The sequence below is a fragment of the Vibrio sp. V31_P5A7T61 genome, from assembly GCF_009904895.1.
GTDB lineage: Bacteria > Pseudomonadota > Gammaproteobacteria > Enterobacterales > Vibrionaceae > Vibrio > Vibrio metschnikovii.
Genome location: NZ_WXWI01000022.1, coordinates 57672 through 173014, shown reverse-complemented (window position 1 = coordinate 173014; position 115343 = coordinate 57672). Strand labels below are relative to the sequence as shown.

At 45.1% G+C, this 115343-nt stretch carries 97 protein-coding genes, 8 tRNA genes, 1 other RNA gene and 1 other annotated feature (2 of these 107 cut by a window edge); of the genes, 81 read left to right on the top strand and 25 right to left on the bottom strand.

What is annotated here, in order from left to right; all coding sequences use genetic code 11:
- Positions 1–981 carry the 5' end (the start) of a DNA mismatch repair protein MutS gene (gene mutS, locus CAG58_RS04715; RefSeq protein WP_158137829.1) on the bottom strand. 1602 nt of this gene lie to the left of the window's left edge, so 981 of the gene's 2583 nt are visible here — the first part of the coding sequence; it begins with the start codon at positions 979–981; its stop codon lies beyond the left edge, outside the window.
- Between the two features lie 161 nt (positions 982–1142).
- A complete protein-coding gene (cysM, locus tag CAG58_RS04710) occupies positions 1143–2033 on the bottom strand; it encodes a cysteine synthase CysM (RefSeq protein WP_158137831.1) in 891 nt (296 codons plus the stop codon).
- A 260-nt stretch (positions 2034–2293) separates the two neighbouring features.
- On the opposite strand from cysM, the gene cysP reads away from it, so the two are divergent.
- From cysP to luxS, 26 genes are all read left to right on the top strand, one after another.
- Positions 2294–3295 carry a thiosulfate ABC transporter substrate-binding protein CysP gene (gene cysP, locus CAG58_RS04705; protein ID WP_154169161.1) on the top strand — a complete coding sequence of 334 codons (1002 nt, stop codon included), beginning with the start codon at positions 2294–2296 and terminating at the stop codon, positions 3293–3295.
- Between the two features lie 77 nt (positions 3296–3372).
- Positions 3373–4218, top strand: coding sequence for a sulfate/thiosulfate ABC transporter permease CysT (gene cysT, locus CAG58_RS04700; protein WP_158144272.1), 846 nt, complete (start codon positions 3373–3375; stop codon positions 4216–4218).
- A gap of 10 nt (positions 4219–4228) precedes the next feature.
- On the top strand, positions 4229–5092 hold the full coding sequence (gene cysW / locus CAG58_RS04695; RefSeq protein ID WP_004395993.1) for a sulfate ABC transporter permease subunit CysW: 864 nt from the start codon (positions 4229–4231) through the stop codon (positions 5090–5092).
- The gene (locus tag CAG58_RS04690) at positions 5089–6216 is read left to right on the top strand and encodes a sulfate/molybdate ABC transporter ATP-binding protein (RefSeq protein ID WP_154169157.1); all 1128 of its coding nucleotides are present in this window, start codon (positions 5089–5091) and stop codon (positions 6214–6216) included. The genes cysW and CAG58_RS04690 overlap by 4 nt, the downstream gene beginning before the upstream one ends.
- A gap of 100 nt (positions 6217–6316) precedes the next feature.
- A complete protein-coding gene (locus CAG58_RS04685; RefSeq protein ID WP_161426419.1) occupies positions 6317–6808 on the top strand; it encodes a CinA family protein in 492 nt (163 codons plus the stop codon).
- Between the two features lie 131 nt (positions 6809–6939).
- On the top strand, positions 6940–7989 hold the full coding sequence (recA, locus tag CAG58_RS04680; RefSeq protein WP_072668909.1) for a recombinase RecA: 1050 nt from the start codon (positions 6940–6942) through the stop codon (positions 7987–7989).
- Positions 7990–8051: 62 nt separating this feature from the next.
- Positions 8052–8552 carry a recombination regulator RecX gene (gene recX, locus CAG58_RS04675; RefSeq protein ID WP_154169153.1) on the top strand — a complete coding sequence of 167 codons (501 nt, stop codon included), beginning with the start codon at positions 8052–8054 and terminating at the stop codon, positions 8550–8552.
- A gap of 131 nt (positions 8553–8683) precedes the next feature.
- A complete protein-coding gene (gene alaS, locus CAG58_RS04670) occupies positions 8684–11266 on the top strand; it encodes an alanine--tRNA ligase (RefSeq protein WP_161426418.1) in 2583 nt (860 codons plus the stop codon).
- Positions 11267–11487: 221 nt separating this feature from the next.
- Entirely contained in the window at positions 11488–12675 is a 1188-nt protein-coding gene (locus CAG58_RS04665; protein WP_158137833.1) for an aspartate kinase, read from the top strand.
- 90 nt (positions 12676–12765) lie between these two features.
- Entirely contained in the window at positions 12766–12963 is a 198-nt protein-coding gene (gene csrA, locus CAG58_RS04660) for a carbon storage regulator CsrA (RefSeq protein WP_115152690.1), read from the top strand.
- A gap of 265 nt (positions 12964–13228) precedes the next feature.
- A tRNA-Ser gene (locus CAG58_RS04655) sits at positions 13229–13321 on the top strand.
- A gap of 48 nt (positions 13322–13369) precedes the next feature.
- Positions 13370–13446, top strand: a tRNA-Arg gene (locus CAG58_RS04650).
- Positions 13447–13471: 25 nt separating this feature from the next.
- A tRNA-Ser gene (locus CAG58_RS04645) sits at positions 13472–13564 on the top strand.
- Between the two features lie 65 nt (positions 13565–13629).
- Positions 13630–13706: transfer RNA gene (locus CAG58_RS04640), tRNA-Arg, on the top strand.
- Between the two features lie 34 nt (positions 13707–13740).
- Positions 13741–13817 (top strand) — tRNA-Arg (locus CAG58_RS04635).
- Between the two features lie 65 nt (positions 13818–13882).
- A tRNA-Arg gene (locus CAG58_RS04630) sits at positions 13883–13959 on the top strand.
- A 33-nt stretch (positions 13960–13992) separates the two neighbouring features.
- A tRNA-Arg gene (locus CAG58_RS04625) sits at positions 13993–14069 on the top strand.
- Positions 14070–14133: 64 nt separating this feature from the next.
- Positions 14134–14210 (top strand) — tRNA-Arg (locus tag CAG58_RS04620).
- 464 nt (positions 14211–14674) lie between these two features.
- Positions 14675–14932: an oxaloacetate decarboxylase subunit gamma gene (locus tag CAG58_RS04615; RefSeq protein ID WP_040904689.1), complete on the top strand. Its 258-nt coding sequence runs from the start codon at positions 14675–14677 to the stop codon at positions 14930–14932.
- A 22-nt stretch (positions 14933–14954) separates the two neighbouring features.
- Positions 14955–16733: a sodium-extruding oxaloacetate decarboxylase subunit alpha gene (gene oadA, locus CAG58_RS04610; RefSeq protein ID WP_161425091.1), complete on the top strand. Its 1779-nt coding sequence runs from the start codon at positions 14955–14957 to the stop codon at positions 16731–16733.
- Between the two features lie 10 nt (positions 16734–16743).
- The gene (locus tag CAG58_RS04605; RefSeq protein WP_004395985.1) at positions 16744–17874 is read left to right on the top strand and encodes a sodium ion-translocating decarboxylase subunit beta; all 1131 of its coding nucleotides are present in this window, start codon (positions 16744–16746) and stop codon (positions 17872–17874) included.
- A 165-nt stretch (positions 17875–18039) separates the two neighbouring features.
- The gene (locus CAG58_RS04600; protein ID WP_154169143.1) at positions 18040–18990 is read left to right on the top strand and encodes an NADP-dependent oxidoreductase; all 951 of its coding nucleotides are present in this window, start codon (positions 18040–18042) and stop codon (positions 18988–18990) included.
- Positions 18984–19445, top strand: coding sequence for a YqaA family protein (locus CAG58_RS04595; protein WP_154169141.1), 462 nt, complete (start codon positions 18984–18986; stop codon positions 19443–19445). Before CAG58_RS04600 ends, CAG58_RS04595 begins: the two co-directional genes overlap by 7 nt.
- Before the next feature lie 9 nt (positions 19446–19454).
- Positions 19455–22307 carry a M16 family metallopeptidase gene (locus tag CAG58_RS04590; protein ID WP_161425090.1) on the top strand — a complete coding sequence of 951 codons (2853 nt, stop codon included), beginning with the start codon at positions 19455–19457 and terminating at the stop codon, positions 22305–22307.
- Positions 22308–22577: 270 nt separating this feature from the next.
- Complete coding sequence (gene gshA / locus CAG58_RS04585; protein WP_161425089.1) at positions 22578–24146, top strand: glutamate--cysteine ligase; 1569 nt, start codon at positions 22578–22580, stop codon at positions 24144–24146.
- Positions 24147–24262: 116 nt separating this feature from the next.
- Entirely contained in the window at positions 24263–24781 is a 519-nt protein-coding gene (gene luxS / locus CAG58_RS04580) for an S-ribosylhomocysteine lyase (protein WP_154169135.1), read from the top strand.
- 92 nt (positions 24782–24873) lie between these two features.
- On the opposite strand, the gene CAG58_RS04575 is transcribed toward luxS, so the two are convergent.
- Both CAG58_RS04575 and CAG58_RS04570 read right to left on the bottom strand, forming a co-directional pair.
- Positions 24874–26148 carry an HlyC/CorC family transporter gene (locus tag CAG58_RS04575; protein ID WP_154169133.1) on the bottom strand — a complete coding sequence of 425 codons (1275 nt, stop codon included), beginning with the start codon at positions 26146–26148 and terminating at the stop codon, positions 24874–24876.
- A gap of 306 nt (positions 26149–26454) precedes the next feature.
- Positions 26455–27249 carry a cytochrome C assembly family protein gene (locus CAG58_RS04570; RefSeq protein ID WP_154169131.1) on the bottom strand — a complete coding sequence of 265 codons (795 nt, stop codon included), beginning with the start codon at positions 27247–27249 and terminating at the stop codon, positions 26455–26457.
- Between the two features lie 212 nt (positions 27250–27461).
- Here CAG58_RS04570 and ffh point away from each other — a divergent pair, with 212 nt between their 5' ends.
- The 5 genes from ffh (at position 27462) to rplS (ending at position 31056) form a co-directional block, all read left to right on the top strand.
- Positions 27462–28832, top strand: a complete 1371-nt coding sequence (ffh, locus tag CAG58_RS04565) for a signal recognition particle protein (RefSeq protein ID WP_161425088.1) — start codon at positions 27462–27464, stop codon at positions 28830–28832.
- Positions 28833–29069: 237 nt separating this feature from the next.
- On the top strand, positions 29070–29318 hold the full coding sequence (gene rpsP, locus CAG58_RS04560; RefSeq protein WP_004395977.1) for a 30S ribosomal protein S16: 249 nt from the start codon (positions 29070–29072) through the stop codon (positions 29316–29318).
- A 20-nt stretch (positions 29319–29338) separates the two neighbouring features.
- Positions 29339–29893: a ribosome maturation factor RimM gene (gene rimM, locus CAG58_RS04555; protein ID WP_040904685.1), complete on the top strand. Its 555-nt coding sequence runs from the start codon at positions 29339–29341 to the stop codon at positions 29891–29893.
- A gap of 26 nt (positions 29894–29919) precedes the next feature.
- Positions 29920–30660, top strand: coding sequence for a tRNA (guanosine(37)-N1)-methyltransferase TrmD (gene trmD / locus CAG58_RS04550; protein ID WP_154169129.1), 741 nt, complete (start codon positions 29920–29922; stop codon positions 30658–30660).
- A 42-nt stretch (positions 30661–30702) separates the two neighbouring features.
- Positions 30703–31056 carry a 50S ribosomal protein L19 gene (gene rplS / locus CAG58_RS04545; protein WP_004395974.1) on the top strand — a complete coding sequence of 118 codons (354 nt, stop codon included), beginning with the start codon at positions 30703–30705 and terminating at the stop codon, positions 31054–31056.
- Positions 31057–31149: 93 nt separating this feature from the next.
- Here rplS and degS read toward each other — a convergent pair whose 3' ends face one another.
- The 3 genes from degS to zapG all read right to left on the bottom strand — a co-directional run bounded on the left by degS (position 31150) and on the right by zapG (position 34489).
- Positions 31150–32211, bottom strand: a complete 1062-nt coding sequence (gene degS / locus CAG58_RS04540) for an outer membrane-stress sensor serine endopeptidase DegS (RefSeq protein ID WP_161425087.1) — start codon at positions 32209–32211, stop codon at positions 31150–31152.
- A gap of 286 nt (positions 32212–32497) precedes the next feature.
- Positions 32498–33865 carry a DegQ family serine endoprotease gene (locus CAG58_RS04535; RefSeq protein WP_161429844.1) on the bottom strand — a complete coding sequence of 456 codons (1368 nt, stop codon included), beginning with the start codon at positions 33863–33865 and terminating at the stop codon, positions 32498–32500.
- 183 nt (positions 33866–34048) lie between these two features.
- The gene (gene zapG, locus CAG58_RS04530) at positions 34049–34489 is read right to left on the bottom strand and encodes a Z-ring associated protein ZapG (protein WP_004395971.1); all 441 of its coding nucleotides are present in this window, start codon (positions 34487–34489) and stop codon (positions 34049–34051) included.
- Between the two features lie 151 nt (positions 34490–34640).
- Between zapG and zapE the strand changes: the two genes are divergently transcribed.
- The 5 genes from zapE (at position 34641) to sspB (ending at position 38259) form a co-directional block, all read left to right on the top strand.
- Positions 34641–35744, top strand: a complete 1104-nt coding sequence (gene zapE, locus CAG58_RS04525) for a cell division protein ZapE (protein WP_161425105.1) — start codon at positions 34641–34643, stop codon at positions 35742–35744.
- 332 nt (positions 35745–36076) lie between these two features.
- Positions 36077–36505 carry a 50S ribosomal protein L13 gene (rplM, locus tag CAG58_RS04520; RefSeq protein WP_004395969.1) on the top strand — a complete coding sequence of 143 codons (429 nt, stop codon included), beginning with the start codon at positions 36077–36079 and terminating at the stop codon, positions 36503–36505.
- A gap of 15 nt (positions 36506–36520) precedes the next feature.
- Complete coding sequence (rpsI, locus tag CAG58_RS04515; protein ID WP_004395968.1) at positions 36521–36913, top strand: 30S ribosomal protein S9; 393 nt, start codon at positions 36521–36523, stop codon at positions 36911–36913.
- 244 nt (positions 36914–37157) lie between these two features.
- Positions 37158–37793 carry a stringent starvation protein SspA gene (gene sspA, locus CAG58_RS04510; RefSeq protein WP_004395965.1) on the top strand — a complete coding sequence of 212 codons (636 nt, stop codon included), beginning with the start codon at positions 37158–37160 and terminating at the stop codon, positions 37791–37793.
- Between the two features lie 10 nt (positions 37794–37803).
- The gene (gene sspB, locus CAG58_RS04505; protein WP_004395964.1) at positions 37804–38259 is read left to right on the top strand and encodes a ClpXP protease specificity-enhancing factor; all 456 of its coding nucleotides are present in this window, start codon (positions 37804–37806) and stop codon (positions 38257–38259) included.
- An 82-nt stretch (positions 38260–38341) separates the two neighbouring features.
- Here sspB and CAG58_RS04500 read toward each other — a convergent pair whose 3' ends face one another.
- From CAG58_RS04500 to CAG58_RS04485, 4 genes are read right to left on the bottom strand one after another with little or no spacing between them, the layout of a single operon-like run.
- Positions 38342–38923 (bottom strand): BON domain-containing protein, encoded by a 582-nt coding sequence (locus CAG58_RS04500; protein ID WP_004395963.1) that lies wholly within the window; start codon positions 38921–38923, stop codon positions 38342–38344.
- A gap of 3 nt (positions 38924–38926) precedes the next feature.
- Entirely contained in the window at positions 38927–39517 is a 591-nt protein-coding gene (locus CAG58_RS04495) for a phosphoheptose isomerase (RefSeq protein ID WP_004395962.1), read from the bottom strand.
- Between the two features lie 7 nt (positions 39518–39524).
- Positions 39525–39893 (bottom strand): YraN family protein, encoded by a 369-nt coding sequence (locus CAG58_RS04490; protein WP_040904683.1) that lies wholly within the window; start codon positions 39891–39893, stop codon positions 39525–39527.
- Entirely contained in the window at positions 39880–41685 is a 1806-nt protein-coding gene (locus tag CAG58_RS04485) for a penicillin-binding protein activator (protein WP_161425115.1), read from the bottom strand. Before CAG58_RS04485 ends, CAG58_RS04490 begins: the two co-directional genes overlap by 14 nt.
- A gap of 69 nt (positions 41686–41754) precedes the next feature.
- Here CAG58_RS04485 and rsmI point away from each other — a divergent pair, with 69 nt between their 5' ends.
- The 22 genes from rsmI (at position 41755) to CAG58_RS04375 (ending at position 70192) form a co-directional block, all read left to right on the top strand.
- The gene (gene rsmI / locus CAG58_RS04480) at positions 41755–42618 is read left to right on the top strand and encodes a 16S rRNA (cytidine(1402)-2'-O)-methyltransferase (protein WP_004395959.1); all 864 of its coding nucleotides are present in this window, start codon (positions 41755–41757) and stop codon (positions 42616–42618) included.
- 90 nt (positions 42619–42708) lie between these two features.
- Positions 42709–43102: RNase P RNA component class A (rnpB, locus tag CAG58_RS04475), an RNA gene on the top strand.
- 185 nt (positions 43103–43287) lie between these two features.
- Complete coding sequence (gene rsmH, locus CAG58_RS04470) at positions 43288–44238, top strand: 16S rRNA (cytosine(1402)-N(4))-methyltransferase RsmH (RefSeq protein ID WP_161425106.1); 951 nt, start codon at positions 43288–43290, stop codon at positions 44236–44238.
- Between the two features lie 9 nt (positions 44239–44247).
- On the top strand, positions 44248–44565 hold the full coding sequence (gene ftsL, locus CAG58_RS04465) for a cell division protein FtsL (protein WP_154169117.1): 318 nt from the start codon (positions 44248–44250) through the stop codon (positions 44563–44565).
- Positions 44562–46295, top strand: a complete 1734-nt coding sequence (locus tag CAG58_RS04460; protein ID WP_161425107.1) for a penicillin-binding transpeptidase domain-containing protein — start codon at positions 44562–44564, stop codon at positions 46293–46295. Before ftsL ends, CAG58_RS04460 begins: the two co-directional genes overlap by 4 nt.
- 36 nt (positions 46296–46331) lie before the next feature.
- Positions 46332–47819, top strand: coding sequence for a UDP-N-acetylmuramoyl-L-alanyl-D-glutamate--2,6-diaminopimelate ligase (gene murE / locus CAG58_RS04455; RefSeq protein ID WP_161425108.1), 1488 nt, complete (start codon positions 46332–46334; stop codon positions 47817–47819).
- A complete protein-coding gene (locus tag CAG58_RS04450) occupies positions 47816–49177 on the top strand; it encodes a UDP-N-acetylmuramoyl-tripeptide--D-alanyl-D-alanine ligase (RefSeq protein ID WP_161425109.1) in 1362 nt (453 codons plus the stop codon). The genes murE and CAG58_RS04450 overlap by 4 nt, the downstream gene beginning before the upstream one ends.
- Positions 49174–50256, top strand: coding sequence for a phospho-N-acetylmuramoyl-pentapeptide-transferase (gene mraY / locus CAG58_RS04445; protein ID WP_004395952.1), 1083 nt, complete (start codon positions 49174–49176; stop codon positions 50254–50256). The genes CAG58_RS04450 and mraY overlap by 4 nt, the downstream gene beginning before the upstream one ends.
- Before the next feature lie 18 nt (positions 50257–50274).
- A complete protein-coding gene (murD, locus tag CAG58_RS04440) occupies positions 50275–51606 on the top strand; it encodes a UDP-N-acetylmuramoyl-L-alanine--D-glutamate ligase (RefSeq protein WP_161425110.1) in 1332 nt (443 codons plus the stop codon).
- A gap of 5 nt (positions 51607–51611) precedes the next feature.
- Entirely contained in the window at positions 51612–52799 is a 1188-nt protein-coding gene (gene ftsW / locus CAG58_RS04435) for a cell division protein FtsW (RefSeq protein WP_115152693.1), read from the top strand.
- A complete protein-coding gene (gene murG / locus CAG58_RS04430; protein WP_161425111.1) occupies positions 52786–53862 on the top strand; it encodes an undecaprenyldiphospho-muramoylpentapeptide beta-N-acetylglucosaminyltransferase in 1077 nt (358 codons plus the stop codon). Before ftsW ends, murG begins: the two co-directional genes overlap by 14 nt.
- Before the next feature lie 3 nt (positions 53863–53865).
- Positions 53866–55329 carry a UDP-N-acetylmuramate--L-alanine ligase gene (murC, locus tag CAG58_RS04425; RefSeq protein WP_161425112.1) on the top strand — a complete coding sequence of 488 codons (1464 nt, stop codon included), beginning with the start codon at positions 53866–53868 and terminating at the stop codon, positions 55327–55329.
- Between the two features lie 178 nt (positions 55330–55507).
- Positions 55508–56266, top strand: a complete 759-nt coding sequence (locus CAG58_RS04420) for a cell division protein FtsQ/DivIB (RefSeq protein WP_040904680.1) — start codon at positions 55508–55510, stop codon at positions 56264–56266.
- A 14-nt stretch (positions 56267–56280) separates the two neighbouring features.
- The gene (gene ftsA / locus CAG58_RS04415) at positions 56281–57543 is read left to right on the top strand and encodes a cell division protein FtsA (protein WP_161425113.1); all 1263 of its coding nucleotides are present in this window, start codon (positions 56281–56283) and stop codon (positions 57541–57543) included.
- 30 nt (positions 57544–57573) lie between these two features.
- Complete coding sequence (gene ftsZ / locus CAG58_RS04410; protein WP_154169105.1) at positions 57574–58788, top strand: cell division protein FtsZ; 1215 nt, start codon at positions 57574–57576, stop codon at positions 58786–58788.
- A 95-nt stretch (positions 58789–58883) separates the two neighbouring features.
- Positions 58884–59801 (top strand): UDP-3-O-acyl-N-acetylglucosamine deacetylase, encoded by a 918-nt coding sequence (gene lpxC, locus CAG58_RS04405; protein ID WP_004395944.1) that lies wholly within the window; start codon positions 58884–58886, stop codon positions 59799–59801.
- A 450-nt stretch (positions 59802–60251) separates the two neighbouring features.
- Positions 60252–62963 (top strand): preprotein translocase subunit SecA, encoded by a 2712-nt coding sequence (secA, locus tag CAG58_RS04400; protein WP_154169103.1) that lies wholly within the window; start codon positions 60252–60254, stop codon positions 62961–62963.
- A gap of 71 nt (positions 62964–63034) precedes the next feature.
- Positions 63035–63433 carry an 8-oxo-dGTP diphosphatase MutT gene (gene mutT / locus CAG58_RS04395; RefSeq protein ID WP_161429843.1) on the top strand — a complete coding sequence of 133 codons (399 nt, stop codon included), beginning with the start codon at positions 63035–63037 and terminating at the stop codon, positions 63431–63433.
- A gap of 92 nt (positions 63434–63525) precedes the next feature.
- The gene (gene dapB / locus CAG58_RS04390; RefSeq protein ID WP_040904912.1) at positions 63526–64335 is read left to right on the top strand and encodes a 4-hydroxy-tetrahydrodipicolinate reductase; all 810 of its coding nucleotides are present in this window, start codon (positions 63526–63528) and stop codon (positions 64333–64335) included.
- A 478-nt stretch (positions 64336–64813) separates the two neighbouring features.
- The gene (gene carA, locus CAG58_RS04385; RefSeq protein WP_040904677.1) at positions 64814–65953 is read left to right on the top strand and encodes a glutamine-hydrolyzing carbamoyl-phosphate synthase small subunit; all 1140 of its coding nucleotides are present in this window, start codon (positions 64814–64816) and stop codon (positions 65951–65953) included.
- Positions 65954–65969: 16 nt separating this feature from the next.
- Entirely contained in the window at positions 65970–69200 is a 3231-nt protein-coding gene (gene carB / locus CAG58_RS04380) for a carbamoyl-phosphate synthase large subunit (protein WP_161426141.1), read from the top strand.
- Between the two features lie 206 nt (positions 69201–69406).
- On the top strand, positions 69407–70192 hold the full coding sequence (locus CAG58_RS04375) for a TSUP family transporter (protein WP_161426140.1): 786 nt from the start codon (positions 69407–69409) through the stop codon (positions 70190–70192).
- Here CAG58_RS04375 and CAG58_RS04370 read toward each other — a convergent pair.
- The 8 genes from CAG58_RS04370 to gltB all read right to left on the bottom strand — a co-directional run bounded on the left by CAG58_RS04370 (position 70122) and on the right by gltB (position 81075).
- The gene (locus CAG58_RS04370; RefSeq protein ID WP_161426142.1) at positions 70122–70982 is read right to left on the bottom strand and encodes a LysR family transcriptional regulator; all 861 of its coding nucleotides are present in this window, start codon (positions 70980–70982) and stop codon (positions 70122–70124) included. The two genes, CAG58_RS04375 and CAG58_RS04370, sit on opposite strands and share 71 nt — an antisense overlap.
- A gap of 124 nt (positions 70983–71106) precedes the next feature.
- Complete coding sequence (locus tag CAG58_RS04365) at positions 71107–71727, bottom strand: TRIC cation channel family protein (RefSeq protein ID WP_040904674.1); 621 nt, start codon at positions 71725–71727, stop codon at positions 71107–71109.
- Positions 71728–71809: 82 nt separating this feature from the next.
- A complete protein-coding gene (btuF, locus tag CAG58_RS04360) occupies positions 71810–72628 on the bottom strand; it encodes a vitamin B12 ABC transporter substrate-binding protein BtuF (protein ID WP_161426139.1) in 819 nt (272 codons plus the stop codon).
- Positions 72629–72630: 2 nt separating this feature from the next.
- On the bottom strand, positions 72631–73584 hold the full coding sequence (locus CAG58_RS04355; RefSeq protein ID WP_161426138.1) for a cobalamin biosynthesis family protein: 954 nt from the start codon (positions 73582–73584) through the stop codon (positions 72631–72633).
- A 10-nt stretch (positions 73585–73594) separates the two neighbouring features.
- Positions 73595–74290: a 5'-methylthioadenosine/S-adenosylhomocysteine nucleosidase gene (mtnN, locus tag CAG58_RS04350; protein ID WP_004395933.1), complete on the bottom strand. Its 696-nt coding sequence runs from the start codon at positions 74288–74290 to the stop codon at positions 73595–73597.
- A 95-nt stretch (positions 74291–74385) separates the two neighbouring features.
- Positions 74386–74745 (bottom strand): DUF1499 domain-containing protein, encoded by a 360-nt coding sequence (locus CAG58_RS04345; protein WP_040904910.1) that lies wholly within the window; start codon positions 74743–74745, stop codon positions 74386–74388.
- 319 nt (positions 74746–75064) lie between these two features.
- The gene (locus CAG58_RS04340) at positions 75065–76534 is read right to left on the bottom strand and encodes a glutamate synthase subunit beta (protein WP_154169089.1); all 1470 of its coding nucleotides are present in this window, start codon (positions 76532–76534) and stop codon (positions 75065–75067) included.
- Positions 76534–81075: a glutamate synthase large subunit gene (gene gltB, locus CAG58_RS04335; RefSeq protein ID WP_161426137.1), complete on the bottom strand. Its 4542-nt coding sequence runs from the start codon at positions 81073–81075 to the stop codon at positions 76534–76536. The genes CAG58_RS04340 and gltB overlap by 1 nt, the downstream gene beginning before the upstream one ends.
- A gap of 527 nt (positions 81076–81602) precedes the next feature.
- Between gltB and CAG58_RS04330 the strand changes: the two genes are divergently transcribed.
- The 3 genes from CAG58_RS04330 (at position 81603) to CAG58_RS04320 (ending at position 85570) form a co-directional block, all read left to right on the top strand.
- A complete protein-coding gene (locus CAG58_RS04330; protein ID WP_161426070.1) occupies positions 81603–82544 on the top strand; it encodes a TIGR01212 family radical SAM protein in 942 nt (313 codons plus the stop codon).
- Positions 82545–82749: 205 nt separating this feature from the next.
- A complete protein-coding gene (gene arcB, locus CAG58_RS04325; protein WP_161426068.1) occupies positions 82750–85101 on the top strand; it encodes an aerobic respiration two-component sensor histidine kinase ArcB in 2352 nt (783 codons plus the stop codon).
- 1 nt (position 85102) lies between these two features.
- Positions 85103–85570 (top strand): hypothetical protein, encoded by a 468-nt coding sequence (locus tag CAG58_RS04320; protein ID WP_161426067.1) that lies wholly within the window; start codon positions 85103–85105, stop codon positions 85568–85570.
- Between the two features lie 215 nt (positions 85571–85785).
- On the opposite strand, the gene arcA is transcribed toward CAG58_RS04320, so the two are convergent.
- Positions 85786–86502, bottom strand: a complete 717-nt coding sequence (gene arcA / locus CAG58_RS04315; protein ID WP_004395926.1) for a two-component system response regulator ArcA — start codon at positions 86500–86502, stop codon at positions 85786–85788.
- A gap of 307 nt (positions 86503–86809) precedes the next feature.
- Here arcA and CAG58_RS04310 point away from each other — a divergent pair, with 307 nt between their 5' ends.
- Positions 86810–87199, top strand: coding sequence for a DUF3293 domain-containing protein (locus CAG58_RS04310; protein ID WP_154169081.1), 390 nt, complete (start codon positions 86810–86812; stop codon positions 87197–87199).
- A gap of 167 nt (positions 87200–87366) precedes the next feature.
- Positions 87367–87852: a putative 4-hydroxy-4-methyl-2-oxoglutarate aldolase gene (locus tag CAG58_RS04305; RefSeq protein ID WP_040904670.1), complete on the top strand. Its 486-nt coding sequence runs from the start codon at positions 87367–87369 to the stop codon at positions 87850–87852.
- On the opposite strand, the gene CAG58_RS04300 is transcribed toward CAG58_RS04305, so the two are convergent.
- Positions 87849–88319 (bottom strand): hypothetical protein, encoded by a 471-nt coding sequence (locus CAG58_RS04300; protein ID WP_161426066.1) that lies wholly within the window; start codon positions 88317–88319, stop codon positions 87849–87851. The two genes, CAG58_RS04305 and CAG58_RS04300, sit on opposite strands and share 4 nt — an antisense overlap.
- 262 nt (positions 88320–88581) lie before the next feature.
- Positions 88582–88702 (top strand) — a sequence feature (Thr leader region).
- Positions 88703–88734: 32 nt separating this feature from the next.
- On the opposite strand from CAG58_RS04300, the gene thrA reads away from it, so the two are divergent.
- From thrA to thrC, 3 genes are read left to right on the top strand one after another with little or no spacing between them, the layout of a single operon-like run.
- On the top strand, positions 88735–91194 hold the full coding sequence (thrA, locus tag CAG58_RS04295) for a bifunctional aspartate kinase/homoserine dehydrogenase I (RefSeq protein WP_161426065.1): 2460 nt from the start codon (positions 88735–88737) through the stop codon (positions 91192–91194).
- Between the two features lie 18 nt (positions 91195–91212).
- Positions 91213–92169 carry a homoserine kinase gene (gene thrB / locus CAG58_RS04290; protein WP_161426064.1) on the top strand — a complete coding sequence of 319 codons (957 nt, stop codon included), beginning with the start codon at positions 91213–91215 and terminating at the stop codon, positions 92167–92169.
- On the top strand, positions 92166–93443 hold the full coding sequence (thrC, locus tag CAG58_RS04285; protein WP_161426063.1) for a threonine synthase: 1278 nt from the start codon (positions 92166–92168) through the stop codon (positions 93441–93443). The genes thrB and thrC overlap by 4 nt, the downstream gene beginning before the upstream one ends.
- A gap of 125 nt (positions 93444–93568) precedes the next feature.
- Here thrC and grcA read toward each other — a convergent pair whose 3' ends face one another.
- Positions 93569–93946 carry an autonomous glycyl radical cofactor GrcA gene (gene grcA, locus CAG58_RS04280; protein WP_004395921.1) on the bottom strand — a complete coding sequence of 126 codons (378 nt, stop codon included), beginning with the start codon at positions 93944–93946 and terminating at the stop codon, positions 93569–93571.
- Positions 93947–94272: 326 nt separating this feature from the next.
- Between grcA and nfo the strand changes: the two genes are divergently transcribed.
- The 3 genes from nfo to CAG58_RS04265 all read left to right on the top strand — a co-directional run bounded on the left by nfo (position 94273) and on the right by CAG58_RS04265 (position 96570).
- Positions 94273–95157, top strand: a complete 885-nt coding sequence (gene nfo, locus CAG58_RS04275; protein WP_161426499.1) for a deoxyribonuclease IV — start codon at positions 94273–94275, stop codon at positions 95155–95157.
- 83 nt (positions 95158–95240) lie between these two features.
- On the top strand, positions 95241–95921 hold the full coding sequence (gene ung / locus CAG58_RS04270) for a uracil-DNA glycosylase (protein WP_161426498.1): 681 nt from the start codon (positions 95241–95243) through the stop codon (positions 95919–95921).
- A 97-nt stretch (positions 95922–96018) separates the two neighbouring features.
- Complete coding sequence (locus tag CAG58_RS04265; protein WP_004395918.1) at positions 96019–96570, top strand: hemerythrin domain-containing protein; 552 nt, start codon at positions 96019–96021, stop codon at positions 96568–96570.
- A gap of 61 nt (positions 96571–96631) precedes the next feature.
- On the opposite strand, the gene CAG58_RS04260 is transcribed toward CAG58_RS04265, so the two are convergent.
- Complete coding sequence (locus CAG58_RS04260; RefSeq protein WP_004395917.1) at positions 96632–96811, bottom strand: DUF3545 family protein; 180 nt, start codon at positions 96809–96811, stop codon at positions 96632–96634.
- A gap of 898 nt (positions 96812–97709) precedes the next feature.
- Here CAG58_RS04260 and CAG58_RS04255 point away from each other — a divergent pair.
- The 9 genes from CAG58_RS04255 (at position 97710) to deoD (ending at position 107546) form a co-directional block, all read left to right on the top strand.
- Positions 97710–99137 (top strand): alanine/glycine:cation symporter family protein, encoded by a 1428-nt coding sequence (locus CAG58_RS04255; RefSeq protein ID WP_040904666.1) that lies wholly within the window; start codon positions 97710–97712, stop codon positions 99135–99137.
- A gap of 164 nt (positions 99138–99301) precedes the next feature.
- Positions 99302–100075, top strand: coding sequence for a peroxide stress protein YaaA (gene yaaA / locus CAG58_RS04250; protein WP_161426383.1), 774 nt, complete (start codon positions 99302–99304; stop codon positions 100073–100075).
- A 27-nt stretch (positions 100076–100102) separates the two neighbouring features.
- Positions 100103–100291, top strand: a complete 189-nt coding sequence (locus CAG58_RS16800; protein WP_158137875.1) for a hypothetical protein — start codon at positions 100103–100105, stop codon at positions 100289–100291.
- Between the two features lie 11 nt (positions 100292–100302).
- A complete protein-coding gene (locus CAG58_RS04245; RefSeq protein ID WP_161426382.1) occupies positions 100303–101109 on the top strand; it encodes a TatD family hydrolase in 807 nt (268 codons plus the stop codon).
- A gap of 180 nt (positions 101110–101289) precedes the next feature.
- The gene (locus tag CAG58_RS04240; protein ID WP_004395912.1) at positions 101290–102546 is read left to right on the top strand and encodes a NupC/NupG family nucleoside CNT transporter; all 1257 of its coding nucleotides are present in this window, start codon (positions 101290–101292) and stop codon (positions 102544–102546) included.
- 588 nt (positions 102547–103134) lie between these two features.
- Positions 103135–103911: a deoxyribose-phosphate aldolase gene (gene deoC, locus CAG58_RS04235; protein ID WP_004395911.1), complete on the top strand. Its 777-nt coding sequence runs from the start codon at positions 103135–103137 to the stop codon at positions 103909–103911.
- A gap of 194 nt (positions 103912–104105) precedes the next feature.
- Positions 104106–105449: a thymidine phosphorylase gene (gene deoA / locus CAG58_RS04230; RefSeq protein WP_154169057.1), complete on the top strand. Its 1344-nt coding sequence runs from the start codon at positions 104106–104108 to the stop codon at positions 105447–105449.
- Positions 105450–105467: 18 nt separating this feature from the next.
- Positions 105468–106688 (top strand): phosphopentomutase, encoded by a 1221-nt coding sequence (locus CAG58_RS04225; RefSeq protein ID WP_161426381.1) that lies wholly within the window; start codon positions 105468–105470, stop codon positions 106686–106688.
- A gap of 132 nt (positions 106689–106820) precedes the next feature.
- Positions 106821–107546, top strand: a complete 726-nt coding sequence (gene deoD, locus CAG58_RS04220) for a purine-nucleoside phosphorylase (RefSeq protein WP_161426380.1) — start codon at positions 106821–106823, stop codon at positions 107544–107546.
- Positions 107547–107686: 140 nt separating this feature from the next.
- Here deoD and CAG58_RS04215 read toward each other — a convergent pair whose 3' ends face one another.
- Positions 107687–108298, bottom strand: coding sequence for a YtjB family periplasmic protein (locus CAG58_RS04215; protein WP_004395907.1), 612 nt, complete (start codon positions 108296–108298; stop codon positions 107687–107689).
- A 100-nt stretch (positions 108299–108398) separates the two neighbouring features.
- On the opposite strand from CAG58_RS04215, the gene serB reads away from it, so the two are divergent.
- The gene (gene serB, locus CAG58_RS04210) at positions 108399–109379 is read left to right on the top strand and encodes a phosphoserine phosphatase (RefSeq protein WP_161426379.1); all 981 of its coding nucleotides are present in this window, start codon (positions 108399–108401) and stop codon (positions 109377–109379) included.
- Between the two features lie 77 nt (positions 109380–109456).
- Here the strand turns inward: serB and CAG58_RS04205 are convergent, their stop codons facing one another.
- Positions 109457–111787, bottom strand: a complete 2331-nt coding sequence (locus tag CAG58_RS04205) for a PilZ domain-containing protein (protein WP_161426378.1) — start codon at positions 111785–111787, stop codon at positions 109457–109459.
- A gap of 151 nt (positions 111788–111938) precedes the next feature.
- On the opposite strand from CAG58_RS04205, the gene radA reads away from it, so the two are divergent.
- Positions 111939–113318 carry a DNA repair protein RadA gene (radA, locus tag CAG58_RS04200; RefSeq protein ID WP_004395905.1) on the top strand — a complete coding sequence of 460 codons (1380 nt, stop codon included), beginning with the start codon at positions 111939–111941 and terminating at the stop codon, positions 113316–113318.
- 223 nt (positions 113319–113541) lie between these two features.
- Positions 113542–115343, top strand: partial view of an elongation factor G gene (fusA, locus tag CAG58_RS04195; protein ID WP_004395904.1) — the 5' portion only. The gene runs 286 nt beyond the window's last position; only the first 1802 of its 2088 coding nucleotides appear in the window; it begins with the start codon at positions 113542–113544; the stop codon falls past the right edge of the window.

Sequence of the window (115343 nt, the reverse complement as noted above, 5' to 3'; positions counted from 1 at the left end):
ATTGATGGTGTCGATATGACGCGTAGGTTGGTGAATCCAACGTTTGAGCATACGGCTGCCCATCGCGGTTGCACAGTGATCTAAGACTTCAGCTAAGGTGTGCTCTTGTCCGCCCGCTAAATTTTGGGTTAATTCTAAGTTACGACGAGTCGCTGCATCTAAAATAACCGATTGATCTTGGCGATCAAAAGTCAGAGCACGAATATGGGGTAGGGCGGTGCGCTGAGTATCTTTTACGTATTGAATTAAGCAGCCCGCTGCACATAAACCGAGTTTGGCTTTTTCTACACCAAAACCTACCAAGTCACGAGTGCCAAATTGTTGATTTAACTGTTGTTTTGCGGTGTCGAGTTCGAATTCCCAAATCGGGCGGCGTCGGTTACCTTTGCGATTGGCTAGAACCTGTACAGGGCTAAAATCTTCAGGAAAGAGCAATTCGCGCGGTGCGGTGCGTTGCAGTTCAGCGCACATTGATTCTACCGAATCTGGTTCAGAGAGTTGAAAACGGCCAGAGGTGATATCCAAGGTAGCATAACCAAATTTACCGCCCTGATGATAAATCGCCGCAATCAAATTATCGCTACGCTCAGACAATAAGGCTTCGTCAGTGATGGTGCCAGGGGTAATAATGCGTACCACTTTGCGTTCAACCGGCCCCTTACTGGTCGCCGGATCGCCTATTTGCTCGCAAATAGCGATGGATTCTCCCAACTGCACTAGTTTGGCTAAGTAGCCTTCCACAGCATGATAAGGTACGCCAGCCATGGGGATTGGTTCACCGGCAGAAGCGCCGCGTTTGGTGAGAGAGATATCTAATAATTGCGAGGCACGTTTTGCATCATCATAAAACAGTTCATAAAAATCACCCATGCGATAAAACAGCAAAATATCGGGGTTTTCTGCTTTGAGTTTAAGATACTGCCTCATCATCGGGGTATGAGATGAGGAAGACTCGATGCAAGAAGCGTTGGATGTACTCATGGTATTAGTTACTCGGTTAGCCAGTTGTTTGTTCTGAGCGTCAACAACTCAGCCGCAGAGGATAACAAACTTCACTATTAATGAGCAATCAACCGATGGGGCAGGTAGTGAATGACATGATGAACAGGCTCATCATGTCATTTAAAAATACTCTTTTGGTTTCAAGAAAATAGACCAGAAGAGAGATAACGATCGCCGCGATCACAGACGATTGCGACAACCACTGCCCCCGGGTTCTGTTTAGCGATTTGTAACGCGGCAAATACGGAGCCCCCAGAGCTTACACCAGCGCAGATCCCTTCTTGAGTCGCTAATGCTCGCGCCGTTTGAACAGCATCCTGTTCGCTGATATCCATCACCACATCGACCCGAGACTGTTCAAAAATCCCCGGTAGATACTCCTTTGGCCAGCGGCGGATTCCAGGTATCGAGCTGCCTTCAGACGGTTGCAGGCCGATGATTTGGATTTGCGGGTTTTGCTGTTTAAGATAACGTGACGTACCCATGATGGTGCCGGTTGTCCCCATGCTAGAGACAAAATGAGTAATCAGTCCTTGGCTTTGCTGCCAAATTTCGGGTCCGGTTGACTGAAAGTGCGCCAAGGGATTATCTGGATTATTAAATTGATCCAGCACTTTGCCTTGACCTTGGGCTTGCATTTGCAGAGCTAAATCACGAGCGCCTTCCATGCCTTGTTCTTTACTGACCAGAATTAATTCACAGCCGTAGGCACGCATGGAATCTTTACGCTCTTGGGTTGCGTTATCAGGCATGATTAAGGTCATTTTGTAGCCTTTAATCGCGGCAGCCATGGCTAAGGCGATGCCTGTATTACCACTGGTGGCTTCGATGATCCTATCTCCAGGATGAATATCACCGCGCTTCTCAGCCTGAACAATCATATTCAATGCCGGACGATCTTTGACTGAACCTGCCGGATTGTTGCCTTCCAGTTTGACTAAAACGGTGCTCGAGCTATCTTGAGCTAATCTTTGTAAACGAACTAATGGCGTTTGTCCGACATACGCTTCAATGGTTGGAAAATCAGTCACATGTTTATCCTTAGTCATTTATCTTTTGATTAAGCAGTACACCGCTGGTTGTCTGAGTGATGGAGGTGTCGTTCAGACTAAGCTGTTTTATCACACTTCGGTCATCTGTCTATTATAAAACTGACGGTTTAATCGACATACAATTTATTGCTAGATTTTATTCCAAAAAGTTCTATTAATAAGCTTTGTTATAATCCATTTACCTAATACTCTAAGCAACAGGAAGCCATGCTGGCAACGGGAATTGTGGAGTATCAAATATGAAGTTTATTAAGTCGGCGTTAGCCACATTACTCATGGTTGGAACATTCAATGTTTCAGCCGCCGATCAAACCATTCTTAACTCATCGTATGATATCGCTCGTGAGCTTTTCAATGCTTATAACCCGCTATTTGCTAAGCATTGGCAAGAAAAAACTGGGCAAACGGTAGAAATACGCCAATCTCATGGCGGTTCTTCCGCTCAAGCTCGTTCTATTTTACAAGGGCTTGCAGCGGATGTGGTGACTTTCAACCAAGTTACCGACGTCCAAGTTCTGCATGATCGGGGAAAATTAATCGACGCTAATTGGCAAGATAAATTTCCTAATGCGAGCTCACCTTATTATTCAACAACCGCATTTTTAGTTCGCAAAGGTAACCCGAAAAATATTCAGAACTGGGATGATTTGGCTCGCGACGATGTGTCATCCGTATTCCCGAATCCAAAAACTTCCGGTAATGCGCGTTACACCTATTTGGCCGCGTTAGGTTTTGCCCAGCAAGAATTTGGTGTCGATAATCAAGCCGAACAAGACCGATTTTTAAGACAGTTTCTTGCTAATGTCGCGGTATTTGATACCGGAGGTCGAGGGGCAACCACTTCTTTTGTTGAGCGTGGCCTTGGGGACGTATTGATTACTTTTGAATCTGAAGTTAATAATATTCGTCAGCAGTACGGTATGGATGATTATCAAGTCGTGGTGCCTAAAACTTCTATTTTGGCTGAATTTCCGGTAGCGGTTGTCGAGCGTACCGCTAAACGTAAAGGCACTTATGAGGTTGCTCACGAATACCTCTCTTACTTATACAGCGAAGAGGCACAGCGTTTATTGGCTGGTTTCAGCTATCGAATCCATGATGAAAAAGTGAAAGCCGAGTTTGCCGATCGTTTTCCTGATGTCGAATTATTAACGGTAGAGACTATTGCGGGTGGTTGGGAAAAAGCCATGCAAGACCATTTTGCCAATGGCGCTAAACTGGATCAGCTACAACGTCGTTAACCGATTATTCGCCACTTAGTTTTACTAATCTAACTCAGTGGCTATTTTACTTACGCTTAAGTTTTTGCAGAGGGTTTATGAGCCGTTCTCTCACGCGACCACGTCATAAACGAGTATTGCCCGGTTTTGGGGTCAGTCTCGGGACCTCACTATTTTTTATCAGTTTAATTTTATTACTGCCGGCGAGTGGCTTAATTATCCAAACCAGCAATATGTCTTGGGCAGAATATTGGCAGGTGATCGCCGACCCAAGAGTGGTGGCCAGTTATAAAGTTACCATTGTAGCCGCGTTGATTGCCTCGTTATTTAATGGCTTGCTAGGACTATTGCTGGCTTGGGTTTTGGTTCGTTATGACTTTTATGGCAAACGGATCCTGGATGCGTTAGTCGACTTACCCTTTGCGCTCCCCACGGCAGTGGCAGGAATAACCTTAGCGACGCTGTACTCAACCAATGGATGGGTAGGAAGTGTGCTTAGTGAACTCGGGATCAAGGTCGCTTACACCCCTTTAGGGATTGTATTAGCAATGGTGTTTACCAGTTTGCCTTTTGTGGTTCGTACGGTTCAGCCTGTGTTAGAAGAGATTTCTAAAGAGGAGGAAGAAGCCGGTATGACCCTTGGTGCGACGGATCGAGCGGTGTTTTGGCGAGTGATCATGCCGTCGTTAAAGCCCGCTCTGCTGGTTGGTGTCGCGCTTTCATTTACGCGCAGTTTAGGGGAGTTTGGCGCGGTGATCTTCATTGCTGGCAACATGCCTTATGTGAGTGAAATTACGTCATTAATGATTTTTGTGCGTTTGCAAGAATTTGATTTTCCTGCGGCGAGCGCGATTGCTTCGGTGGTGCTACTTGCTTCTTTGTTATTACTGTTGACGATCAATGTATGGCAAGGTGCTTATTTACGTCGTATTCATGGGCGTTAAGGAAAAGGCGATGAAAGGATTACAGCCGAAACGAGTCGGTGAAACGCCTTGGGTGAAATGGAGCCTGATTGGATTGGCGCTATTTTGGGTCACTTTACTTTTAGTGATCCCATTAGTCAGTATTTTTCAGCAAGCGTTCGCAAGTGGTTTATCGGCTTACATTGGTCATTTACTCGAACCCGATACGCGCCATGCGATCAGTTTGACGTTATTGGTTGCCCTGTTGACGGTGCCTATTAATTTGGTGTTTGGGGTGTTGCTCGCTTGGGCGGTCACGCGTTTTGAATTTCCAGGACGTAAAGTACTGACCACGATCATTGATATTCCATTTGCCGTTTCTCCCGTCGTTGCAGGTTTGTTGTATTTACTGCTCTATGGCAGTAACGGCTGGTTAGGTGAATGGCTGTTTGAGCGTGATTTACAAGTGATGTTTGCCTGGCCGGGTATCGTATTGGTCACGGTGTTTGTTACCTGCCCATTTGTTGCCCGAGAGCTGATCCCTCTGATGCAACAGCAAGGCCGTTCGGATGAAGAAGCGGCGGTGATTTTGGGCGCATCGTGGTGGCAACTGTTTCGTCGAGTGACGTTGCCGAACATAAAATGGGCCCTTATTTACGGGGTGATATTAACCAACGCCAGAGCGATTGGCGAATTTGGTGCAGTGGCGGTGGTATCTGGCAATATCCGTGGTGAGACCAATACCCTTCCTTTGCATGTCCAAGTCTTGTATGAAGATTACCAATCACAAGCGGCGTTCGCGAGTGCGTCATTACTGGCGTTTATCGCCTTGTTAACATTAGTGTTAAAAGCGATTGTTGAGTGGCGACAAGAACATAATCAAAGCAAAACCAAGAGTGAGCAAGAGACGGTATGAGTATTCGTTTAGATAATATTTCCAAAAACTTTGGAGCATTTCAGGCTTTATCACCGCTCTCTTTACACATTGATGATGGCGAAATGATAGGCTTACTAGGCCCATCTGGCTCAGGAAAAACCACTTTATTGCGTATTATCGCTGGCTTGGAAGGGGCGGATACTGGACACATTCATTTTCGTGATCGTGATGTCACCCATGTTCATGTTCGTGAACGCCGAGTTGGGTTTGTATTTCAAAATTACGCCCTGTTCCGGCATATGACGGTTGCGGATAATGTGGCCTTTGGTTTACAAGTGATGGATCGTCGTCAGCGTCCAACGTCGACTGAAATCGCTCGACGAGTCAAACAACTGCTTGAGATTGTTCAACTTGGTCATTTGGCCGATCGCTATCCAGAGCAGTTGTCAGGTGGACAAAAACAGCGTATCGCGTTAGCTCGAGCATTGGCCACTCAACCAGAAGTGTTGTTATTGGATGAGCCGTTTGGTGCGCTCGATGCCAAAGTTCGTAAAGAGCTACGTCGCTGGCTACGCAGTTTGCATGATGAGCTCGGCTTTACCAGCGTTTTCGTCACCCACGATCAAGATGAAGCCTTGGAGCTTTCGGATCGTGTGGTGGTGATGAGTAATGGTCGAATCGAACAAGTCGATACCCCTGTTCAGTTATACGCTGAGCCAAACAGTCGTTTTGTGTTCGACTTTTTTGGTAATGTAAATGTTTTTCCTGCTCAGTGGCAGGATCCCCATTGGAAAAATGAGCAGGCTTTTATTTTGCCGCCTCAGCAGAGAGCGATTCAACAAACTGGGACGCTTTACGTTCGTAGTCATGAGTTGAGTGTTTCTCTCAAAGAGAACAGTCAAGCGTGTTTACCTTGTGAAGTTTTGTCGATTAATCCTGTTGGTGCAGAGGTTCGAGTCGAGCTTGCGCCTATTGGTTGGCAAAGCCCTGAACCATGGGAAGCGAAACTGACTCATCGCGCTTTAAATGAACAGCCTATTGCTCGCGGTGACAAAGTATTTGCTACGCCACAGGTGGGGTATTTTTTTGACGAACAGAGTCAGTCTCCTCAGGTGATTCGCTGGCCGTTCCTTGATGCAGACAGTTTAATGTTTGAAATTTAAGAGTCATCATGACGGTGTGGTGTGAAGCAATGGGTACCGAATGGTGCCCATTATGTTTTATGATGTTTGGGTGGTTGGATTAAAAATAAGTAGGGGTAGCATGAATCACATCGTCGCACTAAGCCAACAAGTCGGGCAGCAGTTATTGGCTGCTCAGCAAATGATGACTAGCGCTGAATCGTGCACGGGCGGAGGTGTTGCCTTTGCCATCACCGATACCGCAGGCAGCTCGGCTTGGTTTGATCGCGCTTTTGTCACTTACAGTAATCAAGCTAAACAAGAGATGCTCGGTGTGCGTTCACAAACGTTGCTTGAATATGGCGCGGTTTCTGAACCGGTGGTCGTGGAAATGGTCCACGGAGCACTATTGCATTCACAGGCGACCATCGGAGTAGCGATCAGTGGTATCGCTGGGCCATCAGGGGCGACGGATGACAAGCCCGTCGGCACCGTATGTTTTGCTTGGGCGAGTAACCAAGGTTGGCAGAGGGTGGAAACGGTTTATTTTCAAGGAGATAGGGCGAGTGTTCGCGAGCAGGCGATCATCCATGCGTTGCTAATCATCAGTGACCATTTATCTTCAACGATTTGAGCTGAGGCGCAAAAATCTTCATACAGCTCTGGACACTGTATGAATCAACAGTATAATAAGTGGCAAGTTGACGATAACGTCGCACTCAATCGCGAAACCTTTCACCGTAAGGTGACAGTCTGGAGAAAGTAATGGACGAGAATAAACAAAAAGCCTTAGCCGCAGCGCTTGGTCAAATTGAAAAGCAATTCGGTAAAGGATCTATCATGCTGCTGGGTGATAACCGCACGATGGATGTCGAGACGATTTCAACCGGTTCTCTTTCTCTCGACATCGCCTTGGGTGCTGGCGGTTTACCGATGGGGCGGATTGTTGAAGTTTATGGTCCTGAATCTTCGGGTAAAACAACTTTAACTCTTGAGTTAATTGCTTCTGCACAACGTGAAGGTAAAACCTGTGCGTTTATTGATGCTGAACACGCTCTTGATCCTATTTATGCTCAGAAGCTGGGTGTGAAGATCAACGATCTACTTGTTTCTCAGCCAGATACTGGTGAACAAGCACTGGAAATTTGTGATGCACTGGCGCGTTCTGGTGCGGTCGACGTCATCGTCGTTGACTCTGTTGCTGCGCTAACACCGAAAGCCGAAATTGAAGGTGAAATGGGTGATAGCCACATGGGCCTCCAAGCTCGTATGCTTTCTCAAGCGATGCGTAAGCTGACAGGTAACTTGAAGCAGTCGAACTGTATGTGTATTTTCATCAACCAAATTCGGATGAAAATTGGCGTGATGTTTGGCAACCCAGAAACCACAACGGGTGGTAATGCGCTTAAGTTCTACGCTTCGGTTCGCTTAGATATTCGTCGTACAGGCGCGATTAAAGAAGGCGAAGAAGTGGTGGGTAATGAAACCCGCATTAAAGTCGTTAAAAATAAAATCGCCGCCCCGTTTAAAGAAGCCAATACTCAAATCATGTACGGACAAGGGTTTAACCGTGAGGGCGAGTTGGTCGATTTAGGGGTTAAACATAAGCTGATTGAAAAATCCGGTGCTTGGTACAGCTACAATGGCGATAAAATTGGCCAAGGTAAAGCCAATGCTTGTAAGTTTTTGCGTGAGCATCCTGAAGCCAGCAAGGCGATTGATAGCAAATTGCGTGAGATGCTACTCAGCCCTGAACAAGTTCCGCTTGATGAGCCTGAATTTGGTGTCATACCTGAGCAGGAAGAAGAGCTGTAATCTAATCCCTGACCTATCTTTAAGCCCTGCTTTGCAGGGCTTTCTTATTTGGAGCTAAATCGATGCATTGCCCTTCATCCTCGCGCTATCCCAATCGAAATAAAAGTGCCTCATCACCGAGTCATCCTAAAGAAACCGCTCTTCGAATCTTGTCGCGTCGAGATCACAGCGAATACGAGCTTATCCAAAAATTACTCCTTAAGGGTTTTAGCCGTGAAGAGATACAACCGGTGATGATGTATTGCCAAGACTATGGCTATCTTGATGATTTACGTTATGCCTTAAGTGCTATTCGCCAAGGCATGAACAAAGGCCATGGTGAGCGGAGAATTCGTCAGTTATTGCAGCAAAATCGAGTTGCCGATGACGTGGTTAATATCGCGTTAGAGCAGCTTGCCCCCGATTGGTTTGAACTCGCCAAACAGCTAGCAGAGAGGAAGTTTAAAGTTCAACCTGCGATTGAAGCCAAAGAACAGGCAAAGCGGGTGCGATTTTTGCAGTCTCGAGGATTCAGCTTTGAACAGATTCACTACGCTTTGAGTGATCAAGAAGAGACAAACTAAACGTTAATTAATCGTCTATCACGCCTCTTTTTTATTGCCATCAGCGGCTTTTATTTAAGAAAACTAGGCGAAGCCTTATCCATGCTTTACAATACGCAAAATTCTAACTTGAGTCATTCAGGAAGAGCTGCATGTTTATGAGCACCGATGAGGTTCGCCGCGCGTTCCTCTCATTCTTTGAAAGTAAAGGACACCAAATCGTTGACAGTTCGTCATTGGTGCCTGCAAACGATCCGACCCTGCTATTCACTAATGCTGGGATGAACCAATTTAAAGACTGCTTTTTAGGCCTAGAAAAACGCGCCTATACTCGCGCTACGACAGCTCAGCGCTGCGTTCGTGCTGGTGGTAAACACAACGATCTAGAAAACGTTGGCTTCACTGCTCGTCACCACACTTTTTTTGAAATGCTAGGCAACTTCAGTTTTGGCGATTATTTCAAAGAAGATGCCATTCAGTATGCGTGGGAGTTTTTAACCGAAGTGGTTAAGCTTCCTAAAGAGCGTCTATTGGTCACCGTTTATCAAACCGACGATGAAGCGTTTGATATTTGGCATCAGCAAATTGGCATTCCACAAGATCGTATTATTCGTATTGGCGACAAGCCTGGCGGTAAAGCTTACGAGTCTGATAACTTCTGGCAAATGGGTGACACCGGACCTTGTGGTCCTTGTACGGAAATTTTCTACGATCATGGCGAGCATATTTGGGGTGGTCCTCCAGGTTCAGCTGAAGAAGACGGCGATCGTTTTATTGAAATTTGGAACGTGGTCTTTATGCAGTTTAATCGCCACGCTGATGGGAAAATGGAACCGCTACCTAAGCCTTCGGTTGACACCGGAATGGGTATCGAGCGTATTTCGGCGATCACTCAGGGAGTTCATTCCAACTATGAGATCGATGTCTTCCAAGCGTTAATCAAAGCCGCGGCAGAAGTGATTGGTTACCAAGACCTGACCAATCAATCATTACGTGTTGTCGCGGACCATATTCGCTCTTGTGCCTTTTTGATTGTTGATGGTGTGATGCCGTCGAATGAAGGTCGTGGTTATGTCCTGCGCCGCATCATTCGCCGTGCAGTTCGTCATGGTAACAAATTAGGAGCACAAGGGGCTTTCTTCCATAAGCTCGTAGCACCGTTAGCCGAGGTAATGGGCAGCGCTGGCGAAGAGCTTAAAAAACAGCACGCCTTAGTGGAAAAAGTACTGCGTATCGAAGAAGAAAACTTTGGTCGTACATTAGAGCGCGGTATGGCGATTCTCAACGATGCATTGGATGCGGTTGAAGGTTCGGTTTTAGATGGTGAAACTGTATTCAAACTCTATGATACTTACGGCTTTCCGGCGGATTTAACCAATGATGTTGCGCGTGAGCGTGGTTTCACCATTGATGAAGAAGGCTTTGAAGCGGCGATGGAAGAGCAGCGTCAGCGTGCGCGCGATGCAGGCAATTTTGGCACCGATTACAACAGCATGATTAAGGTGGATGGAGAAACGGAATTCTGCGGTTATAGCGCGACCCAGCAAATGAGTCCGGTATCTGCATTATTCGTCGATGGCCAAGAAGTTTCGGCGCTATCAGCAGGTGATAAAGCGATCGTTGTTTTGGAAACAACGCCGTTTTATGCTGAATCTGGCGGTCAATGCGGTGATGCTGGCTTACTGAGAACCGCTTCGGGTGTGTTTAAAGTCGACGATACCCAGAAATTAGGTAATGCCATTGCCCATTATGGTGTGATGCAAGAAGGCGTATTAGCCAGTAGCGATCATGTTGAAGCTCTGGTGGATGAAAAACGTCGCAATGCGATCTCACTCAATCACTCAGCGACCCACTTATTGCACGCCGCTTTACGTCAAGTACTCGGTGAGCATGTGACCCAAAAAGGTTCACTGGTTAGAGCCGAAAATTTGCGCTTCGATTTCTCTCATTTAGAAGCCATGACCGCAGCAGAAATTAAGCAAGTTGAACGTTTAGTCAACGCGCAAATTCGCTTGAATCATGTGATTGAAACTCATGTGATGGACATCGAATCCGCTAAACAAAAAGGCGCTATGGCGCTGTTTGGCGAGAAATACGATGAACAAGTTCGTGTCTTGTCGATGGGTGATTTTTCGACCGAATTATGTGGTGGTATTCATGCGTCACATACCGGTGATATTGGCCTATTTAAGATTCTCTCTGAAGGGGGGATTGCTGCAGGGATTCGTCGTATTGAAGCTGTAACGGGTGAAACCGCACTGGATGCATTGGAAACTCAGCAGCACAAGTACGAAGAGAAATTATCGGAAGCGATGCAAAAAACTAAGCAACTGGAAAAAGAAATCCAGCAACTGAAAGATAAGCTTGCTTCACAAGCCAGTGCCAACTTGATCGATCAGGTTAAATTAATCGCCGGTGTTAAAGTCCTCGTGGCGCAATTGAATGGCGCTGATAATAAAGCCTTACGTGGTATGGTGGATGAGCTTAAAAACCAATTAGGTAGCGGGATTATTTTGCTTGGTAATGTTGCTGACGACAAAGTTGGTTTAATTGCTGGCGTGACTAACGATCTGACCGCCAAAGTCAAAGCGGGGGAGCTGGTTAACCTCGTTGCCCAGCAAGTCGGTGGTAAAGGTGGTGGTCGTCCCGACATGGCACAAGCTGGAGGGAGCGATGCACAGGCATTGCCATTGGCTTTAGAGTCGGTAGACGCTTGGATTGCTGAGCGTTTATAAAGTAATGATAACTTACGCTCAATCACTATTTTTTGATTGAGCGTAACTTTATCTGGTTAACCAAGTGGTGTAATTGACGTTATTTTAACCGTAACCAATTACTCACTTGGTTTTGTCGTTTATACTCTCCAAACGAATAATCAATAGGTTGATTAGTGTACTGGTTGATTATGATATTGTTTGGACCTAATGAGACTTTGGTCTTGGGAAGGTGAATACTGGTGAAAAAGCCCCTTATCGTGCAAAAGTTCGGCGGAACGTCGGTTGGTTCAATTGAAAGAATGCATACCGTAGCCGAGCACATCATTAAAGCGAAGAATGATGGTAATCAAGTTGTTGTTGTCGTTTCGGCAATGTCAGGAGAAACCAATCGTTTATTGGGCCTCGCCCAACAAATCGATAGCGTTCCTACTGCTCGAGAACTTGATGTTTTGCTCTCTGCTGGTGAGCAAGTGTCGATGGCACTGCTGGCAATGACCTTAAATAAATTGGGTTATGCAGCACGCTCACTAACCGGAGCTCAGGCGAAGATTGTGACGGATAATCAACACAATGACGCAACGATTAAGAACATTGATACTCAAACGATTACAGAGCTACTAGAGCAAGATCAGATTGTGATAGTGGCTGGTTTTCAAGGTATTAATGATAATGGGGATATCACCACTTTAGGACGAGGGGGCTCCGATACGAGTGCAGTAACACTCGCGGGAGCACTGAGAGCTGATGAGTGTCAAATATTCACGGATGTTGATGGTGTGTACACTTGTGATCCACGAGTGGTACCTACTGCTAAAAAACTAGACGTGATAGATTTCCCATCTATGGAAGAGATGGCGCGTAAAGGCGCTAAAGTGTTGCATTTACCTTGCGTACAATATGCATGGAAGCATCAAGTGCCTTTACGAGTGTTATCGACGTTCGATGTTAATCATGGCAGTTTAATTAAGGGTGAGGTTGGGACACAAAGGGTCTGTGGCGTAGCAATACAGCGCGATATGGCTTTAGTCACTGTTCCTCACGATAGCTTAGCTGGCTTAATTAAACAATGTCAGATGCTAGCGATTGAACTGTGGAATGTGATCGAGGAGACAGAATGGGCAGGCGTAGTCATAAAACGCGATGCTTATGCGAAGTTGGATCTGGTGTTCCGCGATAAAATCCGTAATAGTGAGCAGGTGAGTTTACTAACGACAGTTGGTTTGCAAGCCCCTGCTTTGATGGATCATGCCTGTACATTATTAGCCGAAAACGGTATTAATGTGCATTATGTTTCTAACACCTCACACTCGTTAATGTTAATGCTTGCGCCGGACAAGGTTGATAGTGCGGCTAATATTTTGCACGAAGCTTATATTCATTCGGATACTTTATTGCAGTTTCAGGCTAAACAAGCCTTTTTAGGCTGATTTAGAGAGTAGAGAGTTTACGAAAATATAACTTTTAGTAGATAATAGTGTTGTTGCAAGATAATACAGAGAATACTCAAGGAGCAAAGAATGCTAATTTTGACTCGCCGCGTTGGCGAAACACTGATGATCGGTGATGAAGTAACCGTAACAGTTCTGGGCGTAAAAGGTAACCAAGTACGTATTGGTGTGAATGCTCCGAAAGAGGTGTCTGTGCACCGTGAAGAAATCTACATGCGCATTCAAGCTGAAAAAGGTAATAGTACTGCCACACCTGGCAACTACTAATTATTGAACTGAGAAAGGCTGACTAATGTCAGCCTTTCTGGTTTTTGACGGACTGGAAGGGTAATTAGAGTCGTGTGTTTTTGACTACGATTGCGTCATCTGTGGATGATATTATTTAGGTGTTTGTTTTTAGCTAGAGTTTTTCTAAAGCGTAAATTCTCGACGCTTTGGTTAAATTGCCAACGGTTGATGTGGTTTTTGTTTTTTTTACCAAGAAAGTGTTTGACATATTTTGGGTAAATCGTAATATGTGCCTCCGCAAGACGGTGAGGTGGCCGAGAGGCTGAAGGCGCTCCCCTGCTAAGGGAGTATACGGTTTGTAGCCGTATCGAGGGTTCGAATCCCTCCCTCATCGCCATCTTGTGGTGCTTACGAATATAAAGAAATTTATACAATAAGCGACAGCGCGTCCTTAGCTCAGCTGGATAGAGTACCTGGCTACGAACCAGGCGGTCGGAGGTTCGAATCCTCCAGGACGCGCCATATTTCTTTTGGAATGTGAACATGTGGTGAGGTGGCCGAGAGGCTGAAGGCGCTCCCCTGCTAAGGGAGTATACGGTTTGTAGCCGTATCGAGGGTTCGAATCCCTCCCTCATCGCCATTTGTTGACCTCGGGTCAACATTTTTGTTTTAAAAGAAGTAGTTAGTGGTGAAAATCACTTTTGCGCGCTCATAGCTCAGCTGGATAGAGTACCTGGCTACGAACCAGGCGGTCGGAGGTTCGAATCCTCCTGAGCGCGCCATATTATTAAACTGGTGATAATAATCATTAGTCTTGCGTCCTTAGCTCAGCTGGATAGAGTACCTGGCTACGAACCAGGCGGTCGGAGGTTCGAATCCTCCAGGACGCGCCATATTACGGTGAGTAATCACCGATTTTCATTGGCTAGCCATGCGAATGAATAAAGTAAAAATCTGCGCGCTCATAGCTCAGCTGGATAGAGTACCTGGCTACGAACCAGGCGGTCGGAGGTTCGAATCCTCCTGAGCGCGCCATATTATTAAACTGGTGATAATAATCATTAGTCTGCGTCCTTAGCTCAGCTGGATAGAGTACCTGGCTACGAACCAGGCGGTCGGAGGTTCGAATCCTCCAGGACGCGCCATATTACGGTGAGTAATCACTGGTTTTCATGGGCTAACCATGCGAATGAATAAGTAAAAATCTGCGCGCTCATAGCTCAGCTGGATAGAGTACCTGGCTACGAACCAGGCGGTCGGAGGTTCGAATCCTCCTGAGCGCGCCATATTATGAAAACCTCGCTTAAGCGGGGTTTTTTATTGCCTCTCTTTTTAACTTCTTATTAACAATTTTTATTGTTTTAATTTACAACTCTTTGTTTTCAATAAGTGCTTTATGCAATTGATGTCAATATCGCCTATTGAGCGATGAAAACTCGCCAAGTTCGTAATTTTGATCATAATCCCTGCCGTTTTTAGCGAATATTACACTCGTTTATGTGATTCATGTGACGCTTCTATGACTTGAACGTCTCGATTAGGTCAAAGATGTTTAAAGCAAATTGACAATTTTCCACCAGTCGAGATAATCCTTATTCACCTCACTTGTATCTAAGCTTTGAGTAAGTCATCTCAATCGCTGATAGGCATTTTTATCACCAATGATAATGCTCTAAGTGAGGCCAAGACGCTGTAGCCGTCAATATAATTTCTCAAGCAGATTGTCAGGATGACAGAGAAAGGAAGCAAGATGATTGATATTGGAAGCCTGCTTATCGATGCCGCAACCTTAATGGGTACAGGAATGGCGGTGGTCTTTATTTTTTTAACTATTTTAGTCTATCTGGTTCGACTGATGTCGACATGTCTTCGCGATGAAGCATTGCCAGCAACGACGCCAGTTCCTGTTAATAAAAGTGCCTCTTCAGTCACAACTCCAAGCCCTCAGGTGGTTGCGGCGATTTCTGCTGCGGTGCACCAATACCGACACTCAGCAATCCAACAGTAAGAATTAAAAGGAGTTAATCAGCATGTCTAAACCACTTGCTATTACCGATGTGGTCCTACGTGACGCGCATCAGTCATTATTTGCGACTCGTATGCGCTTGGAAGATATGCTGCCGATTGCGGCAGAGTTAGATAAGATCGGTTACTGGTCACTGGAAACATGGGGAGGTGCGACATTTGATGCGTGTATTCGTTTTCTTGGTGAGGACCCTTGGCATCGTTTACGAGCATTAAAAAAAGCGATGCCTAATACGCCGATGCAGATGTTACTACGCGGTCAAAATCTGTTGGGGTATCGTCATTATGCCGATGATGTCGTAGCGAAATTTGTTGAGCGTGCCCATGCCAATGGTATGGACGTATTTCGTATTTTTGATGCGATGAACGATGTACGTAATTTTCAACAAGCAGTCAAAGCAACGATTGACGTCGGGGCTCATGCTCAGGGGACACTTTCTTATACTACTAGCCCAGTTCACAATACTCAGACATGGGTCGATCTTGCGAAACGTTTAGAAGATCTCGGCTGTCACTCTTTATGTATTAAAGATATGTCTGGGCTACTGAAACCTTATGAAGCGGAAGAACTGATTTCGCGGATTAAGGCGTCTTGCGCAGTGCCTCTAGCCTTGCATTGCCATGCAACCACTGGGCTGTCGACGGCAACCGCGATTAAAGCGGTTGAAGCTGGGGTAGATATTCTGGATACCGCGATTTCGTCGATGAGTCAAACCTATGGTCATACACCTACGGAAACGGTTGTTGCGATGCTGCAAGGGACAGAGCGTGATACACAGCTTAATCTCGAGCAATTAGCGCCAATTGCTGCCTATTTCCGTGAAGTACGTAAAAAGTACGCTCAATTTGAGGGGCAATTAAAAGGGGTTGATTCACGGATCCTGATTGCTCAGGTTCCCGGTGGTATGTTGACCAATATGGAGAGTCAGTTAAAAGAGCAAGGGGCGGCTGATCGTCTTGATGAAGTTCTGCAAGAGATCCCAAGAGTACGCCATGATCTCGGTTATATCCCTTTGGTCACTCCTACCTCACAAATTGTCGGCACTCAAGCGGTGATTAACGTTTTAACTGGAGAGCGTTATAAAAGTATTACCAAAGAAACGGCTGGAGTGTTGAAAGGGGAATATGGCGCGACACCTGCCGAGGTCAATCATCAACTGCAGCAACAAGTACTCGCTGGTGAGCAACCGATCACTTGTCGCCCTGCGGATCTTTTACAAGCCGAGATGGTTAACTTAACGAGCGAGTTATTAGAGAAGGCGAAGGTTGAGGGGATATCTCTCGCTGAGGATACCGTCGATGATGTACTGACTTATGCCCTTTTCCCTCAGGTGGGTTTGAAGTTTTTAAAACATCGTGGCGATGCGTCAGCGTTTGAACCCGCACCAAGCGTTGAGTCTCAGCCTTCTGTATCGACAGACAATCGACCTAGTGAGGTCATGCAAAAAGGTGTCGAGACTTACAGCGTTAAAGTTGATGGTCAGATTTATCAAGTCGAAGTTGGCCCTCAGGGACAACTGACCTCCGTGGCGACTCAAGCTTTTCCTCAAGCGGCTGCTTTGGCATCAACGGCTGAGGCAGTGCCAGCTCCGCTCGCGGGTAATATTTTTAAAGTTCAAGTTCAGCCGGGAAGTGAAGTGGTTGAAGGCGATGTATTAGTCATTTTAGAAGCAATGAAAATGGAGACAGAAGTGCGTGCTGCACGTAACGGGGTTGTTCAAGTGCTGCATGTCAAAGAAGGCGATAGCGTCTCTGTTGGTACGCCAATCTTAAGTCTGGCATAAGGGTTATCACATGGATGGATTATTGACTCTATGGAATGAAACCGGGATTGCTAATTTTGAACTCAGCCAATTAATCATGATTTTGGTTGGCGTGGGATTGCTATTTTTAGCCATTCGTAAGGGGTTTGAACCGTTATTATTGCTCCCGATTGGTTTTGGGGCGATTTTAGCCAACATTCCTAACGCTGGTTTTACCGATCCTGGCGGATTACTCTATTACGTTTATAACATTGGTATTGCATCGGGGATTTTCCCTTTATTGATTTTCCTTGGTGTCGGAGCCATGACCGACTTTGGTGCCTTAATTGCAAACCCGAAAACGTTATGGCTGGGTGCTGCGGCGCAGTTTGGGATTTTTGCTACCTTATTTGGGGCCATTCTACTCAATTATGTGCCGGGGATCAGTTTTACCATGGCAGATGCCGCTTCTATCTCGATCATTGGTGGGGCTGACGGTCCAACCGCGATTTTTTTGACCAGTAAACTCTCTCCGGATTTATTAGGGGCCGTTGCCGTTGCTGCTTATAGCTATATGGCGCTGGTGCCGATCATTCAACCGCCGATCATGAGAGCGTTGACCACGGAAAAAGAGCGTCAAATTAAGATGGCACAACTGAGACACGTCAGTAAACGTGAAAAAATAGTTTTTCCGTTATTAGTGTTGTTGATGGCAATCTTATTTCTTCCTGCTGCCACGCCTTTAGTTGGCATGTTCTGCTTAGGTAACTTAATGCGTGAAGCGGGAGTGGTGGAGCGATTATCAAAAACAGCGCAAAATGAGCTGATTAATATCGTGACTATCTTCTTAGGTTTGGGGGTTGGGTCTCAACTGCAAGCGGATAAATTTCTTAATGTTTCGACGCTGGGGATTTTATTGCTTGGTGCCGTCGCTTTCAGTATTGGTACTGCTGGCGGTGTATTGATGGCCAAATTGCTCAATAAATTTTCTAAAGAAGATATCAATCCCCTGATCGGTGCTGCTGGTGTTTCTGCAGTCCCCATGGCTGCTCGAGTGGTCAATAAAGTTGGTTTAGAGGCCAACCCGCAAAACTTTTTGTTGATGCATGCGATGGGGCCGAACGTGGCAGGGGTGCTAGGATCAGCCGTTGCTGCTGGAGTATTGCTTGCCTTGGTTGGATGATCTCATACCATTCACCCTAAGCATGAAGCGCTTAAGCCCTAATGTTGAGGTCATTCTCACCAAGCCGTTCGGGGAGATATAGTTCACAATCTGTTATAAAATGATATATATTCAAAGGGATGCTTCGGCATCTCTTTTTACTTGCTAGCAATAGGAACCGAGGACATGGACAATAAGCAGATCGTCATTACCCAATTCGGTGGGCCAGAAGTGCTCGCGATTCAATCATCAAGCATTCCAGAGCCACAAGAAGGGGAGGTATTGGTCAAAGTTGCTTTTGCCAGTGTGAATCCTATTGATATCAAAACTCGCGCCGGTTTAGGTTGGGCTGCAGAGCAAAATAAAGATAAGCTACCTTGGGTACCGGGTTACGATATATCAGGACGAATTGTCAACGTTGGCCCAGGAGTTGACGAGTTGCGGCAAGGGATGAATGTAGCCGGCTTTATTGGTTTTCCACTGCGAGGCGGCGGTTATAGTCAATATGTCTGTGTTGCAGAAAAAGATCTTAGTATCGTACCTGACTCGGTGACTTTAGAAGCTGCCGCTGCATTACCATTAGCTGGACAAACCGCGGCTCAAGCCTTAAGTAAAGCCCAGATTAAAGAGAGCGATCGCGTTTTGATCCTTGCCGGTGCAGGAGGCGTTGGGCATATTGCTTTACAGATAGCGCTAGCTACGAAAGCCGAAGTTTATACCACTTGCAGTGAAGCTAATCTAGATTATCTTGCCACATTAGGTGCCCATGCGATTAACTATCAATTTGCTCCTGTTTCTCAGCGTTTGGAAGAGGTTGATGTCTTGATCGATCTTGTTGGTGGCGATGCTGCTCTCGATGCTCTTAAATGTTTGAAAGATGCCGCCAGAGTGGTCACAGTGCCGACAATTAGCGCTGAACTTATCTGTGAAAAAGCCAAATTACTGGGTTTTGACGCTTGCGGTATGTTGGTTGACCCTAATCCTGAACAGTTAGATACCATGCTATATATGGTTGGGGTTGGATTGTTGAAAATAGAAATTCAGCGTATTTATCCTCTGCAAGAAGTACAACAAGCACATGAGCAAATCGCCACTGGACACACGCGAGGTAAAATCTTGCTTAATATGCAATGCTAGAACTGTTTAATACCAGCTTTGCTTATTTGGCGGAGCTGTTTTCTACTTCTGCACTTTGGGTATTGTTTGTTGTTAGTTTTCTGAGTGCTACCTTACTGCCTGGTGGCTCTGAAGCCGTACTCATCGCAACACTTGCTCTTGGTCAATACTCTCCATGGTTGATCATTTTGATCGCAACGCTTGGTAATTCGCTCGGAGGTATGACGAATTATTGGTTAGGTTTATTGCTTCCAAACCGAACTCAACAGGAAAAACAGGGTCATAATGCGTTAAAGTGGCTAAACAAACATGGTTATTGGGCATTATTATTCAGTTGGCTACCGATTATTGGTGATCCACTTTGTTTAGCTGCAGGGTGGTTAAGAATGCGTGGTAGCGTGGTCTTTTGCATGATTCTGGTTGGGAAAATGCTTCGCTACTGCTTGTTAACTGCGATTTTCTACGGTCTTTTTTAAGGTGATGGTATGAAGAAAATTTGGCTGGGCGCACTCGCGCTGCTGGCTCTCTCTGGCTGTTCTACTCCTACTGCGTTATCTTTTTTTTCATCCTTACCTTCAGGCGTCACTTTACTGGAAGAGGTCGAAGCACAGCCTGATAAAATGATGATTCCCTATAGTAAATATCGTTTAGATAACGGGTTAACCGTGATTTTATCACCGGATCATTCCGATCCTTTGGTGCATGTCGATATGACTTATCACGTGGGGTCTGCTCGCGAGGAGCTTGGTAAGTCAGGGTTCGCTCATTTTTTTGAACACATGATGTTCCAAGGTTCTAAGCATGTCGCTGATCAAGAACATTTTCGGTTGATTACCGAAGCAGGCGGACGTTTAAATGGTACCACCAATCGTGATCGAACCAATTATTTCCAAACCGTTCCGGCCAATCAATTAGAAAAAGTTTTATGGTTAGAAGCCGATCGAATGGGCTTTTTACTTGATGCAGTGTCGCAGCGTAAATTTGAAATACAGCGTGATACGGTGAAAAATGAACGAGCGCAAAACTATGATAATCGTCCTTATGGACTGATTTGGGAAAGAATGGCTGAAGCCTTGTATCCACAAGGCCATCCTTATTCATGGCAGACGATTGGTTATGTCGAAGATTTAGACCGAGTCGATGTGAATGATCTGAAAGCTTTTTTCTTACGCTGGTATGGACCGAATAATGCTGTATTGACCATTGGTGGAGATATTGATGTTAAACAAACTTTAGCTTGGGTTAATCGTTATTTTGGCTCCATTCCTAAAGGTCCAGAAGTTGATAAGGCTGAAAAGCAACCCGTTACATTAGCGGAAGATCGTTATATTACTCTAGAAGATCGCATTCAGCAGCCGATGGTATTAATTGGCTTCCCAACGGCTTATCGAGGTGCTGAACAACAAGCCTCACTAGATGCTCTAGCGCAAGTACTCGGTAGTGGTAGTAATAGTTTGTTGTATCAAAATCTAGTCAGAACCCAGAAAGCGGTCGATGCTGGTGCCTTTCAAGATTGCGCAGAACTGGCGTGTACTTTTTATATCTATGCCATGGCTCCCTCAGGACAACGTGCTCAACTGACACCGCTGTATCAAGAAATCATGCGAACATTGGCGCAGTTTGCGCAGCAAGGTGTTAGTGATGACCGTTTAGCACAAATCACCGGTATGGCTGAAGCGAATGCTATTTTTGCGCTACAAAGTGTCCAAGGTAAGGTAACCCAGTTGGCAAGTAATCAAACTTTCTATGATCAACCCGATCGTATTGAGGCACAGTTAGCACAGTTAAGAGCGGTTACTCCACAATCAGTGACTCAGGTTTTTCAGACTTATCTACAAGGTAAACCCAAAGTCACATTAAGTGTTGTACCACGAGGCCGTACATCACTCGCGGTTCGTCAAGCAACCTTTGTTACTCCTGAGCGTTTATTGCCCGTTTATCAAAAAATAACAGAACAACAGCTTGAGTATCGTCAAGTGGTGGATAATTTTGATCGTTCGGTGATGCCAGCCGTTGCGCAAGCTGTGCAAATTAATATGCCTGAGTTGTATGAAATCCATTTTGATAATGGCGCGGAGTTAATCGGAACGGTGAGCGGTGAGACTCCGACCGTACAAGTGGAGATCCGCTTACCCGCAGGAGAGCGGCATGTTGAAGCGGGCAAAGAAGGTTTAGCGAATTTAACGGCAGCTCTAATCAAGCAAGACTCAGCGATACGCAATGTGGAAGCGATTCAAGCTCAGCTCGATAAGCTGGGTTCGACCATCAGTCTCAATACCGGCGCTTATTCGACCAATGTGGTTATCTCAAGCTTAACCAAACATCTGCCAGAAACGTTGCAGATTGTCCAAGAGATGTTATTAACACCGGGATTTAAGCAAGAAGATTTTGAGCGTCTTCAGCAACAAATGCTACAAAGTGTCGTCTATCAGCATCAACAACCAAGTTGGTTAGCTGGCCAAGCGATGCGCCAAGTATTGTTTGGCGACTCGGTATTTGCTCGCTCGAGTGACGGTACACAAGCCTCGATTGCTGCACTGACATTGGATGAGGTTAAAGCGTTTTATCAGCAGCATTATACGCCACACGGTGCTCAAGTGATTGTCGTCGGTGATATTGAACCTCAACAGGTACGTGAACAACTGGCCTTTTTCACCGATTGGCATGGCCAACCAGCGCCAATACTCCGTCCTCAAGTGATCCCGACGCTCACTGAGCAGCGTCTGTTTTTGGTCGATAAACCCGATTCGCCGCAAAGTGTGGTGCGTTTTGTTCGTCGTGGATTGCCTTTCGATGCAACGGGAGAAATGTATCTCACTCAATTAACGAATTTTAATTTAGCGGGTAACTTTAATAGCCGTATTAATCAAAATCTACGTGAAGATAAAGGCTATACCTACGGTGCAAGTGGTTACTTATCCAGTAATCGTGAAGTCGGGGCGATAGTCTTTAATGCACAAGTGCGAGCTAATGCAACGTTACCGGCCATTCAAGAAATCATCCAAGAACTGACCCATTTTAGTCAGTATGGTTTAACTACGGATGAAATGGCCTTTTTACGTCTTGCCGTTGGTCAGCAAGAGGCGTTGAGTTACGAGACTCCCTCGCAAAAAGCGCAATTGATTGGCCAAATGTTGACTAATAATCTAGACCGAGATTATCTCCAGCAGCGTAATCGCCTGTTGAAAATGGTGAATAAGTCGACACTGAATGAATTGGCAGCTAAATGGTTTGTCCCAGAGGATTATCAAATTATTGTGGTTGGCGATGCTAAAAGTTTAAGGCCACAATTAGAAAAATTATCAATTCCGATTGAAGAACTTGAAATAATCCAGTAGAGCATGCATATATAACGCAACGTAGAAGAAAAATAAGGCTTTCGAGCCGATTCGATGAGCCATTGTGCTTAATGTCGCGTATCAAGCATCGCGTTCTACATCGTTACTTGAGCAACCAAGGCCACAAAAATATTACGTGGCCCTGGTTGCTGTGACAAAGTGATGATCAATGGATTGAGTCTGTTTCTTCTGAACAAACCCTATCGGGATTCAGTGGGCCTGCGGTAGCGATATCTAAAACATCATCTATTTTTATAAGCGAATTTTATTTTGACTAATTTTGCCGAGCGACTAGCACGAGTTGCTAATCAACCAGAAATATTTCAGCAGTTTGGCCGCGGTGTTGAACGTGAAACTTTACGTTATACCGTCGATGGCAACATTGCCCAAACACCGCATCCAGAAGCCTTGGGGTCAGCATTAACTAATGCTTGGATTACCACCGATTTTGCTGAATCATTACTGGAATTTATTACGCCAGTGTCGAACAACGTCGATACCTTAATGGCTCAATTAGCCGACATTCATCATTTTGCGCAAGCTAATATCGGTGATGAAAAGCTCTGGCCGCTTTCTATGCCTTGTTATGTTGGTAGTGAAGCAGACATTCAGCTTGCTCAATACGGTACTTCTAACACCGGACGAATGAAAACTTTATATCGAACGGGATTAAAACAGCGTTATGGCAGCTTAATGCAGATCATCTCTGGTGTGCATTTCAATTTTTCATTTCCAAGCACATTTTGGGATGCTTTATATGGTCAGCAAACGGAACAAGAGCGTCAAGCTAGCCAGTCGCAAGCCTATTTTGGCTTAATCCGTAACTATTACCGCTTTGGTTGGCTGATCCCTTACTTTTTTGGTGCCTCTCCGGCGCTGTGCTCTTCATTTATCCAAGGAAGAGAAACGCAGTTACCCTTCGAATCGATAGGTAAAACGCTCTATTTGCCTTATTCAACCTCGTTGAGATTGAGTGATTTGGGTTATACCAATGATGCGCAAAGTAGCCTCAAGATAGGTTTTAATAGCTTAGAGCAATATTTAACTGGCTTAAATCAAGCGATCAGAACGCCTTCTGAGCTTTTTGCTAATATTGGAGTCAAGGTCGATGGTGAATATCGTCAACTGAATAGCAATATTTTACAAATTGAAAATGAGCTCTATGCGCCGATTCGTCCGAAACGTGTCGCCAAAAATGGTGAAAAGCCGTCAGAAGCACTGGCGCGTGGCGGGGTTGAATACATTGAAGTGCGCTCATTGGATGTCAATCCTTTCAGTCCGATCGGGATTACTGAACAGCAAGTGCGTTTTTTAGATTTGTTCCTCACATGGACTGCTTTATCAGATTCAGAACCGATGGATAATTGTGAGTTACAGTGTTGGCGCGATAACTGGAGTAAAGTGGTCCTTGAAGGACGAAAACCAGGGCTAGAATTACAAATTGGCTGTCATGGTGAAAAATTGACCCTGACGGCGTGGGCGAAACGCGTATTTGCAGACCTAAGTTTGATTGCTGAGCAAATGGACGCCGCGTGTGGCGGTAATGCCTATCAAGAGGTATGTCGAGAGCTTGCTAGCTGGATTGATCATCCTCAGCACACTTTATCGGCTCGTTTACTGGATAAAACTCAGCAACTGGGCGGTTTAGGTAAAGTTGGAAGTTATCTTGGTGAGCGTTACCGTAATGATAACTTACAACATGCTTACCAAGTCTATTCTGAACAGAAAATGAAGCAAGAAGTGATGCGTTCACGTGAAGCTCAGTTACAGATAGAGCAGCAAGATACACAAAGTTTTGATGCGTTTTTGGCCGATTACTTCAGCTATTTACCGTCATAATCACTGGCGTGTGGATACGCAAATGTCATTCTTTTTCCTCGTTGACTGAGGTTGCTGGTTGATTTAGGGCAAGATGTGAATGAGTATTTTAAGGGTTAAACAAGGAGATAAGTTTTATGCCACTATTAGATAGCTTTACGGTTGATCATACTCGCATGCAAGCTCCCGCTGTACGGGTAGCGAAAACCATGCAAACCCCGAAAGGCGATACGATTACTGTATTTGACCTGCGTTTTACTCTGCCTAATCAAGCTATTTTGTCTGAAAAAGGAATTCATACTCTAGAGCACCTTTATGCAGGGTTCATGCGTAATCATCTTAATAGCGAACAGGTGGAAATTATTGATATTTCCCCAATGGGCTGTCGTACTGGATTTTATATGAGTTTGATTGGTGCACCTACCGAGCAGCAAGTGGCTACGGCGTGGTTAGCCGCGATGGAAGATGTCTTGAAAGTGCGGGACCAAAAGGATATTCCAGAACTCAATGAGTACCAGTGCGGTACCGCAGCGATGCACTCTTTATCGGAAGCACAAGCGATTGCTCAGCAAGTGTTAAGTAGCGGTATTGGGGTGAACAAAAATGATCAACTTGCTTTACCTGAATCGATGCTAAAAAACCTACAAGTGAATTAACCACTTAAACGGTTTAGGCAATAAAATAGGCGGTAATCAATACCGCCCATTTTTTATCGGTCTATTATCGAGATGATTAACGTTAACAGAGATTAAGCCTTTTTGATTTTTCGCGGGTAGACTCGTACCAGTTTAATGCGGTTTTCTTCTAACTGGACAATTTCCATCGGATGATTAGCAACTTTAACACTTAAGTGAGTTTCTGGGATCTCTTCCAAATGCTCTAAAATCAGTCCGTTCAGGGTTCTTGGTCCATCGGTTGGTAATTTCCATTTTAAGCTTTTATTAATATCGCGAATATTAGCACTGCCTTCGATTAAGAAGCTGCCATCACCTTGTGGCGTGATCTCTTCAGCCAAGCTTGGCGCCATTGAGGTGGTAAATTCACCGACAATCTCTTCTAGAATATCTTCCAAGGTAATCAGACCAATAATATCGCCGTACTCATCAACGATAAGACCAATTCTTTGTTTATTACGTTGGAATTTTAGTAGCTGGACATTAAGCGGTGTCCCTTCCGGAATAAAATACACTTCATCAGCGGCCCGAAAGAGCGTCTCTTTATTGAATTCGTTTTTTTCTAACATTAACCGTGCCGCTTCGCGTAAGCGCAGCATACCGACGGCTTCATCAATATTGTCTCGATACAGCACCACTCGACCGTGAGGGGAGTGGGTCAGTTGGCGAATGATCGACTTCCAATCATCATTGATATTGATACCCGTAATTTCATTACGTGGAATCATGATGTCATTCACCGTCACATGTTCTAAATCAAGAATAGATAACAGCATGTCTTGGTGACGGCGAGGAATAAGCCGTCCAGCATCGTTAACAATAGTGCGTAGTTCTTCAGAGCTGAGAGGGTCATCGCGTGTGTGTTTGGCATTAAGACCCAATAAGCGGATAAAACCGTTGGTAATGAAATTGATAAAAACCACTAATGGAGAAAGCACTTTCATTAGAAACGTCAGCACAACACTGCTGGTATAAGATACCCGTTCAGGATAAATCGCAGCTAACGTTTTCGGAGTCACTTCCGCGAAGACGAGAATCACCAGAGTTAATACGCCGGTTGCTATCGCGACACCAATATCACCATACAATCGCATGCCAATGATCGTGGCAATCGCGGAGGCGAGGATATTGACTAAGTTATTGCCAATCAAGATCAGGCCGATTAAACGGTCTGGACGACTGAGTAACCGTTCAACGCGTTTAGCGCCCTTATGACCAGTACTCGCTAGATGCTTAAGACGATAGCGGTTAAGCGCCATCATGCCCGTTTCTGAGCCGGAGAAGTAGGCAGATATAACGATAAGACACGCGAGTAGCGCAAATAAGATACCCGTTGATATGTCGTCCAAAACGCTTTGTTTCCTTATAGAGGTTCAATAATAAAAAGAAGATAGTCTCCGCTTCCTACTGGCAGTTATATCGGTGCTAGCCGTGTTGGTTTGACCCCATTCACATTGTTATTTCTGTTTGTGAGGGCAGCTTACTCACTGGCTGTCTACCTGTTACTCCAAGTGGTTTGAGGATGAACTTTTATCTCGCAATACAATACTCTGAGTTTATATGGGGATTAAGTCCACCGTTTTCACCTATCGTTAGATCTAAATAGGCGTTATTTACCATAATGATAGGTTGAGGAAGTCATGAATAAACAGACCTTAGCGCAGAATAATCTCTCTGACAAATCGACTGCCAAAGTAAGCCAAGGTAAGTAATGTCGCCCCAGCAACGGCAAACCAAGTCACTTTACGTCCTCGCCATCCTTTTTGATAATGACCCCATAATAAAATCGAGTAAACGATCCAAGCGATGAACGATAAAATGCCTTTATGTGCTTTACCTTGAGCAAACATATCTTGCACAAAAAGAGCACCGGTTAATAATGTCCCGGTCAGCAGAACGTTGCCGATTAAAATAATTTTAAACAGTTGGCGCTCGACCATCATCAATGGCGGTAAATTAGGGTTGATGGATAAGCCTTTCTTTTTTTTCAATTTGTAATCAAGCCAAGCGAGCTGTAAAGCGTATAATGCGCCAATGGATAAGGTTGAATAAGAAAAAAGGGCTAAGGCGATATGGACCATGAGCTCTGGCTCACGCTCCAAATGAGTGATAAAGGTACTCGGCAGAAAAGTCGCCAAGAATAAATTGATCGCTGAGAAGCTGTATACCACCGGCAGTAAAAACCACAAGCGTACCTTGAACATCGCTAAGCTCATCACCAAAGCAATGATAAAGCTGATCAGTGACGCGACATTAAGAATACTGAGGTTTTGTCCACTGCTGTGAAAAATTAAGCCACTGAGTAACCAGGCATGAAAAAAAAGCCCCAATGTGGCGCTAATAAAAACAGTCTTTGCCTTAATACCCGTTTGGTTAAGCAGTCCAGGGATAATCGTGGCAATCGATAAAAAATAAAGCGTAGCGGCAACAATAGCGATTAGGTTATCCATGCTGGTCACAAATTTGGTGGCTGAGTTGGCGAATTATACCTTGCCAAACCTTAATGAGCTACGTTGGATCGCAATCGTTTTTGAGAGTTGAGATATCGACAGATAACCCAATCTAATAAAGAAACTCTACAGCTAGCTTGCAATGGGTATGCCTAAGCAGTTGGCTAAGGTATACTCAGGCGCATTGGTCGCCTAATCGCGAAGAGAAAAACATGTTTGAAAATTTAACCGATCGTTTATCTAAAACCCTAAAGAATATTAGTGGTAAAGGTCGTCTCACTGAAGACAATATAAAAGATACCCTGCGCGAAGTACGTATGGCGCTACTCGAGGCTGATGTTGCTTTGCCGGTGGTGCGTGACTTCGTTAGTCGAGTAAAAGAGAGAGCCGTGGGGGTTGAGGTTTCCAAGTCTTTAACGCCTGGGCAAGAGTTTATTAAAATTGTTCGTCATGAGCTTGAGACCGTTATGGGAGCCGCGAATGAAGCGTTGAATCTCGCGGCTCAGCCTCCAGCGATCATTTTAATGGCGGGTTTACAAGGTGCAGGTAAAACGACCAGTGTCGGTAAACTCTCTAAGTTACTTAAAGAGCGTGATAAGAAAAAGGTATTAGTGGTTTCTGCGGACGTTTACCGTCCTGCGGCGATCAAACAGTTAGAAACGTTAGCCAATGACTTAGGCGTCGATTTTTTCCCTTCATCAGCGGATCAAAAGCCGATTGATATTGCTAACGCGGCAGTCGATCACGCTAAGAAGAAATTTTACGATGTTTTGATTGTCGATACGGCGGGGCGATTAGCGGTTGATGAAGTGATGATGGCTGAGATCAAAGCCCTTCATTCCGCCATTAATCCGGTAGAAACGTTGTTCGTCGTTGACGCAATGACAGGACAAGATGCCGCGAATACCGCCAAAGCGTTTGGTGATACTCTACCACTCACCGGGGTGATTTTAACCAAGGTTGATGGTGATGCACGTGGCGGTGCGGCTTTGTCGGTACGTCATGTGACCGGAAAACCGATTAAGTTTTTAGGGGTCGGAGAAAAAACCGATGCTCTTGAAGCTTTCCATCCGGATCGCGTTGCCTCGCGTATTCTTGGGATGGGCGATGTCTTATCATTAATTGAAGATTTGCAGCGTAATGTTGATCAAGACAAAGCTGAGAAGTTGGCCAAAAAATTCAAAGAGAAAAAAGGCTTTGATTTAGAAGATTTCCGCGAACAATTAGGTCAAATGAAAAATATGGGTGGCATGATGGGAATGCTGGATAAGCTTCCTGGAATGTCACAGCTTCCTGCGGGGGTAAAAGATAAAGTCGATGACCGCATGTTCAAACAAATGGAAGCCATCATCAATTCGATGACCATGAAAGAAAGACAAAATCCCGATTTAATCAAAGGCTCGCGTAAAAAGCGCATTGCGGCAGGCTCAGGAACACAAGTACAAGATATTAACCGGTTGCTAAAACAGTTTACCCAAATGCAAAAAATGATGAAAAAAATGCAAAAAGGTGGCATGAAAGGCATGATGCGTAATATGCAAGGCATGATGGGCGGCGGTGGTTTTAACCCGTTTGGTCGCTAAAAAAGCGAGGCTTGAGTTTTCTGTAAGCCGGTTTGTTTTTTTGTCTCTTTTTAAAGCTGTTACCTAAATCACAAAGTTAAAATGCAATTTATGCTGGTGAAAAAGTAGCTAAACCCCTTGCAAAGCCTCGGAATAAGAGTAAAATTCCGAGGCTTTATTTTGGCACGAGACCCCAAACTGTTTTAAGTAAATAGTTTCTGGGGTTAATTTTATTTTTGAGAAAGCAAAGAGGACGACATGGTAACCATTCGTTTGGCACGTCACGGCGCTAAAAAGCGTCCATTTTATCAAATCGTTGTAGCTGATAGCCGCAACTCAGCAACTGGCCGTTTCATTGAGAAAGTTGGCTTCTTCAACCCAACAGCAGCGGGCAAAGAAGAAGGCCTACGTGTTGATCTAGATCGCGTGAACCATTGGGTATCACAAGGCGCATCTCTATCTGATCGCGTAGCTAAACTAGTTAAAGACGCTCAAAAAGCGGCTTAATGACCAGTAGCAACTAGTTTATGTCGATGAAAGGCAAACAGACAATGAGCGAGCAAGGCGAGAAAATTGTTGTAGGCAAGTTTGGTGCTTCTTATGGCATTCGTGGCTGGCTTAAAGTTTTGTCCTACACAGACAATGCTGAAAGCATTTTCGATTATAGCCCTTGGTTGGTAAACCAAAATGGTGAATGGGTTGAGTACAAAGTAGAAAGTTGGAAGCGCCATAACAAAGGTTTGGTGGCAAAACTTGAAGGTCTTGATGTGCGTGAAGATGCTCATCTATTGACTAACTTTGAAATTTCAATTGACCCAGCTTCATTACCCGAGCTGTCAGAAGATGAATTCTACTGGCGTGAATTGTTTGGAATGCGAGTGGTGACAACGCAAGGTTATGACCTTGGTGAAGTTGTCGATATGTTAGAAACTGGCTCCAACGATGTTCTCGTAGTGAAAGCGAATCTTAAAGATGCTTTTGGGCAAAAGGAACGATTAATTCCGTTTCTTGAAGAGCAAGTGATCAAACAGATTGATCGCACCGCTCAACGGATCGAAGTTGACTGGGATCCTGCGTTTTAACTCTAAATCGATAAGGCGAAGAACACATGTGGGTTGGCATTATTAGCCTATTTCCTGAAATGTTCCGTAGCGTAACGGATTTTGGAGTCACAGGCCAAGCGGTAAAAAAAGGGTTATTATCCGTACAGAGCTGGAATCCACGCGATTTCGCTCACGACAAACGTCATACGGTTGATGATAAGCCTTACGGTGGTGGTCCTGGTATGTTAATGATGGTGCAACCTTTGCGTGACGCCATACATACAGCCAAAGCAGCCGCACCGGGCAAGACGAAAGTGATTTATCTCTCTCCTCAAGGTCGTAAACTCGATCAGCAAGGGGTAGAAGAGCTGGCGAAGAATGACAATTTATTGCTCATTTGTGGCCGCTACGAAGGGATAGATGAGCGCGTTATACAATCAGAGGTTGATGAAGAATGGTCAATCGGTGATTTTGTAATGACTGGGGGTGAAATTCCAGCCATGACGTTGATTGATACCGTCTCCCGTTTTATTCCGGGTGTATTAGGTGATTTCGCGTCAGCAGAAGAAGATTCTTTTGCTAATGGCTTATTAGATTGCCCACACTACACGCGCCCTGAAGTATTGGATGGAAAAACCGTACCTGCGGTATTGATGTCTGGTAATCATCAGGAAATTCGTCGCTGGCGATTGAAACAGTCGTTAGGCCGCACTTGGCTAAGAAGACCAGAGCTCCTGGAAAACCTAGCTCTGACTGACGAACAGGAACAATTACTGGCTGAGTACATTAAAGAGACTCAACAGTAACCTATTAAATTTAGTATCAGTTTATTCTAGGAATTTAAAAACATGAGTAATATCATCAAGGCTCTAGAACAAGAGCAAATGAAACAAGACCTACCTAAATTCGCACCAGGTGACACTGTTGTGGTTCAAGTTAAGGTAAAAGAAGGTGATCGTGAGCGTCTACAGGCTTATGAAGGCATTGTAATCGCTATCCGTAACCGTGGTCTACACTCAGCTTTCACTGTACGTAAGATTTCTAACGGTGAAGGTGTTGAGCGTACGTTCCAAACTCACTCTCCAATCATCGCTAGCATTGAAGTGAAGCGCCGTGGTGCAGTACGTCGTGCCAAATTGTACTACCTACGCGATCTATCTGGTAAAGCAGCTCGTATTAAAGAGAAGCTTACTAAGAAATAATGCTAGAACTCGCGTTCTCATTGAAAAAACGGAGCCTAACGGCTCCGTTTTTTTATCTGTTTTTGCTGTAGGAGAATCAATCAAACAGTGAGCTTATTCTCGGCTATCTTCGGCAATCGTCACTGGCACAATCATCTCTTGTCCTTTACGTAGCAGGGTAAACTCAATCACACTGCCAGGGCGCAGATCGGTAACCATATCCATGACGCTCTGCCGACCGTTAATTTTTTGCCCGTCGATTTTTAAAATAATGTCACGAACCATAAATCCGGCTTGGGCGGCAGGACCATTGGGATCAACCCCGAGAACCACAATACCACCGATATGATCACTACCCAGTAGACGGGAAGTCACGGCATTAATATCTTGTCCATCAACGCCGATATAGCCCCGAATTACTCGCCCATCGGCGATGATTTTTTCCATGATTTTATTAGCCAGAACAAACGGAATCGCAAAAGAAATTCCATAGGTCTCTAATTCAGTCGCCTGTTGAAAAGAGGCGGTATTAATGCCGACTAACTCGCCTTGCGTGTTGACTAAAGCCCCTCCCGAATTACCTTCATTAATTGCCGCATCGGTCTGAATAAAGGCTTGTCGACCATCAGCACTGATCGATGATCGACCGGTTGCAGAGATAATGCCGAAGGTAGTGGTTTGGCCTAAGTTATAGGGATTGCCAATGGCGAGTACCACATCTCCCACTTTGGCATGATAGTTAGGATTTTGAGGAATGACGGGTAAGTTATTACCTTCAATTTGTAAAATAGCGATATCGGTGCGTCGATCTTGGCCCACCAATTGTGCCGCCGCCACTCGACCATCTTGCAAGGCGACAATAATTTGATCGGCCTGAGCGATCACATGGTAATTGGTGATGATATAACCTTTTTCACTGACAATAACGCCGGAGCCGAGGCCTTGTGTTGATAATTTGCTGCGATCGTTTTCTGAATATTTTCGACTGTAGATATTGACTACGGCTGGAGCTGCTCGGCGTACCGCATCATTAAATGAAATTTGTAACGAGGCAATATGAGCGGGTTGAGCGCTCGGTTTAACGACCAGATGAGCTCGTAATGAAGGCGTGACTACAATCACCGCGAGTGCGATAACCAACCCAAGCCCAATAGAGCGAATCAGATAAATCAGCATGTTTTCCCCAAATATATTCATGCCACTGAACTTAACATGGATACGATGTCGCTAACTAAGAAACCTGACAATGCGGCATTAATGATGCACTATCTTGATTAACTTCATCAGACCTAATGAGATAGTCTCAGGAGGCTGACAGTATTTGCCGCTGATTGGTACCTTCCAGTAATGTGGGTTGAGGTGTAATGAGAGGCGTGTTTCAAGGATACCATCACCAGCCGAAATAACAAAAGGCAGCGTAGTGATCGCTGCCTTTGAAAGATAGATACTCGTTGTTGAGTGATTAACGTATAACAAGATAGAGTGTTCTATCACCGCGCTGTATATTCAGCGCCAGTATCGCTGGTGATTGCTCTAATACTGCTCTGAACTCGGCGATATTTCTGACTCGCTTACGGTTAACCCCAATGATGATGTCATCTTGTTGTAGTTGATAAGCTTCAGCGGTCGAGCCTTTTTCTACCTGAGTGATTTTAACCCCTTGAATGCTATCACTTTCGGTTGTGTTGGACAGCTCTGCACCGGTCAATCCTTGATGCAGATTATCCGCTTTGGTTTTATTAACCACTTGCTCTTCTAAGGTCACGGTGAAGGTTTTGTCTTTACCATCACGAACCACACCTAGCTTCACTTTTTTACCCGGTCCCAGTGTGGCGACATTGGCTCGCAATTCGGAGAAAGTATCGATTTTCCGGCCATTGATTGAGACGATGATATCACCAGCTTTTATTCCGGCTTTATCCGCTGCGCTGTCTGCGACGACTTGACTCACAAACGCACCTTTGCTTGAGGTATAGCCTAAAGCTTCCGCCAGTTCAGATGAAATCTCTCCCCCTTGTACACCAAGCATGCCGCGTTTGACTTCTCCAAACTCAATGATTTGATCGGTGAGGTTTTTCATCATATTAGATGGGATCGCAAAGCCAATCCCTACATTACCCCCATTAGGGCCTAAAATAGCGGTATTAATACCGATCAGTTCGCCATTGAGATTCACTAATGCACCACCAGAATTACCACTGTTGATCGCTGCATCGGTTTGAATAAAGTTTTCAAAATTTTCTAAATTTAAGCCGCTACGGCCCAGCGCCGAGATAATGCCAGAAGTCACCGTTTGTCCAAGACCGAAGGGATTACCAATCGCGACCGCAAAGTCACCGACGCGTAATTGATCGGAATCGGCGATTGGCATCTCAGTAAGATTCGTAGTGGTGTTGATTTTCAGTAAAGCCACATCAGACATCTGATCACCGCCAACCAATTCTGCACTAAATTCTCTGCCGTCATAGAGCTTGACGCGAATTTTTTCTGCATCATTAATTACGTGATAGTTGGTAACAATATAACCTTTACTGGCATTAATAATGACCCCAGAACCGAGCCCTCGAAAAGGGCGTTCTTGAAACTGTTCCGTTGGGAAATTAGGACCAAAAAAGAAACGAAATTGATCAGGGATACGCTGACGAGCAACTTGAGTCCCCTCTACCGCGATACTGACTACGGCGGGTGTCACCGTTTCTAGCATCGGAGCCAGGCTAGGCAGTGTTTGGCCTTGTACTGCAATGGGTAATGCCGCATTAACCTGCAATGGTGTGATGAGGGAACTTAAGCTTAAAGAGAGAGCCGTTAAAACAAGCAAAGGTTTTTTCATCGTAACAATCCTCGTAAATAAATGCTTCATGAAAGTAATATTTGTCTTGAACAAAAAAACTTCAATAGGCTGAGTGAAAGTTATGACTTAAAAACCTTTACAAAGTTCATCATTGTGTTGCGAATTGAGTCTTCAGTACCCATTGCATGCTCCCTGATCAATCTATTGGAGGGAGCAAAAGGTTTAATTCACTTTACTGTGAATAACATCTGAAGAACGTAGGATGGTTTTCGGTTCATTTTTTAATAACCCGGTCGCCCCTTGTGCATAATCTTTAGGCGGCTGCTCAACGAGTTCTTGTTTTGGCTCGTTGTCTTTATGTTGAGCCATTTTTTTCATAAACGGATTATCTTGTTCTGGAAGATTAGGCTGTAGCTCCGTGGCTGTTTTCGCCATATGTTGATAGAGCTTGGTATAATCTTTGCCGAGTGTATCAAGCATTTCTGCGGTTTGAGCAAAATGATCAGCCAGCTCTTGGCGCTGTTGGTCCATGGCAAATTTTGCGTTATCCAGCTCTTTTTGCAGAGACTTTTGGTTTTTGTAGTTGTCAGCGGTCAAGCGTGCAATAACGACTCCGACAACCATCCCCACTATTAGGCCTACAACGGCATAAATCCAAGGCATAACGACTCCTTATTGTTGTTATTTAACATGTTTTTTACGGGTTGGTTACACATGCTGTGGTGACATGTTACTATGAGAGTGATATTCGATAAAGCAAAATGCATGTGCGCCTGATGGCAGTTTTTATTCCTTAGAGATACAGTAAGTAATCATGACACCGAAACAGCGATACGAACAAGATTTAAAACGCTCAGGATTTCAACACGATGCCGCGCAAGCTCTCGCCGTCGAGGCGTTGGATGCGCTCCATCATCAGTTATGTGAATTTATTAATCAACCGGTGGTTCGACCTTCGCGTTGGAAAAAATGGCTGGGTATTACATCACCGACGATGACCGTGCCTCAGGGACTGTATTTTTGGGGAGGCGTCGGGCGAGGGAAAACCTATCTTATGGATACCTTTTTTGATGCTTTACCGACCGAGAAGAAAATGCGCGTCCATTTCCATCGTTTTATGTATCGTGTGCATGATGAATTAAAGCAATTGGGCGAAATCAGCGATCCTCTTGAATCGGTCGCTGAAAAATTTAGCCAAGAAGCCGTCGTGATCTGCTTTGATGAATTTTTTGTCTCAGACATTACCGATGCGATGATCTTAGCCACTTTATTGCAAGGACTATTCGCTCGCGGTGTGGTTTTGGTTGCAACCTCGAATATTCCGCCAGCAGAGCTCTATCGTAATGGTTTGCAGCGGGCTCGTTTCTTACCCGCTATTGCACTGATTGAGCAGCATTGCCACATTTTGAATGTTGATAGTGGTGTAGATTATCGCTTGCGAACGCTACAGCAAGCCGAAATTTATCATTCGCCATTAGATGAACAAGCGCAGCATAATTTAGACAAGTATTACGCTCAGTTGGTGAGTAGTGATAAAGAGTTCCAGACGCAAATTGCCATCAATCATCGCCAATTAACAGTGGTCAAAGCCAGTGATGGCGTATTGTATGCGACGTTTGCTCAATTGTGCCAAACGGCTCGTAGTCAAAATGACTATATTGAACTGTCTCGTGTTTATCATACCGTCTTACTGGCTGAGGTAATTCAGATGGGGCCACTCACTGAGGATGTTGCTCGTCGATTTATCGCTTTAGTGGATGAGTTTTATGAGCGTCATGTCAAACTGATTATTTCGGCGCAGGTGAAGTTAGAAGAGCTCTATGCTGGAGAGCGGTTAAGTTTTGAGTTTAAACGCTGTCAGTCAAGATTGATTGAAATGCAAAGCCATGAGTATTTGGCGAAAGCACATTTACCTTAAAAAGAGCCCAAAACGCTGCGCGATTATGTTGATTGAAATTGATGGTGACTATTCTCGATGCCGATGAACCTTCATTAATTCACTTTATGTAATGCTATTTGTTGTTTATTGACTGATTTTCGAAGCGAGATAGTGATTGGCAGAGTTTTTTGTGATTTTAAGCAAAAAAAGGTGATTTTTTCCGCTCTCTTCTCTATAATCCTGCAACCCACCGTTACTGCGGCCTTTTAGGCCAGAGTGCCATCCACTCGAAGGGGTGATGTCTGGGCTCTTAGACAGTGGGAGCAAATGCTCCTTTAAGTGTAAATTTTAATTAACGGGTTATTGTTAGCATGAAAACTTTCGTTGCTAAACCAGAAACTGTAAAACGCGACTGGTACGTTGTAGACGCTGAAGGTAAAACTCTTGGCCGTCTTGCAAGTGAAATTGCATCTCGCCTACGTGGCAAACATAAAGCTGAATATACTCCACACGTTGACACTGGTGATTACATCATCGTTGTAAACGCGGAGAAAGTTACTGTAACTGGTAACAAGGCTAAAGGTAAAATCTACCACCGTCACACTGAGTTCCCTGGCGGCCTGAAGTCAATCAGCTTTGAAAAGCTGATCGATCGTAAGCCAGAAATGGTTCTTGAACTAGCGGTTAAAGGTATGCTTCCACGTGGTCCTCTAGGCCGTGCTATGTACCGTAAGCTGAAAGTTTACGCTGGCGCTGAGCACAACCATGCTGCTCAACAACCAAAAGTACTAGACATCTAATTGGGGATTTCGGAAATGGCAGAGAATCAATACTACGGCACTGGCCGTCGCAAAAGCTCAGCTGCACGTGTTTTTATTAAACCAGGCAGCGGCAACATCGTAATCAACAAGCGCAGTCTTGATGAATACTTCGGTCGTCCAACTTCGCGCATGGTGGTTAAACAGCCACTTGAGCTTGTTGAAATGACAGAGAAATTTGACCTATACATCACTGTTAAAGGTGGTGGTATTTCTGGTCAAGCTGGTGCTATCCGTCACGGTATCACTCGCGCTCTTATGGAGTACGATGAATCACTACGTCCTGCACTACGTGCTGCTGGCTACGTTACTCGCGACGCTCGTTGCGTTGAACGTAAGAAAGTTGGTCTACGTAAAGCACGTCGTAAACCTCAATTCTCTAAGCGTTAATCTTTTTCAAAGATTATCCTTCAGCTTCGGCTGGATTGTGGTTCGAAAAGCTCAGCATTTGCTGGGCTTTTTTGTATTGGTAATAACGGATTACATGGCGAGTGTTATTACGCTTAAGAAAGAACATTAGCGTGATGAGCACGAAATATGCTATTATGCCATGCTAATTTTTGATTATTCGAATCATCAATGGAGGCTAAGCCTCCATTGTTTTTATACTTGTAAGTGTGTGCTGGAGGGCTCCATGGCTGTAGCTGCCAATAAACGTTCTGTGATGACTCTATTTTCGAGTGCGTCTGATATGTATAGCCATCAGGTACGTATTGTGCTGGCTGAAAAAGGTGTCAGTGTTGAAGTTGAACTGGTTGATGAAGATAATCTGCCTGCTGAACTTATCGAACTGAATCCCTATAAGTCGGTCCCAACGCTGATTGATCGTGAGCTTGCGCTGTACGATTCAAAAATCATTATGGAATACCTAGATGAGCGTTTTCCTCATCCACCTTTGATGCCAGTTTATCCGGTCGCTCGTGGTAATAGTCGTTTAATGATCTATCGTATCGAAAGAAACTGGTATTCATTAGCGGATAAAGTGATTCGTGGTAATGCTAGCGAAGCGGAAGCGGCTCGTAATAAACTGCGTAACGACTTATTAACGCTTGCGCCGGTATTTGCCGAATACGAATACTTCATGAGCGAAGAGTTCAGCTTAATTGACTGCTATCTCGCGCCATTACTATGGCGTTTACCAGTCTTAGGTATTGAATTAATTGGTCCTGGTTCTAAAGAATTAAAAGTCTACATGAATCGTGTATTTGAGCGTGATTCATTCTTAGCCTCTTTGACAGAAGCTGAGCGTGAGATGCGCCTGTCGCGTTAATCGGTGTGTTATGGATATTGAAAAAATGACACCTCGTCGACCTTTCATGCTACGTGCGTTTTATGATTGGTTGTTAGACAATGAATTAACACCACACCTTGTGGTTGATGCGACTCTGCAAGGGGTACGAGTACCGATGGAGTTCGTCCAAGATGGACAGATCATCCTCAATATCGCTCCTCGCGCGGTGGGTAATTTAGAGTTAGGTGATGATGAGGTCACGTTCAGTGCTCGCTTTGGTGGACGCCCTCACTTAGTGATTGTTCCTCTTTATGCGGTGCAAGCCATTTATGCCCGTGAGAACGGGGCAGGCACCATGTTTGAACCAGAGCCGGCTTATCAGCAAACGCTGACTCAGGTGACTGAGAGTGCTATTGCTGCTCAAGACAGTGGTGCTGATGAGCAACCTACCGATACTGAACCATCAAAACCTCAAGGTAGACCAAGCCTTCGAGTGGTCAAATAACCTTCGATGATAAAATACGATAATAAAAAAAGCAGCGATGACGCTGCTTTTTTTATTATCGCGATTTATTATTTGATTAAGCTTAATCGGCGTATTCAAACGCTTTGATGACTTGCTTAACTCCTGATACATGACGTGCAACATCAGTCGCTATTTCTGCATGTTCTTGAGTAACGTAACCGAGCAAAAATACTTCTCTATTTTCAGTGATCACTGAGACTTTCACGCCGCGCAGCTCTGATTTAGCCAACAAGGCTGATTTGACCTTGGTGGTGATCCAACTGTCATTACTGACTTGACCGACGGTTAACGGCGCTTGTATTTTGACTTGATTGTGTAAGTGGTTCACCCCTTTAAGTTGCTCGATTTGGCCAATAAATTGCTCGAGTAACTCATTGGTTTGCGATTGACCAATCAAGACTACCGTGCCTCGAAATGAGCTGGCCGTGATACGCATTTGACTACGGAAAGGCGGTTTATTACTTAACCCTGTGATTTCTAATTCAAGGTTTTTATCTTGCCATTGTTCAGTCGTTGAACGAGGATCTGTCGCAATGTTAACCGTTGCTGCCGCTCCTGCGACTAAAAAACCAGCACAGCCAGACAGCGGTAAGATAAACAGTAGGGCAAGTAGAGCGAATAAGTTGAACCGGGCGTTTTTCATGGGTTACTCTTCGTGAGCTGGAAACAACACTTGGTCAATTAAGTCACATAAACAGTGTAAAGTGACCATGTGCACTTCGTGAATACGGGCGGTACGATGGGAAGGAATACGAATTTCGACATCATTCTCCCCAAGTAACCCTGCCATTTCTCCACCATCTTTACCCGTTAAGGCAATAATGGTCATATCGCGTGTCACCGCGGCCTCCATCGCTTTGATGATATTTTTACTATTACCACTGGTAGATATGGCTAGCAGTACATCACCCGCTTGACCAAATGCTCGGACTTGTTTAGAGAAAATCTCTTGGTAATGGTAGTCATTGGCGACAGCGGTCAAAGTCGTATTGTCGGCGGTGAGTGCCATCGCGGGTAAGCTGGGGCGCTCAGTTTCAAAACGATTCAGTAAACAAGAGACAAACTGCTGAGCATTGGCGGCCGATCCTCCATTACCACAGCAGAGGATTTTCTGACCATTGAGTAGCGTGACGACCATCGCTTGCGCGGCATGCATAATCGCATCTGGTAAGGCCTCGGCGGCGGCGATTTGAATTTGAATACTTTCAGTAAAGCTATCTTTAATGCTATCGAGCATTGATTGATTATCCTTGGGTTATTGCGTTTTTTATCCACTCAATGTGCTGACCGTTGTCATGAATGGCCACGACATCGAAACGAAAATCGGTATTATCGACACTGAGTCCGTGCTTGAGCATCCACCAATTCGCAGCTTTGATCAAGCGAGTTTTTTTATGCGAAGTGACCATCTCGGCGGCATGGCCGTAAGATTGATTTTTACGATATTTTACTTCAACAAAGACTAAGCAAGAGCCATCGCGCATCACCAGATCAATTTCGCCAACGCGAGTGGTAAAGTTTTTTTCCAGTAAGCGTAGTGCATGGCGGCTGAGGTAATCTGCCGCCACTTGTTCATAATGCAGTCCCGTATTTCGGCGACTAAAGAGCCCCATGCTCCGCCCAACTAATTTCACGCTGTACTATACAGTTTTGATCAATACCAAGCACACCAGTTTGGCCAGAAATGGTATATCCTTTGACGGCTTTCATCTGTGGGAGTTCCAACATCAGTTGATAGGCATCCATCCCGAGCGCTTGCAAACGACGATCGGCATTGGACGTTCTTGGCCAAAGTTCAGCCGCTTGAGTGGCAACTGGGTTAGCTGACTCGATCAACAGTGGAATATCGCTATAAGTGATCCCGGTGAGATCTTCAAATTGACGACCTCCGCTGTTGCTGTTTGAATTAGAAAACAGCTTAGGAGGACGGGTATCTGGATTAATGGCGACCTCAATAAAAGGTTTGATCAACGTGAGGTCAGCAATACCCGCTGCAATGTATACCGCATCAATATCGCGTCGGCTACGAGGCTGGCTCTCTAAGCTGATACCCAATAATGAGTTCATTTGGGCAATATTCTGTTGGCTTGCTTGAAGACCGAAAACGTTGTTGATATTGCGTTGTAACTGTCGTTTGTCACCAAATAAGTTCACCGCGACCTTATTGGTACTGTATTGACGCCATTCTTGATTGAAGGCTTCAACCACACGATCGCCGTAGCTACCCTGTGGTGCTAAAATTAATGGGTATCGGTAGCCTTGACTGAACAAATACTTGGCGGCTTGAGCAACTTCTTGCTCAGGAGAGAGTGTGAGATAGCAAGTTGTACTGGACGGCTCAATCTTGTCCGGAATATTCAGCGCTAAGGTTGGGATCGCTTGTCCGCGTTTTTTCTGAAAAGCTTGTAACTTTTCGATATCGCTTTTAATCAGTGGGCCAACGACAAAATCGACCTGTTTTTCTGCCAAAATCGCATCAACATTTTCTAAGCTTTCAGTATTGGTGTCCAAAATGGTCAGGGTGGCGTTAGGATCGCGCAGAGGATCGTTCATCATTGCCATGATAAAGCCGTCACGAATCAGCTCCGCTTGCTTAGCAAAGCGACCACTGAGTGGCAGTAGTAAGGCGGTGTGAGTAGGTTGAACGAGATCTAACGCTAAAATATCACTGATCGTTTGAGGGGTGTAACGAGCCGCAGGATGTGAGGCGTTTTCTTTTAGCCATTTTTCTAAAGTATTTTTTAATTGCGGTAAATCGCTACCGAGCGTTTTGACATAGATAGCCAGTTGTAACCAACCATCGAGAATCTCTTCATCCGCTCCAGTACTTAGCGTTGTAATGGTTGAGCTAGAGTACCCATCAAAATTCTGCCAAATTTGTTGTGCAATCATCGATTGCTGGTCAGGCGTCGAATGTTCATACAACCCAACGAGTTCTCGATTCGCGTCAAAGGCACGTTCCAGCGCGAGCAAACTGTCAGCCCTCAGCTGATAGTACTTCTGCCATTGTCGCGGGTCTAACCGCCAATCCGTAGGGAAACTGAGCCGCGATAAGACCGTTTGGTATTGCTGTTGATTAAAAGATAACTGAGCGCGAGCAAGTTGCCACTCTGCCTGTTGAGTCTCACTCAAGGTTTGTTTTGAGATACGGCGAATCAATAATTCTGCCTGTGCGGAATCATTCTCGGCAACGGCAGCTTTGAGTGCCATAATGAGCCAATCATTTTGTAAGCTGCCTTGGCTGCTATCTGCACGCATTAAATAGGTTTGTGCCGATAGCTGTGGTTTATCGGTGATCTGTACAGACGTTGGTACTGACGGTGTGGTTGAACAAGCCGCTAGCATGATTGCCAATGCAACGGGAGTGAGTAAGCGTGTTACACTGCATCTCTGATGGTTTTTCATAGCCATGGGTTCTTTCATTATTCCGTGTAAAATTGTCTCTATATTAATCGTTGAAGTGATGGTAAACAAATGACAGATAACAAAACCGTGTCCGCAGAGGGAGCAACCCTCTATATTGTCCCGACGCCAATTGGCAATCTAGGTGATATCACCCAACGTGCCCTTGATGTGCTTGCTCAGGTCGATGTTATCGCCGCTGAAGATACACGCCACACAGGTAAACTGCTTGCTCACTTCAATATCCAAACTAAAACGTTCGCTTTGCATGATCACAATGAACAGCACAAAGCTCAAGCATTAGTTGATAAATTATTATCGGGTCAGTCGATAGCGCTCGTTTCAGATGCGGGCACACCGCTGATCAGTGATCCAGGTTACCATTTAGTCAATCAATGTCGTCAAGCGGGTGTTAAAGTTGTCCCTCTTCCTGGTGCTTGTGCGGTTATTACGGCACTGAGTGCTTCTGGTTTACCTTCAGATCGGTTTAGTTTTGAAGGTTTTTTACCGGCGAAAAGCAAAGGGCGTAAAGATAAATTTTTAGAAATAGCCAAAGTTGAGCGAACGTGTATTTTTTATGAATCACCGCATCGAATCAACGAATCGTTGCAGGACATGCTGGAAATTTTAGGTCCGGATCGCCAGGTGGTTTTGGCTCGTGAGCTGACCAAAACCTTTGAAACCATCCAAGGGTTACCACTTGGTGAGTTAATTGAATGGATTAATCAAGATGAAAACCGCAAACGCGGAGAGATGGTTCTATTGATTCATGGTGTGAGGGAAACATCGAATCAAGCGTTACCGGAAGAGGCATTAAGAAGCTTAGCTATTTTAAGTAAAGAGTTACCCTTAAAGAAAGCGGCGGCCTTGGCGGCTGAAATCTATAACGTCAAGAAAAATGCCTTGTACAAATGGGGCCTTGAAAACTTAAGTTAATGCTGGCTTTTTGAGCGGTTGCGTCGAATTATAGACAGGTTAGAGATTGTTGCTAGACAGCCTCTACGCTTATCTATAGAATCCGTGACCGGAGTTGACTGGGTAGCCGCTGCCTTATTGACGTCCCTTAACCTTGTGTTAGGGAGACTGATAAGGGGGAGGAAAGTCCGGGCTCCATAGAGCAGGGTGCCAGGTAATGCCTGGGGGGCGCAAGCCTACGACAAGTGCAACAGAGAGAAGACCGCCGATGGCCCTTTGGGGATCAGGTAAGGGTGAAAGGGTGCGGTAAGAGCGCACCGTGCGTCTGGCAACAGTTCGTAGCAAGGTAAACTCCACCCGGAGCAAGACCAAATAGGCTTCCACATAACGTTGCTCGCGTTAGGAGGCGGGTAGGTTGCTTGAGCCAGTGAGCGATTGCTGGCCTAGAGGAATGGCTACCGCCGCGCAAGCGGAACAGAACCCGGCTTATATGTCGACTCCACCTTTTCAGGCCCATCATAGCTTCGCGGTTATGATGGGTTTTTTGCTTTTTATTGACTTAGCTGATAGCAAAACCATTAAACTTAGCGCAATGTCACGTCCTGTCTATGCTTATGGGTAGCGGTCGAGTGTGAAAACGGTACACTAACTAAGCATCAATCGCGCTTTGTTCAGCGAAACGAGAATATTATGACTGAATCTTTCCAACACGTATCTGTACTGCTTCATGAATCCATCGATGGGTTAGCGATCAAACCGGATGGTATTTATATCGATGGGACTTTTGGCCGAGGTGGTCATAGCCGCACTATATTGGCTCAATTAGGTCCAGAAGGGCGCTTATACAGTATTGATCGTGATCCTCAGGCCATCGCTGAGGCGAGTAAAATTGATGATCCACGGTTTACGATTATTCATGGCCCTTTTTCTGGTATTGCAGAATACGCACAGCGTTATAATCTGCAGGGTCAGGTTGATGGCGTGTTATTTGATTTAGGGGTGTCATCTCCACAACTCGATGATGCTGAACGCGGATTCAGTTTTATGAAAGATGGTCCGTTGGATATGCGAATGGACCCCAATTCAGGAGTTTCTGTCGCGCAATGGCTATTAACCGCAGAATTGGATGATATTACTTGGGTGATTCGTGAATTTGGCGAAGATAAGCATGCAAGACGGATTGCTAAAGCGATCGTTGCTCATCGTGACAATCCAGACAACGAGCCACTGACTCGAACCAGTCAGTTAGCGAAGTTAATTTCGGAAGCGGCACCAAAAAGTTTTAAAGAAAAAAAACACCCCGCGACCCGGACTTTTCAAGCTTTCCGTATTTACATTAACAGTGAATTAGAAGAAATTGATATTGCTTTGCAAGGAGCCGCTTCGATTTTAGCGCCGCAAGGACGTTTATCGGTGATCAGTTTCCATTCATTAGAAGATCGTATGGTTAAGCGCTTTATCCGCAAAGAGAGTAAAGGGCCCGATGTCCCACATGGTTTACCACTCACGCAAGATCAAATTAAAGCCTTAGGTAGTGCGAAGTTAAAAGCGAACGGTAAAGCGATTAAGCCAAGCGATCACGAAGTGGCGCTTAATCCGCGTTCTCGTAGCTCAGTGCTACGGATTGCAGAAAAGTTGTAATCATTCACTATGTCTGTCTCTAAGCCAAACCTTGCCAAGTTAATTGTGATTGACCTGTTTACCGTCGGTCGATGGCCTCTGTGTTTGTTATTAATGATTTTTGCTACTGCGATGGGCGTGGTATTTACCACTCATCATACTCGTCAAGCGATTGCCGAAAAAAATGAGGCCATGCAGCAACGTGACTATCTGGATAATGAGTGGCGTAATTTGATTTTAGAAGAGACAGCGCTGTCTGAGCATAGTCGAGTGCAAGATGTCGCCAGCCGTGAATTAGAGATGAAGCGTCCAGATGCTGATAAAGAAGTAGTGATTAAGCTTAAATGAGTAAACAGCCGACCAAAAAAGCGCTAGCCGATAGCTCACCGACCAAGTCAACTCCGCCAGTTTTGATCCACTGGCGTTTATATTTATTACTCTCGTTTGTGGTGCTGATATTTGGTTTATTGATTGCTCGGCTCGCGTTTATTCAAGTGATTGAACCGGACAATTTGATCCGACAAGGTGATTTACGCTCGATTCGTGCGCTGACCTTACATTCAGCACGTGGGATTATTTCTGATCGAAATGGTGAGGCGCTCGCGGTGAGCGTACCGGTCGAAGCGGTCTGGGCGGATCCGTTAGTGATTTTTAGAGAGGGTGGCTTTAACGAACTTGAACGTTGGCACGCATTAGCCGATGTGTTGGGGCTAGATAGGCAAGCGATGCTGCAAAAAATTCAAGATAACAGCACGCGACGTTTTGTTTACTTGCAGCGCCAAGTCAGTCCGGCAATGGCTAAGTACATTCGCGAGCTTAAACTGGTTGGAGTTGGTCTTAAATCAGAATCACGTCGTTACTATCCGGCAGGAGAAGTCAGTGCACATCTGATCGGCGTGACCGGGATTGATGGTCATGGTTTGGAAGGGGTTGAACGTAGCTATGATAAATGGCTGACCGGTGAGGCAGGCAAGAGCATTATCCGCAGAGATCGTTATGGTCGCGTGGTTGAAAATATTGCCCTCGAACAGCGGGAAGAAGGCAAATCCCTGCAATTGACCATTGATCAGCGTTTGCAAGCTATTGCGTTTCGTGCGGTAAAACAAGCAATGGCCGATTATCGTGCCACTTCCGCTTCCGCGGTGATGCTTGATGTAAAAACCGGAGCGGTGCTAGCGATGGTGAATGCACCCTCTTATAACCCGAATAATCGTAGCGATTGGCAAAGTTTTCAAATGCGCAATCGAGTGATAACCGATGCGTTTGAGCCGGGGTCAACCGTCAAACCGTTTGTTGTCCTTGCGGCGTTAGCGAATGGAACGGCCGATGAAAATACCATTATCGATACGGGTAATGGCATCATGCAAGTCGGTGGGAGCCGAGTGCGAGATGTTTCTCGGGTTGGAAAAGCCAGTTTGCAGGTGATTTTACAAAAGTCGAGTAATATCGGTGTGGCTAAATTGGCGCTGGATATGCCTTTAGAAGATACCTTAGATATGTATCGTGCGGTTGGGCTTGGTGAGGTTTCTGGGCTCAATCTTGTCGGAGAAAGCAGTGGTATTTTCCCTAATCGCCGCCGCTGGTCTCCTTTTGAAATTGCCACATTAGCTTATGGTTATGGTTTATCGGTGACGCCGATCCAATTAGCGCATGCTTATGCGACATTAGGTAATCTTGGTGTCTATCAACCGATTTATCTGATTGATAGTAATCGTCAAGATTTATCTCAGCGAGTCGTAGACGAAAAATACGCCAGACAAGTATTAGAGATGCTTGAAACCGTCACTCAACCGGGAGGAACCGCGGTTCGTTCTGCCGTTCCGGGATATCGGATTGCCGCTAAATCGGGGACATCACGTAAAGCCGTCGCTGGAGGATACAGTGACGAGTATTTCGCTTACACCGCTGGTGTCGCTCCGGTCAGTAACCCTCGTATTGCTCTAGTGGTCATGGTTAATGAGCCGCAAGGGGATACTTACTATGGTGGCGCTGTTGCTGGTCCAGTGTTTGCTGAAATAATCAAAGGGGCGTTACAAATCTTAAATGTCGCACCTGATGAGAATCGTTTTCAACGCTAATGTTTATTCAAATCAAAATGAAAAAATGAAATCGACATGAAGATAACTCAAGGTTTACCCACATTGCTTGCACCATGGATGAAGATTGATGATCCGCAACTCAATTCGTTAACCATTCAGCACTTGCAGCTCGATAGTCGGAAAATACAACCAGGCGATACGTTTGTGGCGGTTGCCGGACATGCTGTTGATGGGCGACAGTTCATCGCCGATGCGTTGGCTCGTGGCGCTAATCTCGTATTAGCCCAAGCCGATGAACAGCATCCTCATGGTACGGTGAGCGATATCGATAGCAAACCGATCATCTATTTAGCGTCGTTAGATGAGCATTTATCGGCATTAGCGGGTCGTTTCTATGCCGATCATACTAACCGAGTAATCGCCGTAACCGGAACCAATGGTAAGACGACCATCAGTCAATTAATCACTCAATGGCTCGAATTGATGGGAGAGCGTGCCGCCGTGATGGGCACCACAGGCAATGGTTTTTTAAATCAATTACAGCCAGCGCTCAATACCACTGGCAATGCATTGGAAGTACAGGCTACGTTGCGTCAACTGGCGGAGCAAGGGGCCGAGTATACCGCTATGGAAGTCTCTTCTCATGGTTTGGTTCAAGGACGAGTCAAAGCTCTCCCCTTTATCGCAGGGGTTTTTTCAAACCTAAGTCGCGACCATCTTGATTACCACGGTACGATGCAAGAGTACGCCAAAGCGAAGCAATCATTATTTACTGAACATGATTGTCAGCAAGCGATCTTGAATGTTGATGATCCGGTCGGTGCACAATGGGCGACTCATCAATGGCCGGGGCTAGTTGGGGTATCATTGTATCAACAGCCGGAGACAGAACGTTGCTTATGGGCGACGTCGGTCAGCTATTCCGAGCAAGGTATTCACTTAGCCTTTGATGGCAGTTGGGGAGTAGGCCACTTACACGCCCCTTTAATCGGTGAGTTTAATGCCAGTAATCTGCTACTTTCGTTGGCCACGTTATTAAGTTTAGGGTTTAGCAAGCCAGCTTTGCTGGATACTGCGCCGCAGTTAACGCCTGTCTTAGGACGGATGGAGCTATTTAGCGCACCGGGCAAAGCGAAAGTGGTTGTCGATTATGCACATACGCCTGATGCGTTAGAGAAAGCGCTTTGCGCTTTGCGTGTTCATTGTTTGGGGCAACTGTGGGTTATTTTTGGTTGTGGTGGTGATCGTGATACCGGTAAGCGCCCAATGATGGCCGCGATCGCCGAACAATTTGCCGATGAAATCATTTTTACTGACGATAATCCGCGGAGTGAGTCTGCGCACGCTATCGTACAGGATATGCTCGCAGGATTAAGCCATGCTCAAGCGCACATTGAGCATAATCGTTATCAGGCCCTGCAGTATGCTCTGACTCATGCCAATGCCGATGATATTATTTTGTTAGCGGGCAAAGGGCATGAGGATTACCAAGTACTGGCCGATCAAACCGTTCATTATTCTGACAGAGAGTCAGCTCAACAACTTTTAGGGTTAACCGTATGATTAGCAATCAATTATCGACGATCAGCCACGTAGTACAAGGTCAATTACTGGGCGCGGATAGCATTATTTCGTCTGTTTCAACCGACACGCGTCGGATTGAGCCGGAAGGGCTTTTCATCGCTTTAGTCGGTGAACGTTTTGATGCTCATCAGTTTGCGCAGCAAGCGATAGATGCGGGCGCTAAAGCATTGCTGGTTGAGCGTGCTCTCGCGGTGGACGTTGCGCAAATTGTCGTCAGCAATACCAAACAAGCGTTAGGTCAACTGGGGTGTTGGGTTCATCAACAGTGCCAAACGCCAACCATCGCGATTACTGGAAGCTGTGGAAAAACCACAGTCAAAGAGATGGTCGCTAGTATTTTAAGTGCTAAAGGTCAGGTGTTGTATACCGCCGGTAATTTTAACAATGATATCGGTGTGCCACTCACCTTACTTCGCTCGAGCCGAGAAGATGATTTTGCAGTGATTGAATTGGGTGCCAATCATATTGGTGAAATTGCCTATACGACCCAGTTGGTTAAGCCAGATGTCGCGTTAGTTAATAATGTTGCTGCAGCTCATTTGGAAGGTTTTGGCTCGATTGATGGCGTGAAACAAGCCAAAGGAGAGATTTATCAAGGTCTCGCTCCAGGGAAAACGGCACTGGTTAACTTGGATAGCCATGGCGGTGAGTTATGGAGTAAGGTACTGGCCGATAAACAAGTCAAAACCTTTTCCGTTAACCAGCAGAACGCTGACTTTTTTGCCTCGCAAATAGCGTTAAATCAAGCGGGAGAAGCCAGTTTCACCTTGCATACTCCGCAAGGTGAACAGCCCGTAATATTAGGCATTATAGGTCAACATAATGTTAGTAATGCGCTAGCGGCTAGCGCATTAGCGATGGAGATGGGCGCGAGTATACAAGAGGTAGCCGTTGGACTTGCCCAGTTATCTGCCGTGAAGGGGCGAGTTGACGTTAGCCTGTTAACACCGATGATTCGCCTGATTGACGACAGTTATAACGCAAGCGTTCCGGCCATGAAAGCGGCGATTGAACTGCTGGCCTCTTTCTCCGGTTGCCGTTGGTTAATTTTAGGTAATATGGCGGAATTAGGCACAGAAAGTCTTGCACTTCACCAACAAGTCGGTGAACATGCTGCCCCATTCCAATTTGACTATGTTTTGACGTATGGAGAGGATGCGCGAGTGATCAGCCAACAGTGTCAGGGACAGCACTTCTCAACGCATCAAGACATGCTGACGTTTATTGAGCAGCAACTCGAAGTTCGCGCTTCTCAATCTCATGTGTTGTTAGTGAAAGGAGCGAACAGTTCAGGTATGAGTAAGATTGTTGCTGCACTTAAGGAGAAATTCTCATGATTATTTGGCTTGCGGAGTTACTCCAGCCCTATTTTTCATTCTTTCGTTTGTTTGAATATTTATCCTTTCGGGCCATTGTAAGTATTTTGACCGCATTGAGTTTATCTCTTTGGATGGGACCAAGATTAATTAAGCGTCTTCAGGTGCTGCAAATTGGCCAAGTGGTTCGTAATGATGGTCCTGAGTCGCATTTTAGCAAACGTGGTACGCCAACCATGGGCGGAGTGATGATTCTAGCCTCGATCAGTATCACGGTGTTACTGTGGGCCAATTTAAGTAATCCTTATGTCTGGGCCGTATTGGCGGTACTGTTAGGTTTTGGAGTCATTGGCTTTATTGATGATTATCGTAAGGTGGTACGTAAAAATAGCGATGGTTTGATTGCGCGTTGGAAGTATTTTTGGCAATCGGTTATTGCTCTCGTGGTCGCTTTTGCTCTTTATGCCCATGGTCACGATACCGCTGCCACTCAGTTAGTTGTGCCTTTCTTCAAAGATGTGATGCCACAGCTTGGCTTACTGTATATCGTATTAACTTACTTTGTGATTGTCGGTACCAGTAACGCGGTAAATTTAACGGATGGATTAGATGGATTAGCGATTATGCCGACCATCTTAGTCGCTGCTGCTTTTGCGGTCATTGCTTGGGCAACCGGTAATGTCAATTTTGCCAATTATTTGCATATCCCCCATATTCCTTATACCTCAGAGCTGGTTGTCGTTTGTACCGCCATTGTTGGCGCAGGCCTTGGCTTTTTATGGTTTAACACTTATCCAGCGCAAGTTTTTATGGGCGATGTCGGCTCATTAGCTTTGGGTGGGGCCCTCGGTATTATCGCAGTTTTGGTCAGACAAGAGCTGTTATTGGTGATCATGGGCGGGGTATTTGTGATGGAAACCATCTCGGTTATCTTGCAGGTCGGTTCCTATAAATTGCGTGGTCAGCGTATTTTTAGAATGGCACCCATTCACCATCACTATGAATTGAAAGGCTGGCCAGAGCCGCGAGTGATTGTGCGTTTTTGGATTATTTCTATTGTGCTAGTTTTGATTGGTCTAGCGACCTTAAAAGTACGCTAATCCGCAGAGGCAAGAGTCATGGATCGTTGGCAAGACATTCAGCAAGTTGTGGTGGTTGGGCTAGGCATTACTGGCCTTTCAGTGGTCAATTATTTACGTCGCTATCACCCCGCGCTTCAGGTTAAGGTTATTGACACTCGACTCTCGCCTCCAGGTCAAGAGTCTTTGCAACCGGACGTCGCTTTGCACTGTGGTGGCTGGCATATGGGCTGGCTACTCGATGCGGATTTGATTGTCACCAATCCGGGTATTGCATTGGCGACGCCTGAAATACAGCAAGCGCTTGCTGCTGGCATTCCTGTTGTTGGTGATATTGAGCTATTTGCTTGGCATGTTGATAAGCCAGTGATTGCCATTACTGGATCGAACGGTAAAAGTACGGTGACCGACTTAACTGGAGTAATGGCGAAAGCGGCGGGCGTGAAAACGGCGGTAGGGGGCAACATTGGTGTGCCCGCGCTCGATCTATTAGCGGAAGCGGCTGATCTCTATGTTTTAGAGTTATCGAGCTTTCAGTTGGAAACGACGGATCATTTATCAATAGCTGCGGCGGCATTTTTAAATTTGTCCGAAGATCATATGGATCGCTACTCTGGAATGGCAGAGTATCGCCAAGCCAAGCTACGTATTTTTAATCATGCCAAAACCGCGGTGATTAATGCTGATGATCGACAAACGTCACCGGATGACTTTTCAGGGCCAATACTCAGTGTTGGTTTAGCGAATTCTGCCGATTACTCGCTAGAGATACATCAGGGTGAGGAATATTTATCGGTTAAAGGTACGCCTGTGCTGGCGGTTTCTCAACTGAGCCTTGTTGGGCGACATAATATCGCTAATGCCTTAACGGCTCTCGCACTCTTAGATGCCTTGAATATAGAGTATACCCACGCATTAGAGGCGTTAAAGTCTTACACTGGATTGACACACCGTTGCCAACTGGTTGTAGAGTATGATGGCATTCGCTGGGTCAATGATTCTAAAGCGACTAATTTAGCCAGTACCTTGGCCGCCTTATCGGGCCTTGCGGTAGACGGTGATCTTTATTTGCTGGTTGGTGGCGTAGGAAAAGGTGCTGACTTCACTCCTTTGAAGCCTGTTTTGGCGACGTTACCCGTTAAATTATGCTGTTTTGGTGTTGATGGGCAACAATTTATGCCATTACATCCTTCAGCGCGGTACTACCCAAGTTTATCCGCGATCCTTGAAGAGATTCATCCGCAATTGAAAGCGGGGGATATGGTCTTACTCTCTCCGGCTTGTGCCAGCTTTGATCAGTTTAACAACTTTATGGCTAGGGGAGACGCTTTCGCGGCGCTAGCTAAACACTACGCCTATACAAAGAGGTAATCTCTGTGTCCATCTCAAGCACGCTAAGCGCTTTCGTTCATTGGCTAAAAACACCGTCACCGACAGCGCTGTTTGATCGGCAGTTAGTTTGGCTTGCGTTAGGATTGATGTTGATTGGCCTTGTCATGGTAACGTCGGCTTCTTTTCCGATCAGCTCTCGTTTAACCGATCAACCCTTTCACTTTATGTTTCGGCATGGGATTTTTTTGATTTTAGCTCTGGGGACATCGGCGATTATTTTGCAGATCCCGGTTGAGCGTTGGATGCGTTATAGCTCGGTGTTTCTTGCCCTCGCCTTTGTATTGCTGATTGTGGTTTTGGTCGCGGGTAAATCGGTTAATGGGGCCTCACGCTGGATCCCACTTGGTTTGTTTAATCTCCAGCCTGCAGAGGTGGCTAAGCTAGCGCTATTTATTTTTATGTCTAGCTATTTGGTTCGTAAACAAGATGAAGTGCGCGCCACTTTTTTTGGTGGCTTCATGAAACCGATCATGGTCTTTGCCGCGTTAGCGGTGCTGCTGCTGTTGCAACCAGATTTAGGTACAGTGATTGTCATGCTGGTTACGTTATTTGGCATGTTGTTTATTGCTGGCGCTAAATTATCTCAATTTTTGGCATTAGTTGTCGCAGGCGTGTTAGTCGTCGTTGGTTTGATTGCGGCAGAGCCTTATCGTATTCGTCGTGTTACCTCGTTTCTTGACCCGTGGGAAGACCCTTTTGGCAGTGGCTATCAGCTCACTCAATCCTTAATGGCCTTTGGTCGTGGCGAATGGTGGGGCCAAGGTCTGGGTAACTCGATTCAAAAATTAGAATATTTACCGGAAGCCCATACCGACTTTGTTTTTGCGGTAATGGGCGAAGAGTTAGGATTTATTGGCGTTAGCTTAGTACTGATGTTGATTTTTAGTTTGGTACTTAAGGCGATGTTGATTGGTCGAAAAGCCTTTGAACATGATCAGCAATTTGGTGGTTATTTGGCGTTTGGGATTGGTATTTGGTTTGCTTTTCAAACCTTAGTTAACGTCGGCGCCGCTTCAGGCATGGTGCCTACCAAAGGGCTAACGCTACCATTGATCAGTTACGGCGGTTCAAGCTTGATTGTTATGTCCGTCGCGGTATCGATTTTATTAAGAATTGATCACGAATGTCGTTTGCAAGATAGAAGAAAAGATAGACATCATGAAGAAAAATAAACGTTTAATGGTCATGGCTGGTGGCACTGGGGGACATGTGTTCCCCGGCTTGGCGGTGGCAAAACAGCTCCAACAACAAGGTTGGGAGATTCGTTGGTTAGGTACTGCTGATCGCATGGAAGCTGAACTGGTTCCTAAGCATGGCATTGCGATTGACTTTATTCGCGTTAAAGGGTTACGCGGCCAAGGTGTATTGCGTTTACTAAAAGCGCCATGGCAAATCTTAAATGCTGTTTGCCAAGCGCGCCGTCATTTGCAAGCGTGGCAGCCTGATGCGGTATTGGGAATGGGAGGCTACGTCAGTGGACCTGGCGGGATTGCTGCTTGGTTGCTGGGTATTCCGGTGATTCTCCATGAACAAAATGCTGTCGCAGGCTTAACCAATCAATGGCTAGCGAAAATAGCCACTAAGGTATTCCAAGCTTTTCCTGGCGCGTTCAGTGATGCTTCGGTAGTGGGTAACCCTGTGCGAACGGATGTCACTCAAATCGCTGAACCAACAGAGCGCTTAGCGGAACGACAAGGTCCGATTCGGATTTTGGTCATGGGTGGAAGTCAAGGTGCACAGGTCTTAAATCAAACCCTGCCAGAGGTCATGGCAATCTTGGGTGACGGTTACCACATACGCCATCAAGCGGGTAAACATCATCATTCTGAAGTCGAGCAAGCTTACACAGATTTAGGTTGTACTCAGTTTGAGGTGACGGAATTTATTGATGATGTCGCAGATGCCTATCAATGGGCTGATTTAGTCGTTTGTCGTTCTGGTGCGTTAACCGTTTCCGAAGTGTCAGCCGCGGGAGTGGCGGCTATTTTTATTCCTTTTATGCATAAAGATCGTCAGCAAGCGCTTAATGCGGATCATCTTGTTTCAAGTGGCGCGGCGTTAATGATCGAACAACCTGAACTGACCAGCGAACGATTAGCGAGTACCATCGTCAATCTCGACCGATCACAATTGTTGACGATGGCTAAGCAAGCCAGACAAGCGGCTAAGCTGAATGCGGATAAAGTGGTTGCCGAGGCGATTATCGCCATCACTGCAGATAAACATGAGAAATGATCAATGACAATTAAACATACTCAAGACTTGGCGCAAATTCGTGCCCTTGTTCCAGAAATGCGTCGAGTAAAGTGTATTCATTTTATTGGCATTGGCGGCGCGGGAATGAGTGGCATCGCAGAAGTGCTACTCAATGAAGGCTATCATATAACTGGTTCTGATTTATCGAGTAATGCGGTGACTGAGCGTTTAGCCAACAAAGGGGCAACGATTTATCTTGGTCACCAAGCACAACATGTATCGCAAGCAAGTGTGGTTGTCGTGTCAACGGCAATTAATGAGCAAAACCCTGAAATCATTGCTGCTCGAGAAAAGCGAATTCCTGTCGTACGACGCGCAGAAATGCTCGCTGAATTAATGCGTTTTCGACACGGTATTGCTGTGGCTGGAACGCATGGCAAAACCACGACGACGGCTTTAGTCACGCAAATCTACTCTGAAGCGGGTCTGGACCCGACTTTTGTCAACGGTGGATTGGTAAAAAGTGCAGGAACTAATGCACGTTTGGGGTCGAGCAGGATATTAATTGCTGAAGCGGATGAAAGTGATGCTTCGTTTTTACATCTGCAACCGATGGTGACGATTGTTACTAATATTGAAGCTGACCATATGGATACCTATGGTGGTGATTTTGAAACTCTTAAGCAGACGTTTGTCGATTTTTTACATAATCTGCCCTTTTATGGGCAAGCGGTATTATGCATTGACGATCCGGTAGTCAGAGAGCTTATCCCTCGTATCAGTCGCCATGTGATTACTTATGGATTTTCGGAGGATGCCGATGTGCGGATTGCCGATTACCACCAACAAGGTCAGCAAGGTCATTTTACCGTGCTGCGCCAAGATAAGGCGGATCTGGCGATTACCTTAAATATTCCTGGTCGACATAATGCATTAAATGCGGCTGCCGCGATCGCCGTTGCCAGTGAAGATGATATTGACGATGATGCGATTTTACGTGCGATGGCGAGTACTCAAGGCACTGGGCGTCGTTTTGACCACTTAGGTGAGTTTGCCACAGGTAATGGCCATGTTATGTTAGTGGATGATTATGGTCATCACCCTACTGAAGTTGATGTAACCATTAAGGCTGCTCGTAATGGTTGGACAGAAAAACGTTTAGTGATGATTTTCCAACCTCATCGTTACACCCGTACGCGTGATCTGTACGATGACTTTGCTCATGTACTTGAGCAGGTCGATGTTTTACTGATGTTGGATGTCTATTCTGCAGGAGAGAAGCTGATCGCTGGAGCTGATGGACGCTCATTGTGCCGAACGATTCGCCGCCGTGGAAAAATAGATCCGATCTTTATTCCAGATAGTGCAGCATTACCTGCAGTTTTAGCCAATATTCTGCAAGATGGTGACTTAGTATTGACGCAAGGTGCGGGTGATATTGGTAAAATAGCCAAACAACTTGCTGCACTGAAATTGGATATTGAGCAGATGCAACAGTGTCTATAAGTTGCATAACTGAGCACTTATGGCAAATAAATGACCATTAAGCACCGATTTCTTTACTTGAGTATTTGATACTTTTCATCGGCTCAGTATAATTCGAGGGTTAACGTCAGTGCTTTTACCTTTATTGAGCAACGATATAGGGAATCACATTGCTAGTCGACATCAGGATCATCGGACTTTGATTAACCATGTGTTAACCGAAAGTCGTCGCTTATCCACTTCATCTCAAGTGAAACAGCATACCGCTTCAGGGTGCTTTTTCCTGATGGTGCTGCTGTTGATAGGCGCTTTGTTGTACTCAACGATCAGTTGGATGTGGGATGAGCATCGTCTGCCCCTTTCCCAATTAGTCTTGCAGGGCGATTTACATTATGTTTCGACACTCGATGTCCAGCGCGCCTTTGCTGAGTTAGACCATATTGGCACATTTATGTCGCAAGATATTGATGTTTTACAGAGCCGAGCACAAGCGATCCCTTGGGTTGCGCATGCTTCTATTCGTAAACAATGGCCAGACACCATTAAGGTTTTTTTAACCGAACATCAAGTGGCTGCGATTTGGAATGGTAATGCACTGCTCAACGATAAAGGTAAGGTTTTCAATGGCGATATCGCCGCGGTAAAACAAGAGTATGTTAAATTGTATGGCCCCGATGACAGTGGTCCGCAAGTACTCGCTGTGTGGCGACAATATAATCCACAGTTTCAAGCGTTAGGGTTAAATATTTCTTCCCTACTATTGAATGAGCGCCGTGCTTGGCAAATTATTTTGGATAATGGTATCCGCTTAGAATTAGGTAAAGAGTCATTAGATGAGCGTATTGCCCGTTTTTTCCTACTTTATAAGCGATTAGGTCAAGATGCTGAGCGAGTCAGTTATATCGATCTCAGATACGATACAGGTGCCGCAGTAGGTTGGTTCTCAGAGCAAGAGTGACAAAGAGAGTTTAAATGACGAAATCGGCCAATGATAGCATTGTAGTTGGATTAGATATTGGTACCGCAACGGTGTCCGCGTTGGTCGGTGAGATCCTACCTGACGGTCAAATTAATATCATCGGTGCGGGCAGTAGCCCATCACGAGGTATGGATAAAGGCGGCGTTAACGATCTGGAATCCGTCGTCAAATCGGTACAACGCGCCGTCGATCAAGCTGAATTAATGGCAGAATGCCAAATAAGTCACGTTTTTTTATCTATATCTGGCCGACATATTGCAAGCCGTATAGAGAAAGGCATGGGAACCATCTCTGATGAAGAAGTCTCCCAAGACGATATGGATCGAGCAATCCATACTGCCAAATCGATTAAAATTGGCGAAGAACAACGGATTTTACATGTTATTCCTCAAGAATTTACCATTGATTATCAAGAAGGGATTAAAAATCCACTAGGATTATCAGGGGTTCGTATGGAAGTGAGCGTCCACCTGATCACCTGCCACAACGATATGGCTCGAAACATTATTAAAGCCGTTGAACGTTGTGGGCTGAAAGTTGAACAGTTAGTGTATTCAGGATTAGCCGCTAGTCATGCGGTGATCACCGAAGATGAGCGTGAACTTGGTGTCTGTGTGATCGATATTGGCGCCGGTACCATGGATATTGCTATTTGGACGGGTGGGGCGTTACGACATACTGAAGTGCTCTCTTATGCTGGTAATGCGGTGACGAGTGACATTGCGTTTGCTTTTGGTACGCCGGTGAGCGATGCTGAAGAGATCAAAGTAAAATATGGTTGCGCATTAAGTGAACTGGTGAGCAAGGATGATACGGTTAACGTTCCGAGTGTTGGTGGGCGTCCCTCACGAAGTTTACAAAGACAAACCTTGTCGGAAGTGATAGAGCCTCGCTACACTGAGTTAATGGGGTTAGTGAATCAGATCATCGACACGGTGCAAGATAAGTTGCGCAAAGATGGTATTAAACACCATCTCGCTGCCGGAGTGGTATTGACTGGCGGTGCTGCGCAAATTGAAGGATTAGTCGACTGTGCAGAGCGAGTATTCCGTAATCAAGTTAGGGTGGGGAAACCGCTCGAAGTGAGTGGTCTAACCGATTATGTAAAAGAGCCGTATCATTCTACGGCGGTGGGTTTACTTCATTACGCAAGAGATAGCCAAATAAATGATGATACTGATTATCAAGAGCCTAAGCGCCAATCAGTATCGAGTTTATTCAGCCGCTTGCGTAATTGGATACAAAAAGAGTTTTAACCTGATAAGCAGGAAAAACGGAGATAACACATGTTTGAACCGATGATGGAAATGTCTGACGATGCGGTAATCAAAGTCGTTGGAGTGGGTGGTGGTGGCGGTAACGCTGTAGAACACATGGTGCGTGAGTCCATCGAAGGCGTGGAATTCATCAGTATCAATACAGATGCGCAAGCACTTCGTAAAAGCAATGTCAGTACGGTTATCCAAATTGGTGGTGACATTACTAAAGGACTCGGCGCTGGTGCTAACCCGCAGGTGGGTCGTGATGCTGCTCTTGAAGATCGAGAAAGAATTAAAGAAATTCTCTCTGGCGCCGATATGGTATTTGTCGCCGCTGGTATGGGTGGTGGTACTGGAACTGGTGCTGCTCCGGTGATTGCAGAAGTGGCAAAAGAACTCGGCATTCTAACGGTTGCTGTAGTGACCAAGCCATTTAGCTTTGAAGGTAAAAAGCGCCTCGCGTTTGCGGAGCAAGGGATTGAAGAACTATCGAAACATGTTGATTCTTTAATTACCATCCCTAACGAGAAGCTGCTCAAAGTATTGGGTCGTGGTATTACTCTACTTGAAGCCTTTGCCAGCGCGAACGACGTACTTAAAAATGCCGTACAAGGCATCGCTGAGTTAATTACTCGTCCAGGTATGATTAACGTCGACTTTGCTGATGTAAGAACAGTAATGTCTGAAATGGGTCATGCCATGATGGGTAGCGGTGTGGCTAGAGGTGAAGATAGAGCAGAAGAGGCGGCAGAAATGGCCATCTCAAGTCCGCTTCTAGAAGACATCGATCTAGCAGGAGCTCGTGGCGTACTGGTTAATATTACGGCTGGCTTGGATATGCGTCTTGATGAGTTTGAAACGGTGGGTAACACGGTTAAAGCTTTTGCATCAGACAATGCGACAGTCGTGATTGGTACTTCACTTGATCCAGATATGGCCGATGAAATTCGTGTAACAGTCGTAGCAACCGGTATTGGTAACGAGAGAAAGCCAGATATCACATTGGTTGCTGGTGGTAGCAAACCGAAAACCACCGCCATTGCTCAACCACAGAACGTTGCTTCGGCGGCTAAAGTGGAAGAGAGAATGGCACAGCCTTTGCAGGAAAAGGTAGAAGTGAAAACTCAGTCAGCATCAACGACGAGTAGTGCTTCTTCTGCAGGCCAAAGTACGGCACCTAAGCCAGAAAAAGAGAGCGGTTATTTGGATATTCCGGCTTTTTTACGTCGTCAGGCTGATTAAAATAGCGCCACAATTTGACACCGTTCAAAATTTTGGTAAGATGTCGGTCGGTTTTTATCGGTCGAGCTTTGTGGCATCGAAATAGAGGCAAGTAGATGATCAGACAACGTACTCTGAAAGAAATAGTGAAAACAACTGGAGTGGGCCTTCACTCTGGTCGTAAAGTCACGCTTACTCTTCGCCCTGCTGCTGCAAACACGGGTATTATTTATCGCCGTACTGATATTAATCCACCTGTTGATTTTCCTGCTGATCCAGCATCAGTCCGAGATACTATGCTATGTACAGCATTAGTGAATGACGATGGTATTCGTATCTCAACCGTTGAGCATCTCAATGCGGCTTTGGCTGGCATGGGAATCGACAATGTTATTGTTGAAGTAGATGCTCCGGAAATTCCTATTATGGACGGCAGTGCTAGCCCGTTTGTGTATTTATTGCAGCAGGCTGGTATTGAAAAACTGAATGCGCCTAAGCGTTTCATTCGTATCAAAAAGCCAATACGTTTCCAAGATGAAGACAAATGGGCAGAGTTACGTCCCCACAATGGCTTTAAAATGGATTTTGAGATCGAGTTTAATCATCCAGCGATTGATGGTGACGAGCAACATCTCGTTTTTGATTTCTCTTCGCAAGGTTTTGTAAAAGAGATTTCTCGCGCTCGAACGTTTGGTTTTATGCGTGACATCGAATATTTACAATCTCAAAACCTCTGCCTCGGTGGGAGTTTTGATTGTGCTATCGTGCTTGATGATTACCGTATTCTGAACGAAGAAGGTTTGCGTTTTGCTAACGAATTTGTCACACATAAAGTGTTGGATGCCATTGGTGATCTTTACATGTGTGGCCATGCGATTGTCGGTGAGTTCAGAGCTTACAAATCAGGACATGGTCTAAATAACCAGTTACTTCGTGCGCTATTGGCTGACCAAGAAGCGTGGGAATGGGCAACATTCGAAGAAGAAGCAGGATCTCCGGTTGCTTTCGCTGAGCCGAATATGGTTATCGCATAAACGACGAATAAATAAAAAAGCCAGACTCAGTCTGGCTTTTTTATTTATTACTCATCTTGAACAGTATCCTACCTGTTTTATGGTTATCTAAAGCGGCAATCTATTAGAAGAGTGGCGGTAATAAGTTGCCTCTAGGGGACTTAATCACATTTTGCCGCTTGAGATTGGAATCACGATGACAATGTTAATGGCGTTTAGTTGCCATAACAGACTTCGTTCTGATTAAGTAAAATGGTATCTTACGCCTTTGGTACTATGACCATTGATGATTATCGAGAAAAATCCTTACACTAAGTATGACTTAATTGGCTTAGTGTCTTGAAAATAAACATCTTCAGCACAATATCGAAGGAACATGATTTATCTCAGTATCCTTAGTTGAAGATAGAGAGAGACTGGAAATATTTAAAGCAGATCGGGACGATCCAAGTAAAGAGAGATACATAAAAAATGATAACTAAGCTACTGACAAAGGTGGTTGGCAGTCGCAATGACCGAACCTTGCGCCGTTTAAGAAAAATTGTTAAAGAGATCAATAACTTTGAACCTGCATTTACGGCGCTTTCTGATGATGAGCTAAAAGCGAAAACTATCGAGTTTCGTCAGCGTATTGAGCAGGGAGAATCGTTAGATCAACTGTTACCCGAAGCCTTTGCTACGGTACGTGAAGCCTCTAAGCGTGTGTTTGGCATGCGTCATTTCGATGTGCAATTAATTGGTGGTATGGTACTCAATGCTGGGCAAATCGCCGAAATGCGTACTGGTGAAGGTAAAACACTCACCGCAACATTACCCGCTTATCTTAATGCGTTAGCGGGTAAGGGCGTACATATCGTTACCGTCAATGACTACTTAGCTAAACGTGATGCGGAAACCAACCGTGCTTTATTTGAGTTTTTGGGCATGACCGTTGGGATTAACGTTCCGAATATGCCACCTCATGAGAAAAAACAAGCCTATCTTGCCGATATTCTTTACGGCACCAACAATGAATTCGGTTTTGACTACTTGCGCGATAACATGGCTTTCCGTATGGAAGACCGAGTTCAACGTGAACGCTTTTTTGCGGTAGTGGATGAGGTGGACTCGATCTTAATCGATGAAGCGCGTACGCCATTGATCATCTCTGGCCCTGCTGAAGATAGCTCTGAATTATATACACGAATTAATACACTGATTCCTAATCTCCAACAGCAAGATAAAGAAGACTCTGAAGATTATCGTGGTGATGGTCACTATACCGTGGATGAAAAATCCAAGCAGGTTTATCTGACCGAAACTGGACAGGAGTTTGTTGAGGAGTTGTTAATTCGTAATGGCTTAATGGAAGAAGGGGATACCTTATATTCTCCGACCAATATTAGCTTATTGCATCATGTGAATGCGGCACTGCGCGCACATGTCTTATTTGAGAAAAACGTCGATTATATTGTTACCGATGATGGTGAAGTGGTTATTGTTGATGAGCATACCGGACGAACGATGCCAGGACGTCGTTGGTCTGATGGCTTACATCAAGCCGTTGAAGCGAAAGAAGGGGTCAAAATTCAAAATGAGAACCAAACCTTAGCCTCGATTACTTTCCAGAACTACTTCCGTCTCTATGAAAAATTATCTGGTATGACGGGAACCGCTGACACAGAAGCTTTCGAGTTTCAGTCGATTTATGGTTTGGAAACGGTGGTTATTCCAACCAATAAACCAATGGTTCGTGACGATATGCCGGATGTAGTGTATCGCACCGAAGCAGAAAAGTTTGCCGCGATCATTGAAGATATTAAATATCGAGTAGAAAAGGGTCAGCCGGTACTGGTTGGTACGGTCTCGATTGAAAAATCAGAGCTACTTTCTAATGCACTGAAAAAAGCCAAGATCAAGCACAACGTGCTGAATGCGAAGTTTCATGAGAAAGAAGCAGAAATTGTTGCCGATGCAGGTAAACCTGGCGCGGTCACCATTGCAACCAACATGGCGGGTCGAGGTACGGATATTGTCCTCGGTGGGAGTTGGCAAGCACACGTTGAGATGTTAGATAACCCAACTCAAGAGCAGATTGATCAAATCAAGGCTGAGTGGAAAAAAGTGCATGATCAAGTCTTAGCCTCCGGTGGTTTGCATATTATTGGTACCGAGCGTCATGAATCTCGTCGTATTGATAACCAGTTGCGTGGTCGTTCTGGGCGTCAAGGTGATGCGGGTTCTTCGCGTTTCTATCTCTCAATGGAAGACAGTTTGCTGCGCATCTTTACTTCAGACCGTATGGCGAGCTTAATTCAGAGTGGCATGGATGAAGGCGAAGCGATTGAAAGTAAAATGCTCTCTCGCTCAATTGAAAAGGCGCAACGTAAAGTTGAAGGTCGTAACTTTGATATACGTAAACAGCTACTGGAATACGATGACGTAGCCAATGATCAGCGTAAAGTGGTTTATGAGCTTCGTGATGAGCTAATGAAAGTCGATGATATCAGTGACATGATTGAACACAATCGTGTTGATGTGTTTAACTCGGTGATTGATACCTACATCCCACCACAATCGTTAGAAGAAATGTGGGATATCGAAGGTTTGCAAGAGCGCTTGAAAAATGACTTTGATCTTTCTCTACCGATTCAAACTTGGTTAGATGAAGATGATAAGCTTTATGAAGAAGCGTTGCGTGAACGGATTCTGGAACAAGCAGCTACCGTGTACAAAGAGAAAGAGCAAGCGGTTGGCGTTTCAGTCATGCGTAACTTTGAAAAATCAGTCATGTTACAAACACTGGACACGTTATGGAAAGAGCATCTCGCAGCTATGGACCATCTACGTCAAGGGATCCATTTACGTGGTTATGCGCAGAAAAACCCAAAACAGGAATATAAGCGTGAATCGTTTGAACTGTTTGAAGGTTTGCTTGATTCGCTAAAATCCGATGTGATTGCTATTTTGTCGAAAGTTCGCGTGCAACAGCAAGATGAAGTGGAACGTATGGAAGCTCAACGTATTGCTCAAGCAGAAGAAGTTGCTCGTCGTGCTCAAGCTCAACATGCAAGTAGCGATAACCAAAACAAAGACGATGGGCATCATCCGATGGTGCGTGAAGAGCGTAAAGTGGGACGTAACGAACCTTGTCCTTGTGGCAGTGGTAAAAAATACAAACAGTGCCACGGTAAAATTGATTAATTTTATTTAATCCAGTAAAAAGAGTCGCTTAGGCGACTCTTTTTTTAAATCTATATCGTATGGGAAAACGCATGAAACGCATTCATATCGTTGCTGGGATTATTGTTAATTCTGAAGGCTCACAGATTTATATAACGAAACGTCCTGATGATAAACATCAAGGTGGTTTATGGGAGTTTCCCGGAGGAAAGGTTGAAGCCGGTGAAAGTATCGAGCAAGCCTTAGGTCGTGAATTGCATGAAGAGATTGGTATCACAGTTACCGAGCAGGCCTTGTTTGAACACCTTGAGTTTGATTACCCTGATAAAGCCTTAATGTTCGATTTTATGCTGGTGACCCATTTCGAGGGACAGCCTTTTGGTAAAGAAGGTCAACAAGGTAAATGGTTAGCGATCAATGAATTAGCTTGCCATTCCTTCCCTGAGGCTAATGTGGGGATTGTTGAGCGAGTGATGAAAGAGTTACTCTAAGTGCTAGCCAGCATCGAGGATAGTTGTTAGTTTAAGGGCAATGGATAAATCGTCTATCGCGAACCATGGAATGAGAAATGGAGAAAGAAGCAATGATAAGAATTGCGATTGCAGGTGCAGCTGGTCGTATGGGACGCAATCTCGTCAAGGCAAGTTATTATAACCCCAATACTATCGTCGGTGCAGGTTCTGAGCGTCCAGAATCTTCACTCGTCGGTGTTGATATTGGAGAGTTGTGTGGAGAAGGACGCTTTGATGTTGCTTTAGTTGATAACTTAGAGCAAGCCGTGAATGATTTCGATGTGATCATTGATTTTACTGCTCCCTCTAGTACGTTAGCCAATATTGAACTGTGCGAAAAACACCATAAAAAATTAGTCATTGGTACAACGGGATTTGATGAGTCTCAGTTAGCGCAAATTAAGCTTGCCGCGCAACAGGTCTCAATAGTCATGGCTCCGAACTACAGCGTTGGGGTTAACTTGGTGTTTAAGTTATTGGAAAAAGCGGCCCAAGTGATGGGGGATTATTGCGATATCGAGATCATTGAAGCTCATCATCGCTATAAAGTGGATGCTCCCTCTGGAACGGCGATTGGTATGGGAGAAGCGATTGCTCACGCGATGGGAAATAATCTCAGTGATGTTGCGGTTTATGCACGTGAGGGGATCACTGGTGAGAGGGCTCGTCATGAAATCGGTTTTGCCACGATTCGTGCCGGAGATATTGTCGGTGAACATACAGCAATGTTTGCCGATATCGGCGAGCGAGTAGAAATCACTCATAAAGCGACCGATCGCATGACCTTTGCTAATGGGGCCGTCAAAGCGGCTATCTGGTTAGCCGATAAGCCCGCTGGACTTTACTCGATGACCGATGTGCTCAATTTGAATGAGCTTTAATTACATAATTATGCGCTAACTTAGGTTGGCGCATTTTTTTTACCCAAGTTAAACGCCCGTGTTTCCCTTTTTCTAAAAGCCTTTTTATTGACTTTTAGCGTCTAAAAATGAAGGTTTTGATGGGTTTTTGTTTTGTAGGCTCTATTTTTGTTTGTTTTGTCCTTTGTTTATCGTTTGCTTTTGTTTTTGGTTTTTTAGTGATTTTTTATACGGCGTTTTTTTCAGGGTTTTTATTTATTTCATCATTATTAGCCATAAAGTGGATAGAAAAGTGTTGTTTTGATGGCTTTGGTGTTAGTTTTGTTGGCAAGCTGATAAATAAAAATTTAATTTATCAACGATTGTTGACAGAGATTAGTGTGAACTTTAGAATACCGCCAATTTGTCTAATATAGCCTCAAGCAACGTATCGCTGCGAACAGGAAGGCAGATTTGCGATTTAATTTATATTTAATGCATTTTTATTCTGGAGGTTGTCTTGAGTAAACCAGCACTGTTGGTCCTAGAAGATGGGACAGTGTTCCACGGAGTGTCCATTGGGGCAGAGGGTTTTTCCGTTGGTGAAGTTGTTTTTAATACTTCGATGACGGGGTACCAAGAAATTCTCACTGATCCTTCCTATTCTCAACAAATTGTTACTCTCACTTATCCCCACATTGGTAATACCGGAACCAACTCTGAAGACGAAGAATCCTCTTCTATTCATGCACAAGGCCTTGTGATTCGCGATCTCCCTCTTATCGCTTCTAACTTCCGTAATCAACTTTCTCTTTCTGACTATCTTAAATCACAAAATATTCTCGGTATTGCGGATATTGATACGCGTAAACTGACACGTATTTTACGTGAAAAAGGTGCGCAAAATGGCTGCATTATGGCTGGTGAGCATTGTGATGAAGCGTTCGCGTTAGCGAAAGCGAAAGATTTCCCTGGCTTAAAAGGAATGGATCTTGCGAAAGAGGTTACAACACAAGAAGCGTATGCATGGCAACAAGGTTCGTGGACGTTGGAAGGTGGACTTCCTGAAGCAAAAGACCACAGCGAACTGCCTTATCACGTCGTTGCCTACGATTTCGGAGCCAAGCGTAACATCCTGCGTATGCTGGTTGACCGAGGATGCCGCTTAACCGTTGTACCGGCTCAAACTTCAGCCGAAGAAGTATTGGCACTGAAGCCTGATGGTGTTTTCTTATCTAACGGCCCTGGTGACCCAGCTCCGTGTACTTATGCTATTGAAGCCACTAAAGTGTTCTTAGAGAAAGGATTACCGGTATTTGGGATCTGTTTAGGACACCAAATTCTAGCCTTGGCTTCTGGTGCGCAGACAGTAAAAATGAAATTTGGCCACCATGGTGCCAACCATCCAGTTAAAGACTTACAGCGTGACGTAGTGATGATTACAGCGCAAAATCATGGCTTTGCTGTCGATGAAGCAAGCTTACCAGATACGCTGCGCGCAACACACAAATCACTGTTTGATGGTTCTTTACAAGGCATTCATCGTATTGATAAACCTGCGTTTAGCTTCCAAGGTCACCCAGAAGCAAGCCCTGGTCCCCACGATGCCGCACCTCTTTTCGATCATTTCATTGAATTAATTAAACAGCACACAGCCTAATTCGGAGTAGTAGACGATGCCAAAACGTACTGACATTAACAGTATTCTAATTTTAGGTGCAGGCCCGATTGTGATTGGTCAGGCTTGTGAGTTTGACTACTCTGGTGCCCAAGCCTGTAAAGCTTTGCGTGAAGAAGGCTATCGAGTGATTCTCGTCAACTCGAACCCGGCGACGATCATGACTGATCCAGAGATGGCCGATGCGACTTACATTGAGCCTATTCACTGGGAAGTGGTACGTAAAATCATTGAAAAAGAGCGCCCAGACGCGGTATTACCGACCATGGGTGGTCAAACTGCATTGAATTGTGCGCTGGAGCTAGAAAAACACGGCGTATTAGCTGAATTCGGCGTAGAAATGATTGGCGCAACCGCTGATGCGATTGATAAAGCCGAAGACCGCTCTCGTTTTGATAAAGCAATGAAATCGATCGGCTTAGCTTGTCCTCGTGCTGATACGGCAAAAACGATGGAAGAAGCTTACCGCGTTCAAGAAATGGTGGGTTTCCCTTGTATTATTCGCCCTTCATTTACTATGGGTGGAACCGGCGGCGGTATCGCTTACAACAAAGAAGAGTTTGAAGAGATCTGCCGTCGTGGCCTCGACTTATCGCCAACCAACGAGCTGTTGATTGATGAATCACTGATCGGTTGGAAAGAGTACGAAATGGAAGTGGTGCGTGATAAAAACGATAACTGCATCATCGTTTGTGCGATTGAAAACTTTGACCCAATGGGCATTCACACGGGTGACTCGATCACAGTAGCACCAGCGCAAACGCTAACTGACAAAGAATATCAGATCATGCGTAACGCATCGCTAGCCGTACTGCGTGAAATTGGTGTAGAAACCGGTGGTTCAAACGTACAGTTTGGTATCAACCCGAAAGATGGCCGCATGGTGATCATCGAGATGAACCCACGTGTTTCTCGCTCTTCGGCTCTGGCATCGAAAGCGACGGGTTTCCCAATTGCTAAAGTAGCGGCTAAATTGGCGGTTGGCTTTACGCTTGATGAGCTGATGAACGACATTACTGGTGGTGCAACCCCAGCGTCGTTTGAACCAACTATTGATTATGTTGTGACGAAAATTCCTCGCTTTAACTTCGAAAAATTTGCCGGTGCTAACGATCGCTTAACCACACAGATGAAGTCGGTAGGTGAAGTGATGGCGATTGGTCGTAACCAACAAGAATCGCTGCAAAAAGCATTGCGTGGCTTAGAAGTTGGTGTGAATGGCTTAGATGAAATGGTCGATCTTGATGCACCTGACGCATTGACCAAAATTCGCCATGAACTGAAAGAAGCGGGCGCTGAGCGTATTTGGTATATCGCCGATGCATTTCGTGCCGGTTTATCGGTCGATGGAGTGTTTAACTTGACCAATATCGACCGCTGGTTCTTGGTGCAAATTGAAGAACTGGTCAAGATGGAACAAGACGTCAAAGCGGGCGGTTTTGCTGGGCTAAACGCCGATGTACTGCGTAAAATGAAACGCAAAGGTTTTGCAGATGCGCGTCTCTCGGCTTTATTAGGCGTGGCTGAAAGTGAAATTCGTCGCTTGCGCGATCAATACAACATTCATCCGGTCTACAAACGAGTTGACACCTGTGCCGCGGAATTCTCATCCGATACTGCGTACATGTACTCAACCTATGATGAAGAGTGTGAAGCGCAGCCGACCGACAGAGAAAAAATCATGGTGCTCGGTGGTGGTCCAAACCGTATCGGTCAAGGTATCGAATTTGATTACTGCTGTGTTCATGCTTCACTTGCACTGCGTGAAGATGGTTATGAAACCATCATGGTTAACTGTAACCCTGAAACTGTATCTACTGACTACGATACCTCAGATCGCCTCTATTTTGAGCCAGTAACACTGGAAGATGTGTTAGCCATTGTTCGCGTCGAAAAACCGAAAGGGGTTATTGTCCAATATGGCGGCCAAACGCCATTAAAACTGGCGCGCGCCTTGGAAGCGGCCGGAGTGCCGATTATCGGTACTAGCCCAGATGCCATTGACCGCGCGGAAGATCGTGAACGCTTCCAGCAAGCGGTAGAGCGTTTAGGGTTGCTGCAACCAGAAAATGCCACGGTCACCACCATGGAACAAGCGATTGAAAAATCAAGAGAGATTGGCTTCCCGTTGGTAGTGCGTCCTTCTTATGTGCTTGGTGGTCGGGCGATGGAAATCGTCTATGATGAGCAAGATTTGCGTCGTTACTTTAACGAAGCGGTCAGCGTATCGAATGAGTCACCGGTTCTGCTCGATCGCTTTTTAGACGATGCGGTTGAAGTGGATATCGATGCGATTTGTGATGGCGAGCGAGTCGTGATTGGCGGTATCATGGAGCACATTGAACAGGCGGGTGTTCACTCCGGTGATTCTGCTTGTTCACTGCCGGCTTACACCCTAAGCCAAGAAATCCAAGATGTGATGCGTGAACAAGTTGAGAAGTTAGCCTTTGAATTGGGCGTGCGCGGTTTAATGAACACCCAATTTGCGGTGAAAGATAATCAAGTTTACCTGATTGAAGTTAACCCTCGCGCTGCACGAACGGTTCCGTTTGTATCCAAAGCTACCGGCGCACCGCTGGCAAAAATTGCCGCACGTGTTATGGCTGGTCAGTCACTTGAGTCGCAAGGCTTTACCAAAGAGATCATTCCTCCTTACTACTCAGTGAAAGAAGTGGTTCTGCCATTTAATAAATTCCCTGGTGTTGACCCATTGCTTGGCCCTGAAATGCGCTCCACTGGCGAAGTGATGGGTGTTGGAGCAACGTTTGCTGAAGCTTACGCTAAAGCAGAACTCGGCTGTGGTAATGTGTATCCTGATGGTGGTCGTGCGTTATTGTCGGTACGTGAAGAAGATAAAGAGCGCGTGGTCGATTTAGCTTCTAAGTTGATCAAACTTGGCTATCAGCTAGATGCAACTCATGGTACGGCGGTGATTCTCGGTGAAGCTGGGATTAACCCTCGCCTAGTTAATAAGGTGTATGAAGGGCGTCCGCATATCTTGGATCGAATCAAAAACAATGAGTACACCTATATCGTCAATACCGCGGCAGGTCGTCAAGCGATTGAAGATTCAAAAGTATTGCGCCGTGGTGCTCTAGCTGAAAAAGTTAACTACACCACGACGTTAAATGCGGCATTTGCAACCTGTATGTCACATACCGCTGACGCGAAAGCATCGGTCATCTCTGTGCAAGAGTTACACGAGCAAGTCAAAGCCAGCTTAGCCTAATAACAATTAAGGTAAGTCGTTAAGGCTTATCAGACAACCTCATTGCCCGCTGAATTAAGCGGGCTTTTTTATCAGCTACAATACCCAGAGATCTCCCAAGCTTATATCGATGAATAAATGGAATAGGTTGTTGTCTTGTGTTTCGCTGTTTTGATGTTTTGAGCAGTGATAGTGTTGAGCTTTGTCATTCAAGATGTTGATTAGAAATGGAACTTTCACTGGAAGTATTGGGCCTGCTGTTTTTAGTGGCGGGCGTTGCGGGATTTATTGATGCCATGGCCGGTGGTGGTGGTTTGCTAACGTTACCAGCCTTGCTGGCGGCTGGGGTTCCTCCGACTCAAGCCTTAGCGACCAATAAACTGCAAAGCTCCTTTGGAAGCTTTTCGGCCACTTTCTATTTTGTCCGCCAAGGCTTAGTGAGTCTAAAAGCGATGCGCCTGGCGATTGCGTGTACTTTTTTCGGTGCGGCGCTTGGCGCAGAAGCGGTGCAATATATTGATGCCTCTTTGTTGACCAGTTTAATACCCGTGTTATTGATTGCCATCTCGCTCTATTTCCTACTTGCCCCAGCAACAAAAAATCATACCGGTTCCGCTCCCTTATCGGAAACGGCTTTTGCTTTCACGGTCGGGTTTGGGGTTGGGTTTTATGATGGCTTTTTTGGCCCCGGTACCGGTTCGATCTTTACCGTCTGTTTTGTCGCTTTAGGCCATTTTGGATTGGTGGAAGCCACCGCGCGCACTAAGGTGCTCAATTTCACCTCCAACATTGCAGCGCTGACTTTTTTCTTAATCGCCGGATTACCGATTTGGCAGATAGGCTTAACCATGGCAGTTGGTGGCTTTATTGGCGCTCGTATGGGGGCAAAAGTGGTAATTAGCCAAGGGCAGCGTTGGATTCGCCCGTTGGTGATCACCATGTCTATGTTGATGGCGTTAAAACTGCTTTGGGAACAGCATTATGTAGCGCTGTTATCAATGTTTGGACTCTAATGCTACGATAGCGGCTGGCGCGCAGACAAATATGAATTGGCCGAGTCAGATCGGCAAGTTCAGCGAAATCAAAGCAGTGCTGGGGCTCAATTTTTAGGGTGCTGACAATCGAACGTGGTACTAGGGCTGGTAACATACCGCCGAGTGCGAGCTGCGCCGCGGCGGTGTAAGAGTCCATCTCCATCGCGGGTCGAATGCCTTGTTTGTGCAGCATAGCCGCTTGGTAGGTATTGGCGGGATTGGCTAAATCATTAGTGATCAGCTCGCTTGGCAGTGAGAACAGAGGTGCTTGGCTAATCACGGTAAATGGCTCATCGCCTAAATGAAAAGTCAGCAAACCGTGATTGGCGGGCAGATACCCCGCACAAAAGCCCAAGATGGCTTTGCCAGACTGAACATTTTCGACAATTCGCGGTGTGTGGTTGGTGGTGATCACCCAATGTGGGTCGTGTTTTCGATGTTGCCCCATAGTCTGGCCAAGATAACCCGCGACTAAAGTCTCTGAGCAATCCATGCGCAGCAGCGTATTGTCTTCCAATGTTTTCTGCTCGAAAATTAAACCATGCAACTCATTAAACGTAGGGCCAATGCTGGCAATTAATTGCTCGGCATCTGCAGTCAATTTGATGTGTCGGCCCGCGGGAACAATCAGTTTTTTGCCGAGTTTTTTTTCTAAGTTAGCAATGCGCTTACTGACTGCCGATTGGCTGATATAGAGTTGGCTACCGGTACGGCTCATGGTTTTTTCTTTGCTGAGCACCAGTAAGGTTTCAATGCCTTCGAGTAACATAGGTTGATGACAAATGGGAATAGATGTCGCTAATGGTAACCTTGAACCATCGCGGTGTCGTCTACTAAAGTCACAAAGCTTGCGCATGGAGCATCACCAGCCATGATGACTGGTGATGGAGGGATTATTTAGTCAATGCAAAAGTCGGCAGTGATAAGTGCCAACGAATGGCGCATAAGCGGATGACGAGAGTTGAAATCACCCCGCATAGGAAAGCGCTCGAACTGTTATAATCTAAAGCGAGTGCGGTGGTATGTACCATGCCGCCGACAATACAGGCGGTGGCATAGACTTCACTTCTTAATACCATCGGGATCTCACGAGCAAGCACATCACGGATGATGCCACCACCGCAGCCGGTGATTACCCCCATAATGATGGCGATTAACGCTGATTCTTGGAAGATCAGTGCTTTTTCAACCCCAATAGCGACAAATACAGCCAGGCCAACCGCATCACAGACCGGTAATATCCACCAAGCGACTCGTTTAGGGCGACGGACAATCAACATGGTTAATAAGCAGGTCGCGAAGATCACCCATAAATAAGTGGTATCAGTGATCCAAAAAACCGGCGTCGCACCTAGCGCCATATCGCGAATGGTTCCACCACCAATGGCAGTGACACTGGCTAGAACCACCGCACCGAAAGGGTCCATCTTTAATCGCCCCGCAAGTAGTACGCCTGAAATCGCAAACACCGCAGTGCCAAACATATCAATCAAGTAGAGCAGTGAAGTATCCAAAGTTGAGTCGCTCGCTTAACATTCCCTGTTAATTTGGGATGAGTGAATGGGAGCACATTGTATGCAACTTTTGCTGTTTTAGTTAATACTTTTCTATTTGGGAAAAATAATTGCAAACTTGCTCAATGGCGAGCAGTGATCTTGGGGTTTGGCGGTTGAGCCAATCAGCATTAAGGCTAGTAATCTGTCTTTTTTTTACCGCAGGGACTTGGTTTTTCCAGCGCTGCCACATAGTGCCTTGAGCCATCGCTTGTTCTGAAGTAAAGATGACTTCTGGTTTGGCGAGTAGCACCTGTTCAATACTGACTTGAGGGTAGGGGGACGGGCTATGTTGGAAAATATTCACCCCCCCACAAAAAGCGAAAATCTCACTTGGCCAACTGCCTTGTGCTAAGGTGATGATTGGCTTTTCACTTAATTGGTAAAAATACCGAACTCCATCGAGATGAGCGTATTTCTGTTCAAGTTGAGTGAGCTGCTGACGAAACTGATTGGCCGCTTGCATGCCTCTTGTTGGATCGCTGGCGTATTGACTGAGTTTCTCTATATCATCTGCAATATCAGTCAGTGTTTTAGGATGAGAATAAAACAAAGGAATGCCTAAACGAGCCAATTTTTCCACTTCACGCATGGCATTGCCTTCAGGCCAAACGATCACCAAGTCGGGCTGCAAAGTTAGAATTCGTTCAATATTGATCCCTTGATAATTGGCGACTCGAGGTAGAGTTTTGGCGGATTCAGGATAATCACTATAGTCACTGACCGCGATCAGCTTATCCCCTAGTCCGGCCGCGAAAACCAGCTCGGTGGCATGGGGAGCTAAGCTAATGATCCTTTCCGCAGCAGAAAGAGTGCAAAAAGGCCAAGAGAGCAGAAGTAAGAGAAAGAATCGGTGTGGCATGTTTATACGCCTTGATAAACGAGCAGTAACATAATGCTTTGTAAAATAAGCCAAAGCCATAATCTACGGGTAAGTAGTTGGCGTAACTGAGCTAAATGAAGGCTTGCTGGCACTATGCGCCCGCCAATTTTGGCGCGCACCGCTTTTTGCTGACCATAGATCGCTGGCCCGCCCAATGCTAAGTGTAATTTATTACCGACTGCACACAGTAGCCATCCCGGCCCCGGTAACGGCCAAGAGCGACTTTGGTTGAGCGTTTGCGTCAAATTATATTTAATATTATCGCCGATTAGGATCAGTAAACTAAATAAACGCAGAGGAATAAGATCGAGTAACGCGACAGCGCGAATGATCGGTAAACCAAACGGCTGAAATTGAGTACGAGAAGGAGACCAACAACGGGCTAATTCAACCATTAAACGATAAATAAACGCGCCGATCCCCCCGAGTAATCCATACCAAAATAGAACCCCAATCAGGTTACGGCCAATACCCATAGTGATGGTTTCGACACTGGCTTTACCTAAACCGACCGGGGAAAGCGTCGCCGTTTCACGATTAATAAACGGTACCAATAGACGGCGAGCTAACGGTTTATCCTGTTGTGCCAGTGCTTGACTCATCTGCTGGCTAAGTTTATCCGCACTGCGCCAATCGAGTGCTAACAGCAATAACGCTAATTCAAACAGTTGTGGATGCCAAACCAGAGGTTGCAGAGCAACGCACAGCATAATGGTAGGGATAATCATCAGCAGCCAAGCCAGCGTGCCGGAAATTAAGCTTTGTTGGTAATTGCTCGGTTTATTAACTTTGTCAGCTAATATTTCGGCAAATTTATGCCATAAGGTAATCGGATGGGCAGCGCGAGGTATCGGCAATAGCCAATGAAATAACAAAGCGCCCCACATTACGAGTAGGGCACCATTGGCATAAAAGGGTTTGAATAATTCATCCATGAACAACAGGCTACTTTAGTAGTTCAACCATTTTTAGCACCATCGCTGAAGAGCTTTGCGCGGCTAGCGGCAAAAACTCATCAAAAGAGAGCGGTGAAGCTTTATCAGCGACATCAGAGATGGCGCGTACCACGACAAAAGGTACACCAAATTGATGGCAGGTTTGGGCAATCGCCGCCGCTTCCATTTCGACCGCTACTGCGGTTGGGAAATGTTGACGGATAAAGTTTTGTTTTTCTTCGCTGCAGACAAAGGCATCACCAGTGCAAATCAGGCCACGAACCGCATGTTTGTTGTCCATGGTTTGCAGAGCTTGTTCAGCGATTGACATGAGTTTCTCATCCGCCTGAAATGCAGCGGGCTGACCAGCCATTTGCCCGATTTCGTAACCAAAAGCGGTCACATCGGCGTCATGATGACGGACTTCAGTAGAGATCACTACATCGCCCATGGTTAAGCTAGGATCAAAACCACCGGCTGAACCCGTGTTGATGACCACATCTGGTTGATATTGATTGAGCAATAATGCGGTGCCAACCGCGGCAGATACTTTACCGATCCCAGATTGAAGCAAGATAACCTCAACACCATGCAGCTTACCGCTGTAATAGGTGCAGCCACCTTGACTGACTTCTTGGCGTTGTTCGAGAGCGTCTTTTAAGATGGCGACTTCTTGTTGCATCGCGCCGATGATGCCAATTTTCATGTCATGTCTCTTTTCATTGGATAAAAATCACTGCAGTTTATCATGCTCGGCTAGGTTTGATCGAGATGAAGCAGAAAGGTAAACCGCTGAATAGACTATTGTAGCAAACCAGCAGCCGTCATTTTATCACGTAGTGTTTCAACTCGACGGCGATTAACGCCAAAATCGCTATAGCCAACACGAGACTCTGAACGAACTTTTAATTGATCATGCTGCAGTTTAAGTTCCAAGTCATCGACAAAGCGTAATACACGTGTAGTGCATTCCACTCGTAAGTAATTTTCTTCTTTTTCAACGACTTCAGCGCCGGGTAAGGTTAATGCAATACGTTCAATTTGGCTAAGGGTCACTCCTGGGCGCAGGATAAACGGTGCCACAGAAAATTTTTCTCTCGACTCTTCCGTCGAGACACAGTTGGGTTTATTCCCACAAAGGTCGGTTGTTCGGTCGGTCATATTCGATGCAACGCCTCGGCTACAAGCAATGATAAGGAGTGATAACCCAATAATAATGAATGGCTTCACGACATTTTCCTATAGCGAATAAAATTTGAGCATAGCTGATATTTGTCGCTGAGGATAACCAATTATACGATTGATTGACGATCTTTGGTTTATTAAGGTCATGATTTTTCTAGTTTGACGACTAAGGCCGTTAAGGTTGAGTAATGAGACGATGTTTTTAGCAATAAAAAAGGCTAACACAAGGTGTTAGCCGTTTAAGATATCCCTTTCCTACCTGCAACGCCAAGTTGTTTGGGTATAGATAAAGCGCTTACGCCGATAACATTAAAGAATCATTGATCGATTCAAGATGCGTGTTGCCCATCAAGTAAGCATCAATCGCTCTGGCTGATTCACGACCTTCATTGATGCAGCGTACAACCAGTGATTGGCCAGTGCGCATGTCGCCAGCAGCAAAGACCCCTTTTTGATTGGTGGCAAAATTATCCGTTGCCACGTTACCGCGATCATCAAGTTTTATCGCTAATTGTGCGAGTACACCATGTGGTTCTGGATGTAAAAAGCCCATCGCGAGAAACGCCATATCACAAGCTATCACTCGCTCAGTGCCAGCCACTTCGCGAAACTCAGGGCGTTGTCCTGGTGCTGCCTCTTGCCAAACAATATCGGCAATTCGTAGCCCAGTCACTTGACCTTGCTCGTTGCCAATAAATTCTTTGGTCAGAATATTCCAATGTCTTTCGCAGCCTTCTTCATGGGAGGTCGATGTGCGTAAAATCATCGGATACTGTGGCCATGGCATATTGGCTGGACGTTTTTCTGGTGGCATTGGCATGATCTCGACTTGCGTAATGCTTGCCGCGCCATGACGATTGGACGTACCGACACAGTCTGAACCGGTATCGCCACCACCAATGACCACCACATGTTTGCCTTTGGCATGAATCTCTTCACCTTTAAGATCCATATTGTTAGCGCGGCGATTATTTTGTCCGAGGAACTGCATCGCAAAGTAAACGCCTTGCAAATCACGTCCGGGGATCGGTAAATCACGTGGTACGGTGGAGCCGCCAGTCAGCAAAATCGCATCGAACTCTTGGCGTAGCTGTTGCGCGTTAATATCAACCCCCACATGAGCATTAACCACAAATTCAACCCCCGCTTGAGCCATAAGATCGAGTTTGCGATCAATCACGGCCATGCTGAGTTTAAAATCAGGGATCCCGAAACGCAGCAAACCACCAACTTTTTCATCCCGCTCAAACACAGTCACCTGATGTCCAGCGCTATTTAATTGCTCAGCTGCGGCTAATCCCGCCGGCCCAGAGCCGATAATAGCCACTTTTTTACCAGTACGAGCACGAGGGGTTTTGGGCTTGGCATAGCCTTCTTGATAAGCCCGCTCAACAATGGTTTTCTCAATATTACAAATGGTGATGGGATCTTGATTAATACCAAGCACGCATGAGGTTTCACAAGGCGCAGGGCATACTCGACCAGTAAACTCAGGAAAGTTATTGGTCGAGCTTAAGATTTGCCATGCTTCTTGCCAACTATCGCGATAAACCGCATCATTAAATTCTGGAATGATGTTACCAATCGGGCAGCCGCTATGACAAAACGGCACCCCACAATCCATACAGCGAGCTGCTTGTTGGTTAATTTTGTGACCAAATTCTTTATTGAGCACAAACTCATGATTGTGTTTAATTCGCTCTGCAGGGTCGATTTTTTTTGGCAGTTCTCGACCAAACTCTAAAAATCCAGTTGCTTTACCCATTATACAGCCTCCGCTTTTTCCATTGCCGCTGCGGCTTCCTTACGTTTTTCAAGCACGGCTTTATAGTCACGAGGCATGACTTTCATCATTGTCGCTAAGCTTTGCTCAAAATTGTTGAGGAATGTTTGTGCCACTTCACTTCCTGTGAATTGAACGTGTTTAGTCAGCATCTCTTTTAACAGCGCTTTATCTTCCGCTTCGATAGGATCGAGATCGACCAGCTCAGGATTGAGTTTTTGTGAAAAATCACCGGCTTTATCCCACACGTAAGCGATACCGCCACTCATACCTGCGGCAAAGTTACGTCCGGTTGAACCAAGGATCACCGCAATACCGCCGGTCATGTACTCACAGCCATGATCGCCGACACCTTCTACCACCACTTTAGCACCAGAATTTCGCACGCAGAAGCGTTCGCCCGCTAAGCCTCGTATATAAGACTCACCAGAGGTAGCGCCATAGAAACAGACGTTACCAACCACGATATTATCTTCGGCAATTAAGCTGGCATTGCGGTTAGGATAGAGTACTAACGTACCGCCTGATAAGCCTTTACCCCAGTAGTCGTTGGCATCTCCCTCAACTTCAAAATGCACGCCTTTGGTCAAGAAAGCGCCAAAGGATTGCCCAGCACTACCGTTAAATTTAACCGTCATAGGCTGAGGTAGCCCTTGATCTTGATAGACTTTACAAATTTCGTTCGACAACATGGTGCCAGTACTGCGATCGGTATTGATGATCGGCAGTTCGGCATTCACCGCTAAGCCTTGTTCAAGCGCAGGTTTCGCTAACTGGATTAATTGACGGTCGAGGACATGCTCCAAGTTATGATTTTGTGCGCTTTGGCAATAAATACCATCGCCTTCACGGGCTGGCTCAAGATAGAGCAGGGGAGAAAGGTCGAGGTTCTTATACTTCCAGTGGCCCACATCATCACGTAATTTGAGTTTTTGCGCTTGCCCTACCATCTCATCAATGGTGCGAAAACCAAGCTCAGCCATGATTTCCCGTAGGCCTTGTGCCATATATTGGAAGAAGGTCACAACATCTTCCACGCGGCCATCAAAGCGTTCACGTAAGGTTTTGTTTTGAGTCGCGATACCCACAGGGCAGGTGTTTTTATGACACTTACGCATCATGATGCAACCTTCCACCACTAAGGCGGCGGTAGCAACGCCCCATTCTTCGGCCCCCAGTAACGTCGCGATAGCGATATCGCGTGGGGTTTTCATCTGCCCATCCGCTTGTACGACGATGCGGTTACGTAAACCGTTTTTAAGTAGTGTCTGATGAGTTTCAGCCAGACCAAGTTCCCAAGGTAGGCCGGTATGGCGAATCGATGAAATAGGCGACGCGCCGGTGCCGCCGTCATGGCCTGCAATCAGCACTACATCCGCTTTCGCTTTAGCAACACCAGAAGCGATAGTGCCCACGCCGGCTTCAGAGACCAGTTTAACGTTGACTCGCCCTTTACGGTTGGCGTTTTTCAAGTCAAAAATCAGCTGCGCCAAATCTTCAATGGAGTAGATGTCGTGATGCGGTGGCGGCGAAATTAAGCCGACCCCTGGCGTTGAGTGACGAGTTGCGCCAATCCAATCATCGACTTTATCTCCTGGTAGCTGACCGCCTTCACCTGGCTTGGCTCCTTGTGCCATTTTGATCTGAATTTCGTCGCAGTTGGTCAAATAGTAAGAGGTAACCCCAAAGCGTCCAGAGGCGACTTGCTTGATGGCTGAGCGTTCCCAATCGCCATTCTCTTTACGAACGAAACGCGCGGGATCTTCACCCCCTTCACCAGAATTGGAACGTGCGCCCAGGCGGTTCATGGCGACTGCTAATGTTGAGTGCGCCTCATGAGAAATCGATCCGAACGACATTGCGCCAGTGGCAAAGCGTTTCACAATACTCGACACCGGCTCGACTTCTTCAATCGCAACTGAACCCGCTGGATTTTTAATAAAATCTAGCTGGCTACGCAGGGTCACCGCTTTATCCCCTTGGCTATCGACAGCAGCAGCATACTGCTTGAACTGTTGATAATCTTTATTACGGGTAGAGTGTTGCAGTAAATGGATGGTTTCTGGGTTAAACAGGTGTTTTTCACCACGCTGTTTCCACTGATAGACACCGCCGACATCGAGCATTTGTAACGGGATTTCACGAATCGGATAGCCAATACGGTGACGAACCACCACTTCTTTGGCGATATCGTCTAACGTTAGGCCCTGAATACGAGTAACAGTACCAGTAAAGTATTTGTCTACCACCGATTTACTGATCCCTAAGGCTTCAAAGATTTGTGCTCCATGGTAGGACTGTAAAGTTGAGATACCCATTTTTGAGAAAATTTTCAATAGGCCAGCATTGATCCCTTTACGATAGTTTTCGAAGTATTTATTCACCTCAACGTCAGTATCCAGCTTATTGCGACGCTGCAAATCGACAATGGTTTCGACCACTAAATACGGGTTCACCGCATTGGCACCATAGCCGACTAAGGTAGCAAAATGGTGAGTTTCGCGCGCATCCCCAGTTTCAACCACAATACCGCACTTAGAGCGTAGTCCTTTACGGATCAGATGATGATGGACAGCGCCGACAGCCAGCATCGCTGGAATCGCGGCATGGTTAGAATTTACCGCGCGGTCAGTAAGAAGAATGATGGAATAGCCATCGATCACCGCATCTTCAGCGTATTGACAGATGCGTTTGAGTGCTCGCTCAAGTTTGCCTGGCTCTTCACTGGCTTGAAAAACAATATCCAGTGTTTTAGCTTGCAGGTGCTCGTTATCAATCGCGCGCAGTTTTTCTAATTCGGCATTAGAAATCACCGGTGATTCTAGCTCGACTTTACGACAATGAACCGGAGATTCAGCGAGTAGGTTTTGATCACGACCAATATAGGTATTGAGCGACATGACCATCCGTTCGCGGATCGGATCGATCGGCGGGTTGGTTACCTGCGCAAACAACTGTTTAAAGTAGTTTGATAGATGCTGAGACTGATGCGATAGCACCGCCACTGGCCAGTCGGCTCCCATTGAGCCAAGAGGCTCATAGCCGGTTTCCGCTAAGGTAAAGATAATGTCGTTGACTTCTTCACTGCTGACCCCAAACGCTTGCTGACGATGGAGCAGGCGCTCAGGTGAAGGCTGACTGTGAACGTTATCGGCCTCAGGCAGCTTTTTTAGGCTCAGTAAGTTATCTTCTACCCATTTTTCATAAGGCTGCGCGTTAGCGATGCCATCTTTGACTTCTTCATCAGAAATGATTCGCCCTTGTTCAAGGTCGGCGACAAAAATGCGTCCGGGTTGTAAGCGACCACGATATTCGACATTAGCGGGATCGATTTCTACCACACCAGATTCAGAGGCCATGATCAAAAAATCGTCTTTAGTGACGGTATAACGAGAGGGACGCAAGCCGTTTCTATCTAAGGTTGCGCCTACTTGTACGCCATCGGTAAAGCACACTGAGGCTGGGCCATCCCATGGTTCCATGATATTGGCATGATATTGATAAAAGGCACGACGCTTGGGATCCATGGTTTTATTTTCTTGCCACGCTTCGGGGATCATCATCATCAATGCGTGCGGCAAAGTGCGGCCTGAAAGCACCAATAACTCTAACACCATATCAAAGTTGGCGGAGTCTGACGCGCCTTCCTGACAAACCGGCAGCAGCATATCAATTTCTGCTTGGGTAAAGAGATTTGATTGTAAAATAGCTTCGCGGGCTTTCATCCAGTTCAAGTTACCGCGTACGGTATTGATTTCGCCATTATGAGCAATGTAACGAAACGGCTGCGCTAAACGCCATCTTGGGAAGGTATTGGTGGAAAAACGTGAATGCACCAGAGCCAAGGCGGTAACCATGGTTGGGTTTTGTAAATCGAGAAAATATTGCGGAACTTGCTCAGTGGTTAACTGACCTTTATAAACCAGCGTTTTATAGGAGAGCGAGTTGATATAAAAATCATCGCCAATATTAGAAACGCTTTCGAGACAAACGCGAACGGTATAGTTACGCAGAACGTAGAGTTTGCGTTCCAATTCTTGCGGCGTACTTCCTGGACCGGCTGAGATGAAAACATGTTCAAAATAAGGCTCAGTACTGAGTGGATCGGCACCGAGCATGCTGTTGTCGGTTGGCAGTTTACGATAACCGAGGACATCAAGATCAAGGCGCTTAGCATTACGCTCTAAAATATCACGACATTGAGCGCGTTTGTGCTCATCCCTTGGAAACAAGACGACGCCGACGCCGTATTGGTCAAATGACGGTAGTTTAATCCCCAGTTTTACCGCTTCCTCTAAGAGGAATTCGTGAGGTTTCTGCAGTAAAATACCCGCTCCGTCACCGCTACAGGGGTCACAACCTTGTCCGCCACGATGTTCCATGCGCGCTAGCATATCTAGGGCTTGAGTCACGACATGGTGTGATTTACGGTTTTTGAGGTGAGCAACAAAACCGATGCCGCAAGCGTCATGCTCGAGTTCTGGCGTATACAGACCTTGCGAACTTTGTTCTCTATTAACCATAGATACATCCTTCCAGTTCAGTTGGACACAAGCAAGCCAAGGCAAGCCCCAGCACTGCATCTATCCTTATTGTTATCCATTTAAATCGATCTATGCTGACCGACTCGCATCCCTTCCGTCTCTCACAGGAAATATATAGTGTGAGAAAAACAATCCTTAGTGATATTCCTCTGTTTAACCACATTTTATAGTGGTTTATATAGGTAGGAATGGAATATCGCCGACGTTTCTTGAGCTTATTTGTAATAAAACAAACAAAAATCATCATGAAACTGTAACTATCCTACAATTTTGTTAGCCGTAAATGCAATGAAAAACTCGGTCTTTTTTACGCCTTTTTCTCAGTCTCTGCATAATCAGCGCAACATTTTTCAAACAAAGTTAGCTAAATGCAGATTTAATGAATGTTTATTGATTTTGCACCACGCGGTATCTATCTCATACGCTTACTATTTATTCCTTTCGATGTAATTTAATTACACAGATCGAAGTGAGAGTTATTTGTATTCACAGCTTGGGTATTCGTTATGCAACTGCATCAATTAGTAAACACATTAGGGCAAGATCTTCAACGCCGCTATGGTGAGAAAGTCCATAAACTGACGTTGCATGGTGGCTTTAGTTGTCCTAATCGAGATGGCACCATTGGTCGAGGCGGGTGCACATTTTGCAATGTTGCCTCTTTTGTTGATGAACATTCCCAAAAGCAAAGTATTGCTGATCAGCTAAAAGAAAGAGCGGGTGAAGTTCAGCGTGCCAATAAATACTTAGCTTATTTCCAAGCCTATACCAGCACTTATGCCGAAGTTCAGGTGTTAAAAGCCATGTATCAACAAGCGTTGCAAAGTGCCAATATTGTCGGTTTGTGTGTGGGCACTCGCCCTGATTGCGTCCCGGATGCGGTATTGGAACTGTTGCATGAATATGTGCTACAAGGGTTTGAAGTTTGGTTAGAGTTGGGTTTGCAGACCGCAAATAATAGTACTTTAAAGCGCATTAATCGCGGCCATGATTTTGATTGTTATCAATCAATCGCTCAAAGAGCAAGAGCGCTTGGTATTAAAATCTGTACTCATTTAATCGTTGGGCTACCTAAAGAAACGGCAAGCGATAATGTGGCGACATTACAGCAAGTCGTTGAAGTGGGAACAGATGGTATCAAGTTACATGGTTTGCATATTGTTGATGGGAGTACGATGGCCAAAGCGTGGCGGGCAGGGAAGTTAGTTGCGCCAACATTAGAAGAGTACGTCACGATTGCCAGCCACCTCATTCGCTTAACGCCACCTGAAGTGGTTTATCATCGAGTCTCTTCTGCCGCTCGCCGTCCTACGTTGTTGGCTCCTCTCTGGTGTGAGAATCGTTGGCTGGCGATGACTGAGCTTGGCCGGCGATTAGCAAAAGATGGCGCGCAAGGTTCATTAATCGGGCGTCCTTTCCAATACATTAATCCGACCAACAAAAAATAAGCCGCTCACTTTTAAACGCAATTTACTGCGTTATGCTAGGCAAACTCTTAGAATAGTTGCAGATCCTGATTTGAGAAGCTGGTATCTTTATCTTTTAAGTCTTTTTAATCACAGGCTTTTTATCTGAAAGCGCTGTTGGATTAGCGCTGAGCCGCGGTTTTGAAACTCACTTAGCGTCACGGCCATTATCTATGCGGAACCTGCAATGAAACCGATAAAAAACTTAGCTCAATACTACGTCGATCTACTTGTTAAATTGGGTATTTTACGTTTTTCAATTTTACTGGCTTTAGCGTTGGTTGCCTTAGCGGTGGTAGTCCAAGTCGGAATTACGCTGGTTTTGAAAGGTTTTGTCGATGACATTGATATTGTACGTTCGGTATTTTTTGGACTATTGATCACCCCGTGGGCGGTATATTTCTTATCAGTCGTGGTCGATCAGTTGGAAGAGTCTCGACAACGTCTCTCTAAGTTAGTCTCCAAGCTCAAAGATATGCGCTCGCGAGATCAAGAACTTAACCAACAGTTACAGCAGAATATTGTCAAACTCAATCAGGAGATAGAAGAGCGAATTAAAGCCGAAGAAGCCCGTGAAGAGGCGATGGTTGATTTGGAAAACGAAGTGTATCAACGAGAGAAAACGCAGTTGGAATTGGCCGAACGTACCGCGCTATTACGCTCGTTCATCGATGCCTCACCGGACTTAATTTATTACCGTAATGCGAAAGGTGAATTTTCCGGCTGTAACCGAGCAATGGAAGAGCTAACCGGGAAACGGGAAAGTCAATTAGTCGGTCTGACACCTTGGGATGTGTATCGTAAGGAAATTGCTCAATCGATAGTTGAAACCGATCAGCAAGTATTTAAGAATAATCAAGCCATTACCTATGAGCAATGGCTTGAATATCCCGATGGGCGTAAACACTTCTTTGAACTGCGCAAAGTGCCTTTTTATAGTAAAGAGGGCCGTCATCTAGGTTTAGTGGGTTTTGGACGAGACATTACTGAACGTAAGCGTCATCAAGAATCGCTAGAAAAAGCCAGCCGTGATAAAACCACCTTTATTTCGACCATCAGTCATGAATTACGCACGCCACTCAATGGTATTGTCGGTTTAAGTCGAATGTTACTTGATACCCAGCTAACGGATGAACAGCGTAAACATATGCAAACCATTCAAGTCAGTGCGATTACGCTGGGTCATATCTTTAACGATATTATTGATATGGATAAATTTGACAGGCGTAAGTTAGAGCTGTTACCCGCACCTTTAAACTTTGTCGAATTTGTCGCCGAGCTAGAGAGCCTTTCTGCTTTAATGGCAGAGCAAAAAGGACTGCGTTTTGATTTGGAGCGCTTAACCGAGCTGCCGACTTGGATTGAAGTCGATGCAACACGCTTGCGCCAAGTGCTGTGGAATTTAATGAGTAACGCCATGAAGTTCACCAAAGAAGGTGGCGTAGTGATGAGTGTCAGCGCGGATATTCATCCAGGTTCTGCTGACATCATCATGGAAATAGAAGATACCGGTATTGGTATTCCAGAGACTGAATTAGATAAGATCTTTGCCATGTATTACCAGGTTAAATCTGGCAAAGATAACCTCCATGCTGTAGGAACGGGCATTGGTCTTGCGGTTTCGCGCCAATTAATTAATTTAATGGCTGGTGATATCGAGGTAAGCAGCGAAGAGGGCTTCGGCAGTACCTTTACGGTGACTATCCGAGTGCCCTTAGTGAGTCCTCCTGATAAGCCGCAATTAAGCCTAACTCCACAAAAAAGTTTACGTATCTTTATGGTGGAAGATATTGAGCTTAATGTCACGGTTGCTCGCTCACTGTTAGAGAGCTTAGGCCATCAGGTTACGGTCGCCATGACCGGTGAAGAAGCTAAACAACGATTTACGCCCGATCAGTTTGATTTGGTTTTCTTAGATATCCAACTGCCGGATATGACCGGGTTTGATGTGGCGCAGTTTTATCGAGAGACTTACTCCTCATTACCACCACTCGTTGCGTTGACCGCCAATGTCTTGAAAGATAAGCAGCAGTATCAAACCCAAGGATTAGATGATGCGATAAGTAAGCCGCTTTCGGTGCAAGCGGTGCAAGCGGTGATCAGTAAAGTTATTGCTCAGCAGCCATTTCAGATCGAGGCTACGAATATCCCTGATGTTGATCCTGCAGAGCCTTGCTATCAAGAGTTATGTGGTCGTTTGCTCGATCTCGACATGTTAAATTCTTATCTCGATATTGTCGGGCCTCAACCCATGTTAGAAAGCGTTGAGATGCTTGAAAAAATGATGCCGAGTTATTTAGAGGTCTTGGATTCTAATATGGTGGCGAAAGATCAAGCTGGCATTGTCTCTGAGGCTCATAAAATTAAAGGTGCAGCAGGTTCAATCGGCTTAAAACGAATTCAAAGTGTTGCACAAAAAGCTCAGTCTCCGGATGCGCCAGCATGGTGGGAAAATATTACCGATTGGGTCGATGAAATAAAAAATGAATACCGTAATGATATTCAGGTGTTAAAACAGTGGTTAGAGCAAAGGAGATAACATGAAAAAATATGGCTTAATGATACTCACTTTTTTATTGTCAGCGTGTGCAACGTCGCCGCAAGTCAATTGGCAGGCAAGTAATGCGGCACTATTTTCTCAGACCGCTATTCAGTTAAAAAGCAACTTATGGACCGATCGGATGCCCAAAATAGCCTTAACTGAGGGGGCCACTGAACTCGATTTCACCGACAATTTAAACGGTACTCTAGTGCTAGAAACTTCAGGTCAATTGCCAGCGGATTTAACCCTGTTTCAATTAGTGTTCAGACAAGGAGATGAAATCTGGTCGCTTGAGGGCTCTGAGTTAGAACTTCGCACACCAAGTGAAAATAATTGGGAAGTGGTATTTAACAGCACGCTATCGGTGGATATTAACCGTTCAGTGAGTGTAGCGTTGGGGATACGAGACAGTTTGGGTGAGACGTGGTTAGTCGAGCATCAAGTCTCGATTGATAAAGTCTATTAACGAATACCTAGGGTCTGTTGACTTTAAAGTCGACTTTAAAACTAGCGGTCTTTCGCTTCGAACATCTCGTCATCTATACATATGGCGATTGATACATGTCTCGCTTAACGGCTGCTCTAAAAAATTCGCGAGCACCTGTAGACCCAGTGATTTCGGTATGATGACCATAAAAAAGCCTCGATCATCTGTCGAGGCTTTTTTAATCACATACTCGCTTACTCAGTGATATCGCCACAGAAGCGATAGCCTTCACCATGAATGGTCGCGATGATTTCTGGTGTACCAGAGATCGATTCAAAATGCTTACGAATACGACGGATGGTAACGTCAACGGTGCGATCATGAGGCTTAAGTTCACGACCGGTCATTTTCTTCAATAGATCGGCACGAGTTTGAATTTTCCCCGGATTCTCACAGAAATGAAGCAGAGCACGGAATTCTGAACGTGGCAGCTTGTAACCTTCACCATGTGGGCTGATCAAAGAACGACTATTGATATCCAATACCCAGCCATTAAATTGATACTTTTCAACCGAACGCTTTTCTTCGTGAGCAACGTTGGCATTCATTGAACGGCTCAATAAGTTACGCGCACGGATGGTTAATTCACGAGGGTTAAAAGGTTTGGTGATGTAATCGTCAGCACCAATTTCAAGGCCTAGAATTTTATCAACTTCATTATCACGGCCGGTTAAAAACATTAACGCAACATCAGCTTGTTCACGAAGCTCACGAGCAAGCAGTAAGCCGTTTTTACCCGGTAGGTTAATGTCCATGATGACTAAGTTAATGGGATTATCCGACAGTATTTGGTGCATCTCTTCACCGTTACTGGCTTCAAAAACAGCGTATCCCTCTGCTTCAAAAATACTTTTTAATGTGTTGCGAGTGACTTGCTCGTCTTCAACGATAAGAATCTGCGGGGTTTGCATTTGGCGGTACCTAAACTTGTGAAAAAATTGTACTAATAGAACTTATTCTAGGCAAAAACATAACATACAAGAAACTTTATGTTGATAATAAATCAAAGTATCTTGAAAAATCACCTCAACTGCCGCCGTCCTTGGTGTATTTGCTATAAAGATCCATCACCTTTCACTTCTATTAGCCTTTGAGCGGATTCTATAATGTTAACAGCATGCTAACAACGCCCAAATGTTAATTCCAATCACTTTGTTGATTTATATCAAGAGTTGCAATGTAACAGATATGAATAGTAATAACGAGATGTAAAAAGAGATGATCAATGAAAACCTATGGTACGCTTACACTCAAGTCACGCTGCTGTTCCCAACAAGGAGTATTGAAGGGAATTTTGCGATTATTACCGCATGGAACCCACGAAGTGTTCGCTTGTCAGAAGATGAGAATCGGCGAAATAATCGACGTTTACAGCAAACTTTAATCGGCTATGATTTGACCGATGTTATCGTTGGTAATGATGATTTTAGTTGGTATGAAGAGAGTTTTGCGGTCGTGATGCCTCTCGCTGACGCGGTGGTTTTAGCTGGCCAGTTTGCGCAAAATGCGCTTTATTACGTACAAGATGGACAACTTATTTTGCAATCTTGCCTTGATCATCAACGATTCGATTTAGGGTCATTATCAAGCAAAATCACATCACCTTAAACCGAGTCATGTAACAGATTTACTTATTCCTTGCGATTTGAAACGGTAGCGGTGGGTGTGAGTACTCGATCAGCAAGTTGATTATTATTGGCGCTGATTAAGACACATACACTTACTCGCGATGTTACCACTTCTTGTCGTTGGGCGATTAGAATCATGGAGGAACAATGAACGATATAACACCGGATCTGTGTGATAAGTACCCATCACAAGTTACGCTACTTAATCTACCACTACAAAATTTTGGCATGCGTAGTGCATTTTGGGGAGAGATAGTCACTGTACGTTGCTATCATGATAACTCAAAAGTCAAAGAGATTCTCAGTCAACCAGGTAAAGGTAAAGTTTTGGTTGTTGATGGTAATGGTTCTTGCCAAAAAGCCTTAATGGGCGATCAAGTTGCGATCATGGCAATTGAAAACGGCTGGGAAGGTGTGATCATTAATGGTGCCATCCGCGATGTCGTGGCGATGTCACAAATGGATTTAGGGATTAAAGCGTTAGGTACCTCGCCCTTTAAAACTGACAAGCGTGGTGCAGGAGAGGTCAATGTGACTCTAACTTTGCACAACCAAATGGTTCAACCTGGGGATTATCTGTATGCCGATTGGAATGGTATTTTACTCTCTGAGCAATCGCTAACGTTGGCTTAAAACCGAAAGCCGATACCGAACTCAATACCCTGTTGCCATTCTTGATAGTCAAGGGTGGCGTGTAAATCTAAGTTTTCCGATAGACGTAGGCGACTTGATAGCTCTGCTGAAAAGGCGTCATAGCGACGTTTTTGGTCATCGTATTTTGTCGATGAATAAAGGGTACTCTTAACCGAGATTCGCTCGTTAACTTTGTAACTCACACCGCTTAAAAAGCCATTACTAGCGTCATTGATTGAGGCGCTTGATGAGTTAATCCTCGCACCGACATAAAGATCAACGTTACGAAAGACATTGTAAGCGTAGCCACTATCAATTACCCAACTATCGAAAGTTTGGCTATTGGGGTCACTGTAGAGAAAAACGGTGTGCGCAGAGCGGGAGGGCTCAGAAGGTAAGGAGGGGAGCGTTACCGCGTGGGCGCTTAATGCTAGCCATAAGCCAGATAGAGCGATCAGTATGCGCATGGTATCCTCCTTGTTACCGAGCTTTGTTTCACGTTGAACACTATTTAAGCATAAAATTCCCCGCTTTGCAGAGAGAAATTATCTTGAATTTATCTCTATGATTAATGGATGGGTGATAAAGCTCGGTTTTGTTTATCTTTATTGAGCGAATGATTATTTAAAATGCATAGAATGTTAAACTTTTTATTGACTCTGCAACAAGAAATAAGGTAAACGTAGATAAACGCCCACAGAAAGTGATTTATCATCGTGATGACATTGTTCAGCCTAGTAATGACCACCACCATTATTACCACCGACACTACGCATGTTGGGGCGGGCTGCTGAGCGTAAAATTTCACAAGAAAAAGGCCTGTATCCCCACCGATACAGGCCTTTTTTTATACCTATTATTTTGACGAGTTTGGAGAAAGGGATGCGAGTATTAAAATTTGGAGGTTCATCATTAGCGGATGCTGAACGTCTATTGAGAGCGGCCGATATTATCGTTAACAATGCTCAACAAGAAGACGTGGCCATTGTGCTTTCAGCACCGGGTAAAACCACCAATAAGCTAGTGGCGATTATCGATACGGCGTTACGTCATGGTGATGTTGAAAGGCAAGTGCTTGAACTGGAACAGTCATTCCAACGTTTGTTTAGTGATATTCAAGCTCAGCTCCCCAAGATAGACGGCGCTGCTTATCATCGACAAGTAGATCAATCTATGACTCAACTGCGTCAGTTTGTGCATGGTATTCATCTGTTAGGCATGTGTCCTGATAATGTCAATGCGCGGATCATCAGTAAAGGTGAGCGTATTTCTATACAGCTAATGAAAGCGGTCATCCAAGCCAAAGGTTTAGCGGTCAATTTAATTGATCCAGTTCAGTATCTCATCGCTAAAGGTGATTATCTGGAAGCCATGGTCGATGTTGAACTTTCGACACAAAACTTTTTACAGTCCCCATTACCCAAGCAACATGTCCATATCATGCCTGGTTTCACCGCAGGTAATAAAAAAGGTGAGCTGGTTTGTTTAGGGCGTAATGGATCGGATTATTCGGCGGCAGTATTGGCGGCGTGTTTACGCGCAGAATGTTGTGAAATCTGGACCGACGTTGATGGCGTGTATAACTGTGACCCTCGTTTGGTTGCCGATGCTCGCTTACTCAAGTCGCTTAGCTATCAAGAAGCAATGGAGTTGTCTTATTTTGGTGCTTCGGTGTTGCACCCCAAAACTATCGCCCCAATCGCTCAATTCCATATCCCATGTTTGATCAAAAACAGCTTTAATCCGCAAGGGGCGGGGACATTAATTGGTCAAGATACGGGTGAAGATCAACTGGCGATCAAAGGCATCACGACCTTGAATCATTTGACCATGGTTAACGTATCCGGACCGGGTATGAAGGGTATGGTTGGTATGGCGAGTCGTGTATTCGGTGCAATGTCTACTGCTGGGGTATCGATTGTCTTGATCACTCAGTCGTCTTCTGAATACAGCATTAGCTTTTGTATTGAAGCCCAAGATAAACGGTTAGCTCAACAAGCATTAGCCGAAGCATTTGAGTTGGAACTAAAAGAAGGCTTGTTGGAGCCGGTTGAGTTTATGAACGATTTGTCGATCATTACATTGGTTGGTGATGGCATGCGCACCTCACGTGGCGTGGCGGCGCAGTTTTTTGCTTCGTTAACCGAAGCACATGTCAACATTGTTGCCATTGCTCAAGGCTCTTCCGAACGAGCGATTTCTGCGGTGATCCCAGAAGATAAAGTCTCACCTGCCATTAAAGCGTGTCACGAAAATTTGTTTAACTCAAAACATTTCCTTGATGTGTTTGTGGTTGGCATCGGTGGTGTTGGCGGTGAACTGGTGGATCAAATTTATCGTCAACAAACCAAACTTGCTGCCAAAGGTATCGTGATCCGCGTCTGTGGTTTAGCGAATAGTAAAGGGTTATTACTCGATGCTGACGGCCTGCCATTAGAGCATTGGCGAGACAGAATGAGCGCCGCGACGGAGGCTTTCTCTTTAGCTAATTTAACCGCTCTGGTTCAACGCAATCATATTATTAATCCAGTATTAGTCGATTGTACGTCTAGCGAAGTGATTGCTAGCCAATATGCCGATTTTCTTGCCGCAGGCTTTCATGTGGTGACGCCTAATAAAAAAGCCAATACAGGTAGCATGGCTTACTATCAGCAATTACGTAATGTAGCTCGTCAGTCGCGCCGTAAATTAATGTATGAAACTACCGTCGGTGCTGGTCTACCGGTTATTGAAAATTTACAAAACTTGATTGCCGCAGGGGATGAACTTGAGCAATTTAACGGTATTTTATCCGGTTCTCTCTCGTTTATTTTTGGTAAATTGGATGAGGGACTGACTTTTAGTCAGGCGACGTTATTAGCCAAAGAGAAAGGCTTTACTGAGCCGGATCCCCGAGATGATTTGTCTGGGATTGATGTAGCGCGTAAGTTACTAATTTTGGCTCGTGAATCTGGTTTAGCGCTTGAACTGAATGATGTCGAGGTTGAGCCAGCTTTACCACCGGGTTTTGATGCTTCAGGCAGTGTTGAAGCGTTTATTGCTCGTTTACCACAAGCTGACCACTATTTTGCACAGTTAGTTGATCAAGCGCGTCAGCAAGGCTGTGTACTTCGCTACGTAGCAGAAATTTGCGCTGGACGTTGTCAAGTTCGTCTCGCGATGGTTGATGAAAACGACCCGATGTTTAAGGTCAAAGACGGTGAGAATGCACTGGCATTTTACAGCCGTTATTATCAGCCGATCCCGTTGGTACTTCGTGGCTATGGTGCTGGTACTGAGGTCACAGCTGCGGGTGTTTTTGCCGATGTGATGCGGACATTAGGCTGGAAGTTAGGGGTTTAAGCGATGAGTTCAAGTGATATGAGTGTAGTAGTTTACGCGCCAGCCTCGATTGGGAATGTGAGCGTCGGTTTTGATGTTCTGGGTGCCGCCGTCTCTCCGATTGATGGCAGTTTATTAGGCGACCGAGTGTGCGTTCAAGCGGGGAGCCGGCCTTTTGAACTCAAAACCGCGGGGCGCTTTGTCGATAAACTGCCTAGCGATCCTGAGCAAAATATTGTTTATGACTGTTGGACGGTATTTGTTCGTGAATTAACCATCAAGCAGATCGCCGTAAAGCCTCTCGTGATGACCCTAGAGAAAAACATGCCGATTGGATCTGGACTTGGTTCTAGCGCTTGTTCAATTGTTGCCGCGCTCGATGCCTTAAATCGCTTTCATGGCCAACCATTGAACGAGACTGAATTACTGGCATTAATGGGGGAAATGGAAGGGAAAATCTCTGGTGGCATTCATTATGATAATGTCGCACCATGCTACTTAGGTGGTTTACAACTGATGATTGAGGAGCAAGGCATAATCAGCCAACCTGTACCGGGTTTTGATCAGTGGTTTTGGGTCATGGCTTACCCTGGGATCAAAGTTTCAACCGCTGAAGCTCGGGCTATTTTACCCGCTCAATATCGTCGTCAAGATGTGATTGCTCATGGACGTCATCTGGCTGGCTTTATCCATGCTTGCCATACTCAGCAACCGGAATTGGCTGCCACGATGATCAAAGATGTGATTGCTGAGCCATATCGTGAAAAACTGTTACCTGGTTTTAGCCAAGCCCGCGAGTATGCCAAATCTGCCGGGGCTCTGGTCACGGGGATCTCAGGTAGCGGGCCAACTTTATTTAGTATTTGTCAGCAGCAAGACGTTGCCGAGCGCGTTGCGAAGTGGCTTGAAAAAAATTATTTACAAAATGAACAAGGATTCGTGCATATTTGTCGTCTAGACAAGCAAGGATCACAAGTAACAGGAAGTCAATTATGAAGCTGTACAACATCAAAGAAAATGATCAACAAGTCTCTTTTGCCCAAGCCGTTCGCCAAGGCTTAGGTCGTAATCAGGGGCTCTTTTTCCCCGCACAACTACCGACATTTAGTGATATTGACGCGCTATTAGATGAAGATTTTATCTCGCGTAGCAGTAAAATTTTATCTGCGTTAATTGGTGATGAACTGGCCGCGGAAAAAGTGACTGAGATGGTCAATCAGGCGTTCCAATTTCCCGCGCCGATTAAAGCGATCAACCAAGGTATTTATGCATTAGAGCTTTTTCATGGACCGACGCTAGCGTTTAAAGATTTTGGTGGCCGCTTCATGGCTCAATCTCTCGCGGCGGTCTCTGATGGCGGTAAAATTACTATTCTCACTGCGACATCCGGTGATACAGGAGCGGCTGTTGCCCATGCTTTTTATGGTATGCCTAACATTAATGTGGTGATTTTGTACCCGAAAGGAAAAATTAGTCCGTTACAAGAAAAGCTATTTTGTACCCTAGGCGGCAACATTCATACCATTGCGGTGAACGGTGACTTTGATGCTTGCCAAGCACTAGTCAAGCAAGCCTTTGATGATGCCGATCTGCGTCAGCAAATCGGCCTTAATTCAGCTAACTCGATTAATATTAGTCGTTTAATGGCGCAAATTTGTTATTACTTTGAAGCGGTTGCTCAGCTTAGTAAAGCGGAGCGAGAAAACTTAGTCATCAGTGTCCCTAGCGGCAATTTTGGTAACTTGACGGCTGGCTTATTTGCTAAAGCCATGGGGTTACCGGTCAAACGTTTTATCGCCGCAACTAATGCCAATGATACCGTGCCACGTTATCTTGAGACGGGAAAATGGGATCCGAAACCAACCGTCGCCACCACCGCCAATGCGATGGATGTGAGTCAGCCGAACAACTGGCCACGTATTGAAGAGCTATGTCGATTACAAAGCTGGGGTTTAGATACGTTAGGTAAAGGCTCAGTCTTGGATAATGAAAGCGCTCAAGCGGTACAAGAACTCAATGAGCTTGGCTATTTGTGTGAGCCACATGGTGCGATTGGTTATCGTCTCTTAACTCAGCAATTACAACCAGGTGAAACCGGGTTATTTTTATGTACCGCGCATCCTGCGAAGTTTAAAGAAGTGGTTGATGATATTTTAGGTAGCGATATTGATCTTCCTGCCCCGCTTGCTAAACATGCCGTAATGACTTTGCTTTCTGAACAGCTTGATGCGGATTTTGCGCAATTGAAAGCGCGCTTAGTGGCTTTGTAATATTGAGTTTACGCTCGAACTGTCATGCGAAGTCGTGTCGGAATAAATAGAAAACGGCGTCTATAGTCATAGACGCCGTTTTTATATTCAGGGTTATCATATCAAGATAACCACTCAACTCACGATTATAGTGATTCAGTAAAAGTACGTGCAATCACATCGCGTTGTTGTTCGGTCGTCAGTGAGTTAAAACGCACAGCATAACCAGAAACACGAATGGTTAATTGTGGGTATTTTTCTGGGTTAGCGACGGCATCTTCTAACGTTTCACGTTTTAGTACGTTAACGTTTAGGTGTTGACCACCTTCAATACGAGGAGTGGTTTCAACAGCCACTTCACGACTTTCATAATCGCCAAATTCGCTCAGCGCAACGACTTGGTCTGCTTCATAGCCTTTGACTGCCGCTACGCAGCGTGCTTGATTGGTTTGGCTATCGATCAGCCAGATAGAGTTAAGCAGGTCGTCATTGGCGGCTTTAGTGATTTGGATACCTTGGATCATTACTGTCTCCTTGCCCACTGAATGTGGCATTATTGGTGTTAATTTTCAATACGTGTTGAGCTGGGTATTATATAGCTTATATCCCCACTTTAAGTATTGATTTGGGTCAAAAAACATCAATGTTACTTGTTTTTGAATCGGCTGTAGAATTGATCTCAATCAATAAGTCGATAATAAACAATGAGTTCATTTATTTTTTGAATGTTTAAAATAAATTTTAATCTTGTTTTCTTGTAAAATTACTACATTTTTAGGTGTGTTTTTAGCCTGTATTACGTAGCATCAGACAGTTATCTAAATAAAACTGAAAGTAAAAAAGTGACTCAATGACAAGTACGATAGAACCTTCAAAAACCAAATATTTTGGTGCTCATGTCTCTGCTGCTGGTGGTGTTGATCAAGCGCCGATCCGCGCTCACCAAATAGGAGCGAATGCTTTTGCCTTATTTACTAAAAATCAGCGCCAATGGGCGGCTAAGCCTTTAGATATCGAGACGATAAAAGCGTTTAAAGCCAATTGCGCACGACTAGGTTTTAACCATGACCACATTTTGCCGCATGATTCTTATTTGATTAATTTAGGCGCACCAGAGGCGGATAAGCTTGCCAAATCAAGAGCGGCGTTTATTGATGAGATGCAACGTTGCCGACAATTAGGATTATCACTACTCAATTTTCATCCGGGTAGTCATTTGAAGCAAATCTCTGAAAGTGAATGCCTTCGTCATATTGCTCAATCGATAAACTTAGCTCATCAGGCCGTTCCTGACGTTGTTGCGGTGATTGAAAACACGGCCGGTCAGGGGAGCAATTTAGGTTGGCGTTTTGAGCAGCTTGCCGAAATCATCGAACAAGTGGATGATCAATCGAGAGTCGGCGTTTGCCTTGATACATGCCATACCTTTGCCGCTGGTTATGATTTACGAACTAAAGCCGATTGTGAGCAGACTTTCGCACTTTTTGATCAGATCGTTGGTATGCATTATTTGCGTGCCATGCATATTAATGATTCAAAATCCCCCTTGGGTAGCCGAGTCGATCGTCATCACTCATTAGGGCAAGGTGAGATTGGATGGGCATGCTTTGAGTATATCGCTCAAGATAGCCGATTTAATGGTATCCCTTTGATTTTAGAAACGATTGATCCTGATATCTGGGCGCAAGAAATTCAAACACTACGAGATTATCATCACCAAGCGTTGTCGGTTTGATTAATCGAGTCCATCTGCCTATCTGCAATCGGAGGTCGTTTGAGTATACAATGGGCTGACTATTCATATTATGGGGCTTTTTTATGGGGCAATCATTGACTTGGCATGAGGTTATTGGTCATGAAAAACAGCAAAGCTATTTTAAAAATACGCTAGCCTTTGTTGAACAAGAAAGACGGTCTGGAAAAGTAATTTATCCTCCGGTAACAGAGGTTTTTAACGCTTTTCGTTTAACGGAATTTCATGATGTTAAGGTAGTGATTCTTGGTCAGGATCCTTACCATGGGCCAAACCAAGCTCATGGTCTTTGTTTTTCGGTGTTACCACAAGTTAAGACGCCGCCTTCATTAGTGAATATATATAAAGAGCTGGCACAAGATATCAGAGGGTTTAGCATCCCGAACCATGGCTACCTAAAAAGTTGGGCCGATCAAGGCGTTCTTCTACTCAATACTGTATTAACTGTCGAGCAGGGTAAGGCTCACTCTCATGCAAACAGTGGCTGGGAAACGTTTACTGATCGTGTCATTGAAGCATTAAATCAATACGGACAAGGGATTGTCTTTTTATTATGGGGAGCTCATGCACAAAAAAAAGGCAAGATGATCGATCGTCAGCGTCATCATGTTTTAGAGGCCCCGCATCCTTCTCCCCTCTCTGCCCATCGTGGTTTTTTAGGCTGCAAACACTTTTCAATGACGAATCAATTGCTTGAACAGCAAGGTAAGCAAGCTATCGATTGGCAACCGAAATTGGATGTCTGATAGCGCGAGATCTTGAAGGGTTGGCTGTTTTTTGAGCTATACTGAACAATCAAACCAAAGAATACGATTGGTTTACGATCAGTCAGGGAGGCTCATCATGATGTTAGAAAGGATCCGTCGCGAACATGAGTACATGGCTCGTCTACTCACCATACTGCGCGAAAAGTTACAGTTGCTCAATACAGAGCAGCTGATCAACTATAGTCTGATTAAAGAAATTGTTGATTATTTAGGCTCTCATTCTCAATCTGTTCATCACCCGAAAGAGAATGTGCTTTATCACTACTATCAGCAGAACTACCCCACGACTCCGATGGTCGAAAACTTGGAGCAAGAACATGAGTTGCTGGCTGAGCAGACGCAAGCATTTTTGTTGATCGTAGAAATGATTTTGCAAGATGCTGTCGTGCCTCAAGATGTCTTTATCGAAAAATTGACCGATTTTATTGAACAGCAGCAGCGTCACCTAGAGTTAGAAGAGCAGTCGGTTTTTCCATTGATTGAAGATGCTTTTAGTATTTCAGATTGGCAGCAGGTTGAATCTATCTGGAGTGGCCACGAAGATGATCCTGTCTTTGGCGAAACCATCGCTGATCGATTCACCCAGTTGGCTCGGCGAGTCAGGAAAAGTGAGTCAGAGTGCATTTAGATAATAAGATGACCATCAATAATAAGGCGCACCGAATAGCTCAGTGCGCCTTATTACATAGTTACAGTTTTATGCTGTCGAGATCCAAGCAGACATCCATATCAAGTAGCTCTTTCTCTAAGCGTTTTTTATCCCGTATTGCTTCAATTTCTCTCCACATTCGTTTCACTGGTTTACTGCGGCTAGCGCGAATCTTGGTCATTTCCATGTCTAGTAGTTGATCAAAGTGCAAGTCATCCATAAGCAAGCCTCATTGTCATAAGTCATTCTCCCTCTCCACTGCATACCGCCATAGCTTCGCTGATGAGATACTCGTTCATTAAAGAGCACAACGGACGGCATCTATCGCAGGTATCCTGTGGGTTGGGTCTACATCGTAAACATCATGCTAGATATTCCCTTCCTACTTGAAGTTACAGCACTTAAGTTAAGATCTTACATCAACCAGCTTGTTTTATGATGTAAGTCCGCGCTGCATCTCATTGCGATTTGGGTATAGCATATGAAACTTAATCTTAGCCATGATTCATTTCTCATTTATGACTTTTTATCGATTGAACGGCTTTTTTTTCGTTGTTCTTTCACATTTTTGAACTTTTTTCTGTACAAAAAAGACGCAATCGATTCGCGCAAACGTTTTTATTGCCAGAAAAATCTTGTTAATAAAACGTTACATTCAACGCTAGCAATTGACTGCTTGATGATTTATTGCTCGCTTGGTTGTGTTTTATGACATTTTACTGACAAAAAATTCAGTCATGCACTGTGATAGCTAGATTCTCAGCCAATGAGATTAGGATTATGCAACATGAGGTTTGTGCGGTTTTTTTATTCTGTTTTGTTAGTGTTTTGTTTGTTTTTTATTGGTTTATTTGGGGTTTAATGGTCGTGTTTGTGTTAATAAATGGTGACTTTATAGTAAAAAATAACATAAAAATGAGTTATGTTGCATATTGATTTTTGCTGGTTGAGGTAGCATTATCCGCCCGTCAAAAAATTTACTGCATTATTTTAACGACCTAAAAAGTGTTGAATCACGCTTAATGGCTCCCGTAATACGAATTATTTTCTGGGATGCTCATTCACCTTTTCGTGCTGATCGGCTGGTCAACTCAACACACATTCTAAGAGAGGTTCTTGTGACAGACTTAATTAATTTAATGAACGACCTGCTTTGGGGATCGATTCTGGTTTATCTTTTAGTCGGGGTAGGGATTTACTTTACGGTCCGTTTAGGATTTATCCAGTTTCGTCATTTCGGTCATATGTTCAGTGTATTGAGAAACAGCCGAAAATCAGACCAATCTGGTATCTCTTCTTTCCAAGCCTTATGCACCAGCTTAGCGGCTCGTGTTGGTACCGGTAATATGGCGGGGGTTGCGGTCGCTTTGACATTAGGTGGTCCTGGTGCCATTTTTTGGATGTGGATGACGGCGATGCTTGGTATGGCGACGTCTTTCGCGGAAAGTACTCTAGCTCAGCTGTATAAAACCCGTGATAGAGATGGAAACTATCGTGGTGGTCCCGCTTATTACATGGAAAAAGGCTTAGGCATGCGTTGGATGGGCGTGCTGTTTTCTATCTTCCTTATCATCGCTTTCGGTTTAGTGTTCAATGCAGTGCAAGCCAATTCGATTTCCAGTGCGATGCACACCGCTTTTGGTTTTGATCCGCTTTATGTTGGCATCGCGATTGTTCTCATCTCTTCGTTTGTGATTTTTGGTGGGATTCGTAAGATTGCTCGTACTGCCGAGCTGATTGTACCGATCATGGCCTTGGCCTATATTTTGATTGCTATGGTCGTGGTGATCCTAAACATCGAAAAGTTACCGTCAGTACTAAGCTTAGTGTTTAGAAGCGCGTTTGGTTTAGAGCAAGCGGCGGCAGGTGGCTTAGGCTATGCGATTGCTCAAGCAATGATTCATGGTGTTAAACGCGGGTTATTTTCGAACGAAGCGGGCATGGGCTCGGCACCTAACGCGGCAGCTTCTGCCACGCCTTATCCTCCGCATCCAGCCTCACAAGGGTACGTACAGATGCTTGGGGTTTTCGTTGATACGATAGTCATCTGTTCGGCGACCGTTGCGATCATTCTTATGTCTGGAGAGTATGTTCCTCACGGTGAAATTACCGGTATTGAGCTTACCCAGCGTGCACTGAGTTCACAAGTTGGTGATTGGGGAAGTATTTTTATTGCCTTAGCGATTTTCTTCTTCGCCTTTACCTCCATTATTGCCAATTACTCTTATGCTGAAACCAACCTGATTTTCCTTGAGCATAATAATAAAAAAGGCTTGGTAGTTTTTCGAATGATCGTGCTGGGCATGGTGATGTTCGGTTCGCTTGCAACATTACCTACCGTTTGGTCGATGGCTGATGTTACGATGGGCTTGATGGCGATTGTCAACTTAATTGCGATTTTGCTGCTCTCAGGAACGGTGGTTAAATTGGCGAAAGACTACAACCGTCAACTGAAAGCCGGTAAGTTACCAACCTTTGATGCCAACGATTACCCAGAGCTAAAATCTCAGTTAGAAGATGGTATTTGGGACAGCAAAAGCAAATAATCGCCGAGGATGACCTGTTATGAGGGTTCATCTTTGCTGGTGGCCAGTTAAGCCTATCGTTAGGCTCAATGGATAAGATAGAAAAAGCCATGCAGACAATGTGTGGCTTTTTTTGTTAATCTAACGACTCAACTCTCTAAGTAAAACGATATTAGGATAGAACAATGCTGATTGTGGTTTCTCCTGCTAAAACTCTGGATTATGAATCGCCTTTACCAAGTCAAGAGCACACTCAACCGGAACTGATCGAGCACTCCAAGCTGCTGATTGACGTCTGTCGTCAATTAACTCCCGACGATATTTCAGCATTAATGAAAGTCAGTGATACGATTGCTGGATTAAACGTCGCTCGTTTTGCACAGTGGAGTGAGCAGTTTAGCTTAGACAACGCCCGCCAAGCGATTTTCGCTTTTAAAGGTGATGTATATACCGGTCTTGATGCGCAAAGCTTATCTGAAGAGAGTTTGCGTTTTGCTCAGCAGCATCTACGGATGTTATCAGGCTTATATGGTTTACTTAAGCCGCTCGATTTAATGCAGCCTTATCGTTTAGAAATGGGCACCAAATTAGCCAATCCTCGTGGTGGTAATTTGTATCAATTTTGGGGTTCTATCATTACTGAAAAGCTCAATCAGGCGATTGAGGTACAAGGCGATAATGTGCTGATCAATTTGGCCTCGAACGAATATTTTAAAGCGGTGAAAATCAATCAGCTTAATGCACAAGTGATCACGCCAATTTTTAAAGACGCCAAAAACGGACAATATAAAGTGATCAGTTTTTATGCTAAAAAAGCTCGCGGCATGATGGCGCGTTATATTATTGATAATCAAGTCACCTCGGTTGAAGAGCTGACCCATTTCACCACCGCTGGCTATTACTTTGTACCTCAAGAGTCGAGCCCTACCGAGCTGGTCTTTAAGCGTGAAGAGCAATAACGCCACGATGATGTTGTGGAATAATAGATGGCATTAACCACAGACGCTGGAGAGGGAAAAACCATGTGGCAATGGCTAAAACAGACACTGGCTCGCTACGATGCATGGTGTCAACAGATGGGGTTAACGCCCGAACAAAAGCGCAGTTGTGTGGCTTATCGAGCGGATCCCGCGCGTCATACTGAGCGTGATGGTTCACCCGATTCGCGCGCTTAAGGTATAGTACTGTGCAATTATTTGATACCCACTGTCACTTGGACTTACCTGTTTTTGAATCGACATTAGCCAGCGATTTAGCTCAAGCTAAAACGCAAGGCGTTGAGCGCTTTCTCATTCCATCGACAAGTCCGGAGAGCTGGGAGAGAATTGAGCAGTTAGTGTCACGCGACTCAGATTGTCTTTTCTATGCGCTTGGCATTCACCCTCATTTTATTCCTTTATCAACTCCTGCCCAATTATTACAACAATTAGAGCATAAGCTTTCGGTTGCTCAGCACGCCTGTGTGGCGATTGGCGAATGTGGTTTGGATGCGCTGATTGATCAACCCGCAGAGCGTCAAGAAGCACTCCTGATTGGACAGCTTTCCATCGCTCAAGCTTTTCAGAAGCCAGTCATTCTTCATAGTCGTAAAACCCATCAGCGGCTCATACAGATGATAAAGCAGATGAAATTTACCCAAGGTGGTGTTTTACACGCGTTTTCAGGCAGTAGGCAAGAGGCGAAGCAGTTTATTGATTTAGGGTTTAAATTAGGCGTAGGCGGTGTGATTACTTATCCAAGAGCCAATAAAACGCGTCAAGCTATTGCTTCGGTATCGATTGAAGACTTAGTGCTTGAAACCGATGCACCGGATATGCCGCTATTGGGCTATCAAGGTCAAGTTAATTGTCCTTTACGACTGCCTTTGGTGCTGCGGGAGTTGGCTAGGTTACATCAAACAGAGCCTGAGCAGATTGCGCCCATTATTTGGCAAACCAGCCATAGGTTGTTTGGTCTTTCTACCGCCGATGAGCGTGATGAGAGTAACAAATAAGTTTATCAATAGTGATTCGTGTCACATAAGTGTGTGAATGGATTATTAATCTTATAAGAAAGTGTGAGGAAGGCATTATTTTATTGTGGTTGAGATAAGTATAATCGCTTCGCTTTTGAGCTCTATTTTGCCACACGCCAACACCTAATTAACTTCTAACTTATAAGGAAGCCATAAACTATGAGCCTGTTTATGAGCCTAATCGGAATGGTTGTACTACTGGGAATCGCAGTATTACTCTCATCAAACCGTAAAGCTATCAATATCAGAACCGTGGGTGGTGCTTTTGCTATCCAATTTTCCCTTGGCGCATTCATTTTGTATGTACCATGGGGTCAAGAACTCCTTCGTGGTCTCTCTGACGCAGTGTCGAATGTTATCAACTATGGTAATAACGGTACTGAGTTTATGTTTGGTGGCCTAGTTTCTGGTAAAATGTTTGAAGTATTTGGTGGCGGAGGCTTCATCTTTGCTTTTCGCGTACTACCAACACTTATTTTCTTCTCTGCATTAATCTCAGTTCTGTATTACCTCGGCGTTATGCAATGGGTTATCCGAATTTTAGGTGGTGCGTTACAGAAAGCATTAGGCACTTCTCGCGCAGAATCAATGTCAGCGGCTGCGAACATTTTCGTTGGTCAAACCGAAGCACCACTTGTGGTTCGTCCGTTTGTACCTAAGATGACGCAATCTGAACTGTTTGCGGTGATGTGTGGTGGTCTAGCTTCTATTGCTGGTGGTGTTCTAGCGGGTTACGCATCAATGGGCGTGCCAATTGAATACTTAGTTGCGGCATCATTCATGGCGGCACCAGGTGGTCTACTGTTTGCTAAAATCATCATGCCTGAAACCGATAAGCCGGTTGACCAAATCGAAGGTATTGAAGCGGCGGAAGCTGATAAACCAGCTAACGTGATTGATGCGGCGGCAGGCGGTGCTTCAGCTGGTCTGCAACTAGCACTAAACGTTGGTGCGATGTTAATTGCTTTCATCGGTTTGATCGCTCTTATCAACGGTATGCTTGGTGGTATCGGTGGTTGGTTCGGTATGCCAGAGCTGACACTAGAGATGATTCTAGGTCTTGTTTTTGCTCCTCTTGCATTCCTATTGGGTGTGCCATGGGCGGAAGCGACTATCGCTGGTGAGTTTATCGGTCTAAAAACCGTTGCTAACGAATTCGTAGCTTACTCTCAATTTGCACCGTACCTAAGTGATGCAGCACCAGTTGTACTGACTGAGAAAACCAAAGCGATCATCTCCTTTGCATTGTGTGGTTTTGCTAACTTATCTTCAATTGCGATTTTGTTGGGTGGTTTAGGTAGCTTGGCTCCTTCACGCCGTGGTGATATCGCTCGTATGGGTATCAAAGCTGTGGTTGCTGGTACGCTATCTAACTTGATGGCAGCAACCATTGCTGGCCTATTCCTTTCTTTCTAATTTAGTAAAGAAAACGATATAGACGCCACTTAACACAACCCCGTAGCAAGAGATTGCTGCGGGGTTTTTCTGTTTTGTTGACCAAGAAAACACAGTTCCTTGTCTTTCACACGATAAGGTTCGCTAAGACAGTTTAATAAATGAATTGTCCATGATGGATGATAACGATTATTTTGAGATACAAACCGTTTGCTCTGAGTGTTGTGCTAGGGTTTTGTTGCGAAGAGTTATACTGTAGATCACAGCTTATTCGCCTTTATATGCCCCCAATATTGTGACAATAAAACGAGTGATGGATTCACGGTTTTTATTATCGAACAAGGGTGAAGCAGAGCATCAGAGCGATCGATTGTAATGGAAGCTTGTGGCATAACCATCAACTTCCAACAAGTGGTTGCTTGAGCAATATTGTGTACCGCAATCACAGACGGTTATGCCATGAAGCTTATTGGCATTGTGCGGTGACAGGGATAGCAATTGGTGCAAAACACCGAGTCTTCAAGGAACCAAGTCCGTTCATTTTGTGACTATGTCGAGTGACGTCTTACTCACTAGTCAATGAATTGAATATATTGATCGGAGATAGAAATGAGCGATTTAAAAGCCGCAGCGCTACGCGCACTGAAATTGATGGATTTAACCACATTAAATGATGACGATACGGACGCCAAAGTGATCCAGCTCTGTCATGATGCAAAAAGCCCAGTAGGTAATACGGCGGCGATCTGTATCTACCCACGTTTTATTCCTATTGCTAAGAAGACCCTTCGTGAGCAAGGAACTCCAGAGATCCGTATTGCCACGGTCACCAATTTCCCACACGGTAATGATGATATTGACATCGCGGTGGCTGAAACCAAAGCCGCGGTTGCTTATGGTGCTGATGAGGTTGACGTCGTATTCCCATACCGAGCTTTGATTGCTGGCAATGAACAAGTCGGTTTTGAACTGGTTAAGCAGTGCAAACAAGCTTGCGGTGATATTTTACTGAAAGTCATTATCGAAACGGGTGAGTTAAAACAAGAAGCCTTAATCAAGAAAGCTTCACAAATCAGTATTGAAGCGGGTGCGGATTTTATTAAAACCTCAACCGGTAAAGTGCCTGTCAATGCGACACCTGAGTATGCGCGCATGATGCTTGAAGTGATCCGTGATTTAGGCGTTGCCAAACAGGTAGGTTTTAAACCTGCCGGTGGCGTACGTACCGCAGAAGATGCTGCGCAATATTTAGCCATGGCGGATGATATTCTTGGCCAAGGTTGGGCTGATAGCCGTCATTATCGCTTCGGCGCTTCGAGTCTGTTAACTAACTTATTAAATACGTTAGAGGTGACCGATCAACAAGCCGATCCTAGCGCTTATTAATCATTAACGAGCAAGTAAGTAGTGCTAAGCATTACTTACTTTGTTTTTCCCTCGATAATTTCAGCATCTGCAAAGTGCTAAGCAGAAGACTTCATACAGCGAAGTGTGAGTCCAATTAACAATGGTGCTAACCATTAAGACATGCGATTTTAAAGAGGGCCTGAAAGATGAGCAAAAGCATCTAGGAGGCTTATATGTCTACATCTAATGTATTCTTACCACAAGAAATTATTCGTAGAAAACGCGATGGTGAAGTTTTAACGCGCGATGAAATTTATTTTTTCATCCAAGGTGTGGCTGATAATAGCGTTTCAGAAGGGCAAATTGCTGCCTTTGCGATGGCCATTTATTTTCAAGAAATGACCATGCCAGAGCGTATAGCACTGACTTGTGCGATGCGTGACTCGGGAATGGTTATCGACTGGGCGCACATGAATTTTGATGGCCCGATCGTGGATAAACACTCTACCGGTGGCGTTGGCGATGTGACGTCATTAATGCTCGGCCCTATGGTGGCCGCTTGTGGTGGCTACGTTCCTATGATCTCTGGGCGAGGCTTGGGGCACACCGGCGGTACGCTAGATAAGCTAGAAGCGATCCCCGGCTACAACATTATGCCCAGTAATGAGCTGTTTGGTGAGGTGACCAAACACGCTGGCGTCGCGATCATTGGTCAAACCGGCAATTTAGCACCAGCGGATAAACGGGTATATGCGACCCGTGATATCACCGCCACGGTGGACAATATCTCGTTGATTACTGCATCGATTTTATCGAAAAAGCTCGCAGCAGGTCTAGATGCCTTAGTGATGGACGTCAAAGTCGGTTCAGGTGCGTTTATGCCAACCTATCAAGCGTCTGAAGAGTTAGCGAAATCGATTGTTGCGGTGGCGAACGGTGCTGGCACCAATACTACGGCTATTTTAACCGATATGAATCAAGTATTGGCTTCATCTGCAGGTAATGCTCTCGAGGTTCGTGAAGCGGTTCGTTTCTTAACCGGTGAATATCGCAACCCGCGTTTATTAGAAGTGACCATGGCCTCGTGCATCGAGATGTTATTGTTAGCCAAATTAGCCAAAGATCCTCAAGAGGCGCGCACTAAATTACAAACCGTGCTCGATAACGGTCAAGCGGCAGAGCGGTTTGGTAAAATGGTCGCAGGACTGGGTGGCCCTAATGACTTTGTTGAACACTACGACCGTTATTTAGAAAAAGCCGAGGTGGTAAAACCCGTTTATGCGCAGCAAGCCGGCGTAGTTTCTGCCATGGACACGCGCGCGATTGGTATGGCGGTCGTCAGTATGGGCGGCGGACGCCGAGTGGCGACCGATACGATTGACTATGCGGTCGGCTTTGATCAATTCATTCGTTTAGGTGAAATAGCTGATAGCAATAAACCACTGGCGGTGATTCATGCCCGCAATGAAGAACAGTGGGAGATTGCTGCGAAAGCACTTCAACAAGCCGTTAAGATTGGCGGCAATTATCAAGAAACTCCGGAAATCTATCGTCAAATTCGACCTGAAGATGTGTAACTCCGGTGAGGAAAAGTAATGAAAAGAGCATTTATTTTAGTATTAGATTCATTTGGTATTGGCGCCGCTCCAGACGCTGAAAAGTTTGGTGATGTTGGCGCTGATACCTTAGGTCACATTGCCGAGCAGTGCCAACAAGGTAAAGCGGATAATGCGGATCGCCAAGGGCCTTTACGTTTGCCTAATCTTTCTAAGTTAGGCTTAGCAATGGCGCACAAAGAAGCCACAGGACAATTTGCGCCAGGCTTAGATCAAAATGCAGATATTATTGGCGCTTACGGACACGCTGCTGAACTTTCTTCTGGTAAAGATACCCCATCGGGACACTGGGAAATTGCTGGTGTACCAGTGCTATTTGAATGGGGCTATTTCAGTGACAAAGAAAACAGTTTTCCTACTGAGCTAACCGACCGCATTTTAAAGCGTGCCGGTTTGGATGGTTTCCTTGGCAATTGTCATGCCTCTGGTACTCAAGTGCTTGATGATTTGGGTGAAGAGCATATGGCGACAGGTAAGCCAATTTTCTACACGTCAGCGGATTCAGTGTTTCAGATTGCCTGTCATGAAGAGACTTTCGGCTTAGACCGCCTGCTTGAACTGTGCCAGATTGCTCGTGAAGAGTTAGAAGATTATAACATTGGTCGAGTGATCGCCCGTCCATTTACCGGTCCTGGTAAAGGACAATTTGCTCGTACTGGTAACCGCCGTGATTTATCTTTAGAGCCACCTGCAACTACCGTATTGCAAAAACTGCTTGAAGAGCGACAAGGTGAAGTGGTTTCGATTGGCAAGATAGCTGATATTTATGCTAACTGTGGGATCAGTAAAAAAGTGAAAGCCAACGGCATTCCTGCCTTGTTTGATGCGACATTAGATCAAATTGAACAAGCGGGTGATAACACGATAGTCTTCACTAACTTTGTTGATTTTGACTCTGCTTACGGTCACCGCCGAGATGTCGCCGGTTACGCGGCAGCATTAGAGTATTTTGATCAGCGTCTGCCAGAAATTCTAGAGCAGATGCAAGAGCAAGATGTACTGATTTTAACCGCTGACCATGGCTGCGATCCTACTTGGCCTGGCACCGATCATACACGCGAATTCATTCCAGTAATCGTTTATGGTCAAAAAGTAGCGCCGGGTAGCCTTGGCCGCCGTGAAACCTTTGCTGATATTGGTCAGAGTTTAGCGAGTTATTTTGCGACCTCACCAATGGATTACGGAAAATCATTTTTGTAACATCACCTGCAGTGCTGGAATAGAAGACTGTATTTTATGATTGGTCTTGCTATTAGCAAGGCTAAGCCTATTGTTCAATTGTGTTGCTCGACTGACTGAGCCACACAATCACCAAGATGAAGAGGAAAAGACATGGCAACTCCACACATTAATGCTCAACTGGGTGATTTCGCTGACGTTGTATTGATGCCAGGTGATCCACTACGCGCTAAATACATCGCAGAGACTTTTTTAGATGATGTCGTACAGGTATGTGATGTGCGTAACATGTTCGGCTACACAGGCAGCTATAAGGGTCGTAAAGTTTCAGTCATGGGCCACGGTATGGGCATTCCTTCATGCTCGATTTATGTGACTGAACTCATCAAAGATTACGGTGTGAAAAAGATCATTCGTGTCGGTAGCTGTGGCGCTGTGAATGAACAGATCAAATTACGCGATGTTGTGATTGGTATGGGCGCTTGCACGGATTCAAAAGTGAATCGTATCCGCTTTAAAGATCATGATTTTGCTGCGATTGCTGATTATAAAATGGTTAAAGCGGCAGAAGAAGCGGCGAAAGCTCGTGGTGTTGATGTGAAAGTCGGTAACCTGTTCTCGGCTGAACTATTTTACACTCCAGATCCAAGCATGTTCGATGTGATGGATAAATATGGCATCCTTGGCGTTGAGATGGAAGCGGCTGGTATCTATGGCGTTGCCGCTGAATACGGCGCAAAAGCACTGGCTATCTGCACGGTTTCTGATCATATTAAAACCGGTGAGCAAACCACCTCTGAAGAGCGTCAAAATACCTTTAATGAAATGATTGAAATTGCGTTAGATTCCATTTTAATTGGTGATCAAGCCGGGTATTAATTAATCTTGATTTTGACGCCCGTTATACCGCTTCGATAGAGACAGTTAAACGTTATATTCTGCGTCATTTGTCCCGATGAGTTAAGTCTATCTTTACTCATCGGGTTCTTAGCGCTTTGGTGATTGTGATCGTTTAATCGCTAAACGTGCTTAAGCAGCACATTTTCTACTTTCTGCTCTTTCGGTCTAAATTGACGACGCAACAAGAGAGTGATCAAAACCCCACCAGTAAAGCTCATCAATAACATTAAATACATGTATCGATCGCTTTTTCGATAGTGATGATCAGAAATTGCCGTTACTCGGCCCGTTTCAAACGTTAAGCGGACAAAACCAATAACGCTGCCATCATACAAGACTGGCTCAACCAGTTGTTGACGGCCAATACTGGCCGTTTGTAGTGGTGTATCTAGCCCTAATATCTCTCGAACACTGAGTGCTCCGTCACTTGCGGCTAGCTTAACGCCTTCAGCATCATAGATTGTCGCATCAAACACTAAACGTTCTTGAGCAAGTTGATTGGTGAGTGCCAGTAATCGCTCTTGATCTTGTTCTGCGAGCATGCTGCTGGCCGACAGGGAGGCTTGATTGATTAACACTTTCGTTAAGGTTTCTAATTGATTGGCTTGAATGCGCTCATTGCCTTTACTGATCACAACGCTATTTTGAATCGTGAACACCGACATGCCCATCAATAGCACAACGGTTAAGCTGCGCACGACGACACGAAATGAAAACAGTGAGCTATCCATAGACAGTAAACCTAAAAAATGACATTTCGCTCATATTGAGACTTGCGTTTTTAAATTGCAATAGGGTAACGTCAGGGAATCATAGTTAAGGAAGCGAAACATGGATGCTGTAAAACCCCTCTCAATTAGAAAACATACGACGCTGCTGAATCGCTACCCAGAAACGCGAGAGAGTAGCGCTCTTGATAAGTCCCACGCTAATTGGATTATTTTTGCTCAGCCACTGACTCCTGCTCATTTTATGGATATTGAGCAATGGAGTGGTCAAGGATTAGTGATAGTCGATACATGGAAAGTCGGCAATTATGATGTCGCTTTAATGGCGGGAGAGCTCGACGCTGCGCTAGAACCTATTCTACAACAATTACACTTGGATTATGCTCGAATCGACGAAGTTCCTGATCTGTCTAAACCCGGCTTGATCGTCTTGGATATGGACTCCACAGCGATTCAAATTGAGTGTATTGATGAAATTGCCAAATTAGCGGGTGTGGGTGATGAGGTCGCTCAGGTAACGGAGCGAGCCATGCAAGGTGAGCTGGATTTCGAGCAGAGTTTACGTCAGCGAGTCGCGAAGCTCAAAGGCGCAGATGCGGCAATCCTTGAAAAGGTACGCAACGATTTACCCTTGATGCCTGAATTGCCGGAGTTACTCACCACCCTACAAGCGATGGGCTGGAAAACCGCGATAGCCTCCGGTGGCTTTACCTATTTTTCGGATCACCTGCAACAGTTGTTATCGTTAGATTATGCGCAGTCCAATCAATTAGAAATCATCAATAATCAACTGAGTGGCGAAGTTAAGGGCGAGATTGTAGGAGCGCAAACTAAAGCAGAGATTGTGTTAAAACTTGCTCAGCAGTTTGATATTGAATTGCATAATACCGTTGCAGTAGGAGATGGGGCGAATGACCTAGTGATGATGGAGGTGGCTGGACTCGGGATTGCCTATCATGCGAAACCAAAAGTAGAGGCGAAAGCACAAACGGCGGTACGTTTTGCAAGCTTAGGTGGTGTATTGTGTATTCTTTCGGCGGGTCTGATTAGACAGCAAAAGATCAGTTGGAAAAGTCAGCCTTAAGTGCAGAGTGGGAATCTATTTTTACTATGAGTGATGGATTCCCACTCATGCTTTGCTGAGAGAGCTGGCGTTCTGACTTAGTCCGTGAGTTCCAGTCGAGTGATCACCTCTTGCGTGATATCGGTTAATTCGCAATAACCGACAATCGCACTGAGTTCTTTTTCTAAGGCTTTGGCATCGTTTAAGCTAACTAATAGTAATTGATTGAGATCTTCGCGCAGTAAGGTGGTCATCGGTTCAAATACCGGCGAGCCAGAAATACGCAATGCATAAAACTCGCCCGTTTCTCTTGCTCTACGAATAAATTGAATGCGTTCTTTGATACTACTAAATTCACTTTTCAAACAAGATTCTACCGACTGAATACGGTCAGCAAACTTGACCACTGCAATATAGATTTCATGATGCTGAGGTTCGGCACCGTCAATCCGTCTCATCGGCGAAGCGAGTAGAGTATTGGTGTGGTTTTTAAAGATAGGTTCAAGGGAAAAACAACCATCTTGTCCGAGTTTAGCCAATAACATGAGGTGAGCGGGTAGTGGAAAATTAACGCCAATCACTCGTGGTCGCAAATTCGCGCCAGGTTTATCAACGAAAATCGGTGAACAAACCATTTTGTCTAACAACAGATCATGCAAGCCCTCTAAGAGAGAAGGGCTCGGTAACTGCTCTTTTTGCGGTAACAATTTGTCTTGATTATGCTCGATAAGAGAATTAAAAAACGCAATGCTTTTGATGGTTGCGGATGTCTCTTCAATCTTTAATTGTAAACGTCGCCCTTCAGGACTAATCCGAACCACTTGATAAGGTAGGGCATCCAAGGGTAACTTTTCGTCGTAGCGTTGTAGTTCAGTAAAATTCACCTGCAGTTTATCACCAGCTTTGAGTGCCACTGGAGCATTAAGAATCAGATTTAATCCATGCTTAGAGAGATCAACACTCAATCCTTCCCCTAATACTTGCTGTTGATCTTTTAGCTGTAAGGGTGTTCGAAAGCGGTAGCGAAGTTCTTTACGTCGAGAGCAAGCATCAAAATACACTCCTAACGGTTGACCGATCACTTGGCGGCTATGACGAAAAGGATTCAACTCACTGCCAGGTAGAGGGGGTTTTGCTACCAGTAGATAATCTTGTGCTGAACTGATATCGGCAATTTCTTGTAAAATCCCACAATGCGTTAGCTGACTGGAGTGCTCTAATAATTCTTCGGAATGGTTGGCTAGCTCGGCTCGCTCTTCGGCTGACAATTCAAAAACCGATAAACGGAACGCTTTCCAACTGTCTTTTTTTGCGCCAATATGCCAGAACAGTTTTCGTTGCTCTGCTGAGGCTTCGGGCATGAACATCGAGAAAAACAACGTTTTATCCTGATACTCATGTTTAAACGAGTACAGTACGTTACTGCAATTTTTCACGCCCGGTTGTGTGAGCAGCCCCATCCGTTCAGCATTAAATAAGCTGCCCAAACTCTGCTGATTTCGTTCATCATGCCAGTATTGCCAAATAGACCGATTGTTTTCCGTCAGCAGTACCAATTTCAGTTGGTTGCCACTAAAAAACAGCGGTAAATGGCCTGTGTGTTTGAGATAGACGTGCTCATAGCCACGGGTGCGAGCGCGAATGATTTTATCTTGGTTATCGTGACGGTTTTTCTTAATATTACTAGCTAGTGACTCGGCAATCACGTTATCGATTAATGTCGTCTCAGTAATACGTAATGCCCGCAAGTATTTCACCGCATTGTTTTCATAGGAATCATCAATAGCCAGTATGCGGTATTCAATCGGTTGATTTAAGCCAGGAATATCGAGCGATTTTTCCAGTTCAGTGAATTGTGCTTTAAACGTTTGTCCGGATTTATAGTTAAATGCCGCGGGTACTTTAAATTTTGCGCCTGAAGGCGAGAGATCCAGTGTTACTGCATGAATGGCTTGATTATTAAGAGTGATCAAGACTTGGCTATTTAGGCTGAGGCGATTTTCTTTGCGTTTTAAATCATAGCCCAGTTTAATGATCTCAGCTTGGAAGCTTTTGGATGCTTTATTAGTGGCTTGATCGGTTTTGGTGTTATCCCGTTGGCTGATTCGCGCTTTGCAAACCGTTTCCCAAACCCCTTCAGTATAACCAGAAAACTTTTTTACCCCTTTTTGGTAATCATTTAATGCAATATCATCTAACCAGTGTTTAAAACCGTCGATTTCATATTCTCGACACTCAGTATCAACTCGGCTGCGTAAATCAATGGTTTTTTTACACGGCGCCATCAGTCGATTGAGTTCCATTTTTATCAATAGTTTAGCAGAGGCAGGCTGCCCATCCGTGATCTGAGAGAGGATGAACTCAAAGTCCGGAGAGCGATAGACCGGAATGAGTTTTTCAGTGAAAGAGAGAATGTCAGATTGCTGCATACTTTTCTGTTAAAGTTAGGTTCTTGAATGATATCGGCATCATGCAGTTAATCTTTAACGATAACCGAAGTAAAATGTAGGCACAGTTGTCCGTTTCGTTAAGATAGCGCAAGCGGCTAAGTTACCATTTTTAATTAAGTATTGAGGATTCATGGTTAAAGCAAAACGAGCCTATGTATGTAATGAGTGTGGGGCAGATTTTCCGCGCTGGCAAGGTCAATGTAATGCATGTGGGGCTTGGAACACCATTTCTGAAGTTCGTTTAGCCGCTTCCCCTCAAGTTGCTCGCCATGAACGATTATCCGGTTATGCGGGAAATGCTACGCAAACGAGTGTACAAACGTTAGCCGAAATCAACTTACAAGAAGTGCCTCGTTTTAGCAGTGGCTTTAAAGAGTTTGATCGAGTGCTAGGCGGAGGTGTGGTACCAGGGGCTGCGATTCTGATTGGCGGCAGTCCTGGGGCTGGTAAATCGACGTTACTTTTACAGACCATGTGTTTGCTTTCTGCGCAGATGCCAACTTTATACGTCACTGGAGAAGAGTCATTACAGCAAGTTGCGATGCGTGCCGCTCGTTTAGGGTTACCCAAAGAACACCTGAAAATGCTTTCCGAAACCAACGTCGATCGTATTTGCCAAATTGCCGAACAAGAGCAACCGAGAATAATGGTTATCGACTCGATTCAAGTTATGCACGTCGCCGATGTGCAATCCTCTCCGGGCAGTGTCGCTCAGGTTCGCGAATCGGCGACGGCCTTAACTCGCTATGCCAAACAAAATAATGTTGCGGTGTTTATCGTTGGTCATGTGACCAAAGACGGTACTCTTGCTGGTCCTAAAGTGCTTGAGCATATTATTGACTGTTCGGTGTTGCTTGATGGGGGCGCTGATAGTCGTTTTCGTACCCTTCGTAGTCATAAAAACCGTTTTGGTGCGGTGAACGAACTGGGTGTGTTTGCAATGACTGGACAGGGACTAAAAGAGGTCAGTAACCCTTCGGCGATATTTCTGTCGCGTGGTGAAGAAGCGACCTCAGGCAGTTCGGTTATGGTGGTTTGGGAAGGTACCCGTCCGCTTTTAGTCGAAATTCAAGCATTGGTCGATTACTCTCAATTGGCCAATCCACGTCGTGTTGCGGTTGGCTTAGAGCAAAATAGGCTCTCTTTGTTACTGGCTGTATTGCATAAGCATGGTGGTTTGCAAATGGCCGACCAAGATGTCTTTGTCAATGTCGTTGGCGGCGTAAAAGTTACCGAAACCAGTGCAGACCTCGCCCTGTTAATGGCCCTACTGTCTAGCTTTCGTGATAAGCCGTTACCTAAAGATGTGGTGGTTTTTGGCGAAGTGGGATTAGCTGGGGAAATTCGTCCGGTGCCGAGTGGGCAAGAGCGTCTTAACGAGGCGCTCAAACATGGATTTAGCCGCGCAATTGTTCCAATGGCCAATATGCCCAAGGGCGGGATTTCTGGTATGCAAATTCATGGCGTGCGAAAACTTTCCGAAGCGATTGCCGCTTTTGATGAGCTGTGATAGCAAAATAAACAATGCGTATGTGTTTTTCGAAAGATTAGGTGTGATGAAACGGAGAGTTTTGTCGATATTTGCTCGCGTCTTGTGTGTGCATCACCTATATTTCATCAGCAACAGGTAGTCCTTGACTATTTTTTTTCAGCAAGCGATCGCAGGGGTATCAGTCTTGACAGATTATGCTATACTCTGCGCGCACTTTATACCTTATTAACAGAGTAAGACAATGGCAGATTTATCAAAATACAGAAATATTGGTATTTTCGCGCACGTTGATGCGGGTAAAACCACTACCACGGAGCGTATCCTTAAGCTGACTGGTAAAATCCATAAAATGGGCGACAGCCACGATGGTACTACAACCATGGACTTCATGGATCAAGAAGCTGAACGTGGTATCACAATCCAGTCTGCTGCGACTACCTGTTTCTGGAAAGATCACCGTTTTAACATCATCGATACTCCTGGGCACGTTGACTTTACAGTTGAAGTATACCGTTCTCTAAAAGTTCTTGACGGCGGTATCGGTGTATTCTGTGGTTCAGGCGGTGTTGAACCTCAATCAGAAACCAACTGGCGTTACGCGAACGATTCAGAAGTATCTCGTCTGATTTTCGTCAACAAGCTTGACCGCATGGGCGCAGACTTCTTCCGCGTTGTTGGCCAAATCAAAAATGTACTTGGCGCTACACCACTAGTCATGACACTACCAATCGGTCGTGAAGATGAGTTCACAGGTGTTGTTGATGTACTGAGCCAAAAAGCGTACATCTGGGATGACTCAGGTCTTCCAGAGAACTACGAAGTAACGGATATCCCAGCTGATTTAGTTGACCAAGCGGAAGAATACCGTGAAATGTTGATTGAAGCGGCTGTTGAACAAGACGACGAGCTAATGATGGCTTACATGGAAGGTGAAGAGCCTTCTCTAGAAGACATCAAACGTTGTATCCGTAAAGGTACTCGTGAACTTGCTTTCTTCCCAACTTACTGTGGTTCTGCATACAAAAACAAAGGTATGCAACTTATCCTTGATGCGGTTGTAGATTACCTACCAAACCCAACAGAAGTTCATGAACAAGAGCTAACTGATCCAGATACTGGTGAAGCCACTGGCGAAGTCGCTAAAGTTTCTGTTGATGAACCATTCCGTGCTCTTGCGTTTAAGATCATGGATGACCGTTTTGGTGCATTAACCTTCGTTCGTGTTTACTCAGGTAAACTGAAGAAAGGCGATACCATTTTGAACAGTGCGACAGGTAAAACTGAACGTATTGGCCGCATGGTAGAAATGCACGCTGATGACCGTAATGAAATCGACTCTGCGCAAGCGGGTGACATCATTGCTATCGTTGGTATGAAGAACGTGAAAACTGGTCATACTCTGTGTGATCCTAAACACGAATGTACTCTTGAGCCAATGATCTTCCCAATCCCAGTTATCTCTATCGCGGTTGCGCCTAAAGATAAAGGTGGTTCTGAGAAGTTAGGTGTTGCACTTGGTAAAATGGTTTCTGAAGATCCATCATTCCAAGTTGAGTCAGACGAAGAGACTGGCGAAACTATCCTGAAAGGGATGGGTGAACTTCACCTAGATATCAAAGTAGATATCCTTAAGCGTACGCACGGTATCGATCTTATTGTTGGTGCTCCTCAAGTTGCTTACCGTGAAACAATCACGAAAGCTGTTGAAGATAGCTACACGCATAAGAAACAGTCTGGTGGTTCTGGTCAGTTTGGTAAGATCGATTACCGTATCAAACCAGGCGAGCCAAACTCAGGCTTCAAATTCACTTCAACTGTTGTTGGTGGTAACGTTCCTAAGGAATTCTGGCCAGCGATTGAGAAAGGTTTTGCAGGTATGATGCAAGAAGGTGTTCTTGCTGGCTTCCCAACCTTAGACGTTGAAGTTGAACTGTTTGATGGTGGTTTCCACGCCGTTGACTCATCTGCAATTGCATTTGAAATCGCAGCGAAAGGTGCATTCCGTCAATCAATGCCTAAAGCTGGCCCACAACTTCTTGAGCC

Excerpts from the sequence above, each read along its gene's own strand:
- CAG58_RS04345 (WP_040904910.1), bottom strand. The coding sequence starts at position 74,745 with ATGACCGACCGAACAACCGACCTTTGTGGGAATAAACCCAACTGTGTC.
- ung (WP_161426498.1), top strand. The coding sequence starts at position 95,241 with ATGGGGCAATCATTGACTTGGCATGAGGTTATTGGTCATGAAAAACAG.
- degS (WP_161425087.1), bottom strand. The coding sequence starts at position 32,211 with ATGCTGATTTATCTGATTCGCTCTATTGGGCTTGGGTTGGTTATCGCA.
- rplS (WP_004395974.1), top strand. The coding sequence starts at position 30,703 with ATGAGTAATATCATCAAGGCTCTAGAACAAGAGCAAATGAAACAAGAC.
- radA (WP_004395905.1), top strand. The coding sequence starts at position 111,939 with ATGGTTAAAGCAAAACGAGCCTATGTATGTAATGAGTGTGGGGCAGAT.
- rsmH (WP_161425106.1), top strand. The coding sequence starts at position 43,288 with ATGACTGAATCTTTCCAACACGTATCTGTACTGCTTCATGAATCCATC.
- deoD (WP_161426380.1), top strand. The coding sequence starts at position 106,821 with ATGGCAACTCCACACATTAATGCTCAACTGGGTGATTTCGCTGACGTT.
- cysP (WP_154169161.1), top strand. The coding sequence starts at position 2,294 with ATGAAGTTTATTAAGTCGGCGTTAGCCACATTACTCATGGTTGGAACA.
- CAG58_RS04355 (WP_161426138.1), bottom strand. The coding sequence starts at position 73,584 with ATGGATGAATTATTCAAACCCTTTTATGCCAATGGTGCCCTACTCGTA.
- deoA (WP_154169057.1), top strand. The coding sequence starts at position 104,106 with ATGTCTACATCTAATGTATTCTTACCACAAGAAATTATTCGTAGAAAA.
- CAG58_RS04595 (WP_154169141.1), top strand. The coding sequence starts at position 18,984 with ATGCTAGAACTGTTTAATACCAGCTTTGCTTATTTGGCGGAGCTGTTT.
- rimM (WP_040904685.1), top strand. The coding sequence starts at position 29,339 with ATGTCGATGAAAGGCAAACAGACAATGAGCGAGCAAGGCGAGAAAATT.
- murE (WP_161425108.1), top strand. The coding sequence starts at position 46,332 with ATGAAGATAACTCAAGGTTTACCCACATTGCTTGCACCATGGATGAAG.
- ftsA (WP_161425113.1), top strand. The coding sequence starts at position 56,281 with ATGACGAAATCGGCCAATGATAGCATTGTAGTTGGATTAGATATTGGT.
- rplM (WP_004395969.1), top strand. The coding sequence starts at position 36,077 with ATGAAAACTTTCGTTGCTAAACCAGAAACTGTAAAACGCGACTGGTAC.
- zapE (WP_161425105.1), top strand. The coding sequence starts at position 34,641 with ATGACACCGAAACAGCGATACGAACAAGATTTAAAACGCTCAGGATTT.
- ftsZ (WP_154169105.1), top strand. The coding sequence starts at position 57,574 with ATGTTTGAACCGATGATGGAAATGTCTGACGATGCGGTAATCAAAGTC.
- dapB (WP_040904912.1), top strand. The coding sequence starts at position 63,526 with ATGATAAGAATTGCGATTGCAGGTGCAGCTGGTCGTATGGGACGCAAT.
- mtnN (WP_004395933.1), bottom strand. The coding sequence starts at position 74,290 with ATGAAAATTGGCATCATCGGCGCGATGCAACAAGAAGTCGCCATCTTA.
- mraY (WP_004395952.1), top strand. The coding sequence starts at position 49,174 with ATGATTATTTGGCTTGCGGAGTTACTCCAGCCCTATTTTTCATTCTTT.
- nfo (WP_161426499.1), top strand. The coding sequence starts at position 94,273 with ATGACAAGTACGATAGAACCTTCAAAAACCAAATATTTTGGTGCTCAT.
- csrA (WP_115152690.1), top strand. The coding sequence starts at position 12,766 with ATGCTAATTTTGACTCGCCGCGTTGGCGAAACACTGATGATCGGTGAT.
- deoC (WP_004395911.1), top strand. The coding sequence starts at position 103,135 with ATGAGCGATTTAAAAGCCGCAGCGCTACGCGCACTGAAATTGATGGAT.
- CAG58_RS04570 (WP_154169131.1), bottom strand. The coding sequence starts at position 27,249 with ATGGATAACCTAATCGCTATTGTTGCCGCTACGCTTTATTTTTTATCG.
- thrB (WP_161426064.1), top strand. The coding sequence starts at position 91,213 with ATGAGTGTAGTAGTTTACGCGCCAGCCTCGATTGGGAATGTGAGCGTC.
- ffh (WP_161425088.1), top strand. The coding sequence starts at position 27,462 with ATGTTTGAAAATTTAACCGATCGTTTATCTAAAACCCTAAAGAATATT.
- lpxC (WP_004395944.1), top strand. The coding sequence starts at position 58,884 with ATGATCAGACAACGTACTCTGAAAGAAATAGTGAAAACAACTGGAGTG.
- CAG58_RS04265 (WP_004395918.1), top strand. The coding sequence starts at position 96,019 with ATGATGTTAGAAAGGATCCGTCGCGAACATGAGTACATGGCTCGTCTA.
- CAG58_RS04490 (WP_040904683.1), bottom strand. The coding sequence starts at position 39,893 with ATGGGGCTCTTTAGTCGCCGAAATACGGGACTGCATTATGAACAAGTG.
- CAG58_RS04590 (WP_161425090.1), top strand. The coding sequence starts at position 19,455 with ATGAAGAAAATTTGGCTGGGCGCACTCGCGCTGCTGGCTCTCTCTGGC.
- CAG58_RS16800 (WP_158137875.1), top strand. The coding sequence starts at position 100,103 with ATGGCATTAACCACAGACGCTGGAGAGGGAAAAACCATGTGGCAATGG.
- murC (WP_161425112.1), top strand. The coding sequence starts at position 53,866 with ATGACAATTAAACATACTCAAGACTTGGCGCAAATTCGTGCCCTTGTT.
- btuF (WP_161426139.1), bottom strand. The coding sequence starts at position 72,628 with ATGCCACACCGATTCTTTCTCTTACTTCTGCTCTCTTGGCCTTTTTGC.
- CAG58_RS04370 (WP_161426142.1), bottom strand. The coding sequence starts at position 70,982 with ATGTTACTCGAAGGCATTGAAACCTTACTGGTGCTCAGCAAAGAAAAA.
- rpsP (WP_004395977.1), top strand. The coding sequence starts at position 29,070 with ATGGTAACCATTCGTTTGGCACGTCACGGCGCTAAAAAGCGTCCATTT.
- sspA (WP_004395965.1), top strand. The coding sequence starts at position 37,158 with ATGGCTGTAGCTGCCAATAAACGTTCTGTGATGACTCTATTTTCGAGT.
- CAG58_RS04205 (WP_161426378.1), bottom strand. The coding sequence starts at position 111,787 with ATGCAGCAATCTGACATTCTCTCTTTCACTGAAAAACTCATTCCGGTC.
- serB (WP_161426379.1), top strand. The coding sequence starts at position 108,399 with ATGGATGCTGTAAAACCCCTCTCAATTAGAAAACATACGACGCTGCTG.
- recA (WP_072668909.1), top strand. The coding sequence starts at position 6,940 with ATGGACGAGAATAAACAAAAAGCCTTAGCCGCAGCGCTTGGTCAAATT.
- yaaA (WP_161426383.1), top strand. The coding sequence starts at position 99,302 with ATGCTGATTGTGGTTTCTCCTGCTAAAACTCTGGATTATGAATCGCCT.
- CAG58_RS04485 (WP_161425115.1), bottom strand. The coding sequence starts at position 41,685 with ATGAAAAACCATCAGAGATGCAGTGTAACACGCTTACTCACTCCCGTT.
- alaS (WP_161426418.1), top strand. The coding sequence starts at position 8,684 with ATGTTTATGAGCACCGATGAGGTTCGCCGCGCGTTCCTCTCATTCTTT.
- CAG58_RS04215 (WP_004395907.1), bottom strand. The coding sequence starts at position 108,298 with ATGGATAGCTCACTGTTTTCATTTCGTGTCGTCGTGCGCAGCTTAACC.
- gltB (WP_161426137.1), bottom strand. The coding sequence starts at position 81,075 with ATGGTTAATAGAGAACAAAGTTCGCAAGGTCTGTATACGCCAGAACTC.
- thrA (WP_161426065.1), top strand. The coding sequence starts at position 88,735 with ATGCGAGTATTAAAATTTGGAGGTTCATCATTAGCGGATGCTGAACGT.
- CAG58_RS04240 (WP_004395912.1), top strand. The coding sequence starts at position 101,290 with ATGAGCCTGTTTATGAGCCTAATCGGAATGGTTGTACTACTGGGAATC.
- zapG (WP_004395971.1), bottom strand. The coding sequence starts at position 34,489 with ATGCCTTGGATTTATGCCGTTGTAGGCCTAATAGTGGGGATGGTTGTC.
- secA (WP_154169103.1), top strand. The coding sequence starts at position 60,252 with ATGATAACTAAGCTACTGACAAAGGTGGTTGGCAGTCGCAATGACCGA.
- recX (WP_154169153.1), top strand. The coding sequence starts at position 8,052 with ATGCATTGCCCTTCATCCTCGCGCTATCCCAATCGAAATAAAAGTGCC.
- CAG58_RS04305 (WP_040904670.1), top strand. The coding sequence starts at position 87,367 with ATGAACGATATAACACCGGATCTGTGTGATAAGTACCCATCACAAGTT.
- CAG58_RS04535 (WP_161429844.1), bottom strand. The coding sequence starts at position 33,865 with ATGAAAAAACCTTTGCTTGTTTTAACGGCTCTCTCTTTAAGCTTAAGT.
- CAG58_RS04600 (WP_154169143.1), top strand. The coding sequence starts at position 18,040 with ATGGACAATAAGCAGATCGTCATTACCCAATTCGGTGGGCCAGAAGTG.
- CAG58_RS04260 (WP_004395917.1), bottom strand. The coding sequence starts at position 96,811 with ATGGATGACTTGCACTTTGATCAACTACTAGACATGGAAATGACCAAG.
- ftsL (WP_154169117.1), top strand. The coding sequence starts at position 44,248 with ATGTCTGTCTCTAAGCCAAACCTTGCCAAGTTAATTGTGATTGACCTG.
- CAG58_RS04500 (WP_004395963.1), bottom strand. The coding sequence starts at position 38,923 with ATGAAAAACGCCCGGTTCAACTTATTCGCTCTACTTGCCCTACTGTTT.
- CAG58_RS04460 (WP_161425107.1), top strand. The coding sequence starts at position 44,562 with ATGAGTAAACAGCCGACCAAAAAAGCGCTAGCCGATAGCTCACCGACC.
- mutT (WP_161429843.1), top strand. The coding sequence starts at position 63,035 with ATGAAACGCATTCATATCGTTGCTGGGATTATTGTTAATTCTGAAGGC.
- CAG58_RS04225 (WP_161426381.1), top strand. The coding sequence starts at position 105,468 with ATGAAAAGAGCATTTATTTTAGTATTAGATTCATTTGGTATTGGCGCC.
- CAG58_RS04495 (WP_004395962.1), bottom strand. The coding sequence starts at position 39,517 with ATGCTCGATAGCATTAAAGATAGCTTTACTGAAAGTATTCAAATTCAA.
- trmD (WP_154169129.1), top strand. The coding sequence starts at position 29,920 with ATGTGGGTTGGCATTATTAGCCTATTTCCTGAAATGTTCCGTAGCGTA.
- cysW (WP_004395993.1), top strand. The coding sequence starts at position 4,229 with ATGAAAGGATTACAGCCGAAACGAGTCGGTGAAACGCCTTGGGTGAAA.
- oadA (WP_161425091.1), top strand. The coding sequence starts at position 14,955 with ATGTCTAAACCACTTGCTATTACCGATGTGGTCCTACGTGACGCGCAT.
- arcA (WP_004395926.1), bottom strand. The coding sequence starts at position 86,502 with ATGCAAACCCCGCAGATTCTTATCGTTGAAGACGAGCAAGTCACTCGC.
- cysT (WP_158144272.1), top strand. The coding sequence starts at position 3,373 with ATGAGCCGTTCTCTCACGCGACCACGTCATAAACGAGTATTGCCCGGT.
- rsmI (WP_004395959.1), top strand. The coding sequence starts at position 41,755 with ATGACAGATAACAAAACCGTGTCCGCAGAGGGAGCAACCCTCTATATT.
- CAG58_RS04340 (WP_154169089.1), bottom strand. The coding sequence starts at position 76,534 with ATGGGTAAAGCAACTGGATTTTTAGAGTTTGGTCGAGAACTGCCAAAA.
- CAG58_RS04330 (WP_161426070.1), top strand. The coding sequence starts at position 81,603 with ATGCAACTGCATCAATTAGTAAACACATTAGGGCAAGATCTTCAACGC.
- CAG58_RS04310 (WP_154169081.1), top strand. The coding sequence starts at position 86,810 with ATGATCAATGAAAACCTATGGTACGCTTACACTCAAGTCACGCTGCTG.
- CAG58_RS04450 (WP_161425109.1), top strand. The coding sequence starts at position 47,816 with ATGATTAGCAATCAATTATCGACGATCAGCCACGTAGTACAAGGTCAA.
- CAG58_RS04375 (WP_161426140.1), top strand. The coding sequence starts at position 69,407 with ATGGAACTTTCACTGGAAGTATTGGGCCTGCTGTTTTTAGTGGCGGGC.
- arcB (WP_161426068.1), top strand. The coding sequence starts at position 82,750 with ATGAAACCGATAAAAAACTTAGCTCAATACTACGTCGATCTACTTGTT.
- carB (WP_161426141.1), top strand. The coding sequence starts at position 65,970 with ATGCCAAAACGTACTGACATTAACAGTATTCTAATTTTAGGTGCAGGC.
- CAG58_RS04690 (WP_154169157.1), top strand. The coding sequence starts at position 5,089 with ATGAGTATTCGTTTAGATAATATTTCCAAAAACTTTGGAGCATTTCAG.
- murG (WP_161425111.1), top strand. The coding sequence starts at position 52,786 with ATGAAGAAAAATAAACGTTTAATGGTCATGGCTGGTGGCACTGGGGGA.
- sspB (WP_004395964.1), top strand. The coding sequence starts at position 37,804 with ATGGATATTGAAAAAATGACACCTCGTCGACCTTTCATGCTACGTGCG.
- CAG58_RS04685 (WP_161426419.1), top strand. The coding sequence starts at position 6,317 with ATGAATCACATCGTCGCACTAAGCCAACAAGTCGGGCAGCAGTTATTG.
- murD (WP_161425110.1), top strand. The coding sequence starts at position 50,275 with ATGGATCGTTGGCAAGACATTCAGCAAGTTGTGGTGGTTGGGCTAGGC.
- CAG58_RS04615 (WP_040904689.1), top strand. The coding sequence starts at position 14,675 with ATGATTGATATTGGAAGCCTGCTTATCGATGCCGCAACCTTAATGGGT.
- CAG58_RS04605 (WP_004395985.1), top strand. The coding sequence starts at position 16,744 with ATGGATGGATTATTGACTCTATGGAATGAAACCGGGATTGCTAATTTT.
- thrC (WP_161426063.1), top strand. The coding sequence starts at position 92,166 with ATGAAGCTGTACAACATCAAAGAAAATGATCAACAAGTCTCTTTTGCC.
- luxS (WP_154169135.1), top strand. The coding sequence starts at position 24,263 with ATGCCACTATTAGATAGCTTTACGGTTGATCATACTCGCATGCAAGCT.
- grcA (WP_004395921.1), bottom strand. The coding sequence starts at position 93,946 with ATGATCCAAGGTATCCAAATCACTAAAGCCGCCAATGACGACCTGCTT.
- CAG58_RS04300 (WP_161426066.1), bottom strand. The coding sequence starts at position 88,319 with ATGCGCATACTGATCGCTCTATCTGGCTTATGGCTAGCATTAAGCGCC.
- CAG58_RS04320 (WP_161426067.1), top strand. The coding sequence starts at position 85,103 with ATGAAAAAATATGGCTTAATGATACTCACTTTTTTATTGTCAGCGTGT.
- rpsI (WP_004395968.1), top strand. The coding sequence starts at position 36,521 with ATGGCAGAGAATCAATACTACGGCACTGGCCGTCGCAAAAGCTCAGCT.